This window comes from Kocuria sp. CPCC 204721 (genome assembly GCF_040980945.1).
GTDB lineage: Bacteria > Actinomycetota > Actinomycetes > Actinomycetales > Micrococcaceae > Kocuria > Kocuria marina.
Map to the genome: position 1 here is coordinate 57,672 of NZ_JAVKPO010000006.1, position 95,363 is coordinate 153,034.

Here is a 95,363-nt window from a genome sequence, read left to right on the forward strand (position 1 = left end):
GACCTACCACCCGCGGATCGCAATCATCACCAACGTGGAACCGGACCACCTGGACCACTACGGCAGCGCGGAAGCGTTCTACGCCGCGTTCGAGGCGTTCTGCGACACCATCCGCCCCGGTGGGGCCCTCGTGGCGTGCGCGGACGATCCGGGCGCGGACCGGCTCGCGCGGCGTCGTCGGGACCGCGGGGAGGCCGTGCTCACGTACGGGCAGGACCCGGCCGCGGACGTCGTCGTCTCGGACGCCACGCCGCACGGCACGGGCTCGTCCTGCACGCTCACGTTCGACCGCGACGGCGCCCGGCGCACCGTGGCGCTCACGCTCGCCGTTCCTGGAGCGCACAACGTGGCCGACGCCGCGGCGGCGTTCACCGCGGGCCTCGCCGCGGGCGCGGACCCGGACCTGCTCGCCGAGGGCCTGGGCTCGTTCCACGGTTCGTCACGGCGTTTCGACCCCAAGGGCGAGGACGGCGGGGTGCGGGTCTTCGACGACTACGCTCACCACCCCACGGAGGTCGCCGCCGCGCTCACGGCCGCGCGCGACGTCGCCCAGGGTCACCGCGTGCTCGCTGTGTTCCAACCCCACCTGTACTCGCGCACCCGGGAGTTCGCGGAGGCGTTCTGCCGCGCCCTCGAGATCGCAGACCTCGCGTGCGTCACGGACGTCTTCGGCGCGCGCGAGGAACCCCAGCCGGGGATCACCGGCGCCGCGATCACCGGACACGCCTCCGACGACCGGGTGGTCTCCACCCCGAGCGCCGAGGAGGCGATCGAGACCGTGGTGGCCCGTGCGCGTCCCGGGGACGTGATCATGACGATCGGCGCCGGTGACGTGACCGCTCTCGGGCCGCGGATCCTCTCCGCGTTGGCGCAGCGCTGATGGCACGCTCCGTCCCTCCGCACCAGCCCCGTGTGGGCGGCGCTCCGTTCGACGCGGACGACGCCGCCGCGCGCGACGCCGCCGACCCGTCCGGAACCGCCGACCCGTCCGGCATCTCTGACATCTCCGGGACCGGGACGGACGCCTCGACCCCGTGGGACGCGGATTTCCCGTTCCCGACGTCGAGCCCCACCGGAATGGGGTCGTCGGCCGTGGGTCGGGGATCGCGGGGACGCACGCCCGGTGCGTCCTCGGGTGGGTCGAGGTCCGCGCGCGGCCGCGGCAGCGCGCCCGAGGACGCGATGGGCGTTGCCCCGGACGAACAGACCCTCGTCCGCGTGCACGGCGGTGCCAAGGTCACGCGTGTGGCCACGGACGAACTCGAGGCCGTGCCGAGTGCCGGTGGACGGTTCTCGACGTGGCGGGCCCAGCGCCGGGCCGCTCGCGCCACCGAGGAGGCACCCGAGGAGACCGCGGTCGAGCCCGACGAGGACTCCACGACGGTGGTCCCGTTCCCGCCGAGCCCGCATCGGCGCGCCCGGCGCCGCCGCCTGCTCGCACTGCTGCTGAGCCTCGTGGTGCTCGCGGCGCTGGCGCTCGTGGTCTTCTTCTCGCCGTTGTTCGCGACCCGCACGATCGACGTGCAGGGTGCGACCCTCACGGACCCCCGCACGGTGGAGCAGGCCCTGGCCGGGTACGAGGGAGTCCCCATGACCCGGATCTCCAAGCAGGAGATCATGGACTCGGTCGGCGACGTCCCCCAAGTGAAATCGGTGGACGTGGTGTTGCGACCCCCGCACACCATCACGGTGCACCTGCACGAACGCGTGGGGGTGGCCGTGGTCGAGGACGCAGCCAACCTGGTGCTCGTTGATTCGGAGGGCAAACCCCTCAGCACGGTGCCCCGCGCCCAGCGCCCGGACGTGCCCCTCGTGGCGGGTGGCCGGGGTGTCTTGAGCACCCAGAAGTTCACCGACGTGTCCGAGGTCCTGGCCGCTCTGCCGGCGGATGTGCTGTCCCGTGTGGACGCGGCCGACGCCCCGTCCGGCTCAACTGTGGAGCTGACCCTCAAGGGCGGCAAGAAGGTCCTGTGGGGGGACGCGGGGGAGAGCGAACTGAAATCCCAGGTCGTGGCCGCCCTCGTGAACTCGGACGCCACCAAGGACGCCACGCTCATCGACGTGTCCGCACCACTGCACCCCGTGGTCCGGTGAGAAGGGGTCGGAATCGTTCAACCAGTTCCTGAAACTTCAAAGTTGGGCGTGACCAGGGGATTTATGGCAAACTCCGGTAACACGTGGGAGCATGATACGGAGAACCGGGCGGGGTTGTTATCCTTGCCCTGATCGGAATATTGCACCCGCGGGTGTCAATACCTCACGAGTTTCACCTCAAGGTTGAAGCTTTACCCCCAATCGAACATCCCTTGTTCCGCAAGCCCACGCGAGTTAGGTGCATATGGACTCCTCAACCCCCCAGAACTACTTGGCCGTCATCAAGGTGGTCGGCATCGGCGGCGGCGGTGTCAACGCCGTCAACCGCATGATCGAAGAAGGTCTGCGCGGCGTCGAGTTCATTGCCATCAACACGGACGCCCAGGCGCTGTTGATGTCGGACGCGGACGTCAAGCTGGACGTTGGCCGCGAACTGACCCGCGGTCTCGGCGCCGGCGCCAACCCGGACGTGGGACGCCAGGCCGCCGAGGACCACGAGGAGGAGATCCAGGAGGTCCTCAAGGGCGCGGACATGGTCTTCGTGACCGCCGGCGAGGGTGGCGGAACCGGTACCGGTGGCGCGCCCGTCGTGGCCCGCATCGCCCGCTCGCTCGGCGCGCTGACCATCGGTGTGGTCACCCGCCCATTCACCTTCGAGGGTCGGCGCCGGTCCAACCAGGCCGAGAACGGCATCGAGACCCTGCGGGACGAGGTGGACACGCTCATCGTGATCCCCAACGACCGCCTGCTGTCCATCTCGGACCGCAACGTGTCCATGCTGGACGCCTTCAAGTCCGCGGACCAGGTACTGCTGTCCGGTGTCTCCGGCATCACCGACCTGATCACCACCCCGGGCCTGATCAACCTGGACTTCGCGGACGTCAAGTCCGTGATGCAGGGTGCCGGTTCCGCGCTCATGGGCATCGGCTCCGCCCAGGGTGAGGACCGTGCCGTGAAGGCCGCGGAGCTCGCGATCGCGTCCCCGCTGCTCGAGGCCTCGATTGACGGTGCCCACGGTGTACTGCTGTCCATCCAGGGTGGTTCAGACCTCGGTCTGTTCGAGATCAACGAGGCCGCGCGCCTCGTGCAGGAGGTCGCCCACCCGGAGGCCAACATCATCTTCGGTGCCGTGATCGACGACGCCCTGGGGGACCAGGCCCGCGTGACGGTCATCGCCGCCGGGTTCGACTCGGTCTCGCAGGAGACCAACGCCAACAACTCCTCGCCCGCGCAGCGCCAGGCGGAGAACACCCGCGCGACCTTCGGCGGGGACGCGTCCCGGCCCTCGGGTCTGGGCCGCTCTCCTCAGCGCGGCGGTTCCTCCTACGGCGCACCCGCCGCGGGGTTCGCGTCCCGGCAGAACCAGGACGACGACATCCCCGATGACGCGGGCTTCGACGTGGACCTGCCCGCCGAGTCGGACGCGCCGTCCTCCACGAACTCCTCGGGCCGCAAGGACTCCCTGGATTTCCCGGACTTCCTGAAGTGAGTCCAGCGATGCGCACCAGGTGAGTTCACTGGTGTGCATCGTTCCGGGGGACTGATATCGGGGCCGGTGCCCCCACGGGCGGCACGGGTTCGCGCGAGCACCCTGCAGTGTGAACGCCCTGCAGCGCAAACACCGATCGGGGTGCAGTACGGGGTGGTCACCACTGAGGTGACCACCCCGTCGACGTCCCGCGCCCGCGCGGGGCACGGCAGTGGAAGGAGAACGGCATGTGGTTCCGCAGTGAACACCACGGCGTGGGCATCGCGTTCACGGACGCGACCGAGGGCAACCTGGCCACGCACACGGGCGACGATCCCGCGGTGGTGCGGCAGCGGCGTCGTACGGTGGAGTGCGAGCTGGGCACCGGGGCGCGCGGCGTGCGGTTCGTACACCAGGTGCACGGCACCACCGTGCACGACGCCACGGGCACCGACGCCCCCGAACAGGCCCCCGAGGCGGACGCGGCCGTGAGCACGGACGGCACGCCCCTGGGGATCCTCACGGCGGACTGCCTTCCCGTGGTCTTCGTGGGCCGCACGGACGACGACGCCGCGGCGCCGGTCCTCGCGGTGGCCCACGCGGGCCGCAAGGGTCTGTTGGACGGGGTCCTGCAGCACACCGTCGGCGCGCTCGAGGACCGCGGTGCCACCGGGATCACCGCGTGGATCGGCCCCGCGGTGTGCGGGGACTGCTACGAGGTACCCGCGGAGATGGCCGAGGCGGCCGAGGCCGCGCTGCCCGGAATCGCGACCACCACGGCGTGGGGCACCCCCGGCCTGGACCTGCCGAGTGCCGCGGACGCGCTGCTGCGTGAGCGGGGCGTGAGTGTCGCGACCGCAGGCACGGATCGCAAGGCCTGGTGCACGCTCGAGCACCGCGCGCTGTACTCGTACCGCCGGGACACCACACCGCAGCGATTGGCGGGGCTCGTGTGGGCCCGCAACGGGAGGGGCACCGCATAATGGACACCACTGATCCGCAGGACGCGGGTCGCACCGCGGAACTCGCGCAGCGGTTGTCCGCGGTGCGCCAACGGATCCTGCGCGCGGCCGAGGACCGCGCACCCGAGCGCGCCCGAGGGGGCGAGCTGCCCTCGCTCGTGGTCGTGACCAAGTTCTTCCCCGCGCAGGACGTCCTGCGCCTGCGGGAACTCGGCGTGCGCGCGGTGGGGGAGAACAAGGACCAGGAGGCCGGGCCCAAGGCCGCGGAGGTCGCCGAGACCCTCGCCCGGCAGGAGCCTCCCGTGAGTCCTCCCGCGTGGCACTTCGTGGGTCAGTTGCAGTCCAACAAGGCCAAGCACGTGGTCAAGTACGCGTCCTGGGTGCATTCCGTGGACCGACCCTCGCTCGTCACCGCGCTCGGCAAGGCGGTGCGTTCGCACCGCAACGCGGCCCTCGCGGGGGACGCGCGGCCCGCCCCGTGCGACGACGTCGATCTGCCGTGTCTCGTGCAGGTCAACCTGGACCCGGTTGCCGAGCCGGACGGCCACCGCGGGGGAGCGCACCCGGACACCGTCCTGGAGCTCGCGCGGACGCTCGAGGGGACCGAGGGGTTGCGCGTGGGCGGTGTAATGGCGGTGGCCCCGTTGGGCGCCGAACCCCGTGAGGCCTTCGAGACACTGTGGAAGCTTTCCCAGGATGTGCAGCGGGAATTCCCGGACGCGCGGGCGATCTCCGCGGGCATGAGCGCGGACCTCGAAGCAGCCGTGGCCGCGGGGGCCACGCACGTGCGGATCGGTTCGGATGTTCTCGGGCCGCGGCCCGCCGTGCGGTAGCGTAAGGACGGACGACATGCGGGCCGACCTGAGTCGGTCCGTTCTGTGATTGAGGAGAGAATATGGCCGGAGCGCTGCGTCGCACCATGGTCTATCTCGGGCTGGCCGAGAGCGACGACGAGTACCACTCCGAAGAAACCCCCCGCCCTCGGGACACCCCCCAGCACGCCTCGAGCGGTTCCACGACTGCGGTGAGCGAGACCGGCAGCACCTCCATGGCCCGCCGGTCCCCCGAGTACCGAGCCCCCGTGACCCCCATCAAGCGGGCTCCCAGTTCCCGAGAGGACGACAACGAATTGCGCACCATCACCACTGTGCACCCCCGGTCGTACAACGACGCCAAATCCATCGGTGAGGCGTTCCGGGACGGCACACCGGTGATCATGAACGTCTCCGACATGGGTGAGGCCGAGGCCAAGCGTCTCGTGGACTTCGCCGCGGGGCTGGTCTTCGCCCTGCACGGGTCCATCGAACGGGTCACCGCCAAGGTGTTCCTGCTGACCCCGTCCTTCGTGGAGGTCCTGGACCAGGGCCACTCGGACGAGATCGACGAGGATACCGGTTCGGTCCAGCGGGTCGAGGGCTGAGCATGGGCCTGGTGCTGTCGATCGTCTACCTCGCGGTCCACGTGCTCTACATCGCCCTGTTGGGCCGCCTCGTGCTGGACTGGGTACAGATGTTCGCGCGCGGCTGGCGTCCCAAGGGCATGGCGCTCGTGGCGGCGTCCACGATCTACTCGTTGACCGATCCCCCCATGAAGGCGCTGCGCCGGCTCGTGCCGCCGCTGCGCTTCGGCGGGGTGGCGCTGGACCTGGGGTTCCTGATCCTGGTCTTCGCCGTCAGCATCCTGCAGACCGTCCTGGCCGGTTTCCTGCTGCGCGGCTGAGCGGTCCGTGCCCCGGGCGCGGCCACGCGGCTGTATCCTGGGCCAGAATTCACCGCGCAACGGCGGCAGTCACCACCGCGCACGGTCACCATCCGAGCGGTTCAATTCATCTAGAGGAGTGAGGACATCTCATGGCTTTGACACCCGAAGACGTCATCAACAAGCGCTTCCAACCCACCAAGTTCCGTGAGGGCTACGACCAGGACGAGGTGGACGACTTCCTCGACGAGATCGTCGTGGAGCTGCGTCGCCTCAACCAGGAGAACGACGCCCTGCGCAAGCAGGTCGAGACCCTGGGTGGGCGCCCCGAGGAGTCCGCCGTGGAGACCTCCGCGGTCTCGCAGTCCACCGAGGACGTCCAGGAGACCACGGCGACTCCGGCCGCCTCGGTGACCGAGACCTCCGAGACGACCACGGTGTCCGAGCCCGTGCGCGTGACGGACGAGCAGTCCTCGAGCACCGCCGCGACGGTCGCTCCGAGCGCGGGCACGACGTCGTCGGCCGCCGCCCAGCCTGCTGCGACGCAGAACGTCCCGACCACCGAGTCCGCCGAGTCCGCGGCCGCGGTGCTCGCCATGGCGCAGAAGCTGCACGACGACTACGTCTCGCAGGGCCAGGCCGAGCGTGAGCGCCTGATCACCGAGGGCCGCGCGCAAGCGGACCAGCTCGTGGCGGACGGCAAGCGCACCAAGGAGGAGACCCTGTCCTCACTCGAGCGCGAGAAGGTGGACCTCGAGGCCTCCGTGGCGCAGCTGCGCAGCTTCGAGGAGGACTACCGCGGCAACCTCAAGAGCTTCCTCAACGCCCAGCTGAACGATCTCGCCAACACCGGGTCGCTCGAGCCCGCTGACGCTCCCGTCTCCGCGACCACCAAGCGCACGGGCACCAAGTAAGCGCCGGTGACGGAACACACCCCTGACGCGGCGGCGGCCCCCGGGACCTCCCGGGTGGGCCGCCGCTGCCTCGTCATATCCCTGCTCGTGGCCGCGGCCTGGTACGCGGCGGACCAGCTCAGCAAGCTGTGGGTCGTGGAGAACCTCCCGATCGGCCGGCAGTACCCCGTGATCCCCGGCCTGCTGTGGTGGGAACACATCCGCAACAGCGGCGCGGCGTTCTCCCTCGGTTCCAACGTCACGTGGGTCTTCACGATCGTGATGGCCGTGGTGATCGTTGCGATCCTGTGGAACCTGCGCCGGGTGCGGGACCCGCTGTGGGCGCTCGCCCTGGGACTGGTCCTGGGCGGTGCCGCGGGCAATCTCACCGACCGGTTGTTCCGGGAGCCCTCCTTCGCGCACGGACACGTGGTGGACTTCATCGCGGTGCCCCGCTTCGCGATCTTCAACGTGGCCGATTGCGGGGTGGTCGTGGGCGTGGTGCTGATTCTCGTGCTGATCATGACCAATCGCCAGATGGAGGTGCCCCGTGGCCGTTGAGCACACCCGCCCCACCGGTTCCGAACCCGAGTACGTAAGCGAGCGGTTCACGGCCACGGCCGAGCAGGAAGGTTCCCGGCTCGACGCCGCCGTGGCCGCCTGGACGGGTTTGTCCCGTTCGGCGGCGGCACAGTTGTGCGCCGAGGAGCGGGTGAGCTTCCGGGGGCGGCCCGCGCCCAAGTCCCACAGGGTGGGTGCGGCCGAGACCTACACGGTCCAGGTCCCGGTGCCCGAGGACCCCCACCGCATCGCCGCGCAGCATGTGCCGGATCTGCGCCTCGTGCACGTGAACCCGGGCTACGTGGTGATCGACAAACCCGCAGGGGTTGCCGCGCACCCCTCGCCCGGGTGGAAGGGACCCACCGTGGCCGGGGCGCTGGCCGGAGCCGGGATCACGATTGCGACCTCGGGGGCTCCCGAGCGGCAGGGGATCGTGCACCGCCTGGACGTGGGGACCTCCGGGCTCATGGTCGTCGCCCGCGACGAGAACGCCTACACGGTGCTCAAGCGCGCCTTCAAGGAGCGCACGGTCACCAAGGTCTACCACACGGTGGTCCAGGGCATCCCGGATCCGCTCAAGGGAACCATCGACGCCCCGATCGGGCGGCACCCGGGACACGAGTGGCGCTTCGCGGTGCTGCAGGACGGTCGCCGTTCCGTGACCCATTACGAGGTGCTCGAGGCCTTCGGGCGGGCGTCCCTCGTGGAGGTGCACCTGGAGACCGGGCGCACCCACCAGATCCGCGTGCACTTCAACGCCCTGCAGCACCCGTGCTGCGGGGATCTCACGTACGGGGCGGATCCCGCGCTGTCCGCGGGGCTGGGGCTCACGCGGCAGTGGTTGCACGCCACGCGGCTCGGGTTCACGAGCCCCGACACGGGGGAGGACGTGGAGTACACGAGCCCCTATCCCGCGGATCTCGCCTATGCCGTGGAGACGCTGCGGGAGGGCGGCCCGCAGCTGTGACGGATCTCCACCGCGTCCACCCTCAGCGGGTCGGTGCGGGGTCCTAGACTGGGGCGGTGACTTCGGCGACCGGCAAAAAAGGCTTCACCCATCTCCACGTGCACACCGAGTACTCCATGTTGGACGGTGCCGCGCGCCTGACCGACCTCTTCGAGGAATGCCACCGGTTGGGCATGGACTCCCTGGCCACCACGGACCACGGCTTCGTCTTCGGGGCGTTCGACTTCTGGAACAAGGCGCGCGCCGCGGGGATTAAGCCGATCATCGGTGTGGAGGCCTATCTGACCCCGGGCACCGCGCGGCAGGACCGTTCCCGCGTGAAGTTCGCGGACGGCGGGCGCGACGACGTCTCGGGCGCCGGTGCCTACACCCACATGACCCTGCTCGCGCAGACGAGCGAGGGCATGCAGAACCTGTTCCGCGCGTCTACCAAGGCGTCGCTCGAGGGTCAGCTGTACAAGCCGCGTATGGACCGTGAACTGCTCAACCAGTACGGCAAGGGTCTGATCGCCACCACGGGCTGCCCGTCCGGTGAGGTGCAGACCCGCTTGCGGTTGGGTCAGTACGACCAGGCCGTGCAGGCGGCCGCCGAGTTCCGGGACATCTTCGGCGCAGAGAACTTCTACTGCGAACTCATGGACCACGGGCTCGGGATCGAGAAGCGGGTCACGCAGGACCTGCTCAAGCTCGCCAAAGAGCTCAACCTGCCGCTCGTGGCCACCAACGACCTGCACTACACGCACGCGGAGGACGCCAAATCCCATGCCGCGTTGCTGTGCGTGCAGTCCGGTTCCACGTTGCAGGACCCCAAGCGGTTCAAGTTCGACGCTGACGAGTTCTACCTCAAGTCCCCGGAACAGATGCGCGAGCTCTTCCGGGACTTCCCGGAGGCGTGCGACAACACCCTGGAGATCGCCGAGCGCTGCGAGGTGGACTTCGACACCTCCGCGAACTACATGCCGCGTTTCCCCACCCCGGAGGGCGAGGACGAGACCTCGTGGTTCATCAAGGAGGTCGAGAAAGGGCTGCATTACCGCTTCCCCGGGGGCATCCCGGACGACGTCCGCGAGCAGGCCGAGTACGAGAAGAAGATCATCATCCAGATGGGCTTTCCCGGTTACTTCCTGGTGGTCGCGGACTTCATCAACTGGTCCAAGGACAACGGGATCCGCGTGGGTCCGGGCCGTGGTTCCGGTGCGGGGTCCATGGTCGCGTACGCCATGCGCATCACCGAGCTCAACCCGTTGCAGCACGGGCTGATCTTCGAGCGCTTCCTCAACCCGGACCGCGTGTCCATGCCCGACTTCGACGTCGACTTCGATGATCGCCGCCGCTCCGAGGTCATCCACTACGTGACCGAGAAGTACGGCGACGAGCGCGTGGCCATGATCGTCACGTACGGCACCATCAAAGCCAAGCAGGCGCTCAAGGACTCCTCCCGCGTGCTGGGCTACCCGTTCTCCATGGGGGAGCGGTTGACCAAGGCCATGCCGCCGGACGTCATGGGCAAGGGCATTTCCCTGCAGGACGTCTACGACCAGGACGCCAAGCGCTACGACGAGGCGGGGGAGCTGCGCGAGATCCTCGCGGACGACCCCGAGTCCATGAAGGTCTTCGAGACCGCCCAGGGCCTCGAGGGGCTCAAGCGCCAGTGGGGTGTGCACGCGGCCGGTGTGATCATGTCCTCGGACCCGCTGATCGACATCATCCCGTTGATGCGCCGCGAGCAGGACGGGCAGGTCATCACCCAGTTCGACTACCCCACGTGCGAGGGGCTGGGGCTGATCAAGATGGACTTCCTGGGGTTGCGCAACCTCACGATCATCTCGGATGCCCTCGAGAACATCACGCTCAACCGGGACGGGTTCGTCCTGGACCTCGAGCACCTGCCGATCGACGACGCCGGTTCCTACGACTTGCTCGCGCGCGGTGACACCCTCGGGGTGTTCCAGTTGGACGGCGGGCCCATGCGTCAGCTGCTCAAACTGATGCGCCCTGACAACTTCGAAGACATCTCCGCGACCATCGCGCTGTACCGCCCCGGGCCCATGGGTGCGAACTCGCACACCAACTACGCGCTGCGCAAGAACGGCGCGCAGGAGATCACGCCGATCCACCCGGAGCTCGCGGAACCGCTGTCGGAGATCCTGGGCACCACGTACGGGTTGATCGTGTACCAGGAGCAAGTCATGGCGATCGCCCAGAAGGTGGCCGGCTACTCCCTGGGTCAGGCGGACATCCTACGCCGCGCCATGGGCAAGAAGAAGAAGGCGGAGCTGGATAAGCAGTACCAGGGCTTCCACCAGGGGATGATCGACCGCGGGTACTCCGAAGACGCGATCAAGGCGCTGTGGGACATCCTGCTGCCGTTCTCGGACTACGCGTTCAACAAGGCGCACTCCGCGGCCTACGGGCTCGTGTCCTACTGGACGGCGTACCTCAAGGCGCACTACCCGGCCGAGTACATGGCCGCGCTGCTCACCTCGGTCGGTGACGACAAGGACAAGCTCGCCATGTACCTGACCGAGTGCCGCCACATGGGGATCACGGTGCTGCCCCCGGACGTCAACGAGTCCGAACTGAACTTCACCCCGGTGGGCACCGACATCCGCTTCGGCATGGGCGCGGTGCGCAACGTGGGGTCCAACGTGGTGCAGGCCATGGTGGACGCGCGCACCGAGCAGGGCAAGTTCACGTCCTTCACCGATTTCTTGGCCAAGGTCCCGGCCGTGGTGTGCAACAAGCGCACCATCGAGTCCATGATCAAGGCCGGTGCGTTCGACCAGTTGGGTCACACGCGCCGCAGCCTGGTGATGTGCCACGAGCAAGCCGTGGAGGACGTCGTCGCGCAGAAGAAGAAGGAGGACAACGGCGAGTTCACGTTCGACATCTTCGCGATGGGCGGCGCCGACGACGCCGAGCAGGAGACGTTCTCCGTGGAGGTCCCGGAGGTCCCCGAGTGGGAGCGCAAGGATCTGCTGGCGTTCGAGCGCGAGATGCTCGGTCTCTACGTCTCCGACCATCCCCTGCGCGGGCTCGACGACGCCCTGGGCCAGTACACGGACACCGCGATCGCCTCGCTGCTCACCGAGGAGAACACCCGTCCCGACGGTGCGGTGATTACCGTGGGTGGGATGATCACGTCCCTGTCCCGCAGGATCGCGAAGTCGTCCGGCAACGCGTACGCGCGCGTGGAGCTCGAGGACCGCTCGGGATCCATCGAGATCATGTTCTTCGGCAAGGCATATGCGCCCATCGCCGGGGTCCTTGCCGAGGACCTGATCTGCGTGATCAAGGGCCGTATGCAGCGCCGCGACGACGGTTCCATCTCCATCTCCGCCCAGGAACTCACGGTGCCCGAGTTGAGCGTGGATGGTTCCTCGGGACCCGTGTGCGTGGCCCTGCCCGAGCACCGGGCCACGGAGGCCGTGATCCGCCGGATCGGGGAGGTGCTGCGCAATCACAAGGGGGACTCGGAAGTGCGGATCCACTTGGACACGCATCGCAGCGTCCAGGTCATGCGCCTGGGCCCCGAGTACCGGGTCAACCCGTCGCCGGCCCTGTTCGGTGACCTCAAGGTCCTCCTGGGCCCGGCCTGCCTCGAGGCGTGACGACGCGGCACCGGGCGCTCGTCACCGGGCGCTCGTGAACGGGCGGCGTCGAACGGGCCGCGGTTCGACGCCGCACGGGTAGTTGCGCGACGCTGCCCGGGCCGCCGCGCGGCGTCGGACTTGACGCTGCGTGACCTCGGAATGCACGGTGCGTGGGTTCTAGCCGTGTGCGGGTGTTGCCCGAGCGGTCCGCGCGGGGCGCGATTGTAGACTGGGCGGGTGAGTGAGTACAGCCTTGAATCCGCATCCCCGGCGACCACTGGTTCCCACCTGCGGGTCATCGACCTGCGGGGACGGCACCTGGACTGGAACGAGCTGCGTGCGGCGGTGCCGCGCCAAGCGGCGTCGTCGGTCGCTGAGGCGGAGGACAGCGTCCGCTCGATCATCGAGGACGTCCGCTCCCGTGGCGCGCAGGCGCTGCGGGATCTCGCCTTCACGTTCGACGGCGTGGACCAGCAGCGGATCAGGGTGGCGCCCGAGCAGATCGAGCGCGCGGTGGCCGAACTCGACCCCGCGGTGCGCCACGGACTGGAGTCCGCGATCGAGCGCACGCGCGCCTTCGCCCGGGCGCAGCGGCCGCAGGACGTGAGCGTGGAGGTCGCCCCCGGTGCCGTCCTGCGCCACCGGTGGACCCCGGTGCGTCGCGCAGGGCTCTATATCCCCGGTGGGTTGGCCGTGTACCCGTCCTCGGTTGTCATGAACGTCGTGCCGGCCCAGGCCGCGGGCGTGGAATCCGTGGTGCTGTGTTCGCCGCCCCAGAAGGACTTCGACGGACTGCCCCACCCCGTGATCCTGGCCGCGGCCGGTCTGCTCGGTGTGGACGAGGTGTGGGCCGTAGGCGGCGCGCAGTCGCTCGCCGCCTTGGCCTACGGAATCACCGATGGTGAGGACGTCCTGGAACCCGTCAACACCGTGACCGGCCCGGGCAACATCTTCGTGGCCATGGCCAAGCGGCAGTTGCGCTCCGTGGTGGGCGTGGACGCCGAGGCCGGCACCACCGAGATCGCGGTGCTCGCCGACGACTCCGCGGATCCGAGGTTCGTGGCCGCGGACCTCATCTCGCAGGCCGAACACGATCCCGCCGCGGGGTCCGTGCTGATCACCGATTCCGAGGACCTGGCCCGGGCGGTCGAGGAGCAGCTCGCGGTCCAGGTGCCCGCCGCCAAACACCGTGAGCGGATCGCCACGGCACTGGGCGGACCCCAGTCCGGGGTCGTGCTCACGGACGACCTCGACCAGTCCGTGGCGGTTGCGGACGCGTACGCCGCCGAACACCTCGAAATCCACACGCGGGACGCCGCCGCGGTGGCCGCGCGAGTGCGCAACGCTGGCGCGATCTTCGTGGGCCCGTACAGTCCCGTGCCCCTCGGGGACTACGCCGCCGGTTCCAACCACGTGCTGCCCACGGGCGGGACCGCGGTGTTCAACTCGGGACTGCAGGCGGCGTCGTTCATGAAAGCCGTGCAGGTCATCGAGTACAGCAAGAAGGCGCTCGCGCAGCTCGAGGACGACATCGTGGCGCTCGCGGACACCGAGGATCTGCCCGCGCACGGCCGCGCCGTCACGATCCGCTCCGAGGCCGCCGCACCGGGCCGGGAAGGCTGAGCCGTGCACTGCCCGTTCTGCCGGCACAACGACTCCAAGGTGGTGGATTCGCGCACCTCGGACGACGGCACATCCATCCGCCGACGCCGCCGGTGCACCGAGTGCGGCCGACGCTTCTCCACGCTCGAGACCACGACCATCTCGGTGATCAAGCGCTCGGGGGTGACCGAACCGTTCGACCGCCAGAAGATCGTCAACGGCGTGCGCAAGGCATGTCAGGGTCGCCCCGTCAGCGAGGACGACCTCGCGATGCTCGCCCAGGAGGTCGAGGAATCCATCCGGGCCTCGGGCAGTGCGGAGGTCGAGGCGCACGACGTGGGCCTGTCCATCCTCCCGCCCCTGCGCCGCCTGGACGTCGTGGCCTACCTGCGGTTCGCGTCCGTGTACCAGGCGTTCGACGACCTCGAGGACTTTGAGCGCGCGATCAACGTGCTGCGCGATCAGCAGGCGGAGCTCGCGGGTCAGCAGACCCTCGTTCCTCCCGCTGCGGGTCCGGGAACCAACGGTGGCGTACGACGTCGCTCGGGCCGGCGCCCCGCGCAGGGCACGGACGCGGCGTCGGAGGACACTGCCGCGGAGGCCCCCGAGGACGACACGGCACCGAAAAAGGCCGCTCCGACGCGGCGTCGTCGGGCCAAGAAACCGGCGGAGACGCCCACGCAGCCGCGACTTCTCTGAGCGTCGCACGTCCTTTGCCTGCCGGGTGAACGAGCACGTCATGGACGGGTTCGGCACCCGGCCCGCTCTTAGGGGCGTGCTGTTACTCTCTGGTTGTGCAGACGACTCAGGGCGCCGACCACGACGCCGCGCAGCAGATCGACATCCTCCCCGCGGCCGCCGCGGACACACAGCGCGCCGCCGCGACCCTGGCCCGGGCGTTCTCGGTGGACCCCCACGTGGTGGGTCTGCTCCCGCCCGGTGACGTGATCGGGTCCCTGACCGTCCTGTGGGAGCGCATCGTGCGGGAGACCCTGCAGGCGGGCGGCCACGCGTATCTCGCCGAGCGGCGGGGTGAGGAGCGTCCGTTGGGCGTGGCCCTGTGGGAGGCCCCCGGAAGCAAGGTCTCGATCCCTCGGATGCTTCCGGGTCTGCTGGCCTACGCGCGGGTGTTCCGTGATCGCCTCCCGGATGCCCTTGCGACCGAGTTCCTGGCCCACCGCCAGCATCCAGCCACCCCGCACTGGTACCTCAAGGCCGTGGGGACCCTGCCCGATCTGCAGCGGACGGGAGTGGGGAGCATGCTGCTCAACGAACGGCTCGCCCACATCGACCGCGAGCACACTGGGGTGTACCTGGAGGCCTCCTCGCTGGACCTCGTGCCCTTCTACTCGCGTTTCGGGTTCATCTCCCGGGGACCGGTGCCGTCCCGCGGGACGGTCCCCGCGATCGGGATGTGGCGCCCGCCCGTGGCGTGAGGGACCGGAAGGTTCCCTCCGGGTCCTGCGAAGATCGCCCTGAGATGCGCCTTGCGCACCTGTGCGAGTTCGATGCTGCCAGCGATCACTGCGGCCACGGGGCTCAGGAACGTGCCGTTGATACTCGTGTCGACGACGCCGTCCACGATGTGCTCGGAGAGTCCCCACCGTCTCAGTAGACCTGCATCGCTCGACCTAGGAGATAGGCCGGGGCCATGCCGCGACCCCGGCGCGACGGGCTTGACGTCCGTTCGTCGTACGTGTGGTGGGCCCTACCGGGATCGAACCGATGACATCCACGGTGTAAACGTGGCGCTCTACCAGCTGAGCTAAAGGCCCGGGATCGGGTGGGCACGACTGGACCAGCTGCCAGCACCCGATTGCGGATCAGCCTACCCGCAGGTCACGGCGGGGCCCAACACGATGCACGAGTCCGCGTGTGATGTTGACCACGAGAGGTTCCCCGTTCGGCGTCGCGTTTGACACCGCGCGGTCACGATGCGTTAAGCTGATAATGCAAACGCACTCGGTGACGTGTCTTGCTTGAGGGGACGCTGGTGCGCTAGATCGCTTTCGGGCGTGACAGATACGGCGGTTCGATTCCGTCGGTCTCCACCACTTCGAGAAATCCCCGGGACTCAAGTCCCGGGGATTTCTGCATGTCCGAGCGTGTCCGGGGGAACAGGCGGCAATCGCTGCAACCCCACAGGGCAGATGCGTAGGCTAGGGACCATGGCAGCAGAAAAGAAAGCTCACATCGGCGTCACCGGCCTGGCCGTGATGGGCGCCAACCTGGCCCGTAACTTCGCGCACCACGGGTACACCGTGGCCCTGCACAACCGTTCCGAGGGCAAGACCACGGCCCTCATGGAGGAGCACGGTTCCGAGGGGAACTTCATCCCCACCGAGACCATGGAGGAGCTCGTCGATTCCCTCGAGAAGCCGCGCCGCGTGCTGATCATGGTCAAGGCGGGCGCGCCCGTGGATTCCGTGATCGAGCAGCTGACCCCGCTGCTGGACGAGGGCGACATCATCATCGACGGTGGCAACTCCTACTTCCAGGACACGCGGCGTCGTGAGCGCGAGTGCGCAGAGAAGGGCCTGCACTTCGTGGGCGTGGGTGTCTCCGGCGGTGAGGAGGGCGCCCTCAACGGCCCGTCCATCATGCCGGGTGGTTCCGAGGAGTCCTACAAGAGCCTGGGCCCCATGCTCGAAGACATCTCCGCCAAGGCGGACGACGGCACTCCGTGCTGCGCGTGGATCGGCACTGACGGCGCGGGTCACTTCGTGAAAATGGTGCACAACGGCATCGAGTACGCGGACATGCAGGTCATCGGTGAGGCGCACGAGCTGCTGCGTTCCGTGGCCGGACTGGAGCCCGCCGAGCAGGCGGACGTGTTCGAGGAATGGAACACCACCGAGCTGTCCTCCTACCTCATCGAGATCACCGCGCAGGTGCTGCGTCAGGTGGACTCCCGGACGGGCAAGCCCTTCATCGATGTCGTCGCGGACGCCGCGGGTCAGAAGGGCACCGGCCGCTGGACCGTGCAGGAAGCCCTGGAACTGGGCTCCCCGGTCACCGCGATCGCCGAGTCGGTGTTCGCCCGCGCCCTGTCGTCTTCCGAGCCCGTGATGCGCAAGGAGGCCCAAGAGGTGCTGCCCGCCGGCATCGGGGACACCACCGAGGACGTCGTGAAGGACCCCGGGTTCGTGGAGGACGTGCGCAAGGCGCTGTACGCGTCCAAGCTCGTGTCCTACGCGCAGGGCCTGGACATGCTCACCATGGCCGGGCGGGAGTACGGTTGGCAGCTGGACCTCGCGACCATCGCGAGCCTATGGCGCAACGGCTGCATCATCCGCGCCGAACTGCTCAACGTGATCATGGCCGCCTACCAGGGGGACAAGGCCCCGTTGAACCTGCTGTTCGCGCCCGAATTCATCACGTCCATCGAGGACGCACTGCCGTCGTGGCGCCGCGTGGTGGCACGCGCCGTCGAACGCGGCATCCCCGCCCCGGTGTTCTCCTCCGCGCTCGCGTACTACGACGCTCTGCGCCGCCCGCGGCTGAACGCCGCCCTGACCCAGGGCCTGCGGGACTACTTCGGTGCCCACACGTACAAGCGCATCGACGACCCGGACTCCAGCTTCCACGTGCTGTGGAGCGGGGACCGCTCCGAGGTCGTGTCCTGAGCACGTGAACCGTCGACCGCTCCCGAGACAGGGGGTGGTAGCGAGAACGGGCCGGGCCCCCACGTGGAGACCCGGCCCGTTCTCGTCGAACCCGTCAGGTAGTCAGCTTCAGATCCACATCGCGGGATCGATGTAGGTTGCGGGGTCCACGAGCGGTTCCTGCTTCTCCGGGGTGCGCCGGCGCACCTTGCCGGGGATGCCGGTCACGATCGAGTCCTCGGGGACGTCCTTGACCACCACGGCATTGGCGCCCACGGAGGAATCATGGCCCACGGTCAGGGGACCCAGGATCTTGGCACCGGCACCGATGGTCACGCGGTCCTGGATCGTGGGGTGACGCTTGACGGGTTCCAAGGAGCGACCACCGAGGGTCACGCCGTGGTAGATCATCACGTCGTCACCGATCTCCGCGGTCTCACCGATCACCACACCCATGCCATGGTCGATGAAGAAGCGCCGACCGATCGTGGCGCCCGGGTGGATCTCCACGCCCGTGGCCCAGCGGGCGAGCTGGGACACGGTGCGCGCCAGCAACCGGCGGTCCGGGTTGCGCCACAACCGGTGGGACAACCTGTGGGCCCAAATGGCGTGCAGCCCCGAGTAGTTCAGAGCGATCTCCAGGTTAGACCGCGCCGCGGGGTCGTGCGTCCGAGCCGTGTCGAGGTCCTCGTTGAGTCTGCGCCAGAAGCTCACGTGTGTTTCCTCTTCCGTGGTGTGCCGGGGTGGGCCGCCCGCCGTGAAGAACGGGTGCCCAGGGTGCGCCTCACTTGCGGTGCGCATCCCGGACACCCGCACGGTCGGGTCGAGTGGATCAGCCCCGGATGTCTTCGTACAGGATCGTGGAGATGTAGCGCTCACCGAAATCGCACACCACGGCGACGATGAGCTTGTCCCGGTTCTCCTCCTTGGCGGCCTCTTGCAGGGCGGCCCACACGATGGCGCCCGAGGAGATGCCGCCCAGGATGCCTTCCTGGGTGCCGAGCTCGCGGGCGTACTTCACGGAGTTCTCCACGGTGACGTCGTAGACGTCGTCGTAGATCTCACGGTCGAGCACGTCCGGGACGAAGTTCGCGCCGAGACCCTGGATCTTGTGGGGGCCGGCCTTACCCTCGGTCAGCAGCGGGGAGTCGGAGGGCTCCACGGCCACGAGCCGGATGTCCGGCTTCTGCTCGCGCAGGTACTTGCCCGCGCCGGAGATGGTCCCGCCCGTGCCGATACCGGCCACGAAGACGTCCACGGCGCCGTCGGAGTCGTTCCAGATCTCGGGACCCGTGGTCTCGTAGTGCACCTGGGGGTTGGCGGGGTTGGCGAACTGGCTCGCGAGGATCGCGTTGTCCGAGGAGTCCACGATCTCCTGGGCCTTGTCCACGGCGCCGCGCATGCCGTCGGCACCCGGGGTCAGCACGATCTCCGCACCGTAGGCGCGCAGCATGACCCGGCGTTCGGTGGACATGGTCTCGGGCATGGTCAGGATGACTTTGTACCCGCGGGCAGCACCCACCATGGCCAGGGCGATGCCCGTGTTACCGGAGGTGCCCTCCACGATCGTCCCACCGGGCTTGAGCTGGCCGGAGGCCTCGGCGGCATCCACGATGGCCTTGCCGATCCGGTCCTTCACGGAGTTAGCGGGGTTGTAGAACTCGAGCTTCACGGCCACGTTGCCGGGGAGGTCCTTGTCCAGGTGGTTCAGGCGGACGAGGGGAGTGCCTCCCACGACCTCGGTGACGTCGTTGTAGATCTTGCCCATGACATGTCTCCTGTTCAGTCGGTCCGCGGGGCATGGCACACGTGCCGGTCCCCGCACAGAATCTTTCCCAGCGTATCTGTGGCCCGGGTGGCGGCTCAGTCGTTCAGCCACACGGCGTAATGTTGGCGCACCTTCGCGAGCTTGGGGTTGATGATCACCTGGCAGTAGCCGTTGAATGGTTGGTTCCCGTAGAAGTCCTGGTGGAAGTCCTCTGCCTCGTACACGGGCCCGAGCGGCTCGATGGTGGTCACCACGGGATCGTCGAACAGTGTCTGCGCCCGGGAGATCGCGGCCTCGAAGAGGTGCCGTTGCTCGTCGTCGGCGGGGAACATGGCGGAGCGGTACTGCGTGCCCACGTCGTAGCCCTGGCGGTTGAGCGTGGTGGGGTCGTGGCCCGTGAAGAACAGGTCCAGAATCACGTCGGCGGGAACCACGGAGGGATCGAACGTGACCTCCACGGCCTCGGCGTGGCCCGTGGTGCCCGAGCACACGGACTCGTAGTCGGGGTGGTCCGTGTGCCCTCCCGTGTACACACTGCGCACCCCCTGCACGCCCCGCACCCTGCGGTAGACGGCGTCCAGGCACCAGAAGCAGCCACCGGCCAGCACGAACGTCTGCGGTGTCGATGAAGTCATGCCCAGTACAACGCGTGACGCGCCAGAAGATTCCCGCCGCTCGCCCAGCGCGAACTCCTAGGATGAGGCCATGAGCACCGAACGCCCGTCCGACGCCCCGCCCACGCTCGAGGACGTGCTCGCCGCCGCGGACACTCTGTGGCCCTTCCCGTTGCAGGAGGACTGGGACGCGTCCGGGCTCGTCACGGGGCGGGCGGAGCAGCCGATCCGGCGGATCCTCTTCGCGGTGGATCCCGTGGCCGCCGTCGTGGACGAGGCCGTCTCCAGGGGCGCGGACCTGTTGCTGACCCACCACCCGCTGTTGCTGCGCGGGGTCACGTCGGTGGCCGCGCACATGTTCAAGGGCCGCGCGATCCACGACCTCATCGAGAACCGCTGCGCCCTGCTGTGTTGCCACACGAACGCGGACTCCGCGCGCCGGGGCGTGTCGGACGCGCTGATCGCGGCGTGCGGTGTCTCTCCCGACGACGCCGCTCCGCTCGTCCCGCACGACACGGACCCCCGCGCGGGGCTGGGTCGGGTGGGGACCCTGACCACGCCGGTGACGCTGCGCGAACTCGCGGACCGACTCGCGCAGCGGATCCCGCCCACGGCGCAGGGCCTGCGCGTGGCCGGCGATCCCGAGCGACCCGTGAGCACCGTGGCGGTGTGCGGGGGCTCTGGGGACTCCCTCTTCGACGAGGTCCGGGCCCACGGGGCGGATGTGTTCGTGACCGCGGACCTGCGCCACCACCCGGCCTCCGAAGCGCGGGAAGCCGCCCTGGGCCCCGGGGGATCGGGCACCCCTGCGCTGATCGACGCCGCCCACTCCGCGAGCGAGGCCCTGTGGTTGCCGTGGGCCGCCGAGGACCTGCGGCACGAACTCGAGCGGCGGGGATTCGCCGTGGAGACCTCCGTCAGCTCGCTGCGCACCGATCCGTGGGACTTCCGGATCGACACGCCCGGGACCTGAAGCACACGCGGGCCTACCACCGCACTCAACCAGCCGCACCCCAGGAGAACGCCATGACCTCGCCCCGCTCGGCCCTTCCCGCCCTGTTGGAACTCCAGTCCGTGGACTCCCGGTTGCTCACCGTGATGGCCCGGGCCAAGGAGTTGCAGACCTCCGAGCGGGTGGCTTCCCTCATGGCCCGGCGGACGCAGGCGATCGCGGCGGCCCGCGCCCTCGAGACCGCCCAGCAGGAGGCCGAGCGGGCGGTGGCCGAGGCGGAGCGGGAGGTCACCCGGATCCAGGACCGGATCGACAAGGACACCGAGCGGCTCAACCACGGCGGCTCCGCCAAGGACCTCATGGGCATCCAGCACGAGATCGACACCCTCACCGCGCAGCGCGGACGGGCCGAGGACGCGCAGTTGCAGGCCATGGACCACGCCGAGGAGGTCACCGCGGACCGGGACCGGAAGCTGCCCCTGTTGCGCGCCGCGGACGCCGAGGCCCGCGCGGCGGTGGCCGAGCGGGATGCGGAGCTTTCCCGGCTCAAAAAGGAGCACGCGCGGCTGACCGCGGAGCGCTCCACGCGTGTATCGGAGTTCACTGATCCCGCCCTGCTGAACCGCTACGACGGCCTGCGCACCGCCCGCGGGGGAGGCCGGATCGCCGTCGCACGCTTCGAGAACGGAACGTGCGGGGCGTGCGGCACCCGGTTGAGCCCCGCCGACGCCGCGGCGCTGACGAATACTCCGGCGCAGACCGTGCCCCAGTGCCCCGAGTGTTCCGCGCTGCTCCTGGTCTGAGCCCGGGTTCGCGCGCGTCCGGTCCTGAACTGCGCGGCCCGCTCCTCATCGGCCGCTCGCATTGACTCGGGTGCCCCGCGCCAGAGGTGCCAGGCGCTGAGCGTCGGGTGGCCCGGCGGCGCGGTAGGATCGACGGCGGACAGGTGGGCCGGGCGACCGCGCGGCGTCGTCGTGAACGACGGCGTCTCGAGGAAAGTCCGGGCTCCGCAGAGCAGGACGGTGGGTAACACCCACTCGGGGTAACCCGCAGGACAGTGCCACAGAAAACAGACCGCCCGCCGCGAGCGGGTCAGGGTGAAAAGGTGGTGTAAGAGACCACCAGCGCGCCGGGTGACCGGCGCGGCTCGGTAAACCCCGTCCGGAGCAAGGCCATGCAGGGCGCGTTCGAGGGCTGCTCGCCCGAGCGTCCGGGTAGGCTGCTCGAGCCGTGCGGCAACGCACGGTCTAGATGGATGGTCGTCACCGCGGTGCGGGTAACCGCCCGCGGCACAGAACCCGGCTCACAGGCCCACCTGTCCCTCTACACTCGTGGGGTGCTGATTTTGCTGCCTCCCTCCGAGTCCAAGACCGCGCCCGCGACCGGGAATCCCGTCATGCCCGCCGAACTCAGCTTCCCCGAGCTCTCACGTGATCGCGCAGTGTTGGCAGAGCACCTCGCCGAGGTCAGCGAACGCCCGGACGCCCTAGAGATCCTGGGTGTGGGGCCGTCGCTCGCGGACGACGTCGCCCGCAACCGTGAACTCGCGACCGCACCTGCCGCGCCCGCCCCCGACGTCTATGCGGGGGTGCTCTACGACGCGCTGGATGTCAGCTCCCTCGCCCCCGAGGCCCGCGAGGTCGCCGATGCGTCGCTGCTCGTGATCTCCGCACTGTGGGGCGCGGTGCGACCCACCGATCGCATTCCCGCCTACCGCCTGAGTATGGGGACCGCGCTGCCGGACACCGGCAAGCTCGGTGCGTGGTGGAAACCGCGATTGACCCCGGTGCTGAACGCGCTCGCCGCCGACGGCGTGATCGTGGACTGTCGCTCGGCGGCCTACGCCGCGGCGTGGAAACCTCCCGCCGCGCGGACCGTTACGGTACGGGTCGAGCAGCTCAAGCCGGACGGGAGCCGGTCCGTGGTGTCACATCACGCCAAACACACGCGGGGACTCGTGGCCCGTGCGCTGTGCGAGATTGGGGGAGCGGGGCGTCCGCTGGACACCGTGGAGCAGGTGAGCGCGGCGCTGGCCGAGAGGTTCACGGTGGAACTGACCGAACCCACGATCCGCAAGGCGGGCACGCTCACGATCGTGGTGGATCCGCAGTAACCAAGCCGCGCTGAGCCACGGGCAGCAACCGGCTCGCCTGACGAGGGCGCTGAGACGGGGCCTGCCGCTACGGCGCGTCCGTGATGCGGGATCCCCTCAGCGGGTCAGTGCCCGAACGGGTCCTCGTCCACACCGGGCAGCCACGTCGAATCCGTGCCCCACTGTTCCGCGGAGATGGCCTTGCGGGCCTTCTTGGACCACTTGCGGTTGAGCCGGTCCACGTACAGCTTCCCGTCCAGGTGGTCGTACTCGTGCTGCATGACCCGGGCGAACCAGCCGCTGGCCTCGAACGCTACGAGGTCCCCGTTCTCGTCCTGCCCGGCGATCCGCACCCAGTCCGCCCGCTTGAGGGGCCAGGACTGGCCGGGCACCGAGAGGCATCCCTCGGCCTCGTCGTCCGGGTCCGGGGCGGTCTCGGAGATCCGCCCGGTGCTCAGGACGGGGTTCACGAGCGTGCCGCGCGGGGGCACACCGTCCTCGTTCTCGAAGATGTAGGTGAAGATCCGCAGCCCCACCCCGATCTGCGGCGCCGCCAGACCCACGCCGTGGGACGCGTCCATGGTCTCATGCATGTCCGCCACGAGCTCGCGCAGGGCGTCGTCGAAGGTGGTCACCCGGGCCGCGGGGCGATGCAGCACGGGGTTACCGGAGATCACAATGGGACGGACGGTCATGCGGAGAGCACCTCGGGATTCACGGGTGGACGTCATATGTGGGCGTGGTCCCTGGACCCACGCCGCGCGGCCGCGCGGAGGGCGGGCGGACGGAGGACAATATATCGTGTCCCTGACCATCAGTAATGTGTGTATCGTCGCCGGGGGCCGTGCACACAACCGGCTCAGGCGCCGGATCCCGCGCCGTTCCCGGTCCGCACAGCCCGCGGGCGTCCCATCCGTTCACGTCAGTTCTGCGCAGGAGGTCACATCGAGTGAGGGTCGCGTCCCTACCCCACGGTCACGTGTACGTCGAGCACCTCAGTGACCCCGGCGCCGTGCAGCCCGTCCACAGGTTGCCGGACCCCGCGCCCGCACACCCGGTCCCCGGAGCTCCGTGGTGGCCCCTCGTGATGCTGAGCGAGGCCTGGATCCGGCGGCACGCACACGAGTTCGACATCTACCACCTGCACTTCGGGTTCGACCAGACCTCACCCGCGGAGCTGCGACGGATCGTGGACACCCTGCACGAGCTGGGCAAACCGTTCGTCTACACGGTGCACGATCTGCGCAACCCCCACCAGACGGACCCCGCCGCCCAGGACGCCGCCCTGGACGTGCTGATCCCGGCCGCCGACGAACTGATTACCCTGACCGACGGCGCGGCACGCGTGATCGAGCGGCGCTGGGGCCGCCGGGCCACGGTCATCCCGCACCCGCACCTGCTCCCGCTAGACCGGTGGCGCGATCACGCGCCCGTGGGATCCGTACCCGTGGTGGGACTCAACCTCAAGAGCATGCGGGCGAACATGAACCCCCTGCCGGTGGCGCGCGTGCTGCTCGAATGCGCGTCCCGCGGGGAGATCCGGTTGCAGCTCGACGTCCACACAGACGTGGTCACCCGGGGCACCCCGCACCACGACCCCGTGGTGAGTCACCTACTGGAGACCGCGCGTCGAACACTCAACGTTCAGGTCAACGTCCACGAGTTCTACACCGACGAGCAGTTGTGGGAGTACCTGCGCGGGCTCGATCTCTCGGTGCTCGCGTACCGCTTCGGCACCCATTCCGGGTGGCTCGAACTGTGCTACGACCTGGGCACCCATGTCCTGGCGCCGTCCGTGGGGTTCTACCACGAGCAGCATCCGGGTGTGCTGCGCTTCGACTGGGGCCGGGACGGTCAGCCGGACGCCGATCAGATCTGGGAAGCGCTCGCGGGTCTGCGCGGGAACGCGCCCTGGCAGGCGAGCGCCCTGGAACGCACCCAACAACGACGTCGCATCGCCGCAGCCCACGCCGAGGTCTACCGCCGCGCCGTCGTGGTCCGGGAGGCCGGGAAAGGGGACGCCGCATGAAGGTGGCACTGCTCGCGCACGACCGGTTCCCGATCGCCCCGCCGTTCTCCGGGGGGCTCGAGTCCTTCACATGGCACCTGGCCCGCGGGCTCAAGTGCCGCGGGATGGAGGTGGTGGTCTTCGCCGCGCCGGGTTCCGACCCCGAGCTCGGGGTCGAGGAACTGGACGTGGAACCGCTCGTGCTCAGCGACGAGGCGCGCAACGACGTCGCCATGCCACCGGAGGCGCAGGTGCGGGAGACCTTCTCGTACCTGCAGGTCATGCGGGACTTCGCACGCCGCCCGGACATCGACGTGGTGCACAACAATTCGCTGCACTTCCTGCCCATCGTGATGTCCCCGGCCATCCCGCAACCTCTGTTGACCACCCTTCACACCCCGGCCACCCCGTGGCTCGAACCCGCGCTGCGTCTCACGCCCACGGCACCCACGGTGGCCGTGAGCGATTCGGTGGCCCAGATGTGGAGCAAGGTCACGCCCGCCCGCGTGATCCGCAACGGCGTGGACCCGCACGAGTGGCGACCGGGACCCGGCGGGGATGCCCTCGTGTGGTCCGGGCGCGTGGTCCCGGAGAAGGCCCCGCACATCGCGGCGCTGATCGCGAGCAAGGCCGGGTGGAAACTGCGGATCGCCGGGCCCATCGCGGATCGGCACTATTTCGAGGCGCGGCTGAAGCCGTTGCTCAACGAGGACATCACCTACGTGGGTCACCTGGACACGCAGCAGCTGCGCACCCTGGTGGGCAATAGCGCCGCGAGCCTCGTGACGCCCGCCTGGGAGGAGCCCTACGGCCTCGTGGCCGCGGAGGCCATGGCGTGCGGCACGCCCGTGCTCGCGGTGGCCCGCGGCGGCCTGAGCGAGATCGTGCGCGATCCCGGTGGGCACACGTCCCAGCCCGGGGCGAGCGAGGTGGAGACGGTGGCGTCCGCGGTCGCGGAGCTGCCCCGCGTGGTGGCCCTGGACCGCACCAGGGTGCGCCACTACGCGCTCGAGCACTGTTCCCTCAACGTCACCGTGGACGCCTACGCCGCGCTCTACCGGGAGCTGGTGAGCGCGTGATTGGGTACTACATCCACCACCAGGGTCTGGGCCACCGCAACCGGGCCACCCAGATCGCCCGGGAACTCACGGTGCCCGTGACGGGGTTCAGTTCCCTGGAGCGCCCGGAGGCGTGGCCCGGCGAGTGGGTCCAGCTGCCCCCGGATGTCGCCCAGGACCCCGTGGACCCCACCGCCAACGACGTGCTGCACTGGGCGCCTCTCGAGCATCCCGGGTACCGGGAACGCATGGGTCTCATGGCGCAGCGCTTGCGCTCGGATGTGGAACTCATGGTCACGGACACCTCCGCGGAGGTCACCCTGCTCGCGCGTCTGATGGGTGTGCCCACCGTGGTCATGGCCATGCGGGGGGATCGCACCGACCGCACCCACCGTGTGGCGTACGACGCCGCGACCGCTCTGATCGCGCCGTGGTCCCGGGAGACTGCGGAGACCTATTGGCCCGAGGAATGGACCCGTAAGACCACGTTCACGGGGGCCATCTCCCGCTTCGACGTCCCCGTGCGGGTGCCGGGATCCTCCGCCGAGCACGTTCCCGGCGCGTACTCTTCCGGCGAACCAGCTCCCGGTGAGCGCACCGCGACGCGAGGTGCGAGCGGGAGCGGCGCGAGCGACGTCGGCGGCCAACGCGTCCTGGTGGTCTGGGGCCGCGGCGGGACCGACGTGGGGGACACCGAGATCGAGGCGGCTCGCGCGGCGACCCCCGGGTGGTCGTGGACCGTGCGCTCGCCGGAGAACCCCTCCCCGGACCTGTGGCGCGAACTGCACGAGGCGGACGTCGTCATCTCCCACGGGGGCAACAACGCCGTGGCGGAGCTGTCCGCGGCGCACTCGCGCGCCGTCGTCGTCGCCCAGCCGCGACCGCACGACGAGCAAGCCGCCACGGCCGCCGCGCTCGAGCGCGGGGGAATCTGCGTGGGCCTGCAGCACTGGCCCGACGCCGCCGCATGGCCCCGGTTGCTCGCACGTGCCCGGCAACTCGGCGGCTCCCGCTGGGACGCGTGGCGCCATGGCGACGGCGCATACCGTGCGGCGCGCGCGCTCGAGGACCTGCTGCACGGGGTCACGTCGTGACGGCCGCTGCCCTGATCACGATCGTGAGCGGACGGCACACCCACCTGCGGCGGCAACGGGACTGGGTGGCCGCGCAGAACGAACCCCCGGTCACCCATGTGGTCGTGAGCATGGGCGATCCCGGGATCCGCGGAGTGCTCGAGCAACGGCCGGAACTGCCCACCGACCTCGTGGAACTGCCGCCGGCCGTCGAACTGCCATTGGCCGCCGCGCGCAATGCCGGCGTGGCACGCGCGGAGCAGCTGGGCGCGGACACCGTGGTGCTACTGGACGTGGACTGCCTTCCCCACCGTGACCTGATGGCCGATTACACGCGCGCCCTCGAGCGGCTCGCAGACCAGCGCGCCGTGGTGAGCGGGCGCGTGCAGTACCTCTCGGAGGGAATGACCGAGGCCGATTACACGCCCGAGGGCGTCGCCCGCGCGGGACGGGATCATGCCGCCCGCGTGCTGCCGGAGCCCGGGGAACTGGTCGAGGGCGACCCCCGGATGCTGTGGTCGCTGACGATGGCGACCACGGTACGGACGTGGCACGCGGCGGCCGGATTCGACGAGCGCTACGTGGGCTACGGGGGCGAGGACACGGATTTCGGTCAGCGCCTGGCCGCGAGCGGGGGGAGCCTGTGGTGGCTCGGCGGAGCCGCCGCGTACCACCAGTACCACCCGACCCAGTCACCGCCCGTCCAGCACGCCGCAGCGATCGCCCGCAACGCCAACCTCTTCCGCCGTACGTGGGGGTTCGACCCCATGGAGGGGTGGCTGCGGGAACTCCGCAACTTGGGGGTCTTGACACGCGCGGGGGAGGACTGGCACGTTTTCGAACAGGGTTCGACCGATGATGCGTGAGCATACGATTATGCTCGGGGTGTGAGTTCCGAACGCCCTGTCATCACCCTGGCCCTGATCAACGACTATCCCGTGGTCCTCCAGGGTGTGGCGAGTATGCTGCAGGGTCATCCGCGCCTGCGGGTCGTGGAACTCGATTCCGGGTGTCTGCCGCACACGGACGCGGACGTGGTGCTCTATGACGCGTTCGCCGCGAAGGACCGTGGCACCCATGACGTGATGCGCCTACTGGATGACCCCCACTGCCTCAAGGTCGTGATGTACACGTGGCACGTGCGCGCCGAGCACGTTGACGAAGCACTCGATCTGGGCATACACGGTTATCTCTCCAAGGAGCTCACCGGGGACGAACTCGCGGACGCCCTCGTGCGCGTGCACGAGGGGGAGCGCGTGGTGGCCCCCGAACCAGTGCGGGAGGACATCACCTTGCCGGACTGGCCCGGCCGGCCCGAGGGGCTCTCCACGCGTGAGGCGGAGGTGATCGCGCTGATCACGCAGGGGTTCACCAATGACGAAATCGCCCGGCACTGCTACCTCAGCATCAACTCGGTGAAGTCCTACATCCGTTCCGCCTACCGCAAGATGGGCGTGGAGCGACGCAGTCAGGCCGTGTTGTGGGGCGTCCAGCACGGGATGGATCCCACGGGTCAGCAGCAGCGCACAACCGCGGTCTGACCCGCAGCGTCATCCGGGACCGACCAGCGGTTTCATCCTTCCGGGTGGGCGACAGCCCGGGGTACGGCGGGGCACAATGGACACATGACCGAAGACAAGTACGCAGCAGCCAGGAAAGCACGGGAACTCGCCGGTGAAGAGGGCGGTTTCCCCGAGCAGGAACAGACCCCGCCCGGCCTGTCCACGGACATGCAGCCCTTCCCGGACCACGGTGAGGAGAACTGGGTGGGCCGCGGTCGCCTCGAGGGTCTCAAGGCCCTCGTGACCGGTGGCGACTCCGGCATCGGCCGCGCGGTGGCCATCGCGTTCGCCCGTGAGGGCGCGGACGTGGCCATCAACTACCTCTCGGACGAGGAATCGGACGCGCGGGACACCAAGCAGTGGATCGAGAAGGCCGGTCGCAAGGCCGTCCTGCTGCCCGCGGACCTGCGCGACGAAGCCACCGCCCGTCAGGTCGTGGACGACGCCGCCGAGCAGCTCGGCGGCCTGGACATCCTCGTCAATAACGCGGGCTTCCAGTGGGCCCGCCGTGACGGCGGTCTGCAGGGTCTGAAGACCGAGGAGATGGACCGCGTCTTCAAGACCAACCTGTACGCCCTGTTCTGGGTCTCCCAGCAGGCGCTGCAGTACCTGAAGAGTGGTTCCTCGATCATCAACGTGAGCTCCATCCAGGCCTACGACCCGTCCGAGAACTTGATCGACTACGCCTCCACCAAGGCCGCGATCAACAACTTCACGGTCAACCTGGCCAGCGAGCTGGGGGAGAAGGGGATCCGCGTCAACGCCGTGGCCCCCGGACCCATCTGGACCCCGCTGCAGCCCGCGACCAAGGCCGGCGAGAGCATGCCTCAGTTCGGGTCGGACACCCCGCTCGGCCGCGCGGGACAGCCCTCCGAGATGGCCGGGGCGTTCGTGTTCCTGGCCAGCCCGGCGGAGGCGTCCTACGTCTCCGGCACAGTGATCGGTGTGACCGGCGGCAAGCCCGTCTTCTAGGCCACCTTCGAGAGCCACGACAGATAAGTGCACATGACACCACCGTGGGCGGGACGCGATACGCGGCCCGCCCATTGGTGTGTCACGGGTACGTGATGTGAAGCCCGGGAGCCTCGTGACGAATCCTTCCGCCATGCACCGCAGACTTGGCCTGACGGACGCCGTGACCATCGGGCTCGGTTCCATGATCGGCGCCGGCATTTTCGTGGTGTTCGCCCCCGCTGCGGCCTCCGCGGGCGCCTGGTTACCGCTGGCCCTCGTGCTGGCCGCGGTCGTCGCACTGTGCAACGCACTGTCCTCGGCCCAGCTGGCCGCCCAGTACCCCGTGGCCGGCGGTAGTTACGTCTACGGTCGCGAGCGCCTCGGCCCCTGGCCGGGGTTCTTCGCCGGGTGGTGTTTCCTCACCGGTAAGACCGCGAGCTGCGCGGCCATGGCCATGACGTTCGCCGCCTATGTGGTCCCCGAGCCCTGGCAACGGCCCGTCGCTGCTCTCGCGGTGCTCGGTGTGGTCGCGGTCAACTGCTTCGGCGTGACGCGCACTGCTTCGGCCACCAAGGTGCTCGTGGGTATCGTGCTCGCGGGCCTGGCCGTGGTCCTCGTGGCCGGGCTCTTCGCCGGGTCCGGCCCCGCCGCATCAACCTTCGGTGCGGCACCGCCGGGCGGGGCGTACGGCGTCCTGCAGGCCGGGGGACTCCTGTTCTTCGCTTTCGCCGGGTACGCACGCATCGCCACCATGGGGGAGGAAGTGCGCGATCCCGCCCGGATCATCCCCCGGGCCATCATCATCTCCCTGAGCGCGGTCCTCGTGATCTACGGCGTACTCGCGGTGCTCTCGCTGCACGTCCTCGGTCCCGAGGCCCTGTCCCGTACGACGACGCCGCTCGCGGACCTCGCCGCGGCCGCCGACTGGCCGTGGACCACGGTTGTAGTCACGATTGCGGCCGCGGCCGCCACGCTCGGGTCGCTGCTGGGGCTCACGGCGGGGATCGGTCGGACCGGCCTGGCCATGGCCCGCACGGCGGATCTGCCCGCGCCCCTCGCCGTGCTCGACGAGCGCCACGGCGTCCCGCGCCACATCGAAATCGTGGTGGCAGCGGTGGTCGTGATCGCGGTGTTCACCATGGACGTGCGCGGGGTGGTGGGCTTCTCGTCGTTCGGGGTGCTGCTGTACTACCTCGTGGCCAACCTCAGTGCGCTCACGCAGACCGGGCCGCATCGCCGCTACCCGCGCGCGGTGTCCGTCCTGGGCACAGTGCTGTGCGTGGTCCTCGCGATCACGCTCCCGATCGCGTCCGTGGCGGGCGGCGTCCTCATACTGGCGCTGGGCATCGTGTACCGAGGGATTAGGGTGCGACGGCGCTGACCCGGCTGGTGAGGGCGCGTCACGCCATGCTGCACAGCCGTCGCGAACCACGCCGCCGGCGCTGCCGCTGCATGCCGCCACCGCGCGCGCCGTCGTCCGGCACGGGGCGGCACCGGCGAGCCGGACGACCGCGGTTCGTTCAGCGCTCGTTGTTGCGCTGTGCGGCCTTGCTGCCGAGCGTGCTCAGGGCGTTGACCACGCGGGATCCCAGGCGCTGCTTGGCGGTGGCCCCCACCACGAGATCCGTCTGCTGGGGGGACGCGGACGGGAGCACCCGGTTCACCACGCCCAACGCGCGAATCGTGAGCCCGGGGGCGATACCCCGGACCCGCTGGGCGACCTTGGGCAACCACCCCAGCAGCACGATCGGGCGTCCCGCGAGAACGCCGTCCACGATCAAGCGGGCCGCGCGGTCGGCGTTCATGGACAACACCGGCAGGGACGCGGACGGCGCGAACCACGCGTACTCGTTCTGCGACTCGCCCGTGAAGTAGGCGCGCTCGTGCGATCCCGTGCGCATGAGGCCGGGGTCGATGCTCGTGGCGGTGACGCCGGTCCCCGACAGGGACGCCGCGAGACCCTCGCTGAACCCCACCGCGCCGAACTTGGCCGTGCAGTACGGCAACAGGTGCGGCACGGAGACCAGTCCGCCCACGGACGCGATCGTGCCGATCCGGCCGCGGCCACGCTCGCGCATCCCGGGCAACACCGCGAGCGCGGTGTGCACGGGACCCATGGTCATGGTGGTCACGGCGTCCCGAAACTGCTCCACCGTGACACCCTCCACCGAGCCCACCTGGATGATCCCGGCGACCGTGATGAGCACGTCCACCGGTCCCAGATCGCGCTCCACGTCCCGCACCAAGGCCTCGACCTGGTCCGCCTCGGCGACGTCGCACACGTAGTCGTGCACCGTGCCGAACGGGGACAGCATCTCGCGCGCGCGGGCCAGCTCGGCGGCGTCGCGAGCGCACACGGCGACGTCGAAATCACGCGAGAGAAGTTCCTTGGCCACGAGCAGCCCCAGTCCACGGGAGGCTCCGGCCACGAGGGCAACCTGATGCGATGCGGTCATACGGGACACGCTACGCGGTGCGCCGCCCAGGTTCGACCCCCCCTGCAGGGGTGGTGCCCGGGCGGGGTGATCATGCTTTACTGGGTGAATGCGAGCACTCACATGGCAAGGACTTGGCGACGTCCGGGTCGAAAACGTCCCCGATCCCGTTCTGCAGGATCCCACCGACGCCATCGTGCGGGTCACGTCCACCGCGATCTGCGGTTCGGACCTGCACCTCTACGGCGTGCTGGGCCCGTACCTGCAGAAGGACTACGTGATGGGTCACGAGTTCATGGGCATCGTGGAAGAAGTGGGACCGGAGGTCAGCAACCTCGCACCCGGTGACCGCGTGGTCGTCCCGTTCGTGATCGCGTGCGGTCACTGCTGGATGTGCGACCGCGGGCTGTACGCCGCGTGCGAGACCACCCAGGTCCGCGAGATGGGAACGGGCGCCGCGCTGTTCGGTTTCTCCTCCCTCTACGGGTCGGTCCCCGGGGGCCAGGCGGAAATGGTGCGCGTCCCGCACGCGGACTTCGGCCCCGTGAAACTGCCCAAGGACTTCGACGACGAGCGTTTCCTCTACCTCAGCGACATCCTGCCCACCGCGTGGCAGGGCGTGAAGTACGCGAACGTGGGGGAAGAGGACACCCTCGCGGTGCTGGGCCTCGGACCCGTGGGCCAGCTCGCGGTGCGTTCGGCCAAGCTGCAGGGCGTCAAGCGGATCATCGCCGTAGACCGTGTGGACGAGCGCCTCGCCCTGGCCAAGAGCTGGGGGATCGAGACCGTGGACATGCGGGAGGTGGACGAGGTCTCCGACACGCTCGTCGACATGACGGACGGGCGCGGCCCCGACGGCGTGCTGGATGCCGTGGGCATGGAAGCGCACGGCAACCCCATCGCGGAGAAGATCGTCGCCGGCGCGGCGCGACTGCCCAAGCCGCTCGGGCGCAAGGCCATCGAGACGGCCGGTATCGACCGGTTGGACGCGTTGCACACCGCGATCCACAGCGTGCGCCGCGCGGGCACGGTCTCGGTGTCCGGCGTGTACGGAGGAATGGCAGATCCCATGCCCATGATCGAGATGTTCGACAAGGGCATCAGCATGCGCATGGGCCAGTGCCACGTGCGCCACTGGACCGATGAGCTGCTGGAGATCGCGAGCCGCCCGGACGACGTCCTCGGCCTCGAGTCACTGGCCACCCACCACGTGTCCTTGGAGGACGCACCGGAGATGTACAAGATCTTCCAGGAGAAGAAGGACGGCTGCATCAAGGTGGTCCTCAAGCCATGACCCTGTGCACACCACGATCATGCTCATGGGAAGAGGAGCCTGTCGCCCGTGTCTGACGTACTGCTTCGAGTAGCCACTGCACCCCGCCGTGGGGTCGATCGTCTCATCCGCGGATACCAGCGCCACCTCTCACCGCGTAAAGGATTCACGTGCGCGCACCTCGTGGCGCGGGGCGGGCAGTCCTGCTCCGCGGCGGTGCGCGGCATCATTGCGCAGTACGGTGTGATCCGAGGGATCATCCCCACGATGCTCCGTTTCGCGGCCTGCTACCGGGCGGCACTCATGCTCGGCCCCGCGGGCCGCGGCGACGTGAGTGGAGTCTGCTGCTGCGGGCCCATCCCCATTCCGTTCCGGTTCTAAGCAAGATCGAGGAAGCCCCTCCCACCTCGCGGCGCGCTCGGAGGTAGGAGGGGCTTCGCGGTGCCCGCCAGTTACGTTGTGAGTACCCCCGATCGCCGGGCGTTTGGTGCTCGACCGGGTATGGCTTGTCTGCCCAGCCATCCATGGTCCGGGGGTGTTGCCGCCCGGTCGAGAGACACGCGTTGACCGCTCATAGGGACACGGCCCAGCTTCTCTGAGGTCTCTTCGCAACGTGGGTGCCGGCATCGGGTCTCAAGACTGCGACCAGCAGTGATGCGTTCAACGAGGACGACATCATGAACGCCAGATTCGCGGCCGTGATCGGCCTGGACGTGGGAAAGACCGGGCATCATGCCTGCGCGCTGGACCCCGACGGGAACAGGCTCTTCGACAAGCCCCTCCCGCAGGACGAGGCCCAGCCGCGCGACCTCTTCACACACCTGCAGGAGCACGGCGACGTGCTGATGGTCGTCGATCAGCCCAACACCATCGGAGCCCTGCCCATCGCAGTCGCTCGCGACGTCGGCTGCGCGGTGGCCTACCTACCCGGGTTGGCGATGCGAAAGGCCGCGGACCTGTATCCGGACCGGTCAAAGACTGATGCACGCGATGCGTTCATCATCGCGAATTCTGCCCGTACCATGCGCCACACCCTCCGCACCATCGACCGTGACAGTGACGTCCTCTCCGCGTTGAAGGTCTTAGCCGGCTTCGACGAGGACCTCGCCCACGAGACCACCCGGGCACTGAACCGGATCCGGTCTCTGCTCACACAGATCCATCCCGCTGACCCGGAGGTGCTGGTCGATCAGATCTTCACGGCGCTCAGCGAGCAGACCGTGGTCGTTCCAGCGACCGCGGCCGTGGAGTTGGTGATCCCGAGGGTGGCCGGGCAGGTCAAGGAGCTGAAGGAACAACGCGCGACCGTAGCCGGAGAGGTCGAGGCTATGCTGGAGGACTTCTCTCTCGCCGGGGTCTTGATGAGCATGCCGGGGATCGGCGTCAAGACCGCCGCCCAGATCCTCCTGGCCTTCGACGATGGCCCCGCATTCGAGACCGCAGGCCATCTCGCAGCCTACGCCGGCGTCGCGCCGGTCACGCGAAGGTCGGGGACCTCGATCAGGAGCGAGTTCCCCGCCTGATCCGGCAACAAACGCCCGAAGAACGCGCTGTTCTACTCCGCGTGGGTCGCCTCGCACTCAGACCCGATCTCCAAGGCCTACTACGACCGGAAGCGGGCCGAGAGAAACCGCCACCACGCCGCCGTCATCTGCCTCGCCCGCCGCCGCTGCAACGTCATCTACGCGATGCTCCGCAATGGCACCTACCCCCAGCCCCGAACCAACCACCCTCGCGGTTTGACTCAGAACATAGGAGCACCCCCGGCTGTGCTTTTACTGAGTTAGAACAGATATTCGCGCGCCAAACTGCTTTTCCTCCACCGTGCATTTGGACAGCGGGCGCGGGCGGTCGGGGTGGCGGGGATGGCCGCAGCGGTGGGAGTGGTCAGGCCGGACGGGCCGCTGGGAAGCGGGCGGTCGAGGTCATGCAGGACTGGCCCGCCAACGAGAACGAGGTGCGAACCCCGACCGGTACACCGATCGATGTTCGCACCTCGTTCATGGGGTGAGCGACGGGGGTTGAACCCGCGACCTCCTGGACCACAACCAGGCGCTCTGCCGACTGAGCTACGCCCACCATTGAACCCGTGGAAGAACCGTTCGATCCCTCCGGGCAACGACGACCACTATAGCGCACGCCCGGGTGGATTCCCGCATCGAGCGCCTGAACGCGTCAGGTCCCGGTCAGGAACCCGAGCGGGTCGGGGAGGCCTTGATGAGCGCGGCGATCTTGCGGGCGTCGTCGGAGGTGGGGCCGGGATCGCCGGGAAAGAGGATGTGGCGGTAGTATCGCAGCTCGTCGATCGAGTCCTCGATGTCGCCGAGCGCACGGTGATTGCCCGTCTTCTCGGGCGCCTGGAAGTACGCGCGCGGGTACCAGCGCCGCGCGAGCTCCTTGATCGTGGAGACGTCGATGACCCGGTAGTGCAGGTGATCCACGAGTTGCGGCATGTCCCGCGTGAGGAACGTCTTGTCCGTCCCCACGGAGTTACCACCCAGCGGCGCCTTGCCCGGTTCGGGGACCCATTTGCGGATGTAGTCCAGCACCGCGTCCTGCGCCTGCGCCATGTCCATGCCGTTCTCGAGCTCCGGCAGCAGCCCGGATGTCTCGTGCATGTTCCGCACGAAAGAAGACATCTGATCCAGCGCGGCCTGCGGGGGTTTGATGACCACGTCCACGCCACTGCCCAGCACGTTGAGCTCGTCGTCGGTCACGAGCGCGGCCACCTCGATCAACGCGTCATCGGACAGGGACAGCCCCGTCATCTCGCAGTCGATCCACACTATTCTCCGGTTTGCAGTCGTCACGCCCTCCAATCTATCGCGTCGTGCGGGCACCCCCCCCCCGACGCCGCCTCGCCCCGGGCATCCGGTTGGCGCACGACGTCGCACGGTAGGATCACCCCGACGCCGCCCCCGCGCACCGCGCGCCGCGGCGGACGATTCCCAGATCCCTCATCTGCGGCCACCGCGGAAGCACCGGGAGGCCCGTAGTGCGCATCACGTCCAGGACGGAACGTCACCCGACGCTCCCCGGAACCGGACGGGACGCAGCCCCGGGACGAGACGCGACGTCGTCGGCGTCATTGACCCGCACTGTGGTGATGGGCTCGCTGGGCTCGCTGATGTTGCTGTTCGGCTCCCTGGGCGTGGGATGGCTCGCGAGCGTTTCCTCGCTGCGGCGCATCCCGCTGATCATGTGGATGCGCTTCGAGACCGTGGGCGTGGTGGTCTCGGTCGTGATGCTCGCCCTCGGAGCCATGCTCCTGGTGCGGCAGTGGCTGCGCCTGGGCCAAAAACTCAGACCGTGGGGACCGGAGAGCGCCCGCTGGGTGCTGATCTCGATCGCGGCGTGGGCGGCGCCCATGCTCGTGAGCATCCCGTTGTTCAGTCGGGATGTGTACTCGTACATCGGGCAGGGCCGCGTGATGGCGAACGGGTTGAACCCGTACGAGTCCGGGGTCTCCACGATCGACAACTTCTTCCAACTGGGCGCGGACCAGTTATGGGCGGAATCCCCGCCCCCGTACGGCCCGGTGTTCCTGTGGCTCGAACAGCTCGTGGTCCTCGTGACCGGTGCGGACCCGGACGCCTCCGTGCTGCTGTTTCGGGCCTTGTGCGTAGTGTCCGTGATCGCGTGCATGTGGGTCATCCCGCGCCTGGCCCGGCTGCACGGCGTCAATCCGCGGCGGGCCATGTGGCTATCGGTGGCCAATCCGCTGTTCCTCACGAACTTCGTGGTGGCCGCCCACAACGACGCGATCATGCTGGCCCTGGCCCTGATCGGGACCTACGTGGCGGCAATGCACCGCAACTGGAAGGGTGGGATCGCGGGCACGACCCTCGTGACCCTGTCTGTGGCGATCAAGCCCATCACACTGATCTTCCTGCCGTTCGTGGGCCTGCTCTGGGCCGGGCGCGGTGCGTCGTGGCCGCGCCGGTTCGCGATCTGGGCCCTCACACTGGCCTACTCCGTGGCCTTGTTGGCGCTCATGGGATTCGTCAACGGCTTCGGTTTCGGGTGGGTCTCCGCGGTCTCCACACCGGGCACCGTGTACATCTGGTACGCGCCGATCGGACTGCTTGGGTTGTTCGCGCAGCTCGTGGGCAGCTCGTGGGGGTTCAACGGCTCCGCGTGGATGGACGCCGTGCACACGGCCGGGACGGTGCTCTCCGCCGCGGTGGTGGTCGTGCTGATGTTCGTGGGGCGGGATGCCAAACTGTTCCGCCGGCTCGCGTGGGCGCTCGCTGCGTTCGTGCTGCTGGCCCCCATCATCCAGGCATGGTACGTGGTGTGGCTCATCCCGTTGTTCGCAATCTCCGGGATCCGCGACGACTGGCAGGTGGACGTGCTGTTCTTTGTGACCGCGTTCTTCATGGTCTACGCCGTGGCGGACCAGCTGGACGTGTTCCCTTATCTGGACCTGAACCTCTTCGCGGCGCGGGTCATCGCCGCGCTCGTGGCCCTGACGTACGGCATCTACCTGTGGCTACTGGACCCGGCCACCCGACGTGTGGCGCGGCCCCCACGTGGCGAGCGGGCGACGTCGCCCGTGCTGTGACGCGAACGCGGCCCCGCTCACGAGGAGCGGGGCCGCGTTGGTGTGGAGCGGGGAATCAGACGCCGAAGTACATCTGGAACTCCAGCGGGTGGGGGACCACAGAGAGCGGCTTGAGCTCGACCTCACGCTTGTACTCGATCCAGGTCTCGATCAGGTCCTCGGTGAACACGTCACCGGCGAGCAGGAACTCGTGGTCCGCCTCGAGGGCCTCGAGCGCCTCGGACAGGGTGCCCGGGGCCTTCTTGATGTCCTTGGCCTCCTCCGGCGGCAGCTCGTAGAGGTCCTTGTCGATGGGGTCCGCCGGCTCGATGCGGTTGCGGATCCCGTCCAGCCCGGCCATCAGCTGCGCGGCGAACGCGAGGTACGGGTTGCACGAGGGGTCCGGCGCGCGGAACTCCAGGCGCTTGGCCTTGGGGTTGGTGCCCGTGATGGGGATCCGGATGCCCGCGGAGCGGTTGCCCTGCGAGTAGACCATGTTCACGGGGGCCTCGAAGCCCTTGACCAGGCGGCGGTAGGAGTTCACGGTGGGGTTGGTGAACGCGAGCACCGCGGAGGAGTGCTCCAGCAGGCCGCCGATGTACCAGCGCGCCACGTCCGACAGGCCCGCATAACCCTTCTCGTCGTAGAACAGCGGCTCCCCGCCCTTCCACAGCGACTGGTGGCAGTGCATCCCCGAGCCGTTGTCGTTGAAGACGGGCTTGGGCATGAACGTGACGGTCTTGCCGAACGAGTCCGCGGTGTTTTTGATCACGTACTTGAACTTGAGCAGGTCGTCCGCGGCGGCGGTCAGCGTGGAGAACTTGTAGTTGATCTCCGCCTGACCCGCGGCACCGACCTCGTGGTGGGAGCGCTCGACCTCAAGGCCCACCTCGTCCAGGGCCACGCACATGGCGTCGCGCAGGTCCGCCTGCTTGTCCACGGGGGACACGGGGAAGTAGCCGCCCTTCACGGAGGTCTTGTTCGCGAGGTTGCCGCCCTCTTCCTCACGGCCGCTGTTCCAGGAGGCTTCGTCCGAGTCGATCCGGTAGAAGGTGTGCTCGGGGGAGACCTGGAAGCGGGCGTCCTCGAAGACGAAGAACTCGGCTTCGGACGCGAAGTTCGCGGTGTCCGCGATACCGGTGGAGGCCAGGTACGCCTCGGCGCGCTCGGCTACACCGCGCGGGTCGCGGTGGTAGGGCTCGCCGGTGCGCGGGTTCACGATCGAGCACGTGACCACGAGCGTCTTCTCGAGCCGGAAGGGGTCCACGAACGCGGACTGGGGGTCCGGGATCAGCTGCATATCGGACTCGGCGATGCCCTGGAAACCACGGATGGAGGAACCGTCGAACAACTGCCCGTCCGTGAAGAAGTCCTCGTCCACCGCCTTGGCCGGGAGGTTGAAGTGCTGTTGCACACCGGGCATGTCCGTGAAACGCAGATCGACGAACATGACCTCTTCGTCCTTGAGGAACGCGAGCACTTCTTCGGCTGATTGGAACATGGACCTGTTCTCCTTCTGTGTGGGCGTCCGATCGACGCCGCGGTGGCGGGGACCACCGCGGTCGTTCGGTTCTGATGTCCAGCGTAGGAACCTGGCGTTGCCCGTCCATGACACGAATGTTTCGTCCGTGTAACGCCCGGAGCGTGATGCACGGAGGGCTCGCCGACCGGTCAGTACGAGCCCCAGTCTACCGGCGGGTGCGCGAGCTCCCACGTCGGCCCGTTAGGGTGAAGTCATGATTTCTCGCCAGGACATGGGCTCGTGGCTCGACGGCGCCCCCCAGGGAAGCCAGCCGTACCCCGGTCGTCGCCTGGGCCGCCCCGCTGAGGGGCCGGGCTCGATCGCTCGCTTCCCTGCGCGCCTGGTGGCCCTGGTGATCGACTGGGTGCTTGCGGTGGTTCTCGCGGGGCTGTTCCTGGCGCAGTGGAACGGGTCGGGGCTGATGAACCTCGCGGTGTTCTTCGTGATCAGCGTGCTCATGGTCGGGTTCTTCGGGCGCACCCCGGGGCACTGGATCATGGGGTTGCAGGTCCAGACGATGAAGGGCCGCCCCGCCGGTTTCGGCAGAGCGGCCCTTCGCACGCTGCTGTTGTGTCTGGTGATCCCCGCGCTGATCGCGGACGAGGACCAACGGGGTCTGCACGATCGCGCGGTCGACACCGTCCTGGTGCGCGTGCGCTGATCAGCAGGATCGCCCCACGGCGCGTGGGCGCTGGTTCAGCGACCGCGCATGGACTTACGATCTGGGCGCGCACGCATGGGATCCACGCCCTTGGGGATCGGCAGCTTGTTCTGCAGGGTGTTCATCCGGCGGTGGACCACCTGAACTTCTTGCTTGGTGAGCTTGTTCTCCAGGCGCTTCATCTCCTTGGTGAGCTTGCTCAGGGGGATCTGGTTCTCGCCGTTGCCGGACTTGAGCACGTGGATGGGGACGTTCTGGATCACCGGGCCGATGCGGCGGCGCTCCTTCTTCACGAGCTTGTCCACGCGGTTGACCGGGCCCTCGGTGATGAACACGACACCGGGGCGGCCCACGGCGCGGAACAACAGGTCCTTGGACTTGGGATCCATCGCGGCGGGTTCCTCCTCCACGATCCACCCACGTTTGAGGGTGGACAGCGCGGCCCCCGCGGCACCGGGTTGTCCCTCAATGCGCGAGAATGCGGCTTTCTCGGCCCGCCGTGACAGCAGGATCACGGCGGCGAGCACCGCGAACGGGATGCCGATGAGCAACCACGTGATCCAGTTGCCGAGTAGCACACCGATGAGCAGGAACACGAGCAGCACGCCTAGGCCGAGCAGGATCATCCACCACAGGATGTTCGGCTCGCGCTCGCGAGTCATCTGGAAAACCTGCTTCATCTGCGCGAAGATGCCCGGGCCCTTGGCGGCCTTGCGCTGGCGCTTCTCCTCGCGCTTACGGTCGCGTTCGGCGGCCTTGGCCTTGGTGGACGTGGCTGGTGACACAGTTCTTCCTCGCACTCGCTGACACAGGGGATCCCCGCCATTCTATCCGCTGAGGCCCGTCGACGCGGCGTCTCGTCCGTAGGGAAGCCCTTCCGGGTGCCGCGCGGCACCCGGAACGGACGACGCCGCCCGGAAGCGGGCGGCGTCGTCCGCGGAGCGGTGTTGGTGCGGGCGTCAGCCCAGGCGGGCCAACAGGGAGGAAGCTTCCTGGCTCGCGGAACCCGAGTCGTCGATGTGGGACAGGTGCTCGGGGATCTCGCGGCCCATCTTCTTCATGGCGCGTGCCCACAGCTTGCCCGCGCGGTAGCTGGAACGCACCATGGGCCCTGCCATCACACCCAGGAAGCCGATCTCCTCGGCCTGCTTGGACAGCTCCACGAAGGTCTCGGGCTTGACCCACCGGTCGATGGGGTGGAACGTGGGCCCGGGGCGCAGGTACTGGGTGAGCGTGATGATGTCGCACCCGGCGTCGTGCAGGTCGCACAGGGCGTCGTAGACCTCGTCGTCGGTCTCGCCCATTCCCAGGATCAGGTTGGACTTCACGATCATCCCGTTCTCCTTGCCCTGCGTCAGCACGTCCAGGGAGCGTTCGTACGCGAACGCGGGACGGATCTGGCGGAAGATGCGGGGGACGGTCTCCAGGTTGTGCGCGAAGACCTCGGGCTGGGCGTCGATGACCTGCTGCAGGGCGTCCGGCTGACCCTTGAAGTCGGGGATCAGGATCTCCACACCCGTGCTCGGGTTCAGGGCGTGGATCGCGCGAATGGTCTCGGCGTTGAGCCATGCGCCGCCGTCCGCGAGGTCGTCACGGGCCACCGAGGTCACGGTCGCGTAGCGCAGTCCCAGGTCACGCACGGACTCGGCCACCTTGCGAGGCTCGGCGACGTCCACCATGCCCGGCTTGCCCGTGGCGATGTCGCAGAAGTCACAGCGGCGCGTGCACGTGTCCCCGCCGATCAGGAACGTGGCCTCACGGTCCTCCCAGCACTCGTAGATGTTGGGACACCCGGCTTCCTCGCACACCGTGTGCAGCCCGCGACCCCGGGCCATGGACTTCAGTTCCGTGAACTGGGGTCCCATCTTGGCGGTGTTCTTCAACCACGAGGGCTTCTTCTCGATGGGCACCTCGGCGTTGCGTGCCTCGACGCGCAGCAGTTTGCGGCCTTCGGGGGCGATGGTCATGAGTACTCCTCGCTGGTGGCGCTGGCGGGGCCCGGTCCACGCGGATGAGCGGGTCGGGCCGTTCTCAGGGGTCTGTTCTCGACGATCCGCGATTGGTGCGGTGGCTGTGGCCCGGTCAGGACACCGCGGTGGGTGAGGCGTCCCTCGCTCGGGAGTCACCCGTGTGCGGCAGTCGCACGGGCGGTGCCGGGACATCGGGTTCGAAGGCGACGCACAGGTCCGCCTCACGGGCCGCGAGTTCCTGCTCCATACGCTGCACAACGTCCGCCGGGTCGATCCGATTCCCGGTCTCCTGGCTGATCGAGGTCACGCCGGCGTCCGTGATCCCGCACGGGATGATCTTGCCGAACGGGCGCAGGTCGTTCGAGCAGTTCAAGGCGAAACCATGCATCGTTGCACGCTTGGAGACCTGCACGCCGATCGCCGATATCTTGCGATCGGGGCCCCGCTCGTCCGCGAGCACCCACGCGCCGGACCGGCCCTCCACGGTGGTCGCGGGCACGCCGAAGTCGCGGACCACGGCGATGATGACCTCTTCCAGGACACGCACGAAGCGCACCACGTCCAAGGGGATCGGCAAGCGCACGATGGGATACCCCACGAGCATCCCGGGGCCGTGGTAGGTCAGTTTCCCGCCCCGCCCGATCGGGACCACGTCCGTGCCGTCCCACGGGTACTCGTGCTTCTCGGTGCGGCGCCCGGCGGTGTAGACGGGTTCGTGTTCCACCATCAGCACCGTGTTGCCGCGGGTTCCGGCCACGACCTCGCCGTGGACCTCCCGCTGCAGGTCCAAGCACTCGCGGTAGTTCACGAAGTCCGGTGCCAGACCGATGCGTTCGAAGTGCAGAGCCATTCCGCCAGCCTATCCCTTCCGCCCGTCTGTGGATAACGTGAGCGGGCCGCCGTGTTTCCCGGCACAGTGGGGTCATGAACGCAGAGCAGGAACCGGAGCAGCTCGAGGCGCCGTCCAGGACCCGTGACGCGTCCGCGCCGTCGCGTGGGCACAGCGCCCGGGACCGAGTGCGGGCCGTGCGCGCGGGTGAGCGGCGTCGCCACGGTCGCGAGGGGTACGACGACGCCGCGGCGGCCCCGGGTGCGGCCCCCTCCGCTAGTGCGGTATCCGCCGGCCATTCGGTACCCGCCCACCGTGTGCAGCCCGCCGACCGTGCGGAGTCGCCCGAGTCGATGAGCGATCCGGCCGCCGAGACGGTCGAGCGCGACGGTCTCGAACTCGTGGAGAAGCTCGGGGAGGGCGGTGGGTCCCGCACGTGGCTGGCCCGGGAACGCACGACCCATGAGAAGTACACCGTCACGTTCGTCGTGACCGAGGACCGCGAACACCGGCGGGCCGGCGAGGAGCAGATCGCCGCCCTCGTCGAGGCATGGGCGGAGTCACCGCATCCCGAGCTCGTGAGCGTGCGCGCGACCCTCGGCGGGGACGGCGCATCCCGGGCGCTCGTGGCGGACCACGTCCGCGGCAAGACCCTTGAGGACACCATGCGCGACCGGGGACGGTTGCGGCCGGAGGACACCGCGCCGGTTCTCGCGGCGGTCGCTCGTGCGCTTACGCACCTGCACGAGCGCGGCTGGGTGCACGGGGACCTCGCGGCGCATCACGTCCTCTTCATACCGGACGGGCGCGCGCTCGTGGACGGCTACGGCGTTCCCGCGGGCAGCTCTGTGGGGCCCGTGCCATGGGGTATCGCGGATCGGCCCGCGCACCCCGGGGTGGCGCTCGGCCCCGCGGAGGATGCCTACACCGCGGTGCAGGACGTGCATGCCCTGGGCGTGCTGGGGTGGCTCGCGCTCACGGGCCGCCACCCCGGCCCCGAGTCGCACCGGGTGCCGTTGACGCTCATGTGTCCCGCCGCGCCGCGTCACCTCGTGCTGATGCTCGAAGCCGCCCTGGCTGACGACCCCGCCGCGCGCCCCTCCGCGCAGGAACTCGCCGCGGGTTTCTCGGCCTCCGCACCGCGGAGCAAACCGGTCGGCCGGCCACCCGAACGCATGACCCCGGAGGTCATCCGCGCGGACGGCACCGTGGCGCGGCCCCGCCGCCTCATGCCCCTGCGCCCCGTTCCCCGTCGGCTCGTTCCCCCGCGTCGGATTCGGATGAGTCCGGGCGGCGTCGCCGTGGCCGGGGTGGACACGTCCGTGCGGCGCAGGGCGTGGCTCACGGCCGCCGGAGTCCTGGGTGCAGCGGCCCTGGCGTGGGGATTCCTCGCGGGGGACGGTGGCGGGCCCGTCGCCAGGCCCGCCGAATCCGGTGCGACGTCGGCAGCCGAGGTGGGGACGGCGTCGTCGCCCCCGGATGCGGCCGCCGGGACACCCTCTGGAACGAGCTCGCAGTCGCCTGGGGCGACCCCCGTGCCGGACGCTGCGGGGGCGTCCAGGGAAGCTACCGAGCGATCGGCCACCGCGCCAGGAGAGACCATGCAGGACAAGGACGGTGAGGCGCGAAGGGCCGTCGAAGGCCTCGTGTCCGCCCGCGCGGCGGCGCTCGCGGCCGGGGACGAGACGGCCGTCGCGGAAGTGTACGTCGCGGATTCGGGACTCGCTGCGCGGGATCGGGACCTGATCCGGCGCGCGAAGGCCCAGGACACCGCGGGATCGGGATTAACGGCCTTGTCCGGTGTGAGCATGGACGTCGTCCGGTTGACCGAACAGCGGCCCCGCGCCGGGTCGGGTCTCACGCCCGCCGAGGCGGCCCGCACTCGCACCTACGACGCCGAGGTCCGGACGCGGGGCTGGCACGGCGAATTACCCTCGGGCTCCCACGTGACCCGGCAGGGGGACGAGGCCCTGCAGACCCTGCGGATCTCGGTGACCCACACCCCGCGGGGGTGGCGGCTCGCCGACGTCACACCGGTCGAGGCCGCCCCGTGAGAGGCGGCCCATGACGGCCCCCGCGCGGCGGCCGCGACATGAGGGTCGGCTCGTGACGGTCTCGTCATGATGGTCGGATCGCCGTGGGAGGCTGCCGCGCGCCGACGGCATCGACAGGTCCGCAACGGGTGGCTGCGAGGCAGCCGCCGCCCATGGGCGGAGGCGCTGACCAGCGGGTCGTGAGCAACGCGAAGCCCCTGCGCCGTCGCAATCTGAAGGGAACGCGCGGCACCAGGGCGTGCGGTGGGGACGGGGGACGTTCAGGGAAGCGGGTGGCTCACCAGAACACGGCGACGGCGGCATTGATCACGGCCAGACCGCCGACCGCGTGGGCCAGCCCGGTGGACACGGGCTCACCGCGCTTGGTCTTGCGCATCCCGATGAACGCCGCGACGGCCACGACGAGCAGGATGATCAGCTTGACGCCGATCTTCATGTGGTTGACCGCGAAACCGTCCTGCATCTCGCGGAAGACCACCATGACCAAACCGGTCAGCAGCATCACGATCGCGGCCCAGAACTGACCGGACGTGACGGTGGGGCGCTTCATAGTGAAGAGCCACGTGCCGATGATGACGGCTAGACCGAGGAAGTGGAGGAACAACATCAGGCTGAAGAGGAAAGACATGATTCGAGCCTATCGGAGCCCCGTCACACGAAACCGCCGGGATGCGTTCTGAGTGATCCAGAACACATCCCGGCGGCCGGGAAATCAACCGAACGGTTGACCGCGGTGGGTCACGGGGCAACCCTTACAGGCCGACCTCCGATTCGAACTGACCCGCTTCCAGGCGCTTCTTGAGCGTGCCCAGGAACCGGCCGGCGTCCGCGCCGTCCACGAGACGGTGGTCGTAGGTCAGGGACAAGTAGCACATGTGGCGGATGGCGATGGTGTCGTTGCCGTCCGCGTCCGTGAGCACCATGGGGCGCTTGACGATCGTGCCCGTGCCCAAGATGGCGACCTGCGGCTGGTTGATGATGGGCGTGTCGAACAGGGCACCGAAGGAACCGATGTTCGTGATGGTGAAGGTCCCACCTGTCAGCTGATCCGGGGAGATGGAACCGTCCTTGGCGGCGGCACCCACTTCCGCGATCTGCTTGGCCAGACCACCCAGATTCAGGTCACCGGCGTTCTTGACGACCGGCACAAGCAACCCGCGGGGGGTGTCCACCGCGATCGCGATGTCCTCGGAGGCGTTGTAGACGATCTCCTTGGACTCTTCCTTGAACGTAGCGTTGAGCACGGGGTGTGCCTGCAATGCTTCGGCCACGGCCTTGGCGAAGAACGGCATGAACGTGAGCTTGGCGCCCTCGCGCTTCTGGAACTGGTCCTTGGCCTTCTGACGCAGCTGGGCCACGCGAGTCATGTCCACCTCGGTCACCTGCGTGAGCTGGGCAGAGACGTCCAGGGACTCGCGCATGCGCTTGGCGATGGTCATCCGGATGCGGGGGGCCTTCTCCGTGGTGCCGCGCTTGGCGTCCGGGGCGGGGGCGGAGGCCGGCTGGGCCTCGGAGCCCTGGCGGGACACGGCCGGTGCCATGTTGGCGCCGGTGTCCTGGACCTGGGGAGCCTCGGACTGCTTGGCGGCCTCCTCCGCGGCGGCGAGCACGTCCTGCTTGCGGATGCGCCCACCCACACCCGTGCCGGTGATCGTGGACAGGTCCACGTCCTTCTCACGGGCCAGCTTGCGCACTAGTGGGGTCACGTAGCCGGGGACGTCCTTGGTGCCGGAGTCCGAGGACTTGGCACCGGAATCGGAGGACGCACCGGACTCGGACTGCTTGGCGGGAGTGGGCTTCTCCTCGGAGCCGGAGCTCTTCTGGGGAGCCTTGGCCTCGGCGGCCTGTTCGGTGTTCTCACCGGAATCGGCTTCGGTCGCGGCGTCCTCGATCTGCTCGGCCTTGGTCTCACCCGACTCGTCGGAGGAACCGTTGTCGGAGTCGGAGTCGGAGTCACCGGAGCTGGCGGCGGACTCGTCGCCCACGATCGCCAGGACCTGGCCGACCTCGGCGTCCTCGTCCTCCTGGACCTTGATCTCCAGCAGGGTCCCGGCCACGGGGGAGGGGACCTCGGTGTCGACCTTGTCGGTGGAAACCTCCAGCAGGGGCTCGTCGACCTCGATCTGCTCGCCGACCTCCTTGAGCCAGCGGGTCACGGTGCCCTCGGTCACGGACTCACCCAGCGCGGGCAGGGTGACCTCCACGGAGTTGCCCGAGGACTGCTTGGTGTCGGCCTGGGGGGCCTGCTCGGTCTCGGTCTCCGCGGCCTGTTCGGTGTTCTCACCGGAGTCGGCTTCGGTCGCGGCGTCCTCGACCTCCTCGGCGGAAGCGTCCGAGGAGTCATCGGAACCCGAACCGGAGCCGTCACCGATGACGACCAGCGGGGCACCGACCTCCACGTCCTCGTCCTCGTCGACCAGGATCTTCTCGACGACGCCGGCCACGGGGGAGGGGACCTCGGTGTCGACCTTGTCGGTGGAGACCTCGAGTAAGGGCTCGTCCACGGCCACCTCGTCGCCCACCTGCTTCAACCAGCGGGTCACGGTTCCTTCGGTGACAGACTCGCCCAGCGCGGGCAGGTTAACGGTTTCAGACATTGTGTCGTCCGTCCCTCTCTAAAGATCGGAAAATGTGCAACGTGTCCCGGGTCCGTGCGGTCCCGGGGTGGTGAGGGGCCGGGTGCCCACCCTGTGGGGCGGGCACCCGGTGCAGTGGATCAGCCGTGCAGCGGAGTGCCGGCCAATGCCATCGCTGCCTCACCGATGGCCTCGTTCTGGGTGGGGTGGGCGTGGATGAATGCCGCCACGTCCTCGGGGTAGGCCTCCCAGTTCACCATGAGCTGGCCTTCACCGATCTGCTCACTGATGCGGGTCCCGATCGCGTGGAACCCCACGATGGGTCCGTCCTTCTCGCGCACCAGCTTGATGATGCCGCCGGTGCCCAGGATGGAGCTCTTGCCGTTGCCAGCGAGGTTGTACTCGAAGGTCTCCACGTTGTCCTTGCCGAACTTCTCCTCCGCCTTGGGCTGGGAGTAGCCCACGGAGGCGATCTCGGGCTCGGTGAACGTGACCTTGGGGACGTTGATGTCCGGGACCACCACGGGGTTGAGCCCGGCGATCTCCTCGGCCACGAAGCGGCCCTGCTGGTAGCCGCGATGGGCGAGCTGCACGCCGGGGACGATGTCACCGATCGCGTAGACGTTGGCCACGCCCGTGTGCAGGCGCTCGTCGGGGGTTACGAAACCGCGGTCCATGGGGATGCCCTGGTCCTCGAAGCCCATGCCCTCGGTGTTGGGGCCGCGGCCCACGGCCACCAGCACGATCTCAGCCTCGAATTCCTTGCCGTCCGCGAGGGTGACCTTGGCGCCGTCGTCGTTCTGCTCGACCTTCTCGAAGAACGTGCCCAGGTTGTACTTGATGCCGCGCTTCTTGAACTCGCGCTCAGCGATCTTCACGATGGCCGGGTCCTCATTGGCCACGAGGTGGGGCAGACCCTCGATCACGGTCACGTCCACGCCGAAGGAGCGCCACATGGAGGCGAACTCGCAGCCGATCACGCCGCCGCCCAGCACGATCGCGGACTTGGGCACGAAGTCGATCTCGAGGGCCTCGGTGGAGGTCATCACGCGACCGCCGATCTCGATGCCCAGGGTCTTGGAGAAGGAACCGGTGGCCAGGATGATGTGCTCACCCGTGTAGGTGGTGCCGTCCACGTCGATGGTGTTGGGGCCAGTGAGCTTGCCGTTGCCCTGGATCACGTCCACCTTGCGCATCTTCATGAGCCCGGTGAGACCCTTGTACTTGCCCTGCACGACCTTGTTCTTGTACTCGCGCACGGCCGCCATGTCGATGGACTCGAGGGAGGCCTTGATGCCGTACTTCTCCGACTCCCGGGCGCCTTCGGCGAGTTCGGCCGAGTGCAGGTACGCCTTGGTGGGGATGCAACCCCAGTGCAGGCACGTACCGCCCAGCTTCTCCTTCTCGATCAGCGCCACGCTGTAACCCAGCTGCACCGCGCGCAGTGCGGCGGAGTACCCGGCGGATCCTCCGCCCAGGACCAGAATGTCGTATTGGTTGTCGGCCACGTTGGCTCCCTCGGGGTTCGAGTTCTTGGTTTCTGATGCCCGCCCGGGTCCCGATCCTGGGTGTGTGTGGGGCGGTCACGGTTGGGGTCCAGCCTAACGCCACCCCGGGGGGCTCACCAGACATTGCATCCCGGTGGACCCCCGCAGCGTGGCGCACGATCGGGGGAAGCCTACTCGGCGAGGTCCTGGGCCACCGCGAGCATGGTGCGCACCCCGAAGCCGGTCCCCTCCTTGGGTGTGTACCCCCAGGGCTGCGACTCGTTGAAGGAGGGGCCCGCGATGTCGATGTGCGCCCACGGGATCCGCCGGCCACGCTGCTCGGGGACGAACTCCCGCAGGAACAGCCCGGCCACGAGCATCCCGCCGTACTTGTCGCCCATGTTCTTCAGGTCCGCCACGAACGAGTCGAGGGACGGACGCAGGTGCTCGGGCAGCGGCATGGGCCACGCGGGTTCGCCCGCGCGGGAGGCGGCGCGCACGACACGTTCCCGAGCGGCGTCGTCGCCCATGATGCCCGCGGTACGCACGCCGAGCGCGGCCATCTGCGCGCCCGTCAGGGTCGCGATGTCGAGCAACAGGTCAGGGTTCTCCTGACCCGCGGCCCACAGCCCGTCCGCGAGCACCAGGCGGCCCTCGGCGTCCGTGTTCAACACCTCCACGGTGTGACCGCTGAACATGCTCAACACGTCACCCGGACGGGTCGCGGAGCCGGAGGGCAGGTTTTCGGCGAGGCACAGCCAGCCCGTCACGGTCACGGGCAACTGGAGCGCAGCGGCCGCGAGGACGGTGCTGAGCACCGCGGCGGCACCGGCCATGTCCGACTTCATGGTCATCATCGAGGCGGGCGGCTTCAACGACAGGCCGCCGGAGTCGAACGTAATGCCCTTGCCCACGAGCGCGACGTGCTTCTTGGCACGGGCCGGGGACCACTGCAGCTTGACCAGGCGCGGCCCGTTGACGGAGCCCTGCCCCACGCCCAGCAGTCCGCCGTAGCCGCCGCGGGTCAGTTCCTTCTCGGCGAGCACCTCGACCGAGACCTTTGTGCCCTTCGCCGCAGTGGTCGCCACGGCCGCGACGAACTCGGGGGTCGCGGTGTCGGGGGAGAGGTCCACGAGGGTGCGCGTCAGGCGCACGGCGCGCGCCACGTGGGCGGCCCGGATGACGGCGTCCTTCGCGGTCTTGCCGAGGTTCTTGGGTACGACCACGGTCGCCGCGCTCAGCGGGACGTCGGCCTCGGAGGCCGTGCGGGACTTCTGCGTGACGTAGTTGAACGCGCCCAGCCCGATCCCCTCGGCCACGGCCTGGACCTCGGTCTCGGAGGCCACGGGCAGCGCGAACACGGCGGTTTCGGCCGCTCCGCGCAGGGTCCGCGCCGCAGCACCGGCCGCTTGGCGCAGGTTCTCGCCACGCTCGTCGTCCTCACCACGGCCCAGTCCCGTGAACACGACGGACCGCGCGTCCACCTCGTCCGGGGCGGGCACCACGAGCACGCGGTCGAGCCCGCCGGAGACCCGGGCCCGTTCGGCGAGCTCCGTCAGACGACGCCGCACGCCCGCCTTGACGTCGCTCGGTACCGCGAGCTCGCCGTCGTGGCGTACCCCCAGCACGAGGGCGTCTGCGGAGGTGCCCAGGGGCTTGGTGCTGGTCTCGAGGCGTACCTCGTGGGTGGCCAGGATGTCCTGCGGTGTGGTCACTGTCGTGTCCTTTCACGGGTGGCTGACGACGATGCGGCGCGGTACGGATGGCCGCGACGTCCGCGGCGTTCGTGTGGCGCGCACGACTCCGATCCTAGCCAGCACAGCCCCGGGGAAGCGGGGAATAGGCGGGGTCGCTCCGGGCGTTCCCTTCTCACGAGCGTCGGCGCCCCTGTGCCGCGCCCATGATTCGACGAGGAGGAAGTGTGCTGGATCCCACGGCCCTGTATCTGGGGAATCCCGCGTTGCTGGGAGACGAGCGATTGCGTGGGCTGCCCATGATCGTGGCGCTGTCCGGATACGTGGAAGCCGGCCACCTGGCCGGTCAGATCGAGGCCGTCATCCTCGACTCCATGCCGAGCGAGACCGTGGTCCGTTTCGACCTGGACCAGCTCTACGACTACCGCTCCCGGCGCCCCCACGTGAAGTTCTCGGAGGACCACTTCGAGGACTTCGAGGCGCCCGAGCTGAACCTGCATGTGGTCACCGACGGGCTGGACCGGCACTTCTTGTTGCTCACCGGACCCGAGCCTGACACCCAGTGGGAGCGGTTCAGCTCCGCCGTGGTGGGGCTCGCGCAACGACTGCGGGTGAGTCTCGTGGCGCTCGTGGGAGGGATCCCCATGCCCGTGCCGCACACGCGGCCCATCCTGGTGACCGCCCATGGTCCGCGTGCGGATCTGCTGCCCCGGATCGACGGCAACAAGCCCACGTTCGAGGTCAGCGCATCCGCCTCGCACCTGCTCGAACTGCGATTGCAGGAGGGTGGGATCGATCACGTGGGGTTGTCCGTGCACGTGCCGCAGTACCTCGCGGAGTCCTACCTTCCGCAGGCGGCCGTCGCGGCCCTCGAGTATCTCAGTGCCGTGACCGGGCGCACTCTGCCCACGGACGAGCTGCGGGAGGCCTCCCGGGACGTGATCCGTCAGATCGACGCGCAGGCGAACTCCTCGCCCGAGGTCCAGGGTGTCATCCAGAACATGGAACGGCGATACGATGACGTGGTGGACGCGTCCGCCCGTCGTTCGATTCTCGCCGGGCCCGACGACGCCGACCTGCCCGACGCCGACGACCTCGGTGCCGCCGCGGAGGCGTTCCTGGCCGCGCAGAGCGACCCGGAGGACCACCGAGAGTAGGGCCCCGCACCCGGTATGCACGGGCCTCCGTCGCCGAGCCCGTGGGAGGCCCATCCGCATGCCCGAACCGGTTGCACCCCGTCCGTCCCGGTACAAGGACTCACCCACCGCATGGTTGATTTTCGCGGTGGGTGTTTTCGCGTACTTCTCCGCGGTCGCGCAGCGCACGAGTTTCGGCGTGGCCACGGTGGAGGCCGCCGACCGGTTCCAGACCGCGGCCTCGGGGTTGTCCCTGTTCTCCATGATGCAGGTGCTCGTCTATGCGGCACTACAGGTGCCCGTGGGGGTGCTCGTGGACCGGTTCGGCCCGCGCATCCTCATCACCGTGGGGGCCGTGGCCATGGCGGCGGGACAACTGCAATTGGCCGCGGCGCAGTCCGTGGCCGAGGGCGTGGTGGGTCGCATCCTCGTGGGCGCCGGCGACGCCGCCACGTTCGTGTGCGTCATGCGCTTGCTCCCCGTGTGGTTCTCCGCGCTGAAGGTACCCATGCTCACCCAGGTCGTGGGCATGACGGGCAACCTGGGCCAGCTCTTCTCCGTGATCCCGTTCGCGGCGTTGCTCCACGTGGTCGGCTGGGTGCCGTCCTTCGCGGTCATGGCGGCGATCGCCCTGCTCGCCGCGGTGCTCTCCGGCCTGTTCCTGCGCAGCAACCCGCCGGGCGCGCGTGAGCTCAACGACGCGATCTCCTTGGCGACCGTGCGCACCTCCATGGGGCAGGCCATCAAGGAACCGGGGACCCAGCTGGGCTTCTGGGTCCACTTCACCGTGCAGTTCGTGGGCAACACGTTCGCCCTCATGTGGGCGTACCCGTACCTGCAGAACGCACAGGGGCTGGACCCCACGCAGGCCTCCGCCGTGATGACCGTGTACGTGGTGTTCAACGTGGCGGTGGCGCCGGTGATCGGCAAACTCAGTGCGCGCTTCGCGCGCCGGCGCTCCACACTGTCCCTGGCATGCGTGCTCGTGAGCTGGGCCGGGTGGACGGCACTGCTCGTCTGGCCGGGCCACGCCCCCGCCGTGGTCGTCTACGTGGCCGTGTGCATGATCGCTCTGTCCCTGCCCGCGTCCATGCTGGCGTTCGACATCGTGCGCTCCTTCAACCCGCCGCAGCGCAACGGCACCGCCACGGGACTCGCCAACGTGGGCGGGTTCGCGGCGTCCCTGCTCGCGATCTACGTCACGGGGCTCGTGCTCGACCTGCTGTTCGGCGCCGGGATCACACCCACGCTGTACGACGCCGATGCGTTCCGTCCCGCGATCGCCGCCCAGGCCCTCGTGGCCCTCGTGGGCACGGTCGCGATCCTTCGCTGCACACGCAAGGTGCGCCGGGTGCACGGCCCCGATTCCGTCTGACCCCTGGGTGAGTGGGAACCCGCGCCGCGCGTCCCATTACGGCTCCGGCTCGCCACGCCCTACCGCTCCACCGCCGACGGCACCCCACTTCGCCCACCGCCGACGGCGCCCCACTTCGTCCACCGCGGCAAGCGCCCTCCACAGCACCGCCCCGGGGTGTGTCGGGAGCGAGCTCGTGCACATGCGCGCGGACCGACCCCACCGAGGGGCGTCCGGTCGCCAGGGTGGCGTCATGACCATTTCCCATGAAGCCGCCGACACCGTTCGCATCCGCAGCACCGAGGACCTCCTCGCGCTGATCCCTCATCAGGTGGGTCGCCAGCCCCGTAACACCTCGGTGCTGTTCTTCCCCGTGGCCGACAGCAGCGCCCTGTGCCTGAGCATGAACTCACCCACCGTGGAGACCGATCCGTACGAGCTCGGTGCGGAGCTCGCCGAGGTCCTCGCGCGTGTGCGTCACTGCGGGGAGGTGGTCGTGACGGTGTACTCGGACCAGGCCCTCGAGGGCGGGGTGGATCGCGAGGCCGTGGCCGCGGCCCGGTGGGAGTGCGCCGTGGAACAGGCAGGACTCACCGTGTTACGCACCCTCGTGGTGGGTCCGCAGCACTGGTGGGACCTCGCGGAACCGGACCGGGCGTTGCCCGTCGAGCTGATCCGGGACAGCGCGGTCAACGCCCAGATGATCGCTCTGGGTAGCGCTGCCGAACCGGATGCGCCCGAGCACCACCCGCGGTGGCGGCACCGGTTCGCCCGGAGGGCACAGCATGTCACGCGTGCGTGGGAGCTACTGCGCACGGACGACGGCGATCCCGCACCTACGCGGACCACGGTGCCGGGTCCGACGCCGCCCACCATCTACCCCGATCCGCGGCATCCGTTGACGGCGTGGCACCGTGCGGTGCGTTGCGTCCAGGCGGACAGGCAGCACTGGGTGGATGCCGTCCTGGGTCTGTCGGACGGACATCTCGCGCTGCTGATCGAGGGGGTGCACGACGACCTCGTCCGGGACGCGCTGCTGTACGCGTGGTTGAGCGGGAGCACCGCTCGGGCCGCGGCGGCGCTCGCAGGGTTGCGGGCCGCCATGGTGCGACTGGGCGGCGGCATCGCGGGGTCCGAGCCCTCGCAGGACGAGATCGACGAGGCCCTGCGCTGCGTGGTCGCGGTGGCCGGGGAATGGGACGGCCCGCCGGACTGGGACACCCTGGACGGTGCGTACCGGGTGTTGCAGGTGCTGGACGGGATTCTGGGTGCGGGGCGCGACCCGCTCGCCGACCCTACCGAGATCGTGGCGGGCTCGCGGGAGTCGTTGGGTCCTCGAGACTTGTCGGATTCCCGGGAGACGTCGGGTGACCGAGAGCCGTCAAGTGACCCAAACCCCTCGAGTGACCGGCAACCCTTGACCGCGGCTGCCGCGAGCGTCGTGGCCACCTTGGCGCAGCTCGAGGTGTACCGGGGTCGCGCCCACACGGCGTCGCGGTTGCTCGCACGCTGCGCGAACCGGGAGGGTGCCGCGGGGTCCGAACGATCCGTGATGCCCGGCCGTTCCGCGGCGGCCGACGTGGCGCACCGGTTGCGGCACCAGCCCACGCCGTGGTGGTGCGTGGACCGAAGTACCGCGTGGCCGGGCCGGGGCATGTGGGAACGCGGTGCCTCGGACCAGGGGTGATGGGGGCACATCGCTAGAGGTAACGGGGGCGGGCGAAATTTTTTCATGGTGTGCGGGAACAAACTGCGAAGGGTCGGTGTTAGGGCGAATAAGGCCCTCAGAGTCTCGGCGGGACCCCGTGTCACCACGCCGGACTTGACAGGGTCATAGGTGTGTTGGCCGCTGATGCGGTGCGCACCCGTAGATCTGTCCAACGAAAGGTTCTCCGTGTCACCAGCTGCCAGCAAGACCGCGTCCGCTTCTCAGGCCTCCACGGCGCAGACGGACCCCGCTGAGACCACTTCTCAGGCAGGCACGGGCGGCGCTAGCACGAGTGGCGCTGCTAAGAAGCCCGCCGTGAAGAGGGCCGCCGCGGCCAAGAAGACTGTGGCGCGCAAGAGCACCGCCGCTAAGAAGAGCGCTTCCGCCACGCGGGGGACCGCCGCGGCGTCGTCGCAGACCACCGCTGCCACATCGGACGCGGCGGCGTCGAACGAGACAGACACCGCCGCGCCCGCGGCGAAGAAGACCGCCACCCGGAAGACCGCCGCCAAGAAGACGGCCGCGACCAAGACCGCGGCGACCAAGTCCACGACCCGCACCAAGACCACCGCGGACTCCGCGGAGGGCACCGCCAAGTCCACGGGCACCCGCAAGACCACCAAAACCGCCGCGAAGCCCGCCGCCAAGGCCCCCGCGGGCGGACGCGGTCGGAAGAAGGCGGATCCCGTCGAGGAGGCGCTCGCCGAGGACGAATTGGTGCCCGAGGACACCCCGGAGGACCTCGAGGACGAGGACACCCAGGAGTCCCAGCAGGCCTCAGTGGAGGAATCGGCCCCGCTCATGAAGGGCCGCCAGGACAAGAGTGCGCGCGGCTTCGTGCTGACCAACAACGACGACGACGACGCTCCCGCCCAGCAGGTGGTCGTCGCTGGTGCCACCGCGGACCCCGTCAAGGACTACCTCAAGCAGATCGGAAAGGTCGCGCTGCTCAACGCGGAGCAGGAGGTGGACCTGGCCCTGCGCATCGAGGCCGGGCTGTACGCCGAGCACAAGTTCGCGGACGAACAGGACTCCATGGACGCGGACACCCGCCGCGCCTACCGCTGGGTGATCCACGACGGCCGCCGCGCCAAGAACCACCTGCTCGAGGCCAACCTGCGCCTCGTGGTGTCCCTGGCCAAGCGCTACACGGGCCGCGGCATGCTGTTCCTGGACCTGATTCAGGAGGGCAACCTGGGCCTGATCCGCGCGGTCGAGAAGTTTGACTACACCAAGGGCTTCAAGTTCTCCACGTACGCCACGTGGTGGATCCGCCAGGCCATCACCCGCGCCATGGCGGACCAGGCCCGCACCATCCGCATCCCGGTGCACATGGTCGAGGTCATCAACAAGCTGGCCCGCGTGCAGCGCCAGATGCTGCAGGACCTGGGGCGCGAACCCACCCCGGAGGAGCTCGCCAACGAGCTCGACATGACCCCGGAGAAGGTCGTGGAGGTCCAGAAGTACGGTCGCGAGCCCATTTCGTTGCACACCCCGCTCGGTGAGGACGGTGACTCCGAGTTCGGCGACCTGATCGAGGACTCCGAGGCCGTGGTCCCCGCGGACGCCGTGTCCTTCACGCTGCTGCAGGAGCAGTTGCACTCGGTGCTGGACACGCTCTCCGAACGCGAGGCCGGCGTGGTGGCCATGCGCTTCGGGCTCACGGACGGTCAGCCCAAGACCCTGGACGAAATCGGGAAGGTCTACGGCGTCACCCGTGAGCGGATTCGCCAGATAGAGTCCAAGACCATGTCCAAGCTGCGTCACCCGTCCCGCTCCCAGGTGCTGCGGGACTACCTGGACTGATGTCCTCGGTGAACAAGAACGGTAAGCACTCCATGACCGAACGGGATACGACGGTCCAGGGCATCTTCGAGCGGATCACGGACTCCTACGACCGGATCAACACGCTGATGACCCTGGGTCGGCACGCCCAGTGGTGCCGCGAGGTGGCCCAGCGGGCGGCCGTGACGCCGGGCGGCCGGCTGCTGGACATCGCCACGGGCACGGGGGAGATCGCGCTGGCCGCGCGGCGTCGTGAACCCCGCGCCGAGATCACGGCGGTGGACTTCTCCGAGAACATGCTCGAGCGCGCCCGCACGAAGCCCGGCGCGGACGGCATCGCGTGGGAGTTCGCGGACGCCCACTCGCTGGAGTACGCGGACGAATCCTTCGACGCGGTGACCCACGGTTACCTGCTGCGCAACGTGAGCGACGTCCCGCGCGTACTCAGCGAACAGTTCCGTGTGCTCTCGCCTGGGGGGCGGGTGGTCGTCCTGGAGACGGCACCGCCCCGGGGGCTGCTCAAGCTCGCGGTCACCGCGGGGATGCGGATCGTGTTGCCCCTGTTGGGACGGGTGGTCGCCAAGGACAAGGACGCTTACTCCTACCTGGAGAGCTCCACCCTCGGATTCATGCAGCCCGCGCAGGTCGCGCAGCTCATGCGCGAAGCCGGCTTCACGGACGTGGACTTCGAGACCAAGTACCTGGGCACCAACGTGATCCTGTGGGGCCGCAAGCCCGGCCCGTGAGGGACACATGATGTAAAGGACACATGACAAGGAAGGCGCGCATCCGAGGATGCGCGCCTTCCTTCGTGTCCGGGCGTTCCGGCGGGGGACCGGAACGCCGCGGGTGGGCCTGTCGCTCAGGCGCCGATGTGCTGCGTCTCGTCCTGCCACGTGGCGGCCAACGGGCGCAGCTTCTCCTCGTTCGCACGAGCGTGGTGGGCGCAAAACAGCAGCTCGCCACCGGTGGATTCGAGGACCACGCGGACGTATGCCTGGGCACCGCAGGCGTCGCAACGGTGGGTCGCGTTAAGTTCACGCGCTTCGAGTGTCGCGTTCATGGGATCCTCCTCACGGGGTACGGAATGCGACGGCGCTCATCTGAGCCGCCGCACGGCCATCAGGGGTGTCACGCCCCGATCGCACGTACCAGTACAACCCACGCGCGCAGTCAATGCTTCCCACGAAGGCCCTGTTTCGCCCACCGCGCACAAACCCCGGGTGCCGACTACAGTGGGATGGTCCCGCACCGCCCGCGGGCCGCCCCCGAACCCCGGAGTAGCACCACCGTGACACCGTCCCGTTCCGAATACAACGCCCGCCACCTCTCCGTCCTGGAGGGCCTCGAGGCGGTACGCAAACGCCCGGGCATGTACATCGGCTCCACGGACTCGCGCGGTCTAATGCACTGCCTGTGGGAGATCATCGACAACTCCGTCGACGAGGCGCTCGCGGGGTACGGCCAGGACATCACGGTGATCCTGCACCGGGACGGGTGCGTGGAGGTCCACGACGACGGTCGCGGCATCCCCATCGACACCGAACCCCGCACGGGCCTCACGGGCGTGGAGGTCGTGTTCACCAAACTGCACGCCGGCGGCAAGTTCGGCGGCGGTTCGTACACGGCGTCGGGCGGGCTGCACGGCGTGGGTGCCTCGGTGGTCAATGCGTTGTCCGCGCGCCTGGACGTGCAGGTGGACCGTGGCGGCAAGACATACCAGATGTCGTTCAAGCGCGGTGAGCCCGGGACGTTCACGGACAAAGGGGCGCCGTCCCCGAGTGCACCGTTCGAGGCGTTCACGACCGACTCGCACCTGCAGGTCGTGGGCAGAGCCAAGCGCGGCGTCACCGGCACACGGATCCGCTACTGGGCCGACGATCAGATCTTCACCCCGGACGCGCGCTTCTCCACCGAGGAGCTCGTGCGCCGCGCCCGCCAGACCGCGTTCCTGATCCCCGGGCTGAAGATCACCGTGCAGGACGAACGCCGCCTGCCGGGTACACCGGGCGCGGACGGTCCCGTGGAGGAGGTCTTCCAGTACGACGGCGGGATCTCGGAGTTCGCGGAGTTCCTCGCCGCGGACGCGCCCGTCACCGACGTGTGGCGGCTGCAGGGGCAGGGCAGTTTCACCGAGCGGGTCCCCGTCCTCGACGAGTCCGGACACGCCCGGCTCACCGACGTCGATCGCACGTGCGAGGTGGACGTGGCCCTGCGCTGGGGCGTGGGGTACGACAGCACGGTGCGCTCGTTCGTCAACATCATCGCCACGCCCAAGGGTGGCACCCACTTAAGCGGTTTCGAGAATGCGCTGCTCAAGACCCTGCGCAAGCAGGTGGAGACCAACTCCCGCAAGCTCAAGGCGGGTAACGACAAGCTCGAGAAGGACGACGTCCTGGCCGGGCTCACCGCGGTGCTCACGGTCCGGTTGGCCGAACCCCAGTTCGAGGGGCAGACCAAGGAGGTGCTGGGCACCCCTGCGGTGCGCCAGATCGTCGCCAAGGTCGTGGAGGCGGAGCTCACCAAGCAGCTGACCTCCAAGAAGCGGGACGACAGGGCCCAGGCCGGTCAGCTGCTCGAGAAGGTCGTTGCGGAGATGAAGTCCCGGATCTCGGCCCGAGTGCACAAGGAGACCCAGCGGCGCAAGAACGCGCTCGAGACGTCGTCGATGCCCACGAAACTCGTGGAGTGCCGTTCCGCGGACGTGGACCGCTCGGAGCTGTTCATCGTGGAGGGTGACTCTGCGCTCGGCACCGCCCGGCTCGCCCGCAACTCCAACTACCAGGCGTTGTTGCCGATCCGCGGCAAGATCCTGAACGTGCAGAAGGCCTCGATCACGGACATGCTCGCGAACGCCGAGTGCGCGGCCCTGATCCAGGTAATCGGGGCCGGGTCGGGTCGCAGCTTCGACCTGGACGCCGCCCGCTACGGCAAGGTCATCATGATGACGGACGCGGACGTGGACGGCGCCCACATCCGCACCCTGTTGCTCACGCTCTTCTACCGCTACATGCGCCCGCTCGTGGAGGCCGGACGGGTCTACGCCGCGGTGCCCCCGCTGCACCGGGTGCAGATCGTCAACCCGGGCTCCAAGCCCAACGAGATGGTCTACACGTATTCGGAGCGCGAACTCGACACGCTGCTGGGCAGCCTCGAGGAGCAGGATCGCCGGTACAAGGAGCCCATCCAGCGCTACAAGGGCCTGGGGGAGATGGACGCCGATCAGCTCGCGGAGACCACGATGGACATCCGCCACCGTGTCCTGCGGCGCGTGCGCGTGTCCGACGCCGAGGCCGCCGAGCGCGCGTTCTCCCTGCTCATGGGCTCGCAGGTGGCCCCGCGCAAGGACTTCATCGTGGCCGGTGCCGCCCAGCTCAACCAGGAGCAGATCGACGCCTGAGCGCCTCAGGTGGTGTGCTCGGGCAGCGGCGCCGTCTCACGCGCCGGGCGGCGCGACGCCCCGGACGGTCGGTCGTCCGCGGGTGACGCCGCCGTCGCCCCGTGCGCGGGTCGGTCGCCGACCGTCGCCGATCCATCCTCCTCCGCGGCGCCCGGTCCGCGGGTCATTCGTCCTCCGCGGCTGACTCCCCATTCGTCGTGGTCCCCGGCACGGGGAGACCTCTGAGCGCGGGTCCCACGGCTGCGACCGCACGGTCGATGCCCACACCGGAACCGTCCCGGCGCCCATACTCCACGGGGAGCGATCGCGCGACGCCCGCCGCGGACACGGCCTTGCCCGGCCCGTGGCCGACCCACGCCAGGGTCAACCCGGTCTCACCCGCGAGTAGTCGCTGGGCCCGCACACCGGCGGTCGCGCGGCCCTTGGCGGGGAATTCCGAGAGCGGGGTGACCTTCACGGACGCCTCGCCCATCTCGGGCAGCTGACCGTCACTGCGGGCCTGGGTGACCACCACGGTGGACTCGCTCGGTGCCACCGCCCCGAAGAAGATCACGTGCTCGTCCGCCGCGAGTTTCATCCCGGCCACGCCACCGGCCGTTCGGCCCTGGGGGCGCACCGCGGATGCGGGGAAGTGCAGCAGCTTGGCGTCCGAGGAGACCAACACGAGTTCCGCGTCGACCGGCGCGGCACCCACACCCACCACCGAGTCCCCGTCCTTGAGCTTGATCGCGGGCCACTGGTCCAGGTTCAGCGGGTAGTCGGGGTTCACGCGTTTGACCACGCCGTCCGCGGTCCCAATCGCGAACACGGCATTGCTGGGCACGAGTCCCACGAGCGTCTCGTTCTTGTCCAGACCCAGGAAGTCCGCGGCGGGCACGCCGTCCGCGAGGCGGGGAACGCCGTCGAACTCCTGCAGCACGGGCACGTCCACGCACGAGACGCGCAGCATCCGGCCCGTGGACGTGATCGCGGCGATCTCCCCGCGCGCCGTCGAGGGCACCACGCTCGTCAGGGCGTCGTGCTTGAAGCGCCGCGAGCCGTCAGCGAGCGGGGTGCGCACGGCACTGCGGGCGATCCGCCCGGTCGTGGACAGGAACACCCAGCACGGGTCGTCGCTGATCTCGAGCGCCACGGACGGTGCCGCGTTCTTCTTCCCGCGCGCGTTCTCCGCGGTGACCGCGGGCAGGTCCTCGGCCTCGAGCAGCACGGTGCGCCGCTCGTCACCGAACTTCTCCGCGGTCTCGGTGAGCTCGTCCGCGACGACGCCGCGCAGCGCGGTCTCCGAGCCCAGGATTGCCTCGAGTTCGGCGATCTCCCGCTGCAGGGTGTCCCGCTCGGCCTCGAGCTCGATCCGGGAGAACTTGGTCAGCTGACGCAACCGCAGTTCCAGGATGTGCTCGGACTGCGCGCGGGAGAGGTCGAAGACCGCGATCAACCGGTCCCGGGCCTCGGCCGTCTCCTCGGAGGAACGGATGATCTGGATGACCTCGTCGATGTCGAGGATCGCGATCAGCAACCCCTCCACGAGGTGCAACCGGTTCTGCCGCTTGGCCAGGCGGAACGCGGTGCGCCGGCGCACCACACTGATCCGGTGGTCGCTGTAGACCCGCAACAGCTCGAGCAGCCCCATGGTGCGGGGCTGACCCTCCACGAGAGCCACGTTGTTGATCCCGAAGGACTCCTCGAGCGGTGTGTGCTTGTACAGCTGCGCGAGCACGGCCTGCGGGTTGAAACCGTTCTTGAGCTCGATGACCAGGCGCAGCCCGTTGGTGCGGTCGGTGAGGTCCACGACGTCCGAGATCCCGGCGAGCTTCTTGGCCTGGACCGCGTCCTTGATCTTCTCGGTGACCTTCTCGGGGCCCACCATGTACGGCAGCTCGGTCACCACGATGCCCTGCTTGCGGGGCGAGACCTGTTCCACGGAGACCGTGGCGCGCGTGCGGAACGAACCCCGCCCGGTGCGGTAGGCGTCCCGCACGCCCTCGAGGCCCACGATCCGACCGCCGGAGGGCAGGTCCGGACCGGGGATGAACCGCATGAGTTCCTCGAGCGTGGCCTCGGGGTTCAGGATGAGGTGCCGGGCCCCGGCCGCGACCTCACGCATGTTGTGCGGTGCCATGTTCGTGGCCATGCCCACCGCAATCCCGGTGGCCCCGTTGACGAGCAGGTTGGGGTACGCGGCCGGCAGCACCGCGGGCTGCTGGAACTGGTTGTCGTAGTTGGGCACGAAGTCCACGACGTCCTCGTCGAGGTCACCCGTGAGCGTGCGCGCGGCCGGGGCCATCCGGGCCTCCGTGTAGCGCGGGGCCGCCGGACCGTCGTCGAGCGACCCGAAGTTGCCGTGCCCGTCCACGAGTGGCACGCGCATCGCGAAGGACTGCGCCATGCGGACCATGGCGTCGTAGATCGCGGCGTCACCGTGGGGGTGCAGCTTGCCCATGACCTCGCCCACCACGCGCGCACTCTTGACGTGGCCGCGGTCCGGGCGCAGGCCCATCTGGTCCATCATGAACAGGATCCGCCGCTGCACGGGCTTGAGACCGTCCCGGGCGTCCGGCAGCGCGCGGGAGTAGATCACGGAGTAGGAGTACTCCAGGAAGCTCGTCTCCATCTCCTGCGTGACGTCCACGTCCACGATGTGCTCGGTGAAGTCCTTGGGCAGTTCGTCCTGGGGAGAACGCGTGGCTGAGCGGCGACGAGCCATCGAGGGGCAACTCCTTGAAATCAGGGCGTGCTCCTGTGACCGGAGCATGCGGTTGGCTACTCTGAAGTCTATGGGTACCACCGACGACGCCGCGCCGCAGCAGACCTACCCCGAGTACTGGGAGGCGGACGTCATCCTGCGCGACGGCGCCACCGCGCACCTGCGCCCCATCAGCCCCAAGGACCAGGACCTGCTCCAGGAGTTCCACTCCGGGCAGTCCGAGGACAGCATCTACCTGCGGTTCTTCTCCTACAAACCGACCCTGTCCCAGCGGGAACTGGACCGCTTCTCCACGGTGGACCACCGGGACCGCGTGTGCTTCGTGCTGATCCTGGGGGAGCGGATGATCGGTGTGGGCCGCTACGACCGCACCACGCAGCGCTCGGCGGAGGTCGCATTCATGATCTCCGATCACCACCAGGGGCGGGGAATCGGGTCCATCCTGTTGGAGCACCTGGCCGCCGCCGCCCGCGAGAACGGGATCGACCGCTTCACCGCGGAGGTGCTGCCCGAGAACCGCAAGATGCTCCACGTCTTCGTGGAGGCCGGTTACGACGTCTCCCGTCAGTTCGAGGACGGCGTGGTGGTCGTGGACTTCGACATCGACCCCACCGAGAAGTCGCTCGCGGTGATGGCCGCGCGCGAGCACCGCGCGGAGGCCCGGTCCATCACGGACCTGCTGACACCGGCCACCGTGGCGGTCGTGGGGGCGTCCGCGAACCGGGACCACGCGGGGTTCCACGCGGTCGAGGGCATCCTCACGGGCGGGTACACGGGCACGCTCTACGGCGTAGGTCATTCCCCGTACGAGCGTGACGGGCTGCACTTCGTCTCGTCCCTCGACGAGATCGAGGGCACCGTGGACCTCGCGGTGATCGCGGTGCCGCGCGAATCGGTGGAGGAGACCGTGACGCAGTGCGGCAGGGCGGGAGTGCGCGCCGTCGTCGTGATGACGGGCGGTTACGCCGAGGACGGTGCGGAGGGCGCGGCCGCCCAGCGCCGCCTGGTGCGGATCGCCCGCGCCGCGGGGATGCGCGTGGTGGGCCCAGCGAGCCTGGGTCTGTTCACGACCGATCCGGAGGTCTCGCTCAACGCGTCCGTTCTGCCCGAGTTGCCGCGCCGCGGAGGACTGGGACTGTTCTCCCAGTCCGGGGCGATCGGCACCATGCTCTACGGTGCCGCGCAGCGCCACGGCGTGGGGATGTCCAGCTACCTCTCGGCGGGGAACCGCGCGGACGTCTCCGGCAACGACCTCATGCAGTACTGGGAGGACGACCCCGCCACCACGGTGTGCGGTCTCTACCTGCAGTCGGTGGGCAACCCGCGCAAGTTCTCGCGCATTGCGCGCAGGCTCTCGCTGAGCAAGCCCGTGATCGTCGCGAAGTCCGAGGTCACCGGCCTGCGGCTCCCGCCGGGCCACACGGGCCGGGTCACCCAGGCCCCGACCGGCGCGCTCGACGCGATGTTTCGCCAGGCCGGGGTGATCCGTGCGACCACGGCCGAGCAGTTGCTCGACATCGCCGCGATCGCGGAGAGCCAGCCGCTGCCCGCCTCCCCGCGCGTGGCCGTGGTCTCGAACGCGCTCGCGCTCGCGCAGCTCGCCGAGGACACGGCCCTGCGCCTACGGCTCGACCCCGCCGTCGTGGACGGCACCGTGGACACCTCCAACGGGCCCGAGCGGGCGCACGAGGCCGTCCTGGACGCCGTGCGCGCTCAGCTCTCGTCGGATGCGGTCGACAGCGTCGTGCTCCTGCTCATGCCCGTGCGCGGCCTGGACACCGCGGCGCTCGCGAGCGACGTCGCCCGGGCCGCGCGCGACGCCGACCGAACGACCGTGGTCGTGTTCACGGGTCAGCACGGCCCCGAGGCCATGACCACGTCCGTGCACACCGCGGACGACGCCGCCCTGCCGTGCTTCGATTCGCCCGGCGCCGCCCTGAGCGCGCTCGCGAGCGTCGTGGACTACATGACATGGCGCTCGCAGGACCAGGGCGTGATGGTGTCGCCCGAGGAGTTCGATTCCGACGGCGTCGAGAAGTTCCTGGAACGGCTGCGCGAGAAGATCAGCGGGGACGCGCTCTACGAACTGGAGATCGCCGAGCGCAACGAGCTGCTGGGTCTCGCGGGGATCCGAGTGCTCGAGTCCGTGCGGTTCACGGACCCGGAGGCCGCGTACGCCGCCGCCGAACGGCTCGGCTACCCCGTGGCCCTGAAGTCCACGGACCCGTTCCTGCGCCACCGCCTGGACCTGGGTGGCGTGGTGCTCAACATCGCGAACGCGGACCAACTGGGTGCCGCGATCGAGACCATGAAGCGCACGCTCGCGAGCTGGAACGCGAGCGATTTCGAGGTGCAGTCCATGGCGCCCACGGGACAGACCGTGGTGGTGCGCGCCGCGGAGGACCCACTCATCGGTCCCGTCCTGTCCTTCGGGATGGCCGGGGACGCCGTGCACCTGCTGGACGACTGGGCCCACCGCGTGCCCCCGCTGACCGACCGGGACATCACCCGCATGGTGCGCGCGCCCAAGGCCGCGCGGAAACTGTTCGGCTACCAGGGCGTCCCACCCGTGGACACCACCGGATTGGAGCAGCTGATCAACCATGTGGCCTTTCTCAAGGACCGCTTCCCCGAGATCGCGTTCCTGGAACTGAACCCGGTCGTGCTCTCCGGATCCGTCGTCACGGTGCTCTCTGCCGCGGTCAAGATCGGGGACCCGGGACAACGCACGGACAGCGCCCGGCGCGCCATGCTGGGCTAGCACGGGACCGCGAACCGAGTGCGGGACACGATTGCCGGACGCTTCGAACTGCTGACACCCATCGCCGAGGGTGGCAGCGGGGCCGTGTGGCGAGCCCACGACCTGCGCCGGGGCAGGGAATGCGCGGCCAAGGTGTTGCGGCAGCGTGATTCGGCGGAGCTGTTGCGCTTCGTGCGGGAACAGTCCGTGGACCTCGAGCACCCGCACGTCGTGGCTCCGTACGGCTGGGCTGCGGAGGACGAACACGTGGCCATCGCCATGGAGCTCGTGTCCGGGGGCACCCTCGAGGCCGCGCTGCAGGACAACGGTCCCGTGGCGGACTGGCTCGCGGAGGAGCTGATGTGTCAGCTGCTCGAGGCACTGCGCTTCGTCCACGAGCACGGCTGGGTGCACCGGGACGTCAAGCCCGCCAACGTGCTGCTCGAACCTACGGGTTCGGGGACCCCCGTGGCCCGGCTCGCAGACTTCGGGATCGCCGTGCGCATGACCGATGCGCGCCTCACGCACGCCGGCACCGTGGTGGGTACCCCCGGGTACCTGCCGACCGAGGCGTACGCCCCGGGGAATCCGTCTCGCACCATGGACCTCTATGCCGCCGGGGTCACGGCGGTGCGCATGGTCCTGCCCGAGGTGGATCTCAGTGGCGACCCCTTGCGCCCGGAGGACGTGGCCCGCCTCGGCTTGTTCGGGGGTTCCCCGCTGTTACGCGCGGGCGTGGCCGGACTGCTCAGCATCGTGCCCGCAGAGCGCACGCGCGCCGCCGACCAGCTGCTCGCGAGTCTCACGGCCACGGCGGCCGCCCGCCGAGACCGGCCCAGCGAGACGGTGGATGGCGAGCCGTTCGAGGTCTTCGATGTCCTCGAACCCACCACGGAGCGTGAGCTGTCCCCGGTGCTCGACGCCGCGCGGTTACCTCCCGGGGCGGGCGGGACCACGGAGGCGCCCATCGCGTGGCACGCGGTGCACCGGAAGGTGATCGCCGGGGGTGAGCACCGGCCCATGGCCGAGCGCGGCGGTGACCGGTTGCGCCCCTTCGCCCCCGTGAAGGAGGTGACCGCTGCGCACGCGATCGGAACCGGTGCCGGGCAGGACACGACCGAGTGGCTGAACCCCGTGGAGGGCGCGCCCGCGATGCTCGAAAGGCACCCCGTGGGCACCTCGGGAGGGGCGAGCGCCCCGGACCGGTCCGAGGAGATCACGATCGTGGATCCTGCGGGCTTCATGGGCGTGAACCCCGCCGGTATCACTGCCGTGGGTACCGCAACCGGTCTGGCTGCCAGAGGGCGAGAAGCGGACACGGGAGCCGGCGGCGTCGTGGACCCGGGTGGCACGGCGGACGAACGGGAGCCGCACTCTCGGCGAGCGGTCCGCTGGCCGTGGTGGGTCCTAGCGCTCACGCTCGCGCTCCTGGCCCTCGCCGCGGGGTACCTGTGGCTCGGCCCCGTGCTGGTGCAGTGGGGCGGTGATCCGTCACCGGCGCAGACACCGGCCCCCACCATCTCTCCCACGAGGGACCCGGAACCGGCGCCCACCACGGACGTGACCCCGATCTGTTCGAAGCTCGAGGACGGCACGGTTTCGTGCGTGGTGGCCCCGTGAGGCGCCGGGCGGCGGAGGGTTGCGCCGTGTGCCGGACCGCGAAGGGTCGCAATGTGCCCCGGGCGGCGCGGTGGAGGACAATGGCGCCATGACATACTCAGCACCCGATGGATCGCGCCTGGTCCAGGACATCGAGAAGGCGGGTTTCTATCCGCAACTGGTCACGGACGTGGTCATGGACTCCCTGGACGGGCGGCGCCCGGTGTCCCACCTGGTGCAGTTGGAAACCCATTTCACCAACACGGAGTTGCACCGGCACATCACGGCCCTCGTGCTCGCGGAGGACGTCCTGCACATCACGCACGTGGACGACCAACAGTATGACGAGAACGGTTCGGACACCGTGGCTCGGGTCTCGTCCGAGACCGTGCCGATCTCCCAGATCCGCTCGGTCACGCTGAGTTACGCGTACCACCAGCCGCAGAACTACGTCCCGGGCACCGCGATCATGGAGCTGAACCTGGCCGTGAGCTGGACCGGGACCCAACAGCTCGAGCTGTATCCCGCGATGTGCGAGGACCCCGAGTGCCAGGCGGACCACGGTTACACGGGCACTGCCGCGAGCGAGGACGTGGTCATGCGCATCAGCTCCGAGGCGGACGGGCAGGAGGCCGTGGAGGGCGCTCGCGAGTTCGCGCGCACGCTGCGCCGGGCCAATGTGGCACCGCTTACGGATTCCGGTGCGCAGATCGCGCAGTCCCCGCCGCAGCACCCCACCGCGGCCCGTCCCGAACCACCGGCACCGCGACCGCGGTTCGGTCATCGGTTCAACGGCCGCGATTCGGGGCGCAACGCGTGAATGTGGAGGATCCCGCTGCCCCGGAGCTGCCGCGTGCGCCGCGCTACGGTTCGCACAGCGTCGCGGAGGTCATGGGTTCCGCGGCCGCGGCCCTGGGCGTCCCCGGTTTCCGCAACGCCCTCAGCTTGCCGTCCGCCCAACGCTATGTGGTGGTGCTCGTGGACGGTCTCGGCTCGCGCTTGCTGAGGGAGACGGCGAGCTACGCGCCCACCCTGCGCGCGGCCCAGTCACTCGGTGAGCTCGATGCCGCGTTCCCCACGACCACGTCCGTCTCGCTCTCGTGCCTGGGCACCGGAGCCACACCGGGGCGTCACGGCATGCTCGGCTACGACGTCGTGGACCCCGCCTCCGACCGCGTGGTCAATATGCTCGGCAACTGGCCCTCGGACGTGGACCCGCTTGCCTGGCAACCCGAGCCCACGGTCCTGGAGCGCGCCGCGCAGCACGCGGACGCCGTGACGGTGAGCTCACCACGCTTCGAGTCCTCCGCCCTTACGAGGGCCGTGCTGCGTGGTGGCCGTTTCGTGGGCGCCCACGGTGTGTACGCCCGCACCGCGAGCACCCTCGAGCAACTACGGGAGGGCAGGCGCGGGCTCGTGTACTTCTACTGGGACGAGCTGGACAAGACCGGTCACAAAGCGGGGTGGCGCTCGGACGACTGGTTACGCTCCCTCGAGGAACTTGATTCCGCGCTTAAGCGGCTCGTGACCAAATTGCCCGCCAACACCCGGGTGATCCTCACCGCGGACCATGGCATGGTGGACGTGGCCCCCGAGCACCGCGTGGACTACAGTGCGGTCCCCGAGCTCATGGCCGGGGTGCGGCTCACCGCGGGTGAGCCCCGGGCGGTGCAACTGCACACGGACGCGGACACCGATCCGGAAGAACTGGCAAGCCGTTGGAGCGCGCACTACGGGGACGTCGTGTGGGTGGCCACCAAGCAGCACCTTGCCGCGCACGGGTACTTCGGCCCCGAACCGGATCAAGGATTGCTCGAACGAGCAGGCGACGTGTGGGTGCTGGCCCGCGAGGACATCGCCCTGTACGACGTCTCCCGACAAGGAACCCGGCCCCTGGCTATGGTGGGCCAGCACGGGTCGCTCACCGACCAGGAGAGGCTTGTCCCTTCCCTGGTGTGGTGATCGGCGCGGGCTTAGTCTCCTTCTGCGTGGGGTCCGGATCGGCGGTCGGCGCCGCCGGCCGCGTGGGCGCCGGTGGTTGGGGCGGCCGAGGTGCGCGGGTCGGTTCCGGTGCCTGGCTCTTCGTGGGCTCGGGCGTAGCCGTGGACGGAACGGGCCGAGGGGTGCTCGTGGGCGCCGGGGGTACCGGCGCGACGGGCGGTGCGGGAGCGACCGGGGGTGCGGGAACCACGGGGGGCGGAACGGGCACGTAGTACTGCTCCGCGGGCCTCGAGGGCGGGACCAACGGCGTGATCTGCGGCGACGGCGTCGGAGATACGCTCGGGGTGGCGCTCGGCGTGGGGGAGGGGGTCACGGTGGGGGACTCGGTCGCGAAGTTCGCGGGGTCGTCGTCGGACGAACCCGACAAACCGGTGAAGGCCACGGCCCCCACACCCACCAGGACGAGCAGGGCCGCACCACCGAGCGTGACGGGGGCCATGTATCGCCGGACACCCGAGCGGGCCGGAGTCGCGGTGCCTTCGGGGGATTGAGTGTCCTCACCGAATAAATCGTCCTGGATGGAGTTACCCATGCAAAAATTCCCTCGAGATCGCCCGTGCGTGTCCACGACCGGACCGTGTTCTCCCCGGGCCCGGTGCGTTCACGTGACTTTACCGCGTGCCGGCTTCCCCGCGCATAACCGCTCGTGAGAGCGCAGCGCCGACGTCAGGACCGGTTGGCCCCGAAGACGATGTCGTCCCAGCTCGGCACGGAAGACCGCTTGGCCTTGGGGGTGCGACCCCGCGGGCCCGGGGCGGGACGGTCGCTCGATCCCGATTCGTCCGTGGTGTCCGCATCCCCGGAACGGGCCGGTTCGTCGGTGTCCTGCGCAGCGGGCTCGTCCTCGTCCGCCACGTCCGTGGCTGTGCCGGAGGCGTCGACGGCGAACGCGCTATCCGACGTGGTGTCGCGCGCTTCGGTCTCCGTGGCCGCGTGTTCGTCCTCACCGGAGTTCTCCGACCCGGGGTCCTCAGGCGCGGAATCCTCGGAAATGCAATCCGCAGGCTGGTGGTCCGTGACGGCGGAGGGGACGTTCTCGTTCCGGGAGGCTGCGGGGGAGTCGTCGTACGAGCCCTTCCCGAACGGCACGGCGGGGGCAGCTGCGTTCCGGGAGGGGGTGGCGTCGTCGTGTTCGAGGGGGGTCGAATCGTCGACGATCTCGATCCCGTCGTCCTGGGCGAGTGCCTGGGCCTCGGCGACCTGCGAGGCGGCCGGCTGGATGGGCCGGTCGAACACCGTGGAATCCTCCGGGGCGTCGATGGGGCGCGGGCGCTGGTCCACCTGACCCATGCCGCGGCCGAGGATCTCCGCGAGCCGGTCGTCGCCCGCCTCGTCCGAGCCGATTCGCCGTCCGCGGCGCGACTGCAGGACGTCGAGCAGGTCGTCCGCCTGGCTCGCCTCGTGCTGCAACTGCCGCAATGTCGCGGTGGGTGCGGGGGGCAGCGCGTGGGCGGCCGCGCCGAGCGGGCCGGTCTCCTGGTGCTCCTGACCCAGCGCGTGCGCCCAGTCGTTCTCCGGACGCACGGTCCGGTTCGCGGGGTTGTAACTCCACTGCGCGGGACCCGGGATGTCCGGGGCGTCCTGCGAGGCGTCCTCCGCGGAGAAGCTCAGCTGCACGGTCCACAACTGGTCCTCGCGCAACCACGCGTCCCAGTCGAAGGACGAGCGGTCCACCCCGAGCTCGGCGGCACGCTCGTCCACGGTCTCGCGCAGGCTGCGGGGCTCGCCCTCGAACACGGAGCGGTAGCCCTCGTGGGAGGGGTTGGTTCCGGAGACCGTGACCCGGCATGCCTCGGCGACCACGTGGGAGCGTTCGGCCAGGATGGGCCATTCGTACCGCTTGACGCGTTCGGCCTCCCACCCGGACTCGGCCACGACGTCCTCGACGCTCGCGCCGGCGCGGAAGCGGGCCTGGATGTCACGCGGGCCGAAGGACCCTCCGCCGCGCCCATGAGAGGGGGGCTTGCGGCGCGCGTGCTGGATCGTCTGACGCAATTGCTGGTCGATCTTCAGCCGGTAGCGGGTCGAATCGGGGGTCTCCACGATGAGGTGCTCACCGTCGTCGTGCACTCCTACCAGGCGCAACTGCTCCATGCTGTCCTTCCCTCGCCGTTGGGGGCACCACGCGATCCGGGGTGCGCTCGGCGCGCTCGTAGCGTCAGTGTAGTGGCACGCCCGGGCGCCGTCCGGGACCGGCGGGACGGCCACCCGCACGGGCACCGCGTGTGTCATCCGGACGAGCGGATCCACCGCCCGAGGTGGAAATCTTGCTCTGCGAGAAAACCTCGGCGTCGCCACTGGCTTTTTCCGCGCCCATGGTGAACAATCTACGCGACACGGCCCGGGGGTAGAGCCCTCGGGAGGTGTTTTTCGCAGGGATTTTCGTGAAGACCGGTTGGAGCGGATAGACACATGGCCACAGACTACGACGCACCGCGTAAGCAGGACGAAGACCTCAAGGAAGACTCCATCGAGGAGCTCCAGTCCCGGCGGTCGGACCAACAGTCCGGGAGCGTTGACGAGGACGAGGCCACCGCGGCGGAGAGCTTCGAACTCCCCGGCGCGGACCTCTCCAACGAGGAACTGTCCGTCGTGGTGCTCCCGGCCCAGGACGACGAGTTCACGTGTGGCTCGTGCTTCCTGGTGCGCCACCGTTCGCAGCTCGCCGCGGAGCGCGATGGCGTGAAGTACTGCCACGAGTGCCTGGGCTGAGCCCCGGGTCCACGACCGCATGACGACGGGCGCTCACCCTCGGGTGAGCGCCCGTCGTCTTTCTGCTCGCCCGTGATCGTGCTCGTTAGGCCCGGTTGCCCGCCGAGCGGGAGCCCGCATTGATCGCCTCGGCCAACCGCTCGGGGTGGCGGGTCGCGGTGAGCCAGTACGGGGTGGGGTCCACCGGGTCCACGATCTCGATCCGGCACAGGTCCGGCATCGACACACGGAAGTTCATGAAGGCGCGCCCGTCCAGGTCGGGTCCGCGCGCAGCACGCGCCTCGGCGCCGACCAGCGGACGAGCATCGCCCACGTACTGCCGTTCGATGTACGCCCGGCCCACGCGCAGGTCCTGGTCGGTGACCACGATGCTCGGCGCCCCCAGGTGCAGCACGAGCCCGATCACGACCATCAGCACCACGGCGACGATCACGCCCACGGTGATGCTGATGGGTGCCACGGCCACGAATCCGGCCGCGCCCACGAAGACCACGATGAGCCATACCCACCACGCGACGATCAGCTTCTCCTCGTACTGCACGTCCGCTCGGACGTTCTCCTGGGCCTGGGACGGGTGCTCTGCGGGTGAGGACGCCGCGGCCGCCCCGAAATCTGGGTGGGAACTCATGCCCCCACCTTGACACATTCCCCCTGGACGCCGCCCGCGTCCGCGCCGTCAGGCCCGCGCGTTACAGTGGGGCATTGTGACCGAAATGAGCGAGTCGGCCGCGGTGACCGTGGCCCTGCACCTGTTGGACCCGGACCTGCCCGCCCCCGCCTATGCACGTCCCGGTGACGCCGGGGCGGACCTGCGCGCCCGCCACGACGTCGAACTCGGCCCGGGTCGGCGCGCGCTCGTGGACACAGGGGTGGCACTCGCGATCCCCGCGGGGTACGTGGGTCTCGTGCACCCGCGCTCCGGGCTCGCGGCCAAGCATGGGCTGACCGTGGTCAATGCACCGGGCACCGTGGACAGCGGCTACCGTGGCGAACTCAAGGTGTGCCTGCTCAACACGGATCCGCATGAGAGCTATACGGTGCGCCGCGGTGAGCGGATCGCCCAGCTCGTGATCCAGGAAGTGGTCACCGCCCGCTTCGAGCTCACCACCGAACTCCCCGACAGCGAGCGCGGTGCGAGCGGATTCGGGTCCACGGGGGCCCGCTGATCGCCGGCCCTCGCCCCCCGCAGATTCCCCACCCACTCTTGGAGCAACTGATGTTCGGACGTAAGAAGCGCAACCGCGAGGCCTCGGAGCAAACACCGACCGAGGCCACGACCGCGTCGGCTGCCACCGAGGCCGCCCCGGACCAGGACGCGCCGGATCCTCGCGCCAACGGCCCGTGGGACGAGAGCGAGATGCCGGGTGAGCGCGCCGAGTACCTGGATCTCGGGGCTCTGCTGCTGAAGCCGGTCGCGCGCGTGGACGTGCGCGTCGAGCTGGATCCGCGGGACCGGGTGCCGCGGGCCGTGAACATGGACTTCGGGGGCGGTTCCGTCCAGGTGCAGGTCTTCACGGCCCCCAAGTCCTCCGGGTTGTGGGAGGAGGTGCGCGCCGAACTCGTGGCCGGGTTGCGGCGGGACGGGGGCAACCCCACGGTCTCCGACGGTCCCCTGGGCATGCAGGTCAACGCGCAGTTCGCGGGCGTCACGCCCTCCGGCGAGAACGGATTCCGGCTCGCACGATTCGTGGGCATCGACGGTCCGCGCTGGTTCCTGCGCTGCGTCTACACAGGCGACGCCGCGCTGCCCGGGCCCACCGCGGAGGTGCTCGATGACGCCGTGCGCGGGCTCGTCGTCGTCCGCGGCCAGGACCCGCACCCGCCGCGCGACCTGCTCGCGCTCACGGTCCCCGAGGACGCCGAGGTGCACCCCGCGGGCGCGCGGACCGATGCGGACGAGGACGCGGGTCGGACCCCGGCGGAGCCAGGCGCCGCGGTGCAGGAGCCGCGGCGCGGCCCCGAGATTACCGAGATCGGCTGACCCGGGTGGTCAACAACCCGCTCACGGGCGCGATCGACGTCGTCGCCGAACCCGAGGCCCACGCGGAGGACCTGACCCCGGAGCATAGGGCGCGGCAGCGGCGCCGTGCGGTCGTGGAGGGCGTGGTCGTGGAGGTCACGATCGCGCCCGTGACCGCGCCGCCGTACTACCGGGCGCTGCTGCGCGTGACGAACCCAGCGGCGCAGCCGTGCACGCTCGAACTGTTGTGGCACGGTCAGCACGTGGTCCCGGGCGTCACCGCCGGCACCAAGCTGCGCTGCCTCGCCGTGGTGTGCTTCCCGGACGGGGTGGCCACCATGTATAATCCGCGCTACGAGATCATCACCCCCAAGAAGGCCGTGCGATGACGTCCCCGCCGGACCCGACGGAACCCGCACCGCAGAGCGCGGGCGACCGCATGGGCCGCGCCGCCGAGGATTTCGCCCGGCGCTCGGGCCTGCGCCGGGACGCCAACGGCCAACTGGACGTGCTCAGCGCCGTGGGCGGCTGGCGCGGCGTGATCGAATCCATCCTCCCGGGACTCGTGTACCTCGCGTGTGTGGTGCTCACGGGGGAGTTGGTCCCGGCGTTGTTGGCGTCACTGGGCACGGCCGCCGTGTTCACCGTGCTCCGGCTGGCGCAGCGCCAGGCCGTGACCCAGGCGATCGCCGGGCTCATGGGCGTGGGAGTGTGCACGCTGTTCGCCCGCGCGGGCGGGCAGGCGCTGGACTACTACGTGCCCGGGTTCATCACGAACGTCGTGGCGCTGGTCCTGTTGAGCATCTCGGCGGCTGTTGGGTGGCCGCTGCTGGGCGTCGTCTTCGGCTACGTGCGCGGTGAATCCGTGGACTGGCGCCGCGACCCGCTGCGGCGCGTGGCCTATCAGCGGGTCAACGGTCTGCTCATCGCGATGTTCGCGACCCGGTTGCTCGTGCAGGTCCCGCTGTACGTCGCGGAGAACGTCACGGCGCTCGGGATCGCGCGCTTGGTCATGGGGGCCCCGCTGTACGCCGCTGTGCTGTGGGTGGCATGGCTGTGGAGCCGCCCTCGCCGCGAGCAGCCTGCAGGTTGACGTCCCGGGCCGTGGTGAACATGGCCCGCAACTGGTCCTCACCCCCCGCCGTGGTGATGAAGAACAGCTCGTCCCCGCTCTCCAGGACGTCGTCGCCGGACGGTGCGATCGGCACGCCGTCGCGCAGGATCGCCACGAGCGCCACGTCCTGGGGCCACGGCACCTGGGTCACGGTGCTCGCGACCACGGGGTGTTCCCGGGGCACCGTGTAGGCGGAGAGCGTGGCCGAGCCGGTCTGGAAGCTCAGCAGGCGCACGACGTCGCCCACCTCCACGGCTTCCTCCACGAGCGCCGTCATCAACCGCGGGGTGGATACGGCCACGTCCACGCCCCACGCGTCGTCGAAGAGCCACTCGTTCTTGGGGTGGTTGACACGCCCCACGGTGCGGGGCACCCCGAACTCGCTGCGCGCGAGCAACGAGACGACCAGGTTGGCCTTGTCGTCACCGGTCGCGGCCACGACCACGTCCGCCTCCTCCGCGCGCGCCCGCTGCAGGACATGGAGATCGCACGCGTCCCCCACGACCCACTGCGCACCGCGCAGGTTGGAGCGTCCGATCACCTCCGCGGTGGCGTCCACCACGACCACGTCGTGGCCGTGCGACAACAGTTCCCGAGCGATCGAGGATCCCACGGACCCTCCGCCTACGATCACCACGTGCATCAGTCACGCCCCCGCGTCCCGGGGGTCGCGGCGAGCGCCACGGCCTCCATGACCTCGTCCGACGGCGGTCGGGACAGCACCCGGGCCACGCGTTCCACGTCCTCCACGCGCATCATGGCGTGCACGATGTCCCCCTGCTGGTAGCTCGTGTCGCTCGCGGGCAGGATGCCCTCCCCGAACCGGGTCACGAACGCGACCCGCACACCGGCGGCCTCCTCGATCCGGTCCAGGTGCAGTCCGGACCACGCGTCGTCCAGGGGCAGTTCCCCGAGCTGCAGGCGGCCGGAGGCCTCCCGGAAGTCACCCGTGATGGCGTGTTCGGGCAGGATACGGCGCAGCACCTGGTCCGCGCTCCAGCGCACGGACGCGACCGTGGGAATGCCCATGCGCTGGTAGAACTCCGCGCGGGTGGGGTCGTAGATCCGGGCGACCACGTGCTTGACCTTGAAGGTCTCCCGCGCCACGCGCGCGGCGATGATGTTGGAATTGTCCCCCGAGGAGACCGCGGCGAACGCGTAGGCGTCCGCGATCCCCGCGCGTTGCAGCACCTCGCGGTCGAAACCGTGGCCCGTGACCTTTTTGCCGCTGAACGAGGGCCGCAGTTTGCGGAACGCCCGGTCGTCCTGGTCGATCACGGCAACCGTGTGCCCTGAGTCCTCGAGGGCGTGCGCGAGGGTGATCCCCACCCGGCCCACGCCCATGATCACGAAATGCGCCATGAGCCACAGCATAGGGCCCGCGGCACGGGACAAGGCCCGTCCGAGGGACTAGCGTGTTCCCACGTGTATGTGTCCCAAATGCTGCGCCGCGCGCTCGTGGGCAAACCGATCCACAACGAGCGCGCCGCGGGCACGGTGCTCTCCAAGGGCACCGCCCTGCCGGTGTTCGCGTCCGATGCCCTGTCCTCGGTCGCGTACGCCCCGGATGAGATCGTCCTGACGCTCGCCCTCGCGGGTTCCGCGGCGATCCTGCTGTCCCCGTGGGTGGGCCTAGCGGTCCTCGCCGTGCTCGCGGTGATCATCACCGCGTACCGGCAGAACGTGCGCGTGTACCCCTCGGGCGGGGCGGACTTCGAGATCGCGTCCAAGAACCTCGGCCGACCCGCCGGTGCCGCGGTGGGTGCTGCTCTGATGGTGGACTACACGCTCGTCGTGGCCGTGTCCATGGCCGCCGCCGCGCAGTACCTCGCCGCGGCCGTCCCGTGGCTCGTGGGCCACCAGACGGTCGTGGCCGTCGCGGGGATCGCGCTCGTGGGCTTGCTCAACTTGCGCGGACTCAAATTCATGGGTCGCGCGTCCTCGGTGCCCACGTACGCGTTCGTGGGGGTCGTGCTGATCCTCGTGCTCGTGGGCTTCGTCCAGGACGTCAGGGGAACACTGCAGCGCGCGCCGTCGGCGGGTTACGACGTCGTCCCGGCCGCAGGCATGGACGGCGGGCTCATGGGCCTGGCCGGGGCCATGCTCGTGCTGCGCGCGTTCTCCTCGGGTGCTGTGGCCCTGACGGGCGTGGAGACCATCACGCACTCCGTGCCGTTCTTCCGCAAGCCCAAGGCCCTCAACGCGGCGCGCACGCTCGCGGTGCTCGGAGCGCTGTCCGCGGTGTTGCTGCTCGGGGTGCTCTACCTGACCCGGCGCACGGGCGCGGTGGTCGTGATGGATCCCGCGCGGCAACTGTTGATCGACGGCCGCGCACCGGAGCCCGACTTCTACCAGGTGCCCATCCTGGGCCAGATCGCGCAGGCCGTGGCGGGGGCGGATTCCGTGTGGTTCGTGATCCTCGTTCTCGTGACCGTGGGCGTGCTGTTCATGGCCGCGAACACGGCGTACTCGGGCTTCCCCGTGCTGGCCTCACGCCTCGCGTCCACCGCATTGCTGCCCCGGCAGTTGCAGAGCCGGGGGGACCGCTTCGCGTTCACGAACGGCATCATCCTGTTGTCCGTGGTCGCTGCCGTCTTCACGATCGTGTTCGGCGCGAACGTCAACGGGCTCATCCAGCTCTACGTGGTGGGGGCGTTCTTCGCGTTCACGCTGACCCAGGCGGGCATGGTGCGGCACTGGGCCAGGGTGCGCCGCACGAACACGTCGCAGAGTCCGCACCGCCGGATCGCCGGGCGCTGGGCCGTGGCGGTGATCGCCCTGATCGCGTGCGCGGCGGTGTTCGTGGTGGTACTCGTGACCAAGTTCGCCCAGGGCGCGTGGCTCACGATCGTCGCGATCGCCCTGATCACCGTGTTGATGCGCGCCATCGGGCGCCACTACCGCTCGGTGGACACCGAACTCGAGGTGCACCAAAACTCGGGGGTGCGGGCCCTGCCGTCCCGCGTGCACTCGATCATCGTGGTCACCTCGGTGCGCAAGCCCGTGGTGCACGCCCTGACCTATGCGCGGGCCTCCCGTCCGTCCAGCCTCGAGGCCGTGGTGGTGGACACGGACCGCGCGCGCACCGAACAGATCGTGAAGCAGTGGGAGGCCCTGGAGATCCCCGTGCCCGTCACGGTCCTCGCCTCGCCCTACCGCGATACCGTGGGACCCGTCGTCGCCCACATCCGCGGCATCCGCCGCAAGTCCCCGCGGGACCTCGTGATTGTGTACCTGCCCGAGTACGTGGTGGGCCGCGGATGGGAACGCTTCCTGCACAACCAGGCCATCCGCCCGTTGCGGACGCGGCTGCACTACGAACGCGGAGTCATGATCGCCTCCGTACCCTGGCACCTCGAAGCGGTGCGCGAACTACGACTCACGGAGAACAACGAATGACCGAGTCCCCCGATCACCTCGAGCTGCGCCTGGGCGCCGTGGCCCACGGCGGCCACGTGGTGGCCCGCACGGACGAGGGGCGCGTGGTCTTCGTGCGCCACGGGCTGCCGGGGGAGCTGGTTCGGGTGCGGCTCACCGACCGGGACCCCGCGGCGTCGTTCTGGCGCGCTGACGTCACGGACGTGCTTGAACCCGTCCCCGGGCGCCGGGAGGTACACCCGTGGGAGCAGGCGGACGCGCTCGTCGCAGCGGGCGCGGACCGGTCACCGCTGGGCGGGGCCGAGTTCGGGCACGCGGATCTGACGACCCAGCGCGAACTCAAACGCCACGTGATTGCCGAGCAACTGGGCCACCTGGCCGACCACGACTGGGACGGCGAGGTGCAGCCCGTCGCGGGGGAGAGCCCCGACGGCACCGGGTGGCGCACCCGGTTGCACCTGGACGTGGCCCCCGACGGCACACCCGGGATGTACCCCCACCGCAGCACCGAGCTCGGTCCCGTCACAGACATGCCCCTGGCCACGGACGCGATCCGCGCCCTGGCCCCGTGGTCGCTGGAGTACCCCGGTGCGGACCGCGTGGACGTCGCCGCGCCGGCAGGGGGAGCGGCACCGCTGCTGCACGTGGGGCTGCGCCCGGATGCCGCGCCGGAGCAGGTCACCGCCCTGCGGGATCGGTTGAGCGCATGGGCGGGGGACCGCGGGGTGAGCGTCACCGCGCGCTCGCCGCACGAGCGGGACACCCAGTTGTGGGCGGGCACCGACCACGTCCAGGAGACCCTCGAGTTGCCCGGCGCTACCGATCCCGAGCCGCTGCGTTGGCGCGTAAGTCCCACGGGCTTCTGGCAGATCCATCGCGGCGCTCCCGGGACCCTCGCCCGCGCGGTACTGGACGGCGCCGGTCTGCGCCCCGGGGACAGCGTGTGGGACCTGTACAGCGGCGCCGGCCTGTTCACCGCGGTGGCCGCGCGCGCCGTGGGCCCCACGGGGTGCGTCTTCGCGGTCGAGGGCTCGCCCGTGACCTCCGCCGACGCCGCCCACAACCTCGCCCGCGCCCCGCACGTCACGAGCGTGCGCGGGGACGTGGCGCGCGTGCTCACTGGACCGGGCGGGCGGGGTGGGCACCGGGGCCGGGGTGCCGCAGCGGCGTCGTCCCGGCGGGGTCGTGGTTCCACACCGCGGCCACCGCGCCCGGACGTCGTCGTCCTGGACCCGCCGCGCGCCGGTGCGGCCAAGGAGGTCCTGGCCGCGGTGGACCGTGCCGCACCGCGCACGATCGTGTACGTCGCGTGCGATCCCGCCGCGCTCGGCCGGGACCTGGGGCGGTTGCGGCGCCGGGGCTGGCGGATCGAGGGCGTCGAGGCATTCGATCTGTACCCGAACACGCACCACGTGGAAGCCGTCGCGGTGCTCAACTGCGAGGGCTGAACCGGGCGGCCGAACGACGGCCCACGTCATCGTGACGCGGACGCCCGGGAATCCCCGGAGTGACGGAGCGCACGGGCTACACTGACAGGGACTGTTCCACGCGCGGGGGACACCTGTAGTGTGCCGCGCGCGCCGAACGCAACCGACGGTGGCGAGAGGAGTTCCACACCATGACTGTGGACAGCTTTGGAGCCAAGGACGTTCTCAACGTCAAGGGCACCGACTACGAAATTTTCCGACTGGACGCCGTGGAGGGAGCCCAGAAGCTCCCTTACAGCTTGAAGGTCCTGCTCGAGAACCTGCTGCGCACCGAGGACGGTGCCAACGTGACGAGCAAGCACATTGAAGCCCTGGGCAACTGGGACCCCGAGGCCCAGCCCGACACGGAGATCCAGTTCACCCCTGGTCGCGTGATCATGCAGGACTTCACCGGCGTTCCCTGCATCGTGGACCTGGCCACCATGCGTGAGGCCGTGGCGGATCTCGGCGGCGACCCCTCCCGCGTGAACCCGCTCGCCCCGGCCGAGCTGGTCATCGACCACTCCGTGCAGATCGACGCGTTCGGTTCCGCGGACGCGATCGAGCGCAACATGGACATCGAGTACCAGCGCAACGGCGAGCGCTACCAGTTCCTGCGCTGGGGCCAGACCGCGTTCGATGACTTCAAGGTGGTCCCGCCCGGGATGGGCATCGTCCACCAGGTCAACATCGAGAACCTGGCCCGCGTGGTCATGACCCGCGAGGTTGACGGCACGCTGCGCGCCTACCCGGACACCTGTGTGGGCACCGACTCCCACACCACCATGGAGAACGGCATCGGCGTGCTCGGTTGGGGTGTGGGTGGCATCGAGGCCGAGGCCGCGATGCTCGGTCAGCCCATCTCCATGCTGATCCCGCGCGTGGTGGGTTTCAAGCTCACCGGCGAGATCCCCTCCGGCGCGACCGCCACGGACGTGGTGCTGACCATCACGGAGATGCTGCGTGAGCACGGTGTCGTGGGTAAGTTCGTGGAGTTCTACGGTGAGGGCGTGGCAGCGGTGCCGCTGGCCAACCGCGCCACGATCGGCAACATGTCCCCGGAGTTCGGTTCCACCGCGGCGATCTTCCCGATCGACCAGGTGACCCTGGACTACCTGGCGCTCACGGGCCGCTCCGAGGAGCAGATCGCCCTGATCGAGGCGTACACCAAGGAACAGGGCATGTGGCACGACCCCGAGCACGAGGTCGCCTACTCCGAGTACCTCGAGTTGGACCTGTCCACCGTGGTCCCCTCGATCTCCGGGCCCAAGCGTCCCCAGGACCGCATCGAGCTGACCCGCTCCAAGGAACAGTTCCGCGACGACCTCGTGAACTACGTGGCCGAGGACAAGTCCGTGGACGTGGACCCGGACGTCGTCGAGTCCTTCCCGGCCTCCGACGCCCCCTCCCACGACGCGACCGATGAGCAGGACCCCCAGGACGCGCCGCGCGAGAGCTCCGCGGACGACATGAAGGAGCGCCCCGAGCACCGAGTGGAGGTCTCCATGGAGGACGGCCGTCACTTCGAGCTGGACCACGGTGCCGTGTCGATCGCCTCGATCACGTCCTGCACCAACACGTCCAACCCCTCGGTGATGATGGCCGCGGCCGTGCTCGCGCGCAACGCCACGGAGAAGGGCCTCAAGGCCAAGCCGTGGGTCAAGACCTCGATCGCCCCGGGTTCGCGCGTGGTCACCGAGTACTACGAGAAGTCCGGTCTGGTCCCGGCGCTCGAGGAGCTCGGCTTCTACATCGTGGGTTACGGCTGCACCACGTGCATCGGCAACTCCGGTCCTCTGGAGCCCGAGATCTCCCAGGCCGTGCAGGAAAACGACCTCGCCGTGACCTCGGTGCTCTCCGGTAACCGCAACTTCGAGGGCCGAATCAACCCGGACGTGAAGATGAACTACCTCGCGTCCCCGCCGCTGGTCATCGCGTACGCGCTGGCCGGGACCATGGACTTTGACTTCGAGAACGAGCCTTTGGGCCAGGACTCGAACGGTCAGGACGTGTTCCTCAAGGACATCTGGCCGGACCCCACCGAGGTCCAGAAGATCATCGATGCCTCGATCGACACCGATATGTTCGACCGCGAGTACGGCACCATCTTCGACGGTGACGAGCGCTGGCAGAACCTGGACACCCCCACGGGTGACGTGTTCGAGTGGGACCCCGAGTCCACCTACGTGCGCAAGCCACCGTACTTCGAGGGCATGACCATGGAGACCACTCCGGTGGAGGACATCGAGGGTGCGCGCGTGCTGCTCAAGCTGGGCGATTCCGTGACCACGGACCACATCTCCCCGGCCGGTTCGTTCAAGAGCGACACGCCCGCGGGCAAGTACCTCACGGAGCACGGCGTGCAGCGCAAGGACTTCAACTCCTACGGTTCCCGCCGTGGTAACCACGAGGTCATGATCCGCGGTACGTTCGCGAACATCCGCATCAAGAACCAGTTGCTTGACGGCGTGGAGGGCGGTTTCACCCGCGACTTCACTCAGGAGGGTGGCCCGCAGGCCGCCGTGTACGACGCCGCGATGAACTACCAGGAGGCCGGTGTTCCCCTGGTGGTGCTGGGCGGCAAGGAGTACGGCTCCGGTTCCTCGCGTGACTGGGCGGCCAAGGGCACGTCCCTGCTGGGTGTGCGCGCGGTCATCGCGCAGTCCTACGAGCGCATCCACCGTTCCAACCTGATCGGCATGGGCGTGCTGCCCCTGCAGTTCCCCGAGGGCGAGTCCGCGGACTCCCTGGGGTTGGACGGCACCGAGACGTTCTCGATCGAAGGGGTCACCGCGCTCAACGACGGCCAGACCCCCAAGACCCTGAAGGTCACGGCCACCAAGGAAGACGGTTCCACCGTGGAGTTCGACGCCGTGCTGCGCATCGACACCCCGGGTGAGGCCGACTACTACCGCAACGGCGGCATCCTGCAGTACGTGCTGCGTCAGATCGCCAAGTAATAGGTCCTCGGATCGTACCGTCGGCCGGTGATCCCCTCTCGGGGGGGGCACCGGCCGACGGCGTTGCGGGCGCCGATCGCCGTGGCCCAGGCCATGCGACGGGACGGGGCCCTGGCCAGGGCGAGTAAGATCGGACGGAGCATTCGGGCGCATCATGATCCCCCCGCCGGACGAGCACCCGTCCGGTGCGGGCCCGAAGAGGACGAGACATCCACGGAGAGCAGGCTATGACGCTTCTGGAGACCATCGAGGGACCCGAAGACCTACGGGGGCTGGACGCCGCGGCCATGGAGCAGTTGGCCGCCGAGATTCGTTCCTTCCTGATCACCCACGTCTCCGCGACCGGGGGTCACCTGGGGCCGAACCTGGGTGTCGTGGAGCTTACCCTCGCGGTGCACCGCGTGTTCGACTCGCCCCAGGACTCGATCGTCTTCGACACCGGGCACCAGTCCTACGTGCACAAGCTCGTCACGGGTCGCCAGGACTTCGACACCCTGCGCCAGGAGAGTGGCCTCGCGGGCTACCCGTCCCGCGCGGAGTCCGAACACGACATCGTGGAGTCCTCCCACGCGTCGTCGTCCCTGTCCTGGGCGGACGGGATCTCGCGCGGTTACGCGCTCACGGGCCAGGACGACCGGCACACCGTCGCGGTGATCGGGGACGGGGCCCTGACCGGTGGCATGGCGTGGGAGGCCGTGAACAACATCGCCTCGGACCGGGACCGCAAAGTCGTGATCGTGGTCAACGACAACGGCCGCTCCTATGCGCCCACCGTGGGCGGGTTCGCGAACCACCTGCGCGAGCTGCAGGCCAGCGTGCAGCAGGGCGTGGACGCCGTGCGCACGGACCGCCGCTACGAGCAGACCCTCGCGAAGGCTAAGCGCCTGCTGACGTCCTCGGGCCACCTGGGCCAGGCCGTGTACCGCGGTCTGCACGGGATGAAGCAGGGTATCAAGGACGTGGTGGTCCAGCAGGGGATCTTCGAGGACCTCGGCATGAAGTACGTGGGTCCGGTGGACGGCCATGACCTCGCCGCGATGGAACAAGCGCTCACGAATGCCCGCAACTTCGGTGGCCCGGTCATCGTCCACGCCATCACCGAGAAGGGCCACGGCTACTTGCCCGCCCGCCTGGACGCGAACGACCAGTTCCACTCCGTGCCCGTGATCGACCCCACCACGGGCAAACCCACGAGCACCGCCTCGGCCCGCTCGTGGACGCACGTCTTCCGCGACGAGATCGCCGCGATCGCGGATGAGCGCGAGGACATCGTGGGCATCACCGGCGCCATGTTGATCCCCATGGGACTGCAGAAGATGCAGATGGCACACCCGCAGCGCGTCGTGGACGTGGGGATCGCCGAACAGCACGCGCTGACCATGGCCGCGGGCATGGCGTTCAGCGGGCTGCACCCGGTCGTGGGCCTGTACGCGACGTTCCTCAACCGCGGCTTCGACCAGCTGCTCATGGACGTGGCCCTGCATCACGCGGGCGTCACGGTCGTGCTGGACCGCGCGGGCGTCACCGGCCCGGACGGGCCGAGCCACCACGGGATGTGGGACCTCGCACTGTTGCAGATCGTGCCGGGGCTGCACCTCGCGGCCCCGCGGGACGAGGCCACCATGGTCGAGGAGCTGCGCGAGGCGGTTGCCGTCTCCGACGCACCCACCGTGGTGCGCTACCCCAAGGGCGCGGTGGGTGCGCCGCTGCCCGCCCTCGAGCGACTGAGCGGCGGGGTGGACGTCCTCGCCCGCAACGGCGAGGCCTCCGGCAAGGGCGTGGATCACCGCGACGTGCTGATCGTGGGCGTGGGCGCCATGTGCGTCACCGCGCTGGACGTCTCCGAACGCCTCGCCGCCCACGGTGTCTCCTCCACCGTGGTGGACCCCCGCTGGGTGCTGCCCGTGCCGCAGGCGGTCGTGGAGCAGGCAGCGACGCACCGGATCGTGGTGGTGATCGAGGACGGTGTGCGCGCCGGGGGCATCGGTTCGCTCATCCGCCAGGAGATGCGCGCCCAGGGCGTGGACACCGCGCTCAACGAGGTGGGGTTACCCACCGAGTTCCTCGAGCACGCGAGCCGCGAGCAGATCCTGCAGCACACGGGGTTGACCGCCCAGCGCATCGCCCAGGACACGCTCGCGTCCGTCCTGGGCACCAAGGTCCCGTACGCGCGCCCGGTGACCGAAGACGCCGCGCAGCTCACCGTGCCGCGCTCCGGGGAGCAACCGCGCGACGAACGCTGAACCACCAGCGCTGATCCACGAATGCGGATCCGGGGACGCTGCTCCACGGACCGTTTGCCGCCGGACGGCTGCGGTGCGTGGCGAACGGACCCGCGCGGTTCAGCCCACGATGACGCGCCCGTTGCGCACCGTGACCGGGTACTCAGTGAGTCCCCTGGGTGCGGGCCCGCCCTTGACCTCGCCCGTGGCCATGTCGAACGCCGAGCTGTGGCACGGGCACACGTACTGCCGGTTGGCGGGATTGACGATGCACCCCTCGTGCGGGCACACGGGAGAGAACGCGGTGAACGTGCCCTCGCTGGGCTGTCCCACCACGGCCTGCACACCACCGGAGTCCACCTTGACCCCCGACCCCACGGGGATGTCCGCGGCGGCGGCCACGTCCACGGGGGTGGCCGGCGCGGTGGGGGTGGCCGCGGCGTCGTCGTCAGATCCGCCGCCCGAACCGCACGCGCTCAACCCGACCGCGCCCACAGTGGCGATCCCGGCGGCACCCACGGCGCGTCGGCGCGTGAACAACGCGGGGGAGGGGGTCTTGGTCCGGGCGGCGGGGTCCTCGGGCAGGGGTGGGACGGTCATGGCGGTGCGATCCTTTCGACGCGGTGGCTTCAATCCTAGGACCGGTCACGGCGCGGCGTGGGGCGCGGGGGCGGGGTGTTTCCTCAGTACGATGGGACCAGGAGCGGACGGGTGGATCCCGGTCCGCGGTACAGGAAGGAAGGCACCATGATCAAACGTCTTGCATTCGTCGCCGGTTTCGGAATTGGCTTCGTGGTCGGCTCCGCGTCCGGTCGCAAGAGCTACGAGTCCCTGCGCGAGAGCGCGCTGAACACCTGGAACGACCCCAAGGTCCAGGCCAAGGTCTCCGAGGGTACGGACTGGGTCAAGTCCGAGGTCCCCGTGGTGGGCGAGAAGCTCGCCGAGGGCGCGCAGAAGGCCGCCGGCACCGTGGGCGCCAAGGCCTCCGAGGGCGCGGCCGCCGTCAAGGACAAGGCCGCCCAGGGTGCCGCGTCCGTTAAGGACAAGGCGCAGGGCGGTGCCGAGGCCGTGAAGCAGAAGGCCTCTCAGGGCGGTCAGGATTCCGGTACGCCCGCGAACCATTCGGGCGCCGAGCTGCCCGAGCCCGCCGTGACCGAGGACGAGGTGGACATGAAGCCCGCGCACCCGGGTCCGGACGCCAAGGACATGAAGAACTGATGCGACGGGCGGCACGGGTCATGTGACCGCGCCGCCGCGTGACAACGGCCGTGCACCTTCGTGGGTGCACGGCCACTGTCGTGTCGTGGCCGGAGCGGTCCGGTGCACGGCCGGTTCCGCGCCCTCGATCTACTCGTGCCCCTCAGTGGTCTTCTCCGCCCGACGCCGCGAGCGCAGTTCACGCCACGCGGCCCCGATCACGGGCGTCACGTGCTCGACCTGCCACGAGCGGGCGCCGAGCTCGCGCAGCCGGGCGGCCACGGCGTCGTCGGCGGTGGAACGCGGGGGCTGCCAGCAGAACCGGCGCAACAGTTCGGGCGTCAGGAGGTTCTCGGTGGGTAACTCCAGGTGCTCGGCGAGTTCCGCCACGGCGGGTTTGAGGACCTTGAGCCGCGCCGCTGCCTCCGGGCGCTTGGCATCCCAGCCCTTGACCGGCGGGAGGGCGTTGGAGGGGATCGTGGCGGGGACGGGCTCCTCGGTGTTGCGGGCGTCCTGGACCGCGGTGAGCCACCGGGTGGCCTCGCGCGAGGCCAGGCGACCGTGGAAGCCCGGGGTGGCCATGAGCTGCGGCACGGTGCGGGGCATCGCGTTGGCGGCCGCCACGATCGCCGAGTCCGGGAGCAACCGGGTGGGCGCGAGGTCCTTGTGCCGCGCGAGCGACTCCCGCGCCTGCCATAGATTGCGCACCGCGGTCAGCTTGCGCCGGCCACGGACGTTGCCCGCGCCGTGGGTGCGCCGCCACGGATCCTGGCGCGGTGCGGGCGGGGGCAGGGTGCGGATGTGGTCGAATTCTTCGAGCGCCCAGTCGAGCTTGCCCGCCTGGACCAGGCGATCCTCCGTGGCCCAGCGCAGCTGCACGAGCACTTCGACGTCCAGTGCGGCGTAGTTGAGCCAGTCCACGGGCAGCGGGCGCTGGGACCAGTCCACCGCCGAGTGCTCCTTGGACAGCGTGAATCCCAGCAGCTCCTCCGTCATGGAGGCGAGGCCCACCTTGCGCAGCCCGAGCAACCGACCGCCCAGTTCGGTGTCGAAGAGCCGGTCCGGGTGCATGTCCAGTTCGGCGAGGCAAGGCATGTCCTGCGTGGCCGCATGCAGCACCCACTCGACGTCGCGCAGGGCCTCGTTCACGACCGCCAGGGACCCCACGGCCTCGGGATCGATCAGGATCGTGCCCGCGCCCTCGCGGCGCAACTGCACGAGGAACGCGCGCTGCCCGTAGCGGAACCCCGAGGCGCGTTCGGTGTCGATCGCCACGGGACCCGTGGCCGCGGCCAGTTGCTCCGCGGCGCGCGTGAGGCCGCGGGCGGTGTCCACCACGCGGGGGAGCCCCTCTGCGGGGCCGGTGAGATGCACGGTCGCGGGAATGTGCAGATGCTCGAATCCGGGGACCACGATCTCGGGTGGCTCCGGAGCTCGAGGGGGCCTGGGGTCCTTGGCGTTGCTGTTGATGGGATGTTCCTCGGAGGGTGGATCGGCGGCGGTGCGGGTGATCCGCACCGCCGGACGGGACGGATGACGGGGCCGGTTACAGGTAGGTGACGCCCTCGTGATGGGGTGGCAGACCGGCGGCGGTGCACAACACCTGGGCCCACGCACCCAGGTGGGTCAGGGCCCAGTGCGGCGGGCCGATGTGGGGCACCGGGGTCCAGGACGCCCGCACCTCCACCTGGGCGGAGTCTGCATGTTCGGTCAGGCTGCCGAAGTGGCGCTCCACCGTGCGGGAGGCCGTACCGCCCTCGGCGGTGAACTGCGCACCGTGCTGGGTGAGCGTGTCCGTGAGCCAGGACCAGCCGACGTCGGTCAGCAGGTCGTCCCGGCCCATGGCGGTGTCCGTGCGAGACCGGAACCAGCTCACGATCCGGAAGGGACCTTCCCAGGGCTGCGGGCAGGACTCGTCGTACAACACCACGAAACGCCCGGCCGCCGGTGCGTCGTCCGCGGTGCGGGGCCGGTCGGGTGCGGTGTCGCGCCGATGGGGACCCCGGACGACTTCCGCGGCGAAGGAGATCGCGTGCGGAGCAAGTCCGTGCGGGGGGACGATACGGCGCAGTGCGATCTCCGGGCGGAAGCGGGCAGTCTCCAGGGCTTGCACGACTGCGCGAAACACGTCCGGAGTGCTGTTCAGCTCGGTTACCGCTCCCACAAGGTCACAGTAACCACACCGTTATCCTTCACCGCGCGTTTGACCTCGTGTCGTTCGTGCGTATCGCCGTGCGTCGTTCTGGGGTGGGTCGGATCGACGCTTCAGTCCTGCGTCGCGGGAACCAGACGCAGGGACACCGAGTTCATGCAGTAGCGCAGATCCGTGGGAGTGTCGTACCCCTCGCCCTCGAACACGTGGCCCATGTGCGAGTCGCAGTTCGCGCAGCGCACCTCCACGCGCTTCATGCCCATGGTTGTGTCCTCGATGTAGCGCACCCGGTCCTCCGCGAGCGGCGCGAAGAAGGACGGCCACCCGCAGTGGGACGAAAACTTCGTGTCCGAGCGGAACAGCTCGGCCCCGCACGCGCGACACTCGTACACGCCCTGCGTGGTGGTGTCCACGTACTCGCCCGTGAAGGGGCGTTCGGTCCCGGCCTGGCGCAGTACCTGGTACTCGAGCGGGTTCAGTTGTTCACGCCACTGCGCGTCCGTGCGCGCCGCGGCGGCCTCCGGGCTCAGGTCTCCGCCGGTGCGGGCGCTCGTCTCGTGGTTCGGCTCCGTGGTCACGGGGCGCCTCCTTCTCGTCGTCATGTGACTTCCTCCCTGTCCAACCATGCGTTCGCGCCGGTTATGCCCGGACGACCTCGCGTAGCCGCCGTTCGACGCTCGCGCGCGCCGTGTATTCGGGGTGCCTGCGGTGACCGGCCCGCCATCCGGGTCCCCGTGATCGGCGCGTGCCAGAATGACGACATGACTACCCTGATCACCCCCGGGCAGGATTCGAACGCGCGCTCGTGGCGCCGCGGCGCGGTGGTGGGCGCCGCCGCGAGTATCGGAGCGGCGTCGGCGACGTTCGCGTTGTCGGGAGGTCTGGCGGCGCTCGTCGCGCGCCACGTGGTCACCCCGTCCACCCGGCCCGGCAACGTCCAGGTGCTCAAGCTCGAGAAGGACCCCAACTCGGGACAGGAACTGATCACGCTGCCCGCGAACCCGGACACCCGGGTCGCCGGGACGTACGCCCTACGGTTCGACGACGGTCGCGGCCTCGCGCGGATCGGCTTCATCGTGCGCCAGACCGGGGGCACCGTCACGCGGCTCGTGGAGCGCGTGTACCGCGGGGAACTCGCGGTGGGCAAGCGCGGGTGGTGGACCGGGACCGTGTACGCGCGACCGTCGGACGCCGGGTTGGCCTATGGCAAGATCCACGTGGAGACGCCGCTGGGGCCCGCGCCCGCGTGGGTCATCCCCGCGGACGGGGACACGGCCACCACACACCACACCGGCACGTGGGCGGTCATGGTGCACGGCCGCGGCGCCCAGCGCCCGGAATGCATCCGCGGGGCCAGGGTGGCCCACGAACTGGGGTTGCACTCCCTCATCCTGTCCTACCGCAACGACCAGGAGGCACCCTCCACCCCGGATCAGCGCTACGGGCTCGGGTTCACCGAATGGGAGGACATCCAGGCGGGGATCGGCTATGCGCTGGACCACGGAGCGTCGGACATCGTGCTGTTCGGGTGGTCCATGGGCGGGGCCATCGTGTTGCGCACGACCGAACTGACCGAGTACCGCGACCGGATCCGAGCGCTGGTGCTCACGGGGCCGGTCGTGGACTGGTACGAGCTACTGGCTCACCAGACCCGGATCCACCGCATCCCGCGGCGCGTGGGTCGCATGGCGGCGGACCTGATCTCCCACCGCATGGGCCCGCGGATCACCGGGCTGGCCGCGCCCCTGGACCTGCATGCCCTGGACTGGCTCTCCCGCTGGGAGGACATCACTACGCCCACCCTGATCCTGCACTCCACGGACGACGAGGTGGTCCCGGTGGCCGGGTCCGTGGAACTTGCCAATCGCAGTCCCTACGTGGACTTCGTGGGGTTCTCCGGGGCCCGGCACACCAAGGAATGGAACATCGACCGCAAACGCTATGAGCGGGCCATCCGTGACTGGTTGCCCGCGGCGCTCACTCGCCGAGCCGGGCGTGGATCTGGCGTTTGATCCGACCGAGCATCGCGGACATCCCGCGCATGCGCAGCGGGGACACCAGCTTGGTCAGCCCGAAGCGTTCCGGCAGGTCGTCGGGTACGTCCAGCACCTGGGACGCCGGCAGGCCGTTGAGCCCCTCGTGCAGGATGGACGCGAAACCGCGCGTGGTGGGCGCTTCCGCCGGCGCGGAGAAGAACAGGGCGACCGGTGCGTCCGCACCGGACCCGTCCAGTTCCACGGTCAGGAACAACGGCGACTGACACTCGGTGACCTGCTCGAGTTCCTCCGGGTGCTCGCCGAGCCGCGCGGGCAGCGCGGGCAGCGAACGGGAGAACTCGAGCAGCAACTGCAGCTTGTCGGGTTCCGGGACCTCGTGGAACTCGGTCACCAGCTCCCGCAACTGTTCGGGCAGGTCCTGGGTGCTCACCGCGCGGCCCCGGGGGCCTCGCCGCGTTCCTCACCCTGCGCCACGGGCACGCGCACGGCGTTGCCCCACTCGGTCCAGGACCCGTCGTAGTTGCGCACGTTGTCGAAGCCCAGCAGGTGGGTCAGCACGAACCACGTGTGCGAGGAACGCTCGCCGATGCGGCAGTACGCGATCACGTCGTCGTCCTGCCCGAGCCCGACCTCGTCGCGGTAGATGGCGTCGAGGTCCTCGCGGGACTTGAACGTCCCGTCCTCGGCGGCGGCCCGGGCCCACGGCACGGACGCCGCGGTGGGGATGTGTCCGCCGCGCAGCGTGCCCTCCTGCGGGTAGTCGGGCATGTGGGTGCGCTCGCCCGTGTACTCCTGGGGGGAGCGCACGTCGATCAGGGGAGTGGTGCCCAGCGCGGCCAGCACGTCCTCGCGGTACGCGCGGATCACGGAGTCGTCCCGCTCCACCGCGGGGTACTCGGTGGGGGTCACGGGGGTCGCGTCCGTGGTCAGTTCGCGGCCCTCGGCGATCCACTTGTCGCGCCCGCCGTTCATCAGGCGCACGTCCCGGTGACCGAACAGCGTGAAGACCCACAGGGCGTAGGCGGCCCACCAGTTGGACTTGTCGCCGTAGATCACCACAGTGTCGTCGCGGGAGATCCCCTTGCGGGACATCACCTCGGCGAACTGCTCCCCGTTCACGTAGTCGCGGGTGTCCGGTTCGTTGAGGTCCGTGTGCCAGTCCACCTTGACGGCCCCGGGGATGTGCCCGGTCTCGTACAGCAGGACGTCCTCGTCCGATTCGACGATGACGACGCCGGGCGTGCCGACGTGATCGGCTACCCACTGCGTGGACACCAGACGTTCCGGGTGCGCGTACTGCGCGAACGCGTCGTTCTGCTCTGCTTCTACAGCCATGAGACTTCTCCTTGTCCTTGTGCTGTCGTGGGCGCTGCGCACGCACGTGCCGTGCGCGTCTCGTTCTCCAGCGTAGTGGTGCGCGCGCACCCGGCGCATGCCGGCCCGCGTGCGCCGTCATACGCGGTCGCCGTGTTCACCACGGGCTGACCGGTAGCATCGGGGGAGAATGGAACGCCCGGCGCGTCCCACGTACTGTCCGTTTACCGCAGGACCGGTCCCGGTGCGCGCCCGCCGCGGCGCGCGATCCGGAACCGGTCGGGAGGCCCTGTCACGTGAGCACTCAGATCGAACACCTCGTGGAGCGCGATCCACGCGTCTCGGCCGATGAACTGCTGGCCGGTTTCACCCCGTCCGAACGCTTCGGGGAGGTGTCGTTCGACACGTACCGCCCGGATCCGTCCCAGCCCTCGCAGGCACAGGCGGTCGAGAAGCTCAAGACCTTCGCGGCGGGCGCGTCCGGGGGCGGCGCCTCCGGTGGCGGGTTCTTCTCCAAACTCTTCGGCGGGCAGAAGAGTTCCGGCGCGGCGCAGGGGATCTACCTGGACGGCGGGTTCGGCGTGGGCAAGACCCACCTGCTCGCGTCCCTGTGGCACGCCGTGCCCGGGCCCAAGGCGTTCGGCACGTTCGTGGAGTACACCAACCTGGTGGGTGCGCTCACGTTCCGCCGCACCGTGGACGCCTTGAAGGAATACACCCTCGTGTGCATCGACGAGTTCGAGCTCGACGACCCCGGGGACACCGTGCTGATGTCCCGGCTCATGCGCGAACTCGCGGACGCGGGCGTCAAGCTCGCGGCCACGTCCAATACCTTGCCCGGTTCCCTGGGCGAAGGCCGGTTCGCGGCGCAGGACTTCCAGCGTGAGATCCAGGTGCTGTCCTCCCAGTTCGAGGTCGTGCGCATCGACGGCGAGGACTACCGTCACCGCGGACTGCCGAACGCGCCGTCGCCCCTGCCCGACGACGCCGCGCTCGACGCCGCCGTCGAACAGCACTTCGCGGGTCGGCGTGTGGCGATCGACGACTTCGACGCGCTCGTGGAACACCTTTCCCGCGTGCACCCCTCGCGCTACCGTGCGCTGATCGAGGGCCTGGACGCGATCGCGTGGCGCGGGGTGCGCACGATCGACCAGCAAGCGGTAGCGCTGCGGTTCGTGGTGCTCGCGGACCGGTTGTACGACCGGGACCTGCCCATCCTCTCCACGGGCGTGCCGTTCGACCGCGTCTTCACGGAGGAGATGATGGCCGGCGGCTACCAGAAGAAGCACTACCGAGCGGTCTCCCGACTCACGGCACTCGCCCGGGAGGCGGACGAGGCCTGAGACCCGCGAGAGCGGTGGCGACGCCGCGGCGTCCTCCCCGCGCGGGTGACCGGTCCGTGAGAGGAGCCCTTGAGCCCGTGGGGCGCACCCTCGAGCCGACGTGAGAACGGGGTCCCTTCCGATCGGAAGGGACCCCGTTCTCACGCGGCGGTGCAGATCACTCATTGCCGCTGAGCCGATCGCGCGCGGCGTCCTGGCCTTGATCGACCTGGCCCTCGAACTTGTGACCGGTCTTCTCGTCCACGGCGTCACCCGCCTTGTCGATGCCCTGGTCGACCTTGTCCTGGTGGTTTCCGGCGGCGTCCTTGGCCTTGTCCGCGAGTCCTCCGAGATCCGGCATGATCTGTGTCCTTCCGGTAGGTGAACCAGCCCGGTGTCGGGTCGGTACGTTCATCCTGCACGGCTTCCGTCACATACGGAAGGACCCCGACACGGGGTTCACCCTGAGGGAACATGACGCCATGGGTCCGGGGTGGAAGGAATCGGGCCCCGTTCGTTCCCGTCCGAAATCGGGCGGGCGGCATTGCGTCCGGTCCGTTCCCGACCGAAGCGCCGAGCCCGGTCCGTTCCCGCCTGAAGTGGAGTACCCTGGGAAGTCGTCCCGCGCGCCAGCCGACCCCGCGAGAACCGGTGTGCAGCGCTCGCCCGCCGAGCGCCGTCGGCGTCATCCAGCGGGGCGGGAACCCCCATCCACGAAGGAGCCAGTGCGCGCCATGACCACCGAGAAGGTCGAACTGCTCCGCCACCCGGCGGAGGCCATCAACTGGAATCGCGTCCAGGACGAGAAGGACACCGAAGTCTGGGACCGTCTGACGTCCAATTTCTGGCTCCCCGAGAAGGTCCCGCTGTCCAATGACGTCCAGTCGTGGAAGACGCTCACGGCGGAGGAGCAGGACCTCACCATGAAGGTGTTCACGGGCCTGACCCTGCTGGACACCATCCAGGGCACCGTGGGCGCGGTCTCCTTGATCCCGGACGCCAAGACCCTGCACGAGGAAGCCGTGTACACGAACATCGCGTTCATGGAATCCGTGCATGCGAAGTCCTACTCGTCCATCTTCTCCACGCTGTCGTCCATGAAGCAGATCGACGAGGCGTTCCGCTGGTCGCGCGAGAACGAGCACCTGCAGCGCAAGGCCGACATCGTGCTGACGTACTACAAGGGTGACGACCCGCTGAAAAAGAAGGTGGCCTCCACCTTGCTGGAGTCCTTCCTGTTCTACTCCGGGTTCTACCTGCCCATGTACTTCTCCTCGCACGCCAAGCTGACCAACACCGCGGACCTGATCCGGTTGATCATTCGCGACGAGGCCGTGCACGGGTATTACATCGGCTACAAGTACCAGCGTGGTCTGTTGCAGGAGACCCCGGAGCGTCAGGAGGAGCTCAAGGCGTACACGTACGAGCTGCTGGACGAGCTCTACGACAACGAGGTGGCCTACGCCGAGGCGCTCTACGACTCGGTCGGCTGGACCGAGGACGTCAAGAAGTTCCTGCACTACAACGCCAACAAGGCACTGAACAATCTGGGCTACGAGGCCCTGTTCCCGCGGGAAATGACGGACGTGTCCCCGGCCATCCTCTCCTCGCTGTCCCCGAACGCGGATGAGAACCACGACTTCTTCTCCGGTTCCGGCTCCTCCTACGTGATCGGCAAGGCCGTGAACACGGAGGATGAGGACTGGGACTTCTGAGTCACTGTGAGATCCCGACCTATCTGAGCAATGTGGCCCTATCTGAGCAGATCGGCCGTCCAATCTGAGCATTGCTCAGATGTCGGGATAGCGCGGTCAAGCTGACCCTCAGCCTTATCTGATTCCGGCGATTTAATGACCCGATCGCCGGGATCGGGTAGCTGACGGGCTGAACCCTGGTGTCGGTGGAGTCTAGGCAATTTTAAGAAGCATACTAATTTGAGCGCAACGCACGATGTGAGATCCCAACCTATCTGAGAAAAGTGGACCCACAAGAGCAGCTTAGCCGCCACATCTGAGCAATGCTCCGATGTCGTAGGATCACAATGCCCGCTGCGATCGGATATGGGCCATAACGGTTCAAACCCTACCCAAGCCCTGTTTGTCAGCCACCTTTCACTGATCCATCCCATTGGTCTACTCACAAAGCCCATAGACTGATACAGAACGTTATAGGGGCGGCGGAGTCACGTCAGTGACCCTGCCGCCCCTAATCTATGTAGCCGTATTTACCATCCATGGCTTCCCGCAATTCCTGGCCTGAAAGGGCATGAATCCATGTTCGGTATATTCCCCCATCATTGATGGATCGTATGGCCCACAAACAAGCCCCCCGCGCAGCTGTCCCTGAACCCAATCCAATGCTCCCACCAACCCCGACTGTCACGATCTACCAGAACCCCGACCATGTGAGTGGCATCCTCCAGCAGCTCTACCGACAGCCCCTGGTCACCGGCGACACCGTAGAAGGGGGAGACGTTCAACAAAGCACTACGGATCTGAAGGCTTGAAGCGCCCTGGGTCTGATGGAGACTCGCGCTATTTGATTCCGACCAGGTGTTCGCGGTCGGCTTGGACA

The 95,363-nt window shown here is 69.2% G+C and carries 80 protein-coding genes, 3 tRNA genes, 1 other RNA gene and 2 pseudogenes (1 of these 86 only partly in view); 56 read left to right on the plus strand and 30 right to left on the minus strand.

Annotated features, from left to right (window positions below; translation table 11 throughout):
- The 14 genes and pseudogenes from murC to RF637_RS07660 form a co-directional block, all read left to right on the plus strand.
- Positions 1-880, plus strand: partial view of a UDP-N-acetylmuramate--L-alanine ligase gene (gene murC, locus RF637_RS07595; RefSeq protein ID WP_035961239.1) — the 3' portion only. It extends 527 nt beyond the left edge of the window; 880 of the gene's 1,407 nt are visible here — the last part of the coding sequence; its start codon lies off the left edge, out of view; it ends in the stop codon at positions 878-880.
- On the plus strand, positions 880-2,094 hold the full coding sequence (locus RF637_RS07600; protein ID WP_368844515.1) for a cell division protein FtsQ/DivIB: 1,215 nt from the start codon (positions 880-882) through the stop codon (positions 2,092-2,094). Before murC ends, RF637_RS07600 begins: the two co-directional genes overlap by 1 nt.
- A 244-nt stretch (positions 2,095-2,338) precedes the next feature.
- Entirely contained in the window at positions 2,339-3,583 is a 1,245-nt protein-coding gene (gene ftsZ, locus RF637_RS07605) for a cell division protein FtsZ (protein WP_085105916.1), read from the plus strand.
- A 227-nt stretch (positions 3,584-3,810) separates the two neighbouring features.
- Positions 3,811-4,545, plus strand: coding sequence for a polyphenol oxidase family protein (locus RF637_RS07610; RefSeq protein ID WP_144932366.1), 735 nt, complete (start codon positions 3,811-3,813; stop codon positions 4,543-4,545).
- Entirely contained in the window at positions 4,545-5,357 is an 813-nt protein-coding gene (locus RF637_RS07615) for a YggS family pyridoxal phosphate-dependent enzyme (RefSeq protein ID WP_368844516.1), read from the plus strand. Before RF637_RS07610 ends, RF637_RS07615 begins: the two co-directional genes overlap by 1 nt.
- A gap of 62 nt (positions 5,358-5,419) precedes the next feature.
- Positions 5,420-5,944: a cell division protein SepF gene (locus RF637_RS07620; protein ID WP_085105919.1), complete on the plus strand. Its 525-nt coding sequence runs from the start codon at positions 5,420-5,422 to the stop codon at positions 5,942-5,944.
- Positions 5,945-5,946: 2 nt separating this feature from the next.
- On the plus strand, positions 5,947-6,243 hold the full coding sequence (locus RF637_RS07625) for a YggT family protein (RefSeq protein WP_085105920.1): 297 nt from the start codon (positions 5,947-5,949) through the stop codon (positions 6,241-6,243).
- A 131-nt stretch (positions 6,244-6,374) separates the two neighbouring features.
- The gene (locus RF637_RS07630; RefSeq protein ID WP_085105921.1) at positions 6,375-7,136 is read left to right on the plus strand and encodes a DivIVA domain-containing protein; all 762 of its coding nucleotides are present in this window, start codon (positions 6,375-6,377) and stop codon (positions 7,134-7,136) included.
- Positions 7,137-7,190: 54 nt separating this feature from the next.
- Complete coding sequence (lspA, locus tag RF637_RS07635; protein ID WP_240505551.1) at positions 7,191-7,676, plus strand: signal peptidase II; 486 nt, start codon at positions 7,191-7,193, stop codon at positions 7,674-7,676.
- Positions 7,666-8,643 carry an RluA family pseudouridine synthase gene (locus RF637_RS07640; RefSeq protein ID WP_085105923.1) on the plus strand — a complete coding sequence of 326 codons (978 nt, stop codon included), beginning with the start codon at positions 7,666-7,668 and terminating at the stop codon, positions 8,641-8,643. Before lspA ends, RF637_RS07640 begins: the two co-directional genes overlap by 11 nt.
- Before the next feature lie 56 nt (positions 8,644-8,699).
- On the plus strand, positions 8,700-12,254 hold the full coding sequence (gene dnaE / locus RF637_RS07645) for a DNA polymerase III subunit alpha (RefSeq protein WP_085105924.1): 3,555 nt from the start codon (positions 8,700-8,702) through the stop codon (positions 12,252-12,254).
- Between the two features lie 219 nt (positions 12,255-12,473).
- Positions 12,474-13,859 carry a histidinol dehydrogenase gene (hisD, locus tag RF637_RS07650; RefSeq protein WP_144932372.1) on the plus strand — a complete coding sequence of 462 codons (1,386 nt, stop codon included), beginning with the start codon at positions 12,474-12,476 and terminating at the stop codon, positions 13,857-13,859.
- 3 nt (positions 13,860-13,862) lie between these two features.
- Positions 13,863-14,303 (plus strand): annotated as a pseudogene (gene nrdR, locus RF637_RS07655) (transcriptional regulator NrdR); the annotation flags it as partial.
- Between the two features lie 329 nt (positions 14,304-14,632).
- Positions 14,633-15,274 carry an N-acetyltransferase gene (locus RF637_RS07660; RefSeq protein ID WP_144932374.1) on the plus strand — a complete coding sequence of 214 codons (642 nt, stop codon included), beginning with the start codon at positions 14,633-14,635 and terminating at the stop codon, positions 15,272-15,274.
- A gap of 263 nt (positions 15,275-15,537) precedes the next feature.
- Here RF637_RS07660 and RF637_RS07665 read toward each other — a convergent pair.
- Positions 15,538-15,613: transfer RNA gene (locus tag RF637_RS07665), tRNA-Val, on the minus strand.
- A 208-nt stretch (positions 15,614-15,821) separates the two neighbouring features.
- Between RF637_RS07665 and RF637_RS07670 the strand changes: the two genes are divergently transcribed.
- Positions 15,822-15,892, plus strand: a tRNA-OTHER gene (locus RF637_RS07670).
- 114 nt (positions 15,893-16,006) lie between these two features.
- The gene (gene gndA / locus RF637_RS07675; RefSeq protein WP_368844517.1) at positions 16,007-17,464 is read left to right on the plus strand and encodes an NADP-dependent phosphogluconate dehydrogenase; all 1,458 of its coding nucleotides are present in this window, start codon (positions 16,007-16,009) and stop codon (positions 17,462-17,464) included.
- A 108-nt stretch (positions 17,465-17,572) separates the two neighbouring features.
- Here gndA and epsC read toward each other — a convergent pair whose 3' ends face one another.
- From epsC to msrA, 3 genes are all read right to left on the minus strand, one after another.
- Positions 17,573-18,157 carry a serine O-acetyltransferase EpsC gene (gene epsC / locus RF637_RS07680; RefSeq protein WP_035961303.1) on the minus strand — a complete coding sequence of 195 codons (585 nt, stop codon included), beginning with the start codon at positions 18,155-18,157 and terminating at the stop codon, positions 17,573-17,575.
- Between the two features lie 118 nt (positions 18,158-18,275).
- A complete protein-coding gene (gene cysK, locus RF637_RS07685) occupies positions 18,276-19,211 on the minus strand; it encodes a cysteine synthase A (RefSeq protein WP_035961305.1) in 936 nt (311 codons plus the stop codon).
- 95 nt (positions 19,212-19,306) lie between these two features.
- Positions 19,307-19,846 carry a peptide-methionine (S)-S-oxide reductase MsrA gene (gene msrA / locus RF637_RS07690; RefSeq protein WP_085105929.1) on the minus strand — a complete coding sequence of 180 codons (540 nt, stop codon included), beginning with the start codon at positions 19,844-19,846 and terminating at the stop codon, positions 19,307-19,309.
- Between the two features lie 70 nt (positions 19,847-19,916).
- Between msrA and RF637_RS07695 the strand changes: the two genes are divergently transcribed.
- The 4 genes from RF637_RS07695 (at position 19,917) to RF637_RS07710 (ending at position 22,890) form a co-directional block, all read left to right on the plus strand.
- Positions 19,917-20,798 (plus strand): Nif3-like dinuclear metal center hexameric protein, encoded by an 882-nt coding sequence (locus tag RF637_RS07695; protein WP_368844518.1) that lies wholly within the window; start codon positions 19,917-19,919, stop codon positions 20,796-20,798.
- Positions 20,799-20,851: 53 nt separating this feature from the next.
- The gene (locus tag RF637_RS07700) at positions 20,852-21,580 is read left to right on the plus strand and encodes a zinc ribbon domain-containing protein (RefSeq protein ID WP_368844519.1); all 729 of its coding nucleotides are present in this window, start codon (positions 20,852-20,854) and stop codon (positions 21,578-21,580) included.
- 140 nt (positions 21,581-21,720) lie between these two features.
- An RNA gene (gene rnpB / locus RF637_RS07705) (RNase P RNA component class A) lies at positions 21,721-22,099 on the plus strand.
- Positions 22,100-22,113: 14 nt separating this feature from the next.
- Positions 22,114-22,890 carry a YaaA family protein gene (locus RF637_RS07710; protein WP_368844520.1) on the plus strand — a complete coding sequence of 259 codons (777 nt, stop codon included), beginning with the start codon at positions 22,114-22,116 and terminating at the stop codon, positions 22,888-22,890.
- 104 nt (positions 22,891-22,994) lie between these two features.
- Here the strand turns inward: RF637_RS07710 and def are convergent, their stop codons facing one another.
- Entirely contained in the window at positions 22,995-23,564 is a 570-nt protein-coding gene (def, locus tag RF637_RS07715) for a peptide deformylase (RefSeq protein ID WP_312796903.1), read from the minus strand.
- A gap of 125 nt (positions 23,565-23,689) precedes the next feature.
- Between def and RF637_RS07720 the strand changes: the two genes are divergently transcribed.
- From RF637_RS07720 to RF637_RS07750, 7 genes are all read left to right on the plus strand, one after another.
- Positions 23,690-24,898, plus strand: coding sequence for a glycosyltransferase family 4 protein (locus RF637_RS07720; protein ID WP_368844521.1), 1,209 nt, complete (start codon positions 23,690-23,692; stop codon positions 24,896-24,898).
- Positions 24,895-25,956, plus strand: a complete 1,062-nt coding sequence (locus tag RF637_RS07725; RefSeq protein WP_193519412.1) for a glycosyltransferase — start codon at positions 24,895-24,897, stop codon at positions 25,954-25,956. Before RF637_RS07720 ends, RF637_RS07725 begins: the two co-directional genes overlap by 4 nt.
- On the plus strand, positions 25,953-27,029 hold the full coding sequence (locus tag RF637_RS07730) for a glycosyltransferase (protein WP_368844522.1): 1,077 nt from the start codon (positions 25,953-25,955) through the stop codon (positions 27,027-27,029). The genes RF637_RS07725 and RF637_RS07730 overlap by 4 nt, the downstream gene beginning before the upstream one ends.
- A complete protein-coding gene (locus RF637_RS07735; protein ID WP_368844523.1) occupies positions 27,026-27,874 on the plus strand; it encodes a glycosyltransferase family 2 protein in 849 nt (282 codons plus the stop codon). The genes RF637_RS07730 and RF637_RS07735 overlap by 4 nt, the downstream gene beginning before the upstream one ends.
- A 21-nt stretch (positions 27,875-27,895) precedes the next feature.
- Positions 27,896-28,549 carry a response regulator transcription factor gene (locus RF637_RS07740; protein WP_167318579.1) on the plus strand — a complete coding sequence of 218 codons (654 nt, stop codon included), beginning with the start codon at positions 27,896-27,898 and terminating at the stop codon, positions 28,547-28,549.
- Between the two features lie 84 nt (positions 28,550-28,633).
- Entirely contained in the window at positions 28,634-29,542 is a 909-nt protein-coding gene (locus RF637_RS07745) for an SDR family oxidoreductase (RefSeq protein ID WP_368844524.1), read from the plus strand.
- A gap of 133 nt (positions 29,543-29,675) precedes the next feature.
- Positions 29,676-30,905, plus strand: coding sequence for an APC family permease (locus RF637_RS07750; RefSeq protein ID WP_368844525.1), 1,230 nt, complete (start codon positions 29,676-29,678; stop codon positions 30,903-30,905).
- Positions 30,906-31,044: 139 nt separating this feature from the next.
- Here RF637_RS07750 and RF637_RS07755 read toward each other — a convergent pair whose 3' ends face one another.
- A complete protein-coding gene (locus RF637_RS07755) occupies positions 31,045-31,980 on the minus strand; it encodes an SDR family oxidoreductase (protein WP_064845157.1) in 936 nt (311 codons plus the stop codon).
- A gap of 88 nt (positions 31,981-32,068) precedes the next feature.
- Between RF637_RS07755 and RF637_RS07760 the strand changes: the two genes are divergently transcribed.
- The 3 genes and pseudogenes from RF637_RS07760 (at position 32,069) to RF637_RS07770 (ending at position 35,019) form a co-directional block, all read left to right on the plus strand.
- Positions 32,069-33,253, plus strand: coding sequence for a zinc-dependent alcohol dehydrogenase (locus RF637_RS07760; protein WP_368844526.1), 1,185 nt, complete (start codon positions 32,069-32,071; stop codon positions 33,251-33,253).
- 48 nt (positions 33,254-33,301) lie between these two features.
- A complete protein-coding gene (gene yidD, locus RF637_RS07765; RefSeq protein WP_238399830.1) occupies positions 33,302-33,613 on the plus strand; it encodes a membrane protein insertion efficiency factor YidD in 312 nt (103 codons plus the stop codon).
- Positions 33,614-33,909: 296 nt separating this feature from the next.
- Positions 33,910-35,019: pseudogene (locus RF637_RS07770) on the plus strand (IS110 family transposase).
- A gap of 216 nt (positions 35,020-35,235) precedes the next feature.
- Here RF637_RS07770 and RF637_RS07775 read toward each other — a convergent pair.
- Both RF637_RS07775 and orn read right to left on the minus strand, forming a co-directional pair.
- Positions 35,236-35,311, minus strand: a tRNA-His gene (locus RF637_RS07775).
- Between the two features lie 107 nt (positions 35,312-35,418).
- Positions 35,419-36,042, minus strand: coding sequence for an oligoribonuclease (gene orn, locus RF637_RS07780; protein WP_098054541.1), 624 nt, complete (start codon positions 36,040-36,042; stop codon positions 35,419-35,421).
- A 278-nt stretch (positions 36,043-36,320) separates the two neighbouring features.
- Between orn and mptB the strand changes: the two genes are divergently transcribed.
- Positions 36,321-37,796 carry a polyprenol phosphomannose-dependent alpha 1,6 mannosyltransferase MptB gene (mptB, locus tag RF637_RS07785; RefSeq protein WP_253270453.1) on the plus strand — a complete coding sequence of 492 codons (1,476 nt, stop codon included), beginning with the start codon at positions 36,321-36,323 and terminating at the stop codon, positions 37,794-37,796.
- Positions 37,797-37,851: 55 nt separating this feature from the next.
- Here the strand turns inward: mptB and glnA are convergent, their stop codons facing one another.
- Positions 37,852-39,276, minus strand: a complete 1,425-nt coding sequence (glnA, locus tag RF637_RS07790) for a type I glutamate--ammonia ligase (protein WP_085105940.1) — start codon at positions 39,274-39,276, stop codon at positions 37,852-37,854.
- Between the two features lie 235 nt (positions 39,277-39,511).
- Between glnA and RF637_RS07795 the strand changes: the two genes are divergently transcribed.
- Positions 39,512-39,958, plus strand: a complete 447-nt coding sequence (locus tag RF637_RS07795; protein ID WP_064845162.1) for an RDD family protein — start codon at positions 39,512-39,514, stop codon at positions 39,956-39,958.
- Between the two features lie 35 nt (positions 39,959-39,993).
- Here RF637_RS07795 and RF637_RS07800 read toward each other — a convergent pair whose 3' ends face one another.
- From RF637_RS07800 to lipB, 3 genes are all read right to left on the minus strand, one after another.
- Entirely contained in the window at positions 39,994-40,743 is a 750-nt protein-coding gene (locus RF637_RS07800; protein WP_035961354.1) for a DUF4191 domain-containing protein, read from the minus strand.
- 174 nt (positions 40,744-40,917) lie between these two features.
- Positions 40,918-41,925, minus strand: coding sequence for a lipoyl synthase (gene lipA / locus RF637_RS07805; RefSeq protein WP_085105942.1), 1,008 nt, complete (start codon positions 41,923-41,925; stop codon positions 40,918-40,920).
- 115 nt (positions 41,926-42,040) lie between these two features.
- On the minus strand, positions 42,041-42,778 hold the full coding sequence (lipB, locus tag RF637_RS07810; RefSeq protein ID WP_098054537.1) for a lipoyl(octanoyl) transferase LipB: 738 nt from the start codon (positions 42,776-42,778) through the stop codon (positions 42,041-42,043).
- 74 nt (positions 42,779-42,852) lie between these two features.
- Between lipB and RF637_RS07815 the strand changes: the two genes are divergently transcribed.
- Positions 42,853-44,811: a serine/threonine protein kinase gene (locus RF637_RS07815; protein WP_368844527.1), complete on the plus strand. Its 1,959-nt coding sequence runs from the start codon at positions 42,853-42,855 to the stop codon at positions 44,809-44,811.
- A 277-nt stretch (positions 44,812-45,088) separates the two neighbouring features.
- On the opposite strand, the gene RF637_RS07820 is transcribed toward RF637_RS07815, so the two are convergent.
- The 4 genes from RF637_RS07820 to RF637_RS07835 form a co-directional block, all read right to left on the minus strand.
- Complete coding sequence (locus RF637_RS07820; RefSeq protein ID WP_035961358.1) at positions 45,089-45,439, minus strand: hypothetical protein; 351 nt, start codon at positions 45,437-45,439, stop codon at positions 45,089-45,091.
- 124 nt (positions 45,440-45,563) lie between these two features.
- Positions 45,564-47,408, minus strand: a complete 1,845-nt coding sequence (gene sucB / locus RF637_RS07825; RefSeq protein WP_368844528.1) for a 2-oxoglutarate dehydrogenase, E2 component, dihydrolipoamide succinyltransferase — start codon at positions 47,406-47,408, stop codon at positions 45,564-45,566.
- 119 nt (positions 47,409-47,527) lie between these two features.
- Positions 47,528-48,895 carry a dihydrolipoyl dehydrogenase gene (lpdA, locus tag RF637_RS07830; RefSeq protein ID WP_368844529.1) on the minus strand — a complete coding sequence of 456 codons (1,368 nt, stop codon included), beginning with the start codon at positions 48,893-48,895 and terminating at the stop codon, positions 47,528-47,530.
- 170 nt (positions 48,896-49,065) lie between these two features.
- On the minus strand, positions 49,066-50,589 hold the full coding sequence (locus tag RF637_RS07835; protein WP_144996824.1) for a leucyl aminopeptidase: 1,524 nt from the start codon (positions 50,587-50,589) through the stop codon (positions 49,066-49,068).
- Between the two features lie 206 nt (positions 50,590-50,795).
- Here RF637_RS07835 and RF637_RS07840 point away from each other — a divergent pair, with 206 nt between their 5' ends.
- The 5 genes from RF637_RS07840 (at position 50,796) to RF637_RS07860 (ending at position 57,297) form a co-directional block, all read left to right on the plus strand.
- The gene (locus tag RF637_RS07840) at positions 50,796-51,725 is read left to right on the plus strand and encodes a proteasome assembly chaperone family protein (protein WP_179861265.1); all 930 of its coding nucleotides are present in this window, start codon (positions 50,796-50,798) and stop codon (positions 51,723-51,725) included.
- A 58-nt stretch (positions 51,726-51,783) separates the two neighbouring features.
- Positions 51,784-53,079, plus strand: a complete 1,296-nt coding sequence (locus RF637_RS07845) for a nitrate/nitrite transporter (RefSeq protein ID WP_064845178.1) — start codon at positions 51,784-51,786, stop codon at positions 53,077-53,079.
- A gap of 232 nt (positions 53,080-53,311) precedes the next feature.
- The gene (locus tag RF637_RS07850) at positions 53,312-54,745 is read left to right on the plus strand and encodes a DUF4192 family protein (RefSeq protein WP_144996822.1); all 1,434 of its coding nucleotides are present in this window, start codon (positions 53,312-53,314) and stop codon (positions 54,743-54,745) included.
- 207 nt (positions 54,746-54,952) lie between these two features.
- Positions 54,953-56,572 (plus strand): RNA polymerase sigma factor, encoded by a 1,620-nt coding sequence (locus RF637_RS07855; RefSeq protein ID WP_144996820.1) that lies wholly within the window; start codon positions 54,953-54,955, stop codon positions 56,570-56,572.
- Positions 56,572-57,297 (plus strand): ubiquinone/menaquinone biosynthesis methyltransferase, encoded by a 726-nt coding sequence (locus RF637_RS07860; protein WP_368844530.1) that lies wholly within the window; start codon positions 56,572-56,574, stop codon positions 57,295-57,297. The genes RF637_RS07855 and RF637_RS07860 overlap by 1 nt, the downstream gene beginning before the upstream one ends.
- A gap of 116 nt (positions 57,298-57,413) precedes the next feature.
- On the opposite strand, the gene RF637_RS07865 is transcribed toward RF637_RS07860, so the two are convergent.
- On the minus strand, positions 57,414-57,614 hold the full coding sequence (locus RF637_RS07865) for a hypothetical protein (protein WP_035961388.1): 201 nt from the start codon (positions 57,612-57,614) through the stop codon (positions 57,414-57,416).
- A gap of 228 nt (positions 57,615-57,842) precedes the next feature.
- On the opposite strand from RF637_RS07865, the gene RF637_RS07870 reads away from it, so the two are divergent.
- Positions 57,843-59,951, plus strand: a complete 2,109-nt coding sequence (locus RF637_RS07870; RefSeq protein ID WP_064847256.1) for a type IIA DNA topoisomerase subunit B — start codon at positions 57,843-57,845, stop codon at positions 59,949-59,951.
- 163 nt (positions 59,952-60,114) lie between these two features.
- On the opposite strand, the gene RF637_RS07875 is transcribed toward RF637_RS07870, so the two are convergent.
- A complete protein-coding gene (locus RF637_RS07875; protein ID WP_368835224.1) occupies positions 60,115-62,655 on the minus strand; it encodes a DNA topoisomerase (ATP-hydrolyzing) subunit A in 2,541 nt (846 codons plus the stop codon).
- Positions 62,656-62,725: 70 nt separating this feature from the next.
- Here RF637_RS07875 and RF637_RS07880 point away from each other — a divergent pair, with 70 nt between their 5' ends.
- From RF637_RS07880 to RF637_RS07895, 4 genes are all read left to right on the plus strand, one after another.
- Positions 62,726-65,416, plus strand: a complete 2,691-nt coding sequence (locus tag RF637_RS07880) for a GNAT family N-acetyltransferase (RefSeq protein WP_368844531.1) — start codon at positions 62,726-62,728, stop codon at positions 65,414-65,416.
- 18 nt (positions 65,417-65,434) lie between these two features.
- Positions 65,435-67,015 carry a serine/threonine-protein kinase gene (locus RF637_RS07885; protein WP_368844532.1) on the plus strand — a complete coding sequence of 527 codons (1,581 nt, stop codon included), beginning with the start codon at positions 65,435-65,437 and terminating at the stop codon, positions 67,013-67,015.
- A gap of 88 nt (positions 67,016-67,103) precedes the next feature.
- The gene (locus tag RF637_RS07890; RefSeq protein ID WP_035961403.1) at positions 67,104-67,814 is read left to right on the plus strand and encodes a DUF5998 family protein; all 711 of its coding nucleotides are present in this window, start codon (positions 67,104-67,106) and stop codon (positions 67,812-67,814) included.
- A gap of 71 nt (positions 67,815-67,885) precedes the next feature.
- Positions 67,886-68,956: an alkaline phosphatase family protein gene (locus RF637_RS07895; protein WP_368844545.1), complete on the plus strand. Its 1,071-nt coding sequence runs from the start codon at positions 67,886-67,888 to the stop codon at positions 68,954-68,956.
- A gap of 705 nt (positions 68,957-69,661) precedes the next feature.
- Here the strand turns inward: RF637_RS07895 and sepH are convergent.
- Positions 69,662-71,089, minus strand: coding sequence for a septation protein SepH (sepH, locus tag RF637_RS07900; RefSeq protein WP_368844533.1), 1,428 nt, complete (start codon positions 71,087-71,089; stop codon positions 69,662-69,664).
- A 318-nt stretch (positions 71,090-71,407) separates the two neighbouring features.
- Here sepH and RF637_RS07905 point away from each other — a divergent pair, with 318 nt between their 5' ends.
- Entirely contained in the window at positions 71,408-71,707 is a 300-nt protein-coding gene (locus tag RF637_RS07905; RefSeq protein ID WP_368844534.1) for a DUF4193 domain-containing protein, read from the plus strand.
- An 85-nt stretch (positions 71,708-71,792) separates the two neighbouring features.
- Here RF637_RS07905 and RF637_RS07910 read toward each other — a convergent pair whose 3' ends face one another.
- Positions 71,793-72,335, minus strand: a complete 543-nt coding sequence (locus tag RF637_RS07910; protein WP_368844535.1) for a DUF3093 domain-containing protein — start codon at positions 72,333-72,335, stop codon at positions 71,793-71,795.
- An 85-nt stretch (positions 72,336-72,420) separates the two neighbouring features.
- Here RF637_RS07910 and dut point away from each other — a divergent pair, with 85 nt between their 5' ends.
- From dut to RF637_RS07930, 4 genes are read left to right on the plus strand one after another with little or no spacing between them, the layout of a single operon-like run.
- Positions 72,421-72,873, plus strand: coding sequence for a dUTP diphosphatase (dut, locus tag RF637_RS07915; RefSeq protein ID WP_098054510.1), 453 nt, complete (start codon positions 72,421-72,423; stop codon positions 72,871-72,873).
- Between the two features lie 50 nt (positions 72,874-72,923).
- Positions 72,924-73,688, plus strand: a complete 765-nt coding sequence (locus RF637_RS07920) for a DUF3710 domain-containing protein (RefSeq protein WP_368844536.1) — start codon at positions 72,924-72,926, stop codon at positions 73,686-73,688.
- Between the two features lie 5 nt (positions 73,689-73,693).
- Positions 73,694-74,056: a hypothetical protein gene (locus RF637_RS07925; protein ID WP_064846772.1), complete on the plus strand. Its 363-nt coding sequence runs from the start codon at positions 73,694-73,696 to the stop codon at positions 74,054-74,056.
- Positions 74,053-74,760: a DUF3159 domain-containing protein gene (locus tag RF637_RS07930; protein WP_368844537.1), complete on the plus strand. Its 708-nt coding sequence runs from the start codon at positions 74,053-74,055 to the stop codon at positions 74,758-74,760. The genes RF637_RS07925 and RF637_RS07930 overlap by 4 nt, the downstream gene beginning before the upstream one ends.
- Here RF637_RS07930 and RF637_RS07935 read toward each other — a convergent pair.
- A complete protein-coding gene (locus RF637_RS07935) occupies positions 74,678-75,424 on the minus strand; it encodes a TrkA family potassium uptake protein (RefSeq protein ID WP_368844538.1) in 747 nt (248 codons plus the stop codon). The genes RF637_RS07930 and RF637_RS07935 overlap by 83 nt on opposite strands.
- Positions 75,424-76,143 (minus strand): TrkA family potassium uptake protein, encoded by a 720-nt coding sequence (locus RF637_RS07940; RefSeq protein ID WP_064846787.1) that lies wholly within the window; start codon positions 76,141-76,143, stop codon positions 75,424-75,426. Before RF637_RS07940 ends, RF637_RS07935 begins: the two co-directional genes overlap by 1 nt.
- A 63-nt stretch (positions 76,144-76,206) precedes the next feature.
- Between RF637_RS07940 and RF637_RS07945 the strand changes: the two genes are divergently transcribed.
- The 4 genes from RF637_RS07945 (at position 76,207) to dxs (ending at position 84,828) form a co-directional block, all read left to right on the plus strand.
- Positions 76,207-78,180 carry an APC family permease gene (locus RF637_RS07945; RefSeq protein WP_368844539.1) on the plus strand — a complete coding sequence of 658 codons (1,974 nt, stop codon included), beginning with the start codon at positions 76,207-76,209 and terminating at the stop codon, positions 78,178-78,180.
- On the plus strand, positions 78,177-79,607 hold the full coding sequence (locus tag RF637_RS07950) for a class I SAM-dependent RNA methyltransferase (RefSeq protein ID WP_368844540.1): 1,431 nt from the start codon (positions 78,177-78,179) through the stop codon (positions 79,605-79,607). Before RF637_RS07945 ends, RF637_RS07950 begins: the two co-directional genes overlap by 4 nt.
- A gap of 170 nt (positions 79,608-79,777) precedes the next feature.
- Complete coding sequence (gene acnA / locus RF637_RS07955) at positions 79,778-82,585, plus strand: aconitate hydratase AcnA (RefSeq protein ID WP_064846777.1); 2,808 nt, start codon at positions 79,778-79,780, stop codon at positions 82,583-82,585.
- A gap of 227 nt (positions 82,586-82,812) precedes the next feature.
- Positions 82,813-84,828: a 1-deoxy-D-xylulose-5-phosphate synthase gene (dxs, locus tag RF637_RS07960; RefSeq protein WP_368844541.1), complete on the plus strand. Its 2,016-nt coding sequence runs from the start codon at positions 82,813-82,815 to the stop codon at positions 84,826-84,828.
- A gap of 99 nt (positions 84,829-84,927) precedes the next feature.
- Here the strand turns inward: dxs and RF637_RS07965 are convergent, their stop codons facing one another.
- A complete protein-coding gene (locus tag RF637_RS07965; protein WP_144931812.1) occupies positions 84,928-85,407 on the minus strand; it encodes a Rieske (2Fe-2S) protein in 480 nt (159 codons plus the stop codon).
- 147 nt (positions 85,408-85,554) lie between these two features.
- On the opposite strand from RF637_RS07965, the gene RF637_RS07970 reads away from it, so the two are divergent.
- On the plus strand, positions 85,555-86,025 hold the full coding sequence (locus RF637_RS07970) for a hypothetical protein (RefSeq protein ID WP_064846779.1): 471 nt from the start codon (positions 85,555-85,557) through the stop codon (positions 86,023-86,025).
- 129 nt (positions 86,026-86,154) lie between these two features.
- Here RF637_RS07970 and RF637_RS07975 read toward each other — a convergent pair whose 3' ends face one another.
- The 3 genes from RF637_RS07975 to msrB form a co-directional block, all read right to left on the minus strand.
- Positions 86,155-87,522, minus strand: coding sequence for an HRDC domain-containing protein (locus RF637_RS07975; protein WP_260849363.1), 1,368 nt, complete (start codon positions 87,520-87,522; stop codon positions 86,155-86,157).
- Positions 87,523-87,550: 28 nt separating this feature from the next.
- On the minus strand, positions 87,551-88,168 hold the full coding sequence (locus RF637_RS07980; protein ID WP_085105970.1) for a DUF3000 domain-containing protein: 618 nt from the start codon (positions 88,166-88,168) through the stop codon (positions 87,551-87,553).
- A 101-nt stretch (positions 88,169-88,269) separates the two neighbouring features.
- A complete protein-coding gene (gene msrB / locus RF637_RS07985; RefSeq protein ID WP_144931813.1) occupies positions 88,270-88,758 on the minus strand; it encodes a peptide-methionine (R)-S-oxide reductase MsrB in 489 nt (162 codons plus the stop codon).
- A 159-nt stretch (positions 88,759-88,917) separates the two neighbouring features.
- On the opposite strand from msrB, the gene RF637_RS07990 reads away from it, so the two are divergent.
- Entirely contained in the window at positions 88,918-90,168 is a 1,251-nt protein-coding gene (locus RF637_RS07990) for an alpha/beta hydrolase family protein (protein WP_368844542.1), read from the plus strand.
- On the opposite strand, the gene RF637_RS07995 is transcribed toward RF637_RS07990, so the two are convergent.
- Together RF637_RS07995 and RF637_RS08000 are read right to left on the minus strand one after the other, a co-directional pair.
- Positions 90,134-90,583, minus strand: a complete 450-nt coding sequence (locus tag RF637_RS07995) for a SufE family protein (RefSeq protein WP_085105972.1) — start codon at positions 90,581-90,583, stop codon at positions 90,134-90,136. The two genes, RF637_RS07990 and RF637_RS07995, sit on opposite strands and share 35 nt — an antisense overlap.
- Positions 90,580-91,488 carry a sulfurtransferase gene (locus tag RF637_RS08000; protein WP_144931815.1) on the minus strand — a complete coding sequence of 303 codons (909 nt, stop codon included), beginning with the start codon at positions 91,486-91,488 and terminating at the stop codon, positions 90,580-90,582. Before RF637_RS08000 ends, RF637_RS07995 begins: the two co-directional genes overlap by 4 nt.
- Positions 91,489-91,763: 275 nt before the next feature.
- Between RF637_RS08000 and zapE the strand changes: the two genes are divergently transcribed.
- Complete coding sequence (gene zapE / locus RF637_RS08005; protein WP_144931816.1) at positions 91,764-92,810, plus strand: cell division protein ZapE; 1,047 nt, start codon at positions 91,764-91,766, stop codon at positions 92,808-92,810.
- Positions 92,811-92,967: 157 nt separating this feature from the next.
- Here zapE and RF637_RS08010 read toward each other — a convergent pair whose 3' ends face one another.
- On the minus strand, positions 92,968-93,150 hold the full coding sequence (locus RF637_RS08010; RefSeq protein ID WP_144931817.1) for an antitoxin: 183 nt from the start codon (positions 93,148-93,150) through the stop codon (positions 92,968-92,970).
- A 373-nt stretch (positions 93,151-93,523) separates the two neighbouring features.
- On the opposite strand from RF637_RS08010, the gene nrdF reads away from it, so the two are divergent.
- Positions 93,524-94,504: a class 1b ribonucleoside-diphosphate reductase subunit beta gene (gene nrdF / locus RF637_RS08015; protein WP_085105975.1), complete on the plus strand. Its 981-nt coding sequence runs from the start codon at positions 93,524-93,526 to the stop codon at positions 94,502-94,504.
- Positions 94,505-95,082: 578 nt separating this feature from the next.
- On the opposite strand, the gene RF637_RS08020 is transcribed toward nrdF, so the two are convergent.
- Positions 95,083-95,363 (minus strand): hypothetical protein (locus tag RF637_RS08020; RefSeq protein WP_368844543.1); only part of this gene is annotated, 281 nt, incomplete at its 5' end.

Coding starts and splice junctions, on each gene's coding strand:
- lipB (WP_098054537.1), bottom strand. CDS start 42,778: ATGGCTCTGCACTTCGAACGCATCGGTCTGGCACCGGACTTCGTGAAC.
- RF637_RS07820 (WP_035961358.1), bottom strand. CDS start 45,439: ATGTCTTTCCTCTTCAGCCTGATGTTGTTCCTCCACTTCCTCGGTCTA.
- glnA (WP_085105940.1), bottom strand. CDS start 39,276: ATGTTCCAATCAGCCGAAGAAGTGCTCGCGTTCCTCAAGGACGAAGAG.
- RF637_RS07920 (WP_368844536.1), top strand. CDS start 72,924: ATGTTCGGACGTAAGAAGCGCAACCGCGAGGCCTCGGAGCAAACACCG.
- RF637_RS07875 (WP_368835224.1), bottom strand. CDS start 62,655: ATGGCTCGTCGCCGCTCAGCCACGCGTTCTCCCCAGGACGAACTGCCC.
- RF637_RS07700 (WP_368844519.1), top strand. CDS start 20,852: ATGACCTCGCCCCGCTCGGCCCTTCCCGCCCTGTTGGAACTCCAGTCC.
- RF637_RS08010 (WP_144931817.1), bottom strand. CDS start 93,150: ATGCCGGATCTCGGAGGACTCGCGGACAAGGCCAAGGACGCCGCCGGA.
- RF637_RS07965 (WP_144931812.1), bottom strand. CDS start 85,407: ATGACCGTCCCACCCCTGCCCGAGGACCCCGCCGCCCGGACCAAGACC.
- lipA (WP_085105942.1), bottom strand. CDS start 41,925: ATGACCATCGCCCCCGAAGGCCGCAAACTGCTGCGCGTCGAGGCACGC.
- RF637_RS07600 (WP_368844515.1), top strand. CDS start 880: ATGGCACGCTCCGTCCCTCCGCACCAGCCCCGTGTGGGCGGCGCTCCG.
- nrdF (WP_085105975.1), top strand. CDS start 93,524: ATGACCACCGAGAAGGTCGAACTGCTCCGCCACCCGGCGGAGGCCATC.
- RF637_RS07935 (WP_368844538.1), bottom strand. CDS start 75,424: ATGCACGTGGTGATCGTAGGCGGAGGGTCCGTGGGATCCTCGATCGCT.
- RF637_RS07630 (WP_085105921.1), top strand. CDS start 6,375: ATGGCTTTGACACCCGAAGACGTCATCAACAAGCGCTTCCAACCCACC.
- RF637_RS07845 (WP_064845178.1), top strand. CDS start 51,784: ATGCCCGAACCGGTTGCACCCCGTCCGTCCCGGTACAAGGACTCACCC.
- RF637_RS07725 (WP_193519412.1), top strand. CDS start 24,895: ATGAAGGTGGCACTGCTCGCGCACGACCGGTTCCCGATCGCCCCGCCG.
- RF637_RS07970 (WP_064846779.1), top strand. CDS start 85,555: ATGATCAAACGTCTTGCATTCGTCGCCGGTTTCGGAATTGGCTTCGTG.
- dxs (WP_368844541.1), top strand. CDS start 82,813: ATGACGCTTCTGGAGACCATCGAGGGACCCGAAGACCTACGGGGGCTG.
- RF637_RS07750 (WP_368844525.1), top strand. CDS start 29,676: ATGCACCGCAGACTTGGCCTGACGGACGCCGTGACCATCGGGCTCGGT.
- sucB (WP_368844528.1), bottom strand. CDS start 47,408: ATGTCTGAAACCGTTAACCTGCCCGCGCTGGGCGAGTCTGTCACCGAA.
- RF637_RS07760 (WP_368844526.1), top strand. CDS start 32,069: ATGCGAGCACTCACATGGCAAGGACTTGGCGACGTCCGGGTCGAAAAC.
- msrB (WP_144931813.1), bottom strand. CDS start 88,758: ATGACGACGAGAAGGAGGCGCCCCGTGACCACGGAGCCGAACCACGAG.
- RF637_RS07880 (WP_368844531.1), top strand. CDS start 62,726: ATGGGTACCACCGACGACGCCGCGCCGCAGCAGACCTACCCCGAGTAC.
- msrA (WP_085105929.1), bottom strand. CDS start 19,846: ATGACTTCATCGACACCGCAGACGTTCGTGCTGGCCGGTGGCTGCTTC.
- RF637_RS07910 (WP_368844535.1), bottom strand. CDS start 72,335: ATGAGTTCCCACCCAGATTTCGGGGCGGCCGCGGCGTCCTCACCCGCA.
- RF637_RS07625 (WP_085105920.1), top strand. CDS start 5,947: ATGGGCCTGGTGCTGTCGATCGTCTACCTCGCGGTCCACGTGCTCTAC.
- cysK (WP_035961305.1), bottom strand. CDS start 19,211: ATGGGCAAGATCTACAACGACGTCACCGAGGTCGTGGGAGGCACTCCC.
- RF637_RS07940 (WP_064846787.1), bottom strand. CDS start 76,143: ATGGCGCATTTCGTGATCATGGGCGTGGGCCGGGTGGGGATCACCCTC.
- RF637_RS07990 (WP_368844542.1), top strand. CDS start 88,918: ATGACTACCCTGATCACCCCCGGGCAGGATTCGAACGCGCGCTCGTGG.
- RF637_RS07895 (WP_368844545.1), top strand. CDS start 67,886: ATGGGTTCCGCGGCCGCGGCCCTGGGCGTCCCCGGTTTCCGCAACGCC.
- RF637_RS07850 (WP_144996822.1), top strand. CDS start 53,312: ATGACCATTTCCCATGAAGCCGCCGACACCGTTCGCATCCGCAGCACC.
- RF637_RS07930 (WP_368844537.1), top strand. CDS start 74,053: ATGACGTCCCCGCCGGACCCGACGGAACCCGCACCGCAGAGCGCGGGC.
- RF637_RS07755 (WP_064845157.1), bottom strand. CDS start 31,980: ATGACCGCATCGCATCAGGTTGCCCTCGTGGCCGGAGCCTCCCGTGGA.
- ftsZ (WP_085105916.1), top strand. CDS start 2,339: ATGGACTCCTCAACCCCCCAGAACTACTTGGCCGTCATCAAGGTGGTC.
- RF637_RS07860 (WP_368844530.1), top strand. CDS start 56,572: ATGTCCTCGGTGAACAAGAACGGTAAGCACTCCATGACCGAACGGGAT.
- RF637_RS07620 (WP_085105919.1), top strand. CDS start 5,420: ATGGCCGGAGCGCTGCGTCGCACCATGGTCTATCTCGGGCTGGCCGAG.
- RF637_RS07720 (WP_368844521.1), top strand. CDS start 23,690: ATGTGTGTATCGTCGCCGGGGGCCGTGCACACAACCGGCTCAGGCGCC.
- RF637_RS07815 (WP_368844527.1), top strand. CDS start 42,853: ATGAACGCAGAGCAGGAACCGGAGCAGCTCGAGGCGCCGTCCAGGACC.
- RF637_RS07795 (WP_064845162.1), top strand. CDS start 39,512: ATGATTTCTCGCCAGGACATGGGCTCGTGGCTCGACGGCGCCCCCCAG.
- RF637_RS07950 (WP_368844540.1), top strand. CDS start 78,177: ATGACCGAGTCCCCCGATCACCTCGAGCTGCGCCTGGGCGCCGTGGCC.
- RF637_RS07745 (WP_368844524.1), top strand. CDS start 28,634: ATGACCGAAGACAAGTACGCAGCAGCCAGGAAAGCACGGGAACTCGCC.
- dut (WP_098054510.1), top strand. CDS start 72,421: ATGAGCGAGTCGGCCGCGGTGACCGTGGCCCTGCACCTGTTGGACCCG.
- sepH (WP_368844533.1), bottom strand. CDS start 71,089: ATGGAGCAGTTGCGCCTGGTAGGAGTGCACGACGACGGTGAGCACCTC.
- RF637_RS07905 (WP_368844534.1), top strand. CDS start 71,408: ATGGCCACAGACTACGACGCACCGCGTAAGCAGGACGAAGACCTCAAG.
- def (WP_312796903.1), bottom strand. CDS start 23,564: ATGACCGTCCGTCCCATTGTGATCTCCGGTAACCCCGTGCTGCATCGC.
- RF637_RS07865 (WP_035961388.1), bottom strand. CDS start 57,614: ATGAACGCGACACTCGAAGCGCGTGAACTTAACGCGACCCACCGTTGC.
- RF637_RS07615 (WP_368844516.1), top strand. CDS start 4,545: ATGGACACCACTGATCCGCAGGACGCGGGTCGCACCGCGGAACTCGCG.
- RF637_RS07610 (WP_144932366.1), top strand. CDS start 3,811: ATGTGGTTCCGCAGTGAACACCACGGCGTGGGCATCGCGTTCACGGAC.
- RF637_RS08000 (WP_144931815.1), bottom strand. CDS start 91,488: ATGGCTGTAGAAGCAGAGCAGAACGACGCGTTCGCGCAGTACGCGCAC.
- acnA (WP_064846777.1), top strand. CDS start 79,778: ATGACTGTGGACAGCTTTGGAGCCAAGGACGTTCTCAACGTCAAGGGC.
- RF637_RS07695 (WP_368844518.1), top strand. CDS start 19,917: ATGAGCACCGAACGCCCGTCCGACGCCCCGCCCACGCTCGAGGACGTG.
- gndA (WP_368844517.1), top strand. CDS start 16,007: ATGGCAGCAGAAAAGAAAGCTCACATCGGCGTCACCGGCCTGGCCGTG.
- RF637_RS07890 (WP_035961403.1), top strand. CDS start 67,104: ATGACATACTCAGCACCCGATGGATCGCGCCTGGTCCAGGACATCGAG.